The following is a 115343-nucleotide window of genomic DNA, read 5'->3' on the forward strand; positions in this document are numbered from 1 at the left end:
GCTGTAACTTACTGGTTCAGTTGAAACCGTTTAACCCAGGTAGAAAGAAGCAGAATCGGAGTTTTCGCATTTATCGTGAAACGCTTTCGCGTTTTTCGTGCGCCGCTTCATCGGCGTGAAAAACGACTGCTGTGTGGACGCGGCACGGGTGTCCGGCCTGTCGGGGCCGCCTGCATCTCCTAGCGGCCGCCACGTTCTCTTTATCATCCGCGGCCCCATCATCATTGCCGCTGCGTAGCTGGCAGGTTACCGCCATCAGCCTCCAATCCGGCCTTGCCTTCCTTCGCGTCGGGTCAAAGCTGGTTCCCAGCTTCGGTGCCATGATCGCGGACGGCTTCACCAACCTTTATGTTGACCCAACGCAGTTCATCTGGCCCAGCGTCCTGCTCGGCACGCTTACTTCTTCCCTCGTCCTGCTGGGCAATTCCCTCCGTGACGCATTTGAAGGCGTCAAACTGAAACCGGCAAAAATAGCTGCATCGAAAGTAGCGAGCAGCGTTGGGGGACCGGGCGAGGATGGTCCGGCAGACCTGTTGTCCGTGGATGACCTGGTCATCGCGTACCCAACGCCGTCAGGACAGCTGAACGAGGTCGTGAAAGGTGTGACCCTTGACCTTCGGGCGGGCGAAACGCTCGGCCTGGTGGGGGAGTCCGGTTCCGGCAAGACCCAAACCGCCTTTTCGATCCTTCGGGGTGCTCCCGTCGGAGGCTGTGGTTGTGCGCGGCTCCATCAGGTTGGAGGGACGGGAGCTGTTCGGCCTCCCGGGAGCAGGACCTGCGCGCCCTGCGAGGCCGCGAGATCGCGTACATCCCGCAGGAGCCCATGTCGAATCTCGACCCCTCCTACACCATCGGCGCCCAGCTCGTGGAAGGCATCCGCGCCTCTGCCCGCATGTCCGGCGCGGATGCCAAAGCCCGGGTGCTGGCACTGCTGGAGCCGCGTAGGAAAATCGACGGATTCCCAGCGGACCTTCGATTCGTACCCGCACCAGATCTCCGGCGGTATGGCCCAGCGTGTCCTGATTGCCGGGGCGGTGGCGAGCCGTCCCAAGCTCCTCATCGCTGATGAACCCACAACCGCACTCTGACGTGACAGTCCAGGCCGAAATCCTTGACCTGCTGAGGGATCTTCAGGCGGAACTGAACATGGCTGTCCTGCTCGTGACGCACAACTTTGGTGTGGTTGCCGACATCTGCGACCGGATCGCCGTGATGCAGAACGGGCAGGTCGTCGAGTCCGGTACGGCGCTCGAGCTGTTCCGGGAACCGAAACACCCTTATACACAGATGTCTCCTGGGTTCGATCCTCGACGAGCACACCGTACGGACCGACCCGCCCGTGCCAGTCGCGGCGGCCATTGGGGAGAAGAACTGATGAGTACACCACTGTTGGACGTGACCGACCTGCGCGTTGCCTTCACCGGCCGGGGCTTCCGTCCCAAGGCAATCGAGGTTCTGCACGGGGTGTCTCTGAGTATTGGCGAGGGCGAGACCCTGGGCGTGGTAGGCGAATCCGGGTCAGGTAAGACCACCATCGGCCGGGCGGTTCTGGGGTTGGTAAAGCCCAGCGGGGGCCGCATCACCTTCAGAGGTGCCGACATCACCCACGCCAGCCCCAGGGACCGCCGGACACTGTCCAAAGACATCCAGGGTCGTTTTCAGGACCCTTACACCTCACTGAACCCCTCCCTCACTGTCGGGGACACACTGAGTGAGCCGCTCGTGGTGCAGGGTGCCGCAGCGGGTGAGGCGAGAGCCCGGGTCCAGATGCTGCTGGATCAGGTCGGCCTCCCACGGGACGCTGCAGAGCGTTTGCCGCGGGAGTTCAGCGGCGGGCAGCGTCAACGGGTCGCCATCGCCCGCGCCCTCGCCCCTAAACCCAAACTCATCGTCTGCGACGAGCCGGTCTCGGCACTGGACCTGTCCACGCAGGCCCGGGTGATGGACCTTTTCATCGACATCCAGCGCAGCACCGGGGTTGCCTACCTGTTCGTCTCCCACCGACCTGGCAGTCGTCCGGCACATCAGCCACCGCGTCAGTGTCGTCTACAAAGGCGACATCGTCGAAACCGGACCTGCGGCCCTGGTGACGTCCACGCCCGAGCACCCATACACGCAGAAGCTCCTGCTGGCAGCACCAATCGCAGACCCAGTAGAACAAGAGAAACGACGCGCGGAACGCCACCGGCTAGCTGAGCTCCACCGCGAACAGCACACCCAGGCGGGAGTCGCATGATGGGGGCAGCACCCATACTCCCCGGTTTCCACCCTGACCCATCCATCTGCCGGGCGGGTGAGGACTACTACCTGATCAACTCAAGCTTTGAATACTTCCCCGGCGTGCCGATATTCACCAGCCGCGACCTGCATGCCCTGGAAACAAATCGGCAACGTCACTGGACCGCGAAAGCCAACTCAACGTAAGCCCCGGACTCTCCGGGGCGGGTAAAGGCATCTATGCACCGACCATCCGCTTTCACAATGGGCGATTCTGGATGGCAACAACAAACATCACGGACGTGGTCAAAGGTCACCTCATCGTTCACGCCGAGGATCCGGCAGGGCCTTGGAGCGACCCGGTCTACACCACAGGCGCCATCGGGTGGGATCCGGATCTCTCCTGGGATGACGAAGGCCAATGCCACCTCGCATGGGCTGACCCGAGAGGTGGCATCGCGCATGCAACAGTTGACCCCGTCACCGGCCAGTTGCTCTCCGAGACGGAGCTGATCTGGCAAGGTACTGGTCTTTCCTCACCTGAAGGGCCCCACCTGTTCCCAAGGAACGGATGGTGGTACCTGCTGGTCGCCGAAGGTGGAACAGGGCCCGGCCATGCGGTGACCATCGGTCGGGCACGTTCAGTTACGGGCCCCTACGAGGCTCACCCGGATGGTCCGCTTCTTACCCACCGCAGCACCTCCCACCCGGTACAGAACACCGGCCACGCCGACCTCGTGGATCTCCCTGACGGCAGTTGGGCGATGGTCTACCTGGGTGCGCGGCCGCTCGGCGAGTTCCCGCGATTCCATGCGAACGGACGCGAAACCTTCCTCACCGGCATCGACTGGGCTGAGGAGTGGCCCGTGGTCATCCCGGACCGCTACCAGGAGCCCCAGCCGGCAACGTCCTTCATTGAAGACTTCCGGGCGCCCGAACTGCATCCGCGTTGGATCGCCCCGGGCGTCTCTCCCGCAAGCTTCTGCCACCGCGAGGGAACCGTGGGCATCACCCTGGATGCAGGGCGAATGCCCGAAGAAAAGGAAGCCAAACGGCTGCTCGCGGTACGCGCCCGTGACGCAGAGTGGCAGGTGAATGTGGATGCACCCGCCGGTGACCTGACACTGATCGTCCGTGTTGATGATTCTCACTGGGCTGGGATAGAGCGCCGAGGTGATGTCCTGTCTGCCCGCGCAGTCATTGGGCCTCTGGACCAGATACTTGCATCCGCTAAGGGCATGCCGCTGACCGCGCCCCTTGCGCTGCGGGCAGTGGGGAACCCACAACAGCACGGTGTTCGAACGGGGCCGGACCGGGTCGAGCTGGGCTACCTGCAGGACGGCTTCACAGTACTGGCCACAATTGACGGCCGGTACCTCTCCACAGAGGTCGCAGGAGGGTTTACAGGCAGAGTCATCGGGGTAGAAGCGCTGGCCGGACAAGCGCGAGTGGGCGCCTTTGAGTACTCGGCCGGCGCCACTGTACCCGCCGCCACCGTCGAGTCTTGAGAGGTAGAATCATGAACGAATCAACCGAACCTCCGGACCCGCTGCGTTGGGCGATCGCCGGGGCCGGAACCATTTCCCGAAGCATTGTTCCTGACCTGCAACTCATTCCCGGCAACCGGGTAGACATTGTCTTCAGCAGAGACAAAGCCAACGCAACCCGCTTCGCCGAGGAGTTCGGGCTGCCCCGCTGGACCGACAACTTCGCATCGCTGATCAGTGATCCCGGTGTTGACGTGCTCTATCTGGCAACGCCGTTCGCTACCCACGCTGCGATGGCCCGTGAGGCGCTGCTGGCCGGCAAGCATGTGGTTGTCGAAAAGCCCATGGCCATGAATGCAGCTGAGGTCGAGGAGTTGTTCGCCCTGGCACGCAGCCTGGGCCTGTTCCTCATGGAGGCCATGTGGATGAAGTTCAACCCTGCGTTCCGGCACCTCTTCGAGCTCCTGGATTCCGGGTTGATCGGGAAACCTTCAAGCCTGCGGGCGGGGTTCGGTTTTCCGCTGATTGCTGATGGTGGCAGCCGGTGGGACGTGGCACGCAGCGGCGGGACACTGCTGGACCAGGGGATCTACCCCGTCACGCTGGCTCATGCGATCTTCGGCGAGCCGACAGGCATCCACGCGCGCGGGCGCGTCAGAGAAGACGGGCTCGACTTCGCCGAGCACTTCACCCTGGATTTCGAAGAGGGCCATTTTTCCCACTGCGCGAGTTCGATGACTGAATTTGTCGACCCCTCAGCGTCGATCAGCGGCACCTTGGGCTGGATCACGCTCCCGGGCATGTTTTGGACATCAACGACGCTTCTTGTCCACGCAGGCGCCTGGGCCAAGATGTTCGATCCCGAGCCGATGGAGCACGAACGTGAAGGCAACGGGTACGTTCCCATGCTCAGGGCTGCCGGGGAGGCCATCCGTTCAGGAGTAACCGAGCATCCGATACATCCCGGATCAGAAACAGTTGCCGTTTTCCGCACGCTGGACACCATCAGCCGTCACGTCAAGGATTCCGTTGCAGGGGTTACGCTGGAAGGCTCCCAAGGAGCCATACTAACTGAAGTCAGCGATTATGCCTGACGCGGCCCCAGGGGGCACGGCGCCAACGACGCATACGTCGGGCCGGGGCTGCCCGGAAACCGAGGCTCCCCGTTTGCCCGAGGCTGCAGGACCGCTGCCGGCTCCGTCCGGTGACCCGTTGGAGCCGGCCCGCCAACCTGAATCCGGGGTGGGAACGGTCGGGCGTGGCACTGTTGCCCTTCTGGTCGTTTCGACATTTGGTGGGGCGATGGCCCTGATCGTCCCTATGGCCTTTACGCTCGCGCTTCGACTCGATGCGCTTGCCCACGGGCGGCAGGAACTGCTCGGCTACACGATCGGCATTGGGGCCCTCTTTTCACTGCTTGCCTCACCCCTCACGGGAATTTTGAGTGACCGGACATGCAGCCGTTGGGGCCGCCGTCGTCCGTTCACTGTTGGGGGGTTGATCCTGGGGCTCGCCGCGACCCCCATCATGGCGTTCGCGCCCGATCCGTTCACCCTGACTGTGGGGTGGGTGTTGTGCACGGTCGGATGGGGCACCGCAGTGGGTTCCATCGGCAACTACCAGGCGGACCGGCTGCCCCTCCACCAACGGGGAAAAGTGTCTGCGCTCACAGGACTGACCATGCAGGTTTCTCCGGTCGCAGGGATCCTCCTGATCGGACTCGTGAGCAAAGACGCCCTCTGGGTTTTCGGCATCCCTTCCCTGGTAGGAGCCGTGTGCGTAGCCGCTTTCATCATCTTCGTGAAGGAAGCCGACACCCGGGGAGCGGTGTTCCATGAACCACTCTCACTTCTGAGGTTGATGAGGAGCTTTGGTTTCAACCCGCGGAAGGAGCGGGACTTTGCGTGGACCTGGCTGGGCAGGTTCGTCTTCTTCTTCGGGCTGTCACTGACCACCAGCTTCAGCACCTTTTTCTACGCCCAGCGTCTTGGGATCGAAATTTCCATGGTCGCCTCCGTCCTGGCAGTGATCTCAACAGCCAGCGTTCTGAGCGCCACCGTAGGGTCCCTCGGGGCAGGCTGGTTATCTGACCACTGGGCCAGGCGCCGGCCGTTCATCATGGCCGCCACGGTCCTGTTCGCCTTGGGTGCATCGATTACCGCCTTCGCGGACGATCTGACCTCCCTTGTAGCGGGCACACTATTGTCATCGCTTGGGATCGCGGTCTTCAGCGCCGTGGGCCAGGCGTTGGTCCTGGACGTCCTGCCCCACCGGGAAACACAGGCCGGACGCTTTATGGCCATCACCAGTTTTTCGCAAAAGATACCCGGAGCACTTGCCCCGTTCGCCGCCACGGCGCTGCTGTCCCTGGCAACCGTCGGTGACCAGAAGAACTACACCCTGCTCTACCTCAGCTCCGGCCTCTTGGCGCTGGCCGGAGGGCTCATCACCTTGCTGGCGGTGCGTTCAGTCCGCTGAAAGCGGACCGCTCTATAACGAGAACCCACTCTCAACAAACGGCTGGCAACCGCTCGCGACCACGTCCCTACCAACAAACCATTTTGTAACATTCCGCAGGAGGAAATCTGTGCTCAGGCCCCGCACCACGATCACCCGTGAACTTGTAAACCTCGATGGCCTCTGGCGCTTCGCCCTCGAAGACGCCGACGTTCCCCGGCCCTGGACAGCGAGCTTGGAAACCAAGCTCGAGGCCCCGGTACCGTCCAGCTACAACGACCTCTTCACCGATCCCAAAATCCGCGACCACGTGGGATGGGTCTGGTACCAGCGGGCCGTGCGCGTGCCCCGCGGCTGGACAGGGGAAAGAGTGCTTCTCCGACTGGACGCAGCCACACACGAGGGCAAGGTCTATGTTGACGACGTTCTCGTCGCCCGGCACGTGGGCGGCTACACCCCCTTCGAAGCCGACATCACCGAACACGTCTCCCCGGGTGGTGAATTCAGACTCACGGTCGGTGTGAACAATGAGCTGACCAACGCAACCATTCCCCCCGGCAGCATCACCGTGACCAAAGACGGGCGCCGCCAGCAGACCTACCTGCACGACTTCTACAACTACGCAGGCCTGGCCCGGTCAGTGTGGCTCTACAGCAAACCCGAGCAGCACATCACCGACATCACCATCGTCACCGGCACTCTGGGGCATACAGGAGTCGTTGACTATTCCGTGACAGCAAGTCACGAGACCAGAGTCCGCGTCCGAGCCCTGGACGCCGCAGGACAGGAAGTCGCGTTCGGAGAAGGCAACAAGGGAACCCTCAGCATTGAGAGCGTCACACTGTGGCAGCCTGGTGCCGCCTACCTGTACGACCTCGTGGTTGAGCTCCTCGATGGCGACGAGGTAATCGACAGCTACACAGAGCCGTTCGGTGTCAGGACAGTCGAAGTGCGCGGAACCCAGTTCCTCATCAACGGAACACCGTTCTACTTCACCGGCTTCGGCAAACACGAGGACACAGCAGTCCGCGGCAAAGGACACGACAACGCCTATCTCGTGCACGATTTCCAGCTCCTGGATTGGGTGGGAGCGAATTCCTTTAGAACCTCTCATTACCCGTATGCAGAAGAAGTGTTGGAGTTCGCCGACCGCAACGGCATCGTCGTCGTCGACGAGACGGCTGCCGTCGGGCTGAACCTGGTGTTCAGGGCGGACTCACCGGCGTGGGTCCCAAGCCCACTTTCTCTCCGGACACCTTCAACCATGAAACCCAGGCCGCCCACGCCCAGCACCTTCGTGAAGTCATAGCACGCGATAAAAATCACCCCAGTGTCGTCATGTGGAGCATCGCCAACGAGCCGGCCTCAAACGAGGACGGAGCACGGGAGTTCTTCGAACCACTCGTGCAGCTCGCGCGGGAACTGGACCCCACCCGCCCCCTGACCTACGCCGCGGTCATGTTCGCCACCTTCCAGAACGACAAAATCGCCGACCTCTTCGACGTCCTCAGCATCAACCGCTACTACGGCTGGTACGTCTTCACCGGTGACCTCGCCACCGCCGAGCAGTACCTCGAGGGCGACCTGCGCGGCTGGGTGGAGGCCTTTGGCAAGCCCATCATGATGAGTGAATACGGCGCCGACACCATGCCCGGACAGCACTCCGTCTGGGACATGCCCTGGAGCGAGGAGTACCAGCAGTCCTACCTCGCCATGAACCACCGTGTCTTTGACAGGATCGATGCTTTCATCGGGGAACACGTCTGGAACTTCGCGGACTTCCAAACCTCCAACGGCATCCACCGCGTGGACGGCAACAGAAAAGGTGTTTTCACACGTGACCGGAAACCAAAGGCCGCAGCACACACCCTGCGTGCCCGATGGACAGGCCTCGACGGCACCAAACCTTCCGGGAACGAAAGAGGAATCCCAGAAAAAGCGGAGACAGAAGCCAGCCCCGTACCGGCCCTTGAGGAAGCAAAATGACTCAAACCACCAAACCCCTGACTGGCTCACGCTCCATCCGTGAGTGGCTGGACCACCCGGCGGGAGGCCCTCTGCTGAGAGGAATGCTCACCGAATCCGGGCAGGACGAGGCAGCCCTAAAACCCATCGAACACTTCGCAATCCAGCAACTGGTTGAGCTCGGGGGCGGCCAGTTTCCGCAACCACTTCTCGATCAACTGGTGCGGGACGCCAATGGGGGAGTGGCTCCCGACGTCGACGCTGCAGGCTCCGACGCCAGTGCCGAGCCAGGGCCCTGGACTCGAACGCCTCTCAAACGGAAGGTTCTCTGGCAAGACGGTGATCGTCACGGGCGCGGCCTCCGGCATCGGCCGGGCCACCGCATCCAGGATCTGCTCGGGAAGGGGGTACTGTCATTGCTGTAGACATTGCCGCTGACCGCCTCGACGCCCTTGTCGAGGCCCACCCGCAGGCAGAAATAGTCGCAGTTCCGGCAGATATCACCAAGGACGAGGACATTGCCAGGATAGTTGAAGCAGCCGGCGCCCGGGTCGACGCGCTGGCAAACGTCGCCGGGATCATGGACGACATGACGCCACTGCACGAGGTCTCCGATGACGTCTGGAACCGCGTGTTCGCAGTGAATGTCGACGGGATGTTCCGCCTGACCCGGGCGGTCCTCCCACTCATGATCACCGCCGGGCGAGGCTCCATCGTGAACGTTGCCTCAGAGGCTGCCCTCAGAGGCAACTCCGCGGGGCTGGCCTACACCGCCTCCAAACACGCCGTTCTCGGCATAACCCGCAGCACCGCATTCATGTACGCACCTCAAGGCATCAGGGTCAACGCAGTGGCCCCAGGACCGGTGGCGACAGGCATCGAAGCGAATTTCACATCGGAACATGGTGCCAAACGGCTGGGCCCGTTCATGCAGATGATCCCGCCCGTGGCAGAGGCATCGCAGCTGGCTGCGTCCATCACGTTTCTGCTCAGCGACGACGGAACAAACGTTTCAGGGGCTGTCCTGCCCTCGGACGGTGCATGGTCAGTCCAGTGAGCACACAAGGCTAGGCGCTCCAGGGGAGGGGTTCACATACCGCCAGTTCCCTCCCCCGGAGCGGCACGAAGGCTCAGTAAGGACGTAAGAGGCCGGTGTAATACCTCGATTCCGTCTTCCACGACTACGAGCAGTTGCTCATGTATGAGACCTCCTGCCGTCACTCGCTCACCAACAGCACGACAAACAAGAGATGGGCAGGACGAACTTCTCTGCCAGGCCGTTAGCCACTCCATCAAGAAGGCACTCAATGAGCGCACGCGCGGCACCCTTGTCATCCACGGGCACCCGAGCGATTCACCGTTGCCCGCAGCGACGACGTTGTCCTCGGCACTACAAGAGAACTTCCATCCTGGCGCTCCCGATGATGATCAGATGTGCAAACAGTAAAGAAAGGACACCAAGGTGACGGCTGAACCCGGTATGTGGCGGCCCGAGGATGATTGGACCCTGCTTATTGGCCAAAAGATCGAGATTCACGAACAGGGAAGAATCCTCGATGAAGGCCGCGTAGAGGACGTGACAAAGGACGGCTACGTCCTCTGGCTGGAAATGGATGGAGCGACGTGCCGCCGCATCATTGAGAAGAGCCCTGTACGCCAGGTGAAGGTCCTTTGAGGACCGCCCCATCTGGAATAGGGCGACGCACCGGCAACCGTCAGCGTCGATCGAGCGAGTGTCAGGTCGCGCCGACGAGTGGCCCACCAGGGCATCCTGGTCCGGCATGCGCCGGCCTTCATCATGGCTCACAGCCATAGAACGGCGGTCCAGCCCTACTCGTCCTCCGGCGAGGCGATGAACCGCATCAACGTCTCCATGAGGTGCAGCGTAGGTCGCTCGGGATCGAGAAGACACTGTATCCGGAGCCCATCGATCATCGCCATCACCATCGTCACCTTGTCAGCGGCGCTGAGTTCCTCACTGTCCTGCGTGGTGGCAAGGCGCTTGCTCGTGAAATGCTGACGCATTCTCTCGCGCCGGGCGATAAAGAAATCGTGTGCCGGGTGGCTGGGATTCGTTGCGGCGATCGTAATGGCAAGCCAGTTCCGCATTTGATCCGGATGCGCAAATTCCTCTTCGAGAATGCCGCTCAGAACCCGTTCCCTGGGCACTTTGGACTGCATAATGCTGCGGGCAAGGTTCAGGTCGTCGGCATCGCGTTGGGCGAGGGCGGCCAAGAGGAGATCATCCTTCGTGGCGAAGTGCCGGAGCAGTGCGGCGTGGGTCACGTTCGCCCGGGCAGCAATGTCCCGAAGGGAAGCACGCTCATAGCCGTGCTGGGCAAAGCTCGCTGAAGCGGCGCGCACGATCTCCGCACGCCGCGCTGGAGTCGACGCGTAGGGCCCGCGGCGCCTCGGGCCGACCTTCTGTCCGGCGGCTGTTTCGGAAGTGGTCGTCACGGAACTGATCCTTTGTTTTGCAGGCAGCGGTTTCTAAAGAGGGTCTTGCCGATTGTAACCATGATGGATACTATTCTGGAATGTAACCAAGGTGGTTACATTTACTGGGTTCGACGTCACGGTCGCCCAGCTCCGTCCGCGATGTCGCGGGTGAGGAGCCACCCGATAAAGGAGTCACAGGTGACTACGAACGAGCGCGAGGCGACCGGTGTTGTTGGCGGCATGACGGCCGCCCAGCCGGTGCCCGGTAACCAGCCCCCCATCGGCGAGGCCGACAACCCTGTCGGAACCCAAGTAGAGGAGCCCCAGTCACCGGTGAGCCGGGGGTACATCTTCTGGCTGATGATGGCCAGCTTCGGGGCTTCGATGGCCATGATGGTGCCGCTCTCCTACGGCATCGCGGTACGGATCACTGAACTCGCTCCTGGCCGGGAGGAAGTGCTCGGCTACATCACCGGCACCGCACAGCTGATCTACCTCATCATCAGTCCAATGATCGGGATCTGGAGTGACCGCATGCGGTCCCGGTTTGGGCGCCGCACGCCGTTCATCTTCTTGGGCACGGCGATCGGTATGGCCGGCCTGATCGTGATGGGCTCGGCTCCGAACCTGCTGATCGTTGGGGCAGGCTGGGTCTTGGGGATGTCCGGATGGTCTATATCCGGGGCAGCGATCCAGAACCTGATGGCCGATAAGCTGCCCGAACAACAGCGCGGCCGTGTCTCCGCCCTTACCGGACTGATGACCCAGATCGCGCCCGTCCTCGGCATCGGGATCGCCTACGCGGTCTCGTCCAACACTCTGCTGGTCTTCCTTCTGCCAGGCCTGATTGGGGCTGTGCTCCTGGCACTGTTTCCGATTATCAAGCCCGAAGGCAGCTCGAGAGACCTTGCCCCCCTCCCGGAGGTCACCTCCAGGCCGCTGGTCGCCAGCTACGGCTTCAACGTGCGCAAGTACCCCGACTTCGCGTGGAACTGGCTGGGCCGTTTCGTGTTCTTCATGGGCCTGTACTTCAACACCACCTTTGGCACGTTCTTCTACGCACAGCGCCTCGAGCTCCCGGTCCGTGAGGTGGCCGGTGTCGTCGCCACCATTGGCATGCTGGGCGTAGTCGCCGCCGCCGGAGGCGCGCTGCTTGGCGGGTTCCTGTCCGACAAACTCCAACGCCGGCGTCTGTTCGTACTCATCGCCGCGATTCTCTTTGTCGCAGGGGCAGTGGCGGAGGCCTTTGCCTGGTCGTTGCCCCAACTGATAGTCGGCGCCGTGCTCATGCAGACTTCCATCGCCGTGTTCGCGACGGTCGACCAGGCCATCATCTTCGCTATCCTGCCGAACCGCACCGAAACCGGCCGCTACATGGCCGTCGTGGCCTTCGCACAGAAGATACCCAGCGCCGTCGCCCCGCTCATCGCTTCCATTGTCATCACCCTAGGTGCCGTGGGAACGGAGAAAAACTACACCCTCCTGTACCTTGCCGGCGCTGTCCTTGCCCTGCTGGGCGGTTTGGTGATCGCGCTCAAGGTCAAAGCAGTTCGATAGTCGCCCTGCCCACTGAAGGAAGAAGGATTAGACATGGGCGGAACGCCCTACGATCTGACCGTTGACAGCGGCGGAGACCAGTTCCCGGTCACCGGAACTACCCCCAGGCTCTCCCGAAACCTGGTTCCGACGCCGCGACCCCATATGAGCTCGAGGCAGTCGTCGACGACGTGCCGCAACCGGCGGCAAGGTCCAATAGTCACCTGTACGTTCCCTGGCCCTGGCAGGCACTGCGCAGCCGGCAACGCGTCCAGTGGCGCGTCCGGCCTGCTGCCCCGACTGCAGAGTGGTCCGAGTGGTTTGCATTCGAAGCCGGACTCCTCGACCAAGACTGGACAGCCTCGTGGATCTCCCCGCCAGAGCACGAGGACCCTGGCTACGGCCGACGCCCTGCGCACATCCTTGCCACGGAGTTCGAGCTGCCCGCCGGAGTGAGATACGCCCGCCTGTACGCCACCGCACTCGGCCTTTACACTGCGGCGGTCAATGGACAGCCAGCCGGGGCGGCGGAACTCTCCCCGGGATCGACGTCGTACGACCGCACACTGTACGCCCAGGCATCCGACGTAACGTCTTCGCTGACACCGGGACGGAACCGGATCGAAATCGAGCTCTCTGACGGCTGGTACCGGGGCCAAGTCGGCGCCTTCCGGGTGCCTGCCGGCTGGGGCACCACGGTAGGGGCCCGGGCCGAACTGCACATGGAACTGGCAGATGGATCCCATCAGGTCATTGTCACGGACAGCACCTGGACAAGCGCGCCATCGACAACCATCCGCGCAGACCTCATGGACGGGCAAACCGTCGACCTTACATCCACCCCTGCGCCGGCCGTGAAAGCCCTCGCCGACGTTATTGAGGCTCCGCCGATCGACTGGTCGCCCGCTCCGCCCGTGCGCGTCATCGAATCGCGTCCGCCGGAGCGCTTTCACGAGCTCAAACCGGGTGTGTGGGTAGCCGACTTTGGACAGAACGCGTCCGGATGGATCCGGCTGGAGGACCTCGGTCCCGAAGGCGCCCGCACGGTGATCGAGTACGGCGAACACATCGACCCGGACGGCGACCTCTCAACCTCCCACCTCGATTCCCACCGGCCCGGAGAGCCCACGAGCATCTTCGCCCAGCGCGACGAAGTAACGGCTGGCACCGATGCCGCGGTCTTCGAACCGCGCCACACGGTCCACGGCTTCCAGTACGCCCGCATCAGCCGCGACGGAACCACCCTGAATCCCGCAAAACTGACCATGCAGGTCGTCCACAGCGACCTCCGCCGGACCGGCGAATTCTCCTGCAGCAACGAGGACCTCAACCACCTGCACCGCATCGGCGAGTGGAGCTTCCTTGGGAACGCCGTCGATGTGCCGACGGACTGCCCGACGCGGGAGCGACTGGCGTGGACAGGCGACTACCAGGTGTTCATCTCCACTGCCACCAGGCTGCGGGACGTCCTCGGGTTCAGCCGCAAGTGGCTGAGGTCCGTGCGCGATGACCAGCTCGAGGACGGCAGGATAGCCAACTTCTCCCCGGACGGACGTCGCATCAAAAACAAGCTCGATGACCAGTTCGCGATGATGACCGGTTCGGCAGGCTGGGGGGACGCCATCGTGGCAGTGCCCTGGGAACTCTACAAGGCGTACGGCGACGGAACAGTCCTGGCCGAGAACTGGGACGCCATGGAGCGCTGGGTGCGGTGGGCCCTAGAGAAGGCACGCACAACCCGCCACCACGCCCGCGCCCAGCAGTCTCCCGAGCCGGAGCCCTTCGAAATGTACCTGTGGGACGGGACGTTCCACTGGGGCGAATGGATCGAGCCCCAGAAGCGTGACGCGGACGGGAAACTGATCAACCCCGTCCAAGACAACCCCATGGCCTGGTTCACCCAAGATAAGGGCGAGGTCGCAACGTCATACCTCTACCGGTCCACAGCCACGCTCGCCCAGATCGCACGGGCCCTCGGACGGATCGAGGATGCGTCGAAATACGCAACAATCGCCGACTCCGTACGGGAGGCGTGGCAGGCCGCCTACCTTCGTCCGGATGGAACCACTGTCACCGACACCCAGGCTGCCTACGTCCGCGCCCTGTCGTTCGGCCTCCTGCCCGAGCAGGACTGCGGGAAGGCGGCCGACCGGCTCGTTGCGCTCATCCGTTCCGCGGGCACACATTTGGGAACAGGATTCCTTTCCACCGGAGATCTCCTACCCGTCCTTGTGGCTGCCGGCCGGGCGGATGTCGCCTACGAGCTGCTCCTGCAGCGCACCGCACCGTCCTGGCTCTACATGGTCGACAAGGGCGCGACGACGATCTGGGAAGCCTGGGAAGGGATTGACGATGAAGGTAATGCCTACGAGTCCCTGAACCACTACAGCAAGGGAACGGTGCTCCGGTTCCTTCACGAGTACACGCTTGGCCTGCGACAGGCCCAAGACTCAGTGGCCTGGCGCTCCATCGTCATCGCGCCAACCCCTGGCCAGGACTTACTTGGGCTCGCGGCTCGCACGAAACCCCCAACGGAACGATCAGGGTTCACTGGCAGCTCGACGGCGACGAGCTCCGCATTGATGCCGACATCCCCGCGGACACGTCCGCCCGCATCGTCTTCCCCGATGGTTCCCAACACACGGCCGGCCCCGGAAGATTCCGTGCCGGCAGCGCCTTACTGCAGACAAGCACCACAGATACACGCCACTCCGCGGCAAGAGTTTGAAAACAAGCCCAGTTAGGGCGCCAAGACGACACTCACAGAAGAGGATGACATGACGACTTTCCCGAACGGCTTCCTTTGGGGCGCGGCGACTGCCGGCCACCAGATTGAAGGCAACAACGTCAACAGTGACTGGTGGGCGCGCGAACTGACCATGCCCGGCATGGAGCTCTCAGGGGACGCCTGCGACAGCTACCACCGCTACCGGGAGGACATCGCGCTCCTCGCCGACGCTGGCCTGACCTCCTACCGGTTCAGCCTCGAGTGGTCACGGATCGAGCCCGTTCCCGGGCATTTCTCCAAGGCAGAGCTCGCCCACTACCGCCGCATGATCGAGTACTGTTTCGAACGGAACATCACACCCGTCGTCACCCTGCAGCACTTCACCACTCCGCAGTGGTTCGCGAACGACGGCGGCTGGCTGGCCCCCGATGCGTCAGAGAAGTTCCAGCGCTACGTCAAAGCCACCACGGACATCCTCGACGGTGTCCAGTGGGTCGTGACCATGAACGAACCGAACATGCAGGCGGCCATCATGACCGCCATGCGCCGGATGCAGCAGAGCCCGGATTCCCAGTGGCAGAGCCCCACCGTCGAAGGCGAGGAGGAGAAGAAACAGTCACACGGCGAGTTCCTCACCTACGCAGATCCCGAGATCGGGCGCACCTTCACGGCCATCCACCATGCCGCCCGCGAGATTCTTAGGGCCAATATCAGTGCCAAGGTCGGGTGGACCATTGCCGCGGGTGCGCTCACCGCAGTCCCCGGCGGGGAGGAGAAACTGCTCGAGATCCGGTACGGCAAAGAAGACGTCTACTGGGAAGGCAGCCGCGGCGACGACTTCGTCGGCGTACAGGCCTACTCCAGCCAGCAAGTCGACGCCAACGGACTCGTACCGCACACGCCATACCCCGACAACACCCTCGTCGGCACCGAATACCGCCCCGACGCACTGAGCATGGCCGTCCGCCACGCTTGGGACATCACCGGAGGAGTGCCCGTCCTCATCACGGAAAACGGGATCGCGACCGCAGATGACAACCAGCGGATCCGCTACACCACCGAGGCGCTGCAGGGCCTTCACCAGGCCATGACTGACGGCATTGACGTGCGCGGCTACCTCCACTGGTCACTCCTGGACAACTTCGAATGGGGACACTGGGAGCCCACGTTCGGCCTGATAGCCGTCGACAGGGAAACCTTCGCCCGTACTCCCAAGCCAAGCCTCGCCTGGCTCGGCCGCGTCGCACAACACAACGAACTCGACATCGAGGTCCTCTCATGACAACCGCTTTCGCCGACGTCTCAGCTACCCCCGTTGCTGAGCTCCTGTCCCTAACTGGCCGCCAAGCGGTAGTCACCGGCGGCGCCCAAGGACTCGGCAAAGCCATCGCCTGGCGGCTGGCAGAAGCCGGGTCCAACGTCCTCATCGGCGACGTCAACGCCGAAAGGGCACGAGTCGCGGCGGACGAAATCTCTCAACGCTTTTCCGTGCAGGCCCTTGGTGTCGCCATGGACGTCACTTCCTCCGAATCTGTCCAGGCCGGCGCGTCAGCTGCGGCCGAAGAATTCGGCGGCATCGACATCTGGGTGAACAACGCAGGCATCTTCCCGAGCGTCCCGGTCCTCGAAACACCCGATCACACCTGGGAGCAGGTGTTCGCCGTCAACACCCGGGGAGTCTTCAACGGCTCCCGCGAAGCAGCACGCCACATGACCGGAGGTAAGAGCGGCGGAGTGATCATCAACATCATCTCGACCGCCGGATTCACGGGAACGGCCCCGGGGCTCTCCGCCTACGTCGGATCCAAGCACGCCGTCCGCGGCATGACGAAACAGATGGCACTCGAATTCGCCCCCCTCGGGATACGCGTCCTCGGCGTAGCCCCTACATTCGTGCCCACCGAGGGCAACATGGCCGCAGCTGCCGCGCACCCGCCCAGCGAGCCGGGCGGAACCATGGCCGTCATGACGAACAGCCTCATAGGCCGCATCGGAACCCCTGACGACATCGCACGCGTCGTTTTATTCTGCGCGAGCGATCTGTCCACCATCATGACAGGAAGCACCCTCCTCGCCGACGCCGGACAAACCATCTGACCCAAAAGGGTGACCACCGCAGCACACCAATCAGCATTACTATTCGGCGGCAGCGAACGGCCAAGGCTGACGTCCCTCCGGTAATTCCCGGCTGCACCGCCTGGCGGTTCCCCGCGGACGGCTCGCAGGCAGCTGTTCGCTCTCATACCAATGACTAACCCACGAACCGACAGGACCCGAAAAACAATGACGCAACCCGCCGCCCGCATCGTTTGCAATCCCATGGATCTCGCCTACCGATACCAGGACATCCGCTTCTCCGGGGTAGTACGGGATACGAAGATTGGGGAACCACGCCGGACCGTCCACCGAGAAGCCGCTGACCCGTCGATCGTCCTGTACCGCCAGCGCTATTACCTCTTCGCGTCCATGTCGGCCGGATTCTGGCACTCCACGGACCTGGTGAGCTGGGAGTACCAGGCGACCTCGAAGCTGCCGGCCCTCGATTACGCTCCGGATGTTCGTGAGGTCGACGGCGCTCTCTACATCAGCGCTTCGCGCAAAGAAGATAACTGCCCCTTTTTCCGAAGTGTCGACCCGTTGTCCGACGACTTCACTGAAGTAACGCCGGGCACATTTTCGTTCTGGGACCCCAACCTCTTCCAAGACAGCGATTCGAAGACCTACCTCTACTGGGGATGCGACAACGAGACGCCGCTTTACGGTGTCGAGGTCGATGACTCGTTCAAGCAGCTCGGAGAGCCACTGCCGCTGATCTCATCCGACACGGATGCGCACGGTTGGGAGCAAATGGGCGAGGACTACATTCGGAAAGTCCCGCAGACAGAGCAGGAGAAGCTGGTCGCTCAGTTCACAGGCACGACTCCCTATATCGAAGGCGCCTGGATGACAAAGCGTGAGGGAACCTACTACCTTCAGTACGCGGCACCGGCCACCGAACTGAACACCTATGCCGACGGCTACTACACAGCCAACTGCCCGCTTGGCCCCTTCACGTACTCCGAAAACAGTCCCTTTTCGTCCAAACCGGGAGGATTTATTACCGGCGCCGGTCACGGCAGCACCTTCCAGGACCGCCACGGAAACTGGTGGCATGCGGCGACCATGCGCATTTCCGTCAACGACGTTTTCGAACGACGGATCGGTCTCTTCCCGGCGGGATTCGACGAGGATGGCGTCCTCTTCTGCAACCAGAACTTCGCCGACTACCCTTACGAGGTGCCGGACGGCCCGTTCGACCCTTGGACACCGCCACAGTGGATGCTGCTTTCCTATAAAGCGAGAGCCACGGCGACATCCTCAAAGCCCGGACACGCGCCGACCCAAGCCGTTAATGAGAACATTCGAACATGGTGGGCGGCGGCAGGACGCGACCCAGGGAGTCTCTGACAATCGACCTCGGCGCACCAAAGACAATCCACGCCCTCCAGATCAACCTTGCCGACCACGAGCTCGGTTCCATCGCGCCGGAAGCACCCAAGGGTGTCGACCAGGGCCACTCCTGGCGGGGAATCATGACGGACCACCAACCGGCAGAACTCGTCCTTGAAATCTCGACTGACGGAAACGCCTGGGCTGCCGTGAGTGACACCCGTGGTACCGGCAGCGACCGGCCCCACGCGCTCACCGTCCTCGATGGACCCCGCCGCGGGCGCTATGTGCGCATTACCAGTGGCCGCCTTCCCTTCGGGGGAACTTTCGCTGTCAGCGGTTTGCGGGTCTTCGGGCGCGGTGATGGCTCCGCCCCGGCTCCGGTTCTCGCCCGTGCGCATCGTATTGACGGGCGCACGGCACGGATCGAGTGGGAACCGTGTGAAGAAGCGAGTGGTTACAACGTTCGCTACGGCTCCGACCCAGACAAGCTGTACCACAGCTGGCAAGTTCACGGCCGCAACCACTTGGATCTTCGCTCGCTCAACGCAGGAACCTATTACTGGGCGGCAGTCGACGCTTTCAGCGAAAACGGAATTGCAGCAGGTCACACAGTGCCAGTAGGTCTGTGACAGATGTACGGAAAACTCCTCAAGTAAGGATTGGCCAGTGACTGAACCCCGGACGCCGGATGTTGCCACCGAGACAGAGTGGGCTGAAAAAAGCCGACGTCGTGGCACCTCCGCAACAATTTATGACGTTGCCAAGGTGGCTGGTGTGCATCCGTCCACGGTCTCCCGGGCACTAAGCAATCCGGGAAGGGTCAGCGCCAAGACCCAGAAACTCGTTGAGGATGCGGCTGCCCGCCTGCATTACCAAATCAACCCTTTTGCCCGTGCCCTGCCCACCGGCAAAACAAGCACTTTTGGTTTGATCGTTGCGGACATCACCAACCCCACTTTCTTCGACATCCTCCGCGGCGCCCAGGCCGCCGCTTCCGTGCGTGATTACACGCTGGTGTTGGCGGAGTCAGCAGAATCCGCTGTTACTGAAGTGACTGCCGCGCGCAGGGTGATGGCAACGGCGGAGGGTCTGATTCTTGCCAGCCCGCGGATGGATGACGACGAAATCCGCGCCCTTGCTGCTGACAAGCCGGTGGTTGTCATCAATCGTGAGGTCAAGGGTGTTCCCTGCGTCATCCCTGATGTACGAAAAGGTATCGGGGAGGCGGTACGCAGCCTTGCCGCTGCTGGCCATGAAAAGCTAGCATTTGTCGCTGGCCCTCCAGGCTCTTGGATGTCAGCTCACCGCTGGGCAGGCATGCAGGCTGCTTGTGAATGGTCCAGGCTCCAGGCGGTACGTTTGGAATCCATCAAGCCAACGGTCGACGGCGGCCGTTTGGTGGCCTCCGACGTGCTAGCTGGCCGGGCCACCGCAGTGCTGACCTACAACGACCTCCTGGCCATCGGCCTCATGCAGCAACTTCAGGCGGCCGGCGTCGTGGTGCCGGACCAGATGAGCATTGTCGGCTTCGATGACATTTTCGGGGCGAACTTTACCTCCCCGCCGCTCACAACCGTTCGTTCTCCATTGGGGGAGTGCGGATCGAGGGCTGTCACCCAGTTACTTGCGCTGCTGCACGGCGGCGGGGCGTCCCCCCAAACCTTGTGGGTAGAGACGGAACTGGTCTTGCGAGGTTCCAGCGGCCGGCTCCTGACAAGCTGATGCTGCTAGACCAACCTGGACGGCGACTTACCGCAGTCACGCTGGTGACGTCTCTGACCATGGCCACGGCCCCCGCTGACCACTGGGCACGCATCCATTGGTGCCTGTTTTAACTGGCATGCGCAGGTATTCGTGGGCCGGAGTAGCCGGGGCAAATTGCATCGCTTGCGGCGTGTCCGTATAGCCCTGGCGGTTCGGCGTCGGAGGTTTTCGGGCATGACACGACTGGGGTTCTGACGGATTACGGCCCGGTGTTGTGTCCGGCGTGGATGTGTCGTCCGGGGGAGACCCGGCGGAAAACCCAAGTGGTATTGGGGTGTGCGGCGGTCAGGTCATGCCTAGGGTTCGCGGCGAATCCCCGCCAAGACTTGTCCAGGGGTCTGGCACTATTTGGATTGTTCCGAGATGAATGATGACGAGTTCGTCGGTGATGGTCACGTCGTCCCAGGTCAATCGGGCGATGTTTTCAACCTGTTGGCCGAAGACGAGGATGAGGATCGCGGCGGCCCGGTCACGTGCATCGAGAACGTCTCGTGTACGACCCGAGCGCTTCGTCATGTCCTGACCTGACTTGGCTCACGGGCCGGGATCTCTCGGGAGCGTATCGCGCTGACCTGCGGTGATGCGGGCTGCTTCATGGTTTTTCACGCACTAATGGGATTTGTTCTAGTGTCACGGTGGCATTCATCAGGAGGGTGCGGACGGCCTCGGGGGCGACCGGTGTGCAGATTGCGGAGTATGTGCGGGGGCGTCAGCGCATAGTGGAGCACGTCGGTTCGGCGCATACGGAAGCCGAACTCGGTGTCCTACTGGAGCGTGCGCGCGAGTTGCTGGAGAACCCGGCGCAGGGCGTCCTTGAGCTTGGTGTCGAGCGCACGCCTCCAGTGAAGAATCTGGTTGCCCCTGCTGATAATCCGGGCCTGTTCGATATTGCCGGAACGGCAGCAATTCCTGGCCGCGAGGGCCCTGCCCGCGTGGTGTGCACGGACTCGCGGTTGCTGTTCAATGCGTTGGCCTGGGTGTTCACGTCGTTGAAGTTCGATGGCCTCGGTGACGAGGTGTTCCGGGATCTGGTGATCGCCCGGGTCGTGGAACCAACTTCACTGCTGGATGCCGGCAGAGTCCTGCGGGACCTCGGTCAGAGTCCTGCCAGCTACGCGACTATGAAGCGGACCCTTGCCCGGGCAGCTGCGGGTAAGTACCGCGACCGGGTCGCGACCTGGCGCTTCGAGCACGCCAGGACCGACGGAGACGTCTCACTGGTGCTCTATGACGTGACCACCTTGTATTTCGAGGCGGAGAAGGAAGACGAGCTGCGGAAAGTCGGGTACTCCAAGGAACGTCGCGTTGATCCCCCAGATCGTTGTCGGTCTGCTGGTGGATCGCGGTGGGTTTCCGTTGGAGATCGGCTGCTTCGAAGGCAACAAGGCCAAGACGGCAACCATGATCCCGATTATCAAGCAGTTCCAGGTCCGCCACGGCCTGGCCGACATGGTCGTCGTCGCCGACGCCGGCATGCCGGCCTGGCCGACATGGTCGTCGTCGCCGACGCCGGCATGCTTTCAACCGGCAATCTGCGCGAGCTGGACGAGGCGAACCTGCGGTTCATTGTCGGTTCCCGGATGACGAAAGCGCCGAACGATCTGGCCTCGCATTTCCGCTGGCACGGTGACGCGTTCAGCGACGGGCAGCTGACCGATACAGTCACCCCAGGACCGGCCACAAGAATGAGAACAACCCTGATCTGCGTGCCGAACCCGTCCGGGACCCTGCCGCGCACCCGGGATCCCGGCGGGCGGTGTGGGCCAACTCCCGCAAGAGAGCTGTTCATGACAACACAACGCTCACGGCCCAGGAGAACCGGGCACGGGACTGCGGCCAGGGAGTTCCCCAGCCGCCCGCCGGCACAGGGGTGTCCCAGACCTCCCGGTCGTCGGCGGGTCCGACCGGTATCTCCGTCGTCGGCTCAGGCATGGAGGAGCTCGTTGATGACGCGCCGGCCGGCGCGTCGTTCACGGGTTGAGAGGCTGCCCATCAGGTCCACTGCGATCGCAGCCAGGGGTGCACAGCCCTCAGCGAAGGGCTCAGTGATTGCCACCTCCCGGACAATGGCGTTCCCTTCCGGGTCTTCGACCATCCCGAGGGCTGCGGCGAGCTGTTCGGCGTCGCCTTGCATCAGATAACCCTCGATTAGTCCGCTGCCGCCAGTCAGGCCGAACCTGACTGCTACCGCTTCACTGCGCAGGGCCGAGACGCCACCGGGAATGAGGTGATCCTGAAGGATAGGCAGTCCGTCCGGTGTCACCCGGTAGCGGCGGATCCGGTCCTTGTGGCGTGCCAGGACGGGGACGTCCTCGGCGGTCCGGCCGCGGAGCCTGCTTTTGAGGCGTGACTTCTCAGACGGTGAGATCCAGCCCGGGTTGCCGCCAGAAAGCATGGTCAGCGCCGCCCACGCGACCTTGGGGGTCCATGCACGGCCCCGCCGAGTGCCTGCAGCTGCCCGTCGTTCTACTGAAGAGCGATTCAACAGCAAAGCCCTGCCGGCCCTTCCAACGACAGTCAGCTGGCCGGAGCCGACGAGTTGCCGGACCGAAGCCTGGGTAATGCCGAGGCGTTCCCCTGCCTCATGGGTCGTCATTGCTTCGATTGAACTCATACACTAATGCTTTCTTATCGCAGCATATGTGTCAATGCACTAAAGCTGTCCTGAGACAGCATTAGTGCCAATCCCGGGTCAGCACAGGAGGAGGGAGCTGATGTCACCGCTCTTCACCGGAAGATCGCAAGCGGCCCCGTAAAAGCCCTAATCCGCTACTTTCCTGTCCGCGGCATCAGTGCGGACAAACGTAGCAGCGAGCCTTACGTTGGTGAAGGGGTTGCCGGATGTTGGCCTTAATTCCGATTTCAAAAACATCCAAGCACGTAACGGTACCGCATGGGGGAGCGGGGCTGATCTCCGGGCCACAGAATCGGGCTCATAGTCCTGCCGCGGCTCCTCCCAAGGCACGCGCTGCATTCGACCATGTCCTTTTCAGGAACGGCTGGCAGAAGCTGCCAGAGTTTATCGAGTTCGGCAGCGCTGCTGCTGGGGCTGGCGTTCATACCAGTAACCTGTTCCACCGGTAATACCTCCAGCCGATGCAACATTGGCAAGTTGAGGCGGAATGAGCAGGGCGAAATGGAAGAAACTACCGTCTGGGGTGTCCGGCGGCGCCGGGCACCCCAGAGGCCGTGGCTAGCGCTTGACGGCGTCCAGCTTAAGCATTTTGGCGATGACGCCGTCGAGTTCGGAGTCGTCGAAGATCTTCTTCCAGTCGTCCTTGATGATGGTGTCCTTGCCGTACTGGATGGCGATTTCGCAGGCCTCGGAGAACGGGTTGGAGCCGCGCAGGGCGTTGGTGAGGGCGATCTGGACGTGGCCGAACAGCATGGCCTTGGCTGCCTCCTCGGGAACGCCGGCGGTGTGGACGGTTTCGTGGAGGGCCTCGTTGAGGAGGGTGCCGATCATGCAGGCCACGGTCTCCACGAGGGTGGGCTCGAGGATGGCGAGCTGCTTCACGGTGACCCAGTGGACGTCGATGACCGGGGCGTAGATGGTGCGGATGGTCGCTTCGGCAGCGTCACGGGTGGCAGACGGTGCGTCATCGTCGATCGCGGCAACCACGTTCTGCGGGGCGCCCTGGCCGCCGAAAGTGTCGGCCCATTCTTCCTTGGTGGTGCGCTCCAGGAACACGGACGGGTGGCACGGGTGCGCAACGGCCTGGACCACGTCGTCGCGCTTGGCCAGCAGGCCGGCGTACGCGGCGGCCGGGTCTAGGGTGAGGAGGATCGAGCCGGGTTTCATCTGCGGGACGATGCCTTCGGACACGATGCCAAGGACGGTGTCAGGGACGGCGAGGATCACGACGTCGGCGCCCTTCACGGCGTCGTCGGCGGCGGTGATGTCACGGCCTTCGGCCTGGATGCGCTCCTGGCCGGCGGGGGAGTTCTCGCTGTAGAACACGGTGTGGGCGCTCTTCTGGAGGTTCCGGGAAACGCGCATTCCCATTTTGCCACCGGCTCCGATGACGGCGACAGTCAATTTTTCTGCTGACATTTCATTTGCTCCTTAGGAATTCGATGCTGTGCTGGGTCCACTGGTTTTCGAGGCGGATGGTTTCCGCCTCGGAGTCCTGCCAGGGCAGCCAGTGTTCGACGATCTGGTTGATGTTTCTTTGGTGAGGCTGGAAGGTGCTGACCATGTAGTCGTAGTCGAGCAGGCCTTCGCCGAGCGGTGCGCCGGCGTAGGTGAAGCCGACCCACCCGTCTTTGCGGGTGAAGGCGAAGTCCTTGATGTGCATGTTCAGGACGTGGGGTGCGACGGCGTCCATCACCTCGCGCGGCATCTCCAGGGCTGCAATGGTGTTGGCAGGGTCGCTGCAGATGCCGAGCCAGTGGCTGTCCACGCCGCGTATAACGTCCAGGATTCGTGCGGTGGGCACCTGTTCGTAGGTTTCCACCGCGATCTTTACGCCCGCGGCCTCGAACCCGGGCAGGACTTCTTTGAAGATTGCCACGGCTTCTTCTGCCGTTGGGGCATGGCCGGGCGTGTTGAACATGGTCCTCAGCAGGGGTGAGCCCAGGATCCCTGCGATGTGGAGGAACTTCCGCAGGTGCTCGGGGCGGATGCCCTTGGTGCCTAGCTCCAGCGAGATTCCCAGCCGGTCCGCGGTGGCCCGGACTGCTTTCAGTTCGGGGTCCGTCATGGTTTCCAGCGGTGCGTAGTCGCAGACCTGGAAGAGGTCCACGCCCAGGTCCGCGGTCCGCTCGATCGCCTGGTGGATGCTCAGCGGCTCGGAGACCTTATCCGAGAGCTGCCAGAAGAACGCGTAGCTGCTCAGACCGATTCGTGAGCTCATACCGTCACCGCCGCTGCGGCCAGCCGTGCTGCTGTCTCATCAAGGATGGTCTTCAGTGCTTGGGGATCGTGCGCGAAGCGGCCCAGGAACAGGCCGGCGACGGCGGAGTCCAGCTTGGAAATCAGGCCGGGCCCGGCGCTGCCGCCGTAGATCACGCGGCTGTCCGCCTGGCCGGGCAGGCCGCGCAGGTGTGCGTCCAGTCCGGTGATGACGGCGCTGATGTACTCCGGCGTGGCCGGTTCCGAGGCGCCGATGGCCCACTGCGGCTCGTACGCCACAATGGTCCGGCGGGCCGGTGCCAAGGACCGGGCGCGGTTGATGGCCGCATCGATTTGCGCGGAGCAGCGGGTGACCGCTTCATTCACGGATCCCTGCTGCAGTTCCCCGACGCACAGGACGGGCGTGAGGCCGTTGCGGTAAGCCGCGGCGGTCTTCAGCCCGATGACCGTGTCGTCCTCGCCGAAGATCCGGCGCCGTTCGGCGTGGCCCACCTCGACGTAGCGGCAGCCGAGTTCGGCGACGGTTTGGCCGCCGACCTCGCCGGTGTACGCGCCTTCGTCTTCCCAGAAGATGTCCTGCGCGCCGGTGGCAGCCCCTGCGGTTCCGAGGATGCGGGCAGCTTCGGGCAGCACGGGCAGGGTGGGCAGGACAAAGAGCTCGATGTCGCCGTTCTGGATGGCCGGGTGCGCGAATGCGATCGCGGCAACGTCGCGGCAGTAGTCCACCGAACGCTGGTAGCCGAAGTACATCTTCAGGCTGACGCCGATGATGGCCTTCGGTGATGTTCCGCCGGTGGCGGGCTTAGCAGGAAGTGACACCCTCGTAGTCCTTAATCAGGGTGACTTTCTCGGCCGAGGCGGAGGTTTCGTCGAAGGTGTAGGTGAGCCATTCGCGGGCGAGCCGGCGGGCCAGTTCGAGGCCGACGACGCGCTGGCCGAACGTGAGGACCTGGGCGTTGTTGGACAGGATGGACCGTTCGACGGAGTAGCTGTCGTGGGCTGTGACGGCTCGGATGCCCGGCACCTTGTTCGCGGCGATGGCAACGCCCAGGCCGGTGCCGCAGACCAGAAGTGCGCGGTCTGCTTTGCCGGCGGCGACGAGTTCGGCGGCGGCGATGGCCACGGAGGGGTAGGGGGTGTGGCTGGTGGCGTCCACCCCGACGTCGGTGACGGATTCGACCAGGTCGGAGGCTTCCAGGTCAGGCTTCAGGGCTTCCTTGTACTCGTATCCGGCGTCGTCGCAACCGACGACCAGGCGCAGTTTGGCGCTCATGCTTTCTCCTTTATGGTTGTCCGCTCGATGAGCGTGTTGTGGATGGCTCGGATGATCAGTGCCATGGACACCGCTCCGGCGTCGGGGGTGCCGAGGCTTTTCTCGGCGTGCGGGCGCGCACGGCCCACGCGGGGCAACAGCTGGGCGGTGTCATCGGCGGCCTGCTCTGCGGTCACCGCGGCGGCCGCCCAGGCCTCAGTGAGGGACTTGCCGGCTTCGACGCCGGATGCCAGGGCATCGCGGAACGGAACCAGGACGTCCACCAGGGTCTTGTCGCCCGGCTTGGCCTTACCGAAGTCCATGATCGAGGCCGCGGCTCCCGCGACTCCGGCGGCCAGAGCGGCTGCGTCGGGCGCTGTGCTGTCTCCTACGGCGTCGCCGACGGCCCGCAGGGCCATTCCCCAGAGGGCGCCGGACGTGCCTCCGGCCTTGTCGGCCCAGGCGTCTCGCCGGCGAAGTGCAGGGTGGTGGCGGCGCCGGCACCGCGGGCGACGGCGTCTTCCGCAGCGTCGACGGCGGCGCGGACGCCGCGTTCCATGCCGATGCCGTGGTCACCGTCGCCGGCGATTGCGTCGATCCGGCCCAGCTCGTCCGCGTTGGCATCCACCACGGCCCTGGCAGCGCCGAGGGCGGCCAGTGACACGGGCGGCACCAGCGCGGGACTCCGGCGTCGCGTCGGGGATGGAAAGCTCGACGTCGGCCGCCTCACCGCCGGTGGCGTCCAGGGCCTCGGCGGTGACGGCGCCGCGGCGGAAGGCCGGCGTGTCAGCAGGGGCGTTCCAGAGCTTCTCCAGTTCGTCATCAAGCCAGAACAGGGTGAGCGATGTTCCTGCCATGTCGAAGCTGGTGACCAGCTCGCCCACCTGCGGGTCCACGGATTCAAGGCCTGCTTCAGCGAGGAGCTGGGCGATGCGGCGGTACACCACGAAGAGCTCTTCATACTTGACGCTGCCCAGGCCGTTGAGGATGGGAACCACACGGGCCCGGGTTGAACCGTCCGCGACGATGCCCTCCGGGACCTCGGTGAGGAGCTTGGACACCAGCAGTTCGGCGAGTTCATCCGCCGTCGGAATGTCCGTTTCGCCGATGCCCGGTTCGCCGTGGATACCCATGCCCACGGCCATGCGGCCCTCGGGGACGGAGAACAGCGGGTGGTCCGCGCCCGGGAGGGTGCAACCGGTGAATGCGACGCCGAACGAACGGGTGCGGTGGTTGGCGCGCCCGGCGATTTCCACCACCGCGTCCATGGCGTAGCCGGCTTCCGCGGCGGCCGCAGCCACCTTGAAGACGGTGAGGTCACCGGCGATGCCGCGGCGCTTGGTGCGCTCCGCCAGGGGGCGGAAGAAACGTCGTCAGTGACGGCGATGCTGCGGCAGTCGATGCCTTCCTTGCGGAGGCGGTCCTGGGCCTGGTTGAAGTGCAGGACGTCGCCCGCGTAGTTGCCGTAGCCCAGCAACACGCCGCCGCCGTTGTCCGCTGCTCTGGCGACGTTGTAAACCTGCTGTGCCGAGGGGGAAGCGAAGAGGTTGCCCATCGCCGCTCCGTGAGCCATGGCCAACAAGTCCGGCGAAGGCGGGGTAGTGGCCGGAGCCGCCGCCAATCACCAGTGCCACCGTGTCCGGGGTGCTCTTGGTGTTGCGGACAACGCCGCCGGACACACGCTTGACCCAGCGTTGGTGGGAGGCGACGAAGCCCTCAATCATTTCGTCAGCAAAAGCTGCGGGTTCGTTGAACAGGCGGGTCATGGCAAAGCTCCTGGGCTTAACTAGGGAGGTCGTGATTCGGGCGGGCTGGCGACGCGGGTGCGAGGCGCCCTTCCGGGGAGGAGGGGCGCCCCTTGGTCCTACGGCTCGGCGTGGTGGCCGGCGCCCGAGGGGTCGAGCGCTTCAGCCGGTACGCCTTCGCTGACCTTGCCGGAGCGGCTGAGGGTGACCATCAGGATGCAGGACAGGAGCATGAAACCGCCCACTACGAACATCGGGACGGTGTAGCTGCCCGTCCAGTCCTTGAGCCAGCCCGTGACGTAGCCTGCGCTGAAGCCGGCAAGGTTGCCCACGGTGTTGATCAGGGCGATTCCTGCGGCTGCTGCGGCGCCGGTTAGGAACTGGGTGGGCACCGTCCAGAAGTTGGGCAGGGCCGCGAAGATGGACATGGCGGTGATGGTGATGACTGCGATAGTGGCTGCCGGGGATCCCGCGAACAGCGCCAGCGGAATGCTGACGGCGCCGGTCAGGGCGGGAAGTGCAATGTGCCAGGTCTTGACGCCCCGCTTGGTGGCGTCCTTGGACCAGAAGTACAGGGCGAAGGCTGCCGGCAGGTACGGGATCGCGGTGATCAGGCCCTTCTGGAAGACGTCGAACTTGGTGCCGTAGATGCCTTCGAAGCCGGAGATGATGGTGGGCAGGAAGAACCCGAGGGCGTACAGGCCGTAGATGAAGCCGAAGTAGATCGCGGAGAGCATCCAGACGCGGCCGTTGCCGAACACGGTGCGGACGCTGACGTGCTTGTTGCCTGCTGCGGTTTCCTTCTTTTCCTGCTCCAAGGCGCCGGTCAGCCAGATCTTCTCGTCCTGCGTCAGCCACTTGGCTTTGGCGGGGGAGTCAGCGAGGTAGAACCAGGCAATCACCCCGATGAGGATGGCGGGGACCGCGACGCCAAAGAACATAACGCGCCAGCCCTCGAGGCCGAAGAGTCCGTGCTGCTGGATAAGGAGACCGGCCAGCGGGGCGCCGATCACAGTGGTCAGCGGCTGGGCCAGGTAGAAGAGGGCCAGGATCTTGCTGCGGTGGCGGGACGGTACCCACAGGCTGAGGAACAGGATGGCGCCGGGGAAGAAGCCGGCCTCGGCCACGCCCAGGATGAAGCGCAGGATGTAGAGCTGCTCAACGTTGCCCACCCAGGTGAACAGCAGGGAGACGATGCCCCAGCTGACCATGATGCGGGCGAGCCAGCGGCGGGCGCCGAACTTGTGGAGGGCCAGGTTGCTGGGGATTTCAAGCAGGATGTAGCCGATGAAGAAGACACCGGAGGCGAAGCCGAACTGTGCCGCCGAGAGCGCCAGGTCTGTGTTCATGCCGTTGGGGCCGGCGAAGGAGATGGCCGTGCGGTCCAGGTAGTTGATGAAGAACATCAGGGCGACGAACGGCACAAGCCGGATCGCCACCTTCCTGATTGCAGATCTTTCGACCACCGATTGTGTGGTGTCCACGTTGACTCCTAGATAGTGATGTTCCCGGCCGCTTCCTTCAATGGAGGCTTGGGGTTCTGTCGGCTGGCCCTCAAAGTGTCAGGACGCAGGGACGGCTGCAAAGTGTGTGAGTTCCACCATAAAAGATAAAACCGGAATTGGTCAACCGGTTGACTTGTTTGTTGTTCCGGCCTACACGGGGAGGGCCGGTTGCTAGGCTTGGAGCGTGCCCATAAACTCTGCCGCCTCGTCGGCCAAAATCAGCGAAGCGCTCGGCTCTGTAGTCCAGGGTTCCGTTGTGTCCGAGGTCGCCGAGCGCCTGCTCGCCTACTTCACCAGCGGCGATATCGCCGTCGGAACAAGGCTTCCTGCCGAGCGCCAGCTCGCCGCTTCACTGGGTGTGGGCCGGTCCGCGGTGCGCGAGGCCCTCGCCGCGCTGGAGATTCTGGGGATCGTGATCGTCCGGCCGGGTTCCGGGACATACCTGCGTGACGGCATCTCCGAACTCCTGCCCCGGACATTGAGCTGGGGCCTGATGCTGGGAGCCCCCCGGACCCGCGAGCTCGTGGAGTTGCGAAGCGGCCTTGAGGTGCAGGCGGCACAGCTCGCGGCTGAACGGATCACGGCGGAGTCGCTGGACCGGATGCGCGCCAACCTGGCCGCCATGGCAGAGACCCTTGAGGACCTCGCGGCCTTTGTGGAGGCGGACGCCGCGTTCCACCGGGAAATCGCGGTAAGTTCCGGAAACCAGGTACTGCAGGAGTTGCTGCAGAGCATCAGGTCCCTGCTGCGGATCTGGGTGGACCGCGCCCTTACTGACGAGGGTCATGCCGCCGCCGCCCTGAAGGAGCATACGGAGATTTTCGCTGCCCTTGAGGCACACGACAGCGAGGCGGTCACCAGGACCATGCACTCGCATATGCTCACGGCATCCAGACGGCTGCTCGCGGGTTTCGACGCCTCCCAGTAGCTTTCGCGGGCCAGCTTCCATCCGGTTATTGGTCAACCGGTTGACTTGATCTCTTCGTCGATCCCATAATCGAATAATGGCCTGCCTGACAGGCTATCTTTGAATTCGCATCAGCACGCCGGGCAGCCGGGCCACAGAAGCGCCGGACACGGCAGAGAGCAGTGACGTGTCTTCCCAGCCCCTGACGAGCCAGCATCACATCAACCAACCGGAACTGCCCCTTGCCGTCCAGGCCCGGCTCGCACCCCCGCGCCACGCCCTGTCCGCAGGACCCTGGGCCGCCCATCTTGTGGGCGACGAACTGGCCCACATAAGTTATGCGGGCCGGCCGGTACTGCGGGCTGTCAAGGCCGTCGTCCGCGACCAGGGACTGGAGGACTCCGCAACCTACCCTTGGAAGTGTCGAGATCACCCGTGCCCTCAACGGCCTGCTTGCGCGCTGGAAGGTCGGATTTGCCGGCTACGGCGTTGAGTACCAAGGGGAACTGACGGCGGAGTTCACACCCGACGCCGTCGAAATCGCCTTTGAGGGCACCGCCATGCACGCTTTCCGCAGTAACCGGATCGGCCTGGTGGTCCTCCACCCGCCCGAGGAAGCCGGGCGGAACGTCACCGTGGAGCATTCCGACGGAACCAGCACCGGAGAACGGTTTCCGGTTGAAGTCAGTCCGTACCAGCCCTTTATGGACATCGCCGCCCTTCAGTGGGCCGACGCGGGCACGGCCTTCCGGCTAGCATTCACCGGGGATGTCTTTGAGACAGAGGACCAGCGGAACTGGACGGACGCGTCCTTCAAGACCTACAGCACCCCGCTCGCACGTCCGTTCCCCGTGCATATCGGAGCGGGGGACGTTGTCCGGCAGTCGGTGCGGCTGGAAGCGGCCAGCCTGGAACCCCCGGAGACTGTGGAAGTGGCGGCGGGCAGCCGTCCGGACGGCACGGCCGCCCCTGCCCAGCCGGCGGTCACCCGTCCGGCCGCCGCACTGGGCGCTGCAGCCGGCCGTGTGCCGGCGCTTGCAGTAGGGGCCGGACCGCAACCGGGGTTGCTGAGCGTGATCCCTGGGCTGGACGCCATCCTGGTGGAACTGACCGAAGAACCAGGGGCTGCTCCCCGATCCGGCTGGGCGGCCAGGCTGCAGGCAGCCGCAAACGCGGCCGGCATCCATGGAGCGGGGCTGGATATCCGGGCCGTGACGCCGGACCCTGTTGGCTCCGTGGCAGACCTCGCACCGTACCTGGGGCAGGCCACGCGGCTTGCGGCCTTCCACCCCGACAGCCACTTCACTGAGCCGGAGACCTGGGGCGAATTCAGGACATCGGTCCGGGCGGCCGGGTTCGAGGGGGAGCTCCTCGCGGGCGCCCGCTCCCACTTCACCGAACTGAACCGCACCAGCGGCCGCATGCCGTCGGACCCTGACGCCCTCACCTTCAGCATCACGCCGCAGATGCACAGCACCGAAACCGCGCACATCATCGACAGCGTGCCCATGCAGCGGCTCGTGGCCCGGAACGCGCTGCGGCTGGGCGGCGGGTGCCCCCTCCATGTCGGGCCTGTGACGTTGCTGCCGCGGTTCAACGCTGTGGCCACATCCGGTGTTGCTGCCGCGGTGGATGCCGATGAGCTCCAGCCTGAACCGTTTACCGCAGCGTGGACCCTGGCAAGCATTGACGCGCTCACCTTGGACGGGGTGGAGTCCGTCAGCTACTTCGAAGCGTCGGGGCCCAGGGGGATCTCAGACGCAACCGGCCGGTTGAACCCCGCAGGCGAATTGCTGAAGGCCCTGGCCGCAGTAAGGGGCAGCGCCTTGTTGTCGGTTCATGCCAACAGCGTGTCCTCCCTGACCCTGTATCCCGTGCTGGCGTCCGGGAGCTTGCTGGTTTTCGCCGGAAACCTCTCCGGGTCAGCCGTTGAGGCGGACGTCCAGCTCCCCGCTGATGTGGCCGCTGCCGACGGCCAATGCACCGCTTTCGGGCCGGGGGCGGCCATCCGATTCCGGCCCAACAACGACGGCGACACCTCGCAAGGGTGCCTGACCCTCAAACCCTGGTCAGCCGCCGTCGTCCGTTTTCCGGCCTCCGGCTGACCCACTGTTCCCGCACTTTTGCCGCCTGCTTCCGGGCGGCGGCACCACGCTTAGCGAAAGGAGACCCCATGGGTCTGCGTCTTGAAAGAAAAACTGCCCTGGTGACGGGGGCGGGCTCAGGGATCGGCCTGGCGGTTGCCCAACGGTTCGTCGCCGAAGGGGCTGCGGTCTACTTCGCAGATATCAACACAGAGGCCGCCGAAAAGGCCGCCGCGGCCACCGGATCAGCCGCGGCGCACGTCCTCCGGATGGATATTTCCGATGAGGACAGTGTTGCTGCGGCGTATGCAGCCGTCGCGGAGGGCGGCCGGCTCGATATCGTGGTGGCCAACGCCGGCGTGCAGCTTTTCGGCCAGGACGCCAAGGTGGGCGCCCTGGACCTCGCGGTATGGGAGAAGACCATTGCCATCAACCAGCGCGGCGCCTTCCTGACCCTCAAGCACGCCGTCCGGGCCATGGAAGCCGGGGGCGGCTCCATCATCTGTACCGGCAGTCCCACAGCCGTAGTGGCCTGCGGCCAGACCTTCACCGCCTACACCAGCTCCAAGGCCGGAGTCCACGGCCTCGCCCGCGTGGTCGCAGCCGACTACGCCAACGCCGGCATCCGGGTCAACATCGTGGTCCCGGGCTACACGGAAACGCCCTTGGTCCAGGCCATCGCCGATGACCCCGTCAGCCGGGCAGGCCTTGTTGACTCCACGATGCTGGGACGGCCGGGGACCGCCGCCGATGTTGAGGGCATTATGGTCTTCCTCGCCAGCGACGAATCGGCCTACGCCACCGGTGGGATCTTCACGGTGGACGGCGGCCTGACGGCCCTGTAAAAACGGCGTTTATGGCCCCTGGGTAAAACGGTCATCGGGGACGAACAGGGCAGTGTCTGCGTTGGCAGACGCGGCGGGCCGGGTCAGTTGATCATCGGCGGTGTTCAAATCCTGATCTTTCTCGTCGCGGGCTGCCGGGGGCTTTCGGTTGACGCTTTTTGGCTGAGACACCCGGAGTGGGGACTGGTATTGGAAGAGCGGTTTTGCCCCGCGAAAGGGTTGGGTCTTTTGCATTCCGGTTTCCATTTTGAATTGCGAGAGTGTTTTGGGCTGTTCTTGCCAAGGGTCGGATGTCTCGATGAAACGGACGACGGCGGGAAGATCCCGCCGTCGTCCGTCAATTTTTCCTTGGGGTGCTTGGGCTATTAGGCGGTCCGAGACGAACCGCCGAGGACTGCCTCAGTGTTGGCCTTTTCGGCCGCCGTGGGCAGCAGGTCTGCTTCGAGCGTGGAGTTCTTGGCCGGGTCCTTGACCATGACAGCCGCTAGAAGCGTGAGTGCGATGCAGACCGTGACGTACCAGAAGAAGGCTGATTCGTTGCCGGCCTGCTTCAGCGCGAGGGCGATGGGTTCGGCGGTGCCACCGAAGGTTGCGGCAACGAGGGCGTGGGGGATACCGACGCCGAGGGCGCGTACGCGGGTGGGGAACATCTCGGCTTTGACGATGGCCGCCAGTGCGGTGTAGCCGGAAACGAAGAGCAGGCCGGTCAACATGAGGGCGAATGCAACGAAAACGTTGGTGGTGTGTGAAAGCATCGTCATAAGTGGAACCGTCATGACGGTGCCGCCGATGGAGAAAAAGAGCATCACTTTGCGACGGCCGATGCGGTCCGAGAGGGCTCCCGCTGCAGGCTGAAGGAACATATAGACGAATAGGGCGCAGAAGCTGATGAGGGAGGCATCTTCCTTGCCGATGCCTGAGGTGTTGACCATGTACTTCTGCATATAGGTGGTGAAGACGTAGAAGGCGACAGTTCCGCCAAGTGCCAGTGCAAAGACGGCAAGGAGTTGGCGGGGGTACTGCAGCAGGGCGCGGAGTGAACCGACCGGCTTCGCGGTGCTGGGTGACGGGGCATACCGCTTTGCCTGTTCGATCTTGTAGTGTTCGGATTCGTCCATGCTGCGGCGCAGGATCATGACGCCGAGGCCGGCTACGGCTCCGACGATGAACGGCACGCGCCATCCCCAGGTGGCCATCTGCTCGGAGTTCAGCACGCTCTGCAGCAGGATCATGACCAGCAATGCGGAGAGCTGGCCCAGGATGATGCCGACATACTGGAAGCTGGAGTAGAAGCCGCGCTTGCCGGGTGTTGCGATCTCTGCCAGTGGAGGTTGCGCTGGATCCGTATTCGCCTCCAACGCTGAGGCCCTGTGCAAGCCGGGCAATGACAAGGAGAATCGGGGCGAACATGCCGATCGTGGCGAAGGACGGGGTGAGGGCGATGGTCAGGGATCCTGCGCTCATCAGCAGTACCGATGCTGCCAGGGCGTTGCGGCGGCCGTACCTGTCTGCGTACATCCCCAGGATCCATCCGCCCAAGGGCCTCATGAGGAACCCGACGGCAAAGACGGTAGCCGTTGACAGCAGTTGGGCGGTCTGGTTTCCGGATGGAAAGAATGAGGCCGCGAAGTAGATGCTGAATGATGCGTAAACAAACCAGTCATACCATTCGATCAGGTTGCCTAGGCATCCCTTGATGACGTTGCTGACGACCCGCGGCTTTGCCGGCGGCACCTCGGCTTGTTGTGTGTTCATTTGAACTCCTTTGTCCTTGTAGTGCCGACGGCATTCTGCTGTCGTTGCCATCGTGTTCGGGTCTTGCGCCCGTGAACTAGTTCAAATGTGTCGCATATCACCGCGCCTGAGAATGAAAACAGCGAATTCTTAGGACTCCCTTAGGGTTGTCGTGATTTGGCTTATACTCGGGCGGCGTTATCTGTGGTGGCGGCGGTAAGCCGCGGCCGCTCCGGCGCGAAGCGGCACTCCGGATGTGTAGATCAGGGAGCGCGTGTCCAGGTACTGCACGCCCACGGTGCCAGGGGGAACGAGTTCGGAGGATCTGCCGACCAGGACATCAACGATCCGGCCCACCACATCGTCCGGTAGATCTGCCCGGGCCAACAGAAGGCTCGCTATGCCGATAGAACCGACCTCTTCCCGTGCTCCGTAGAGGCCGACGGGCAGTCGGACTTGCTGGTACACGGGGCCGTAGGCAGCCTGTAGTGCCGGCAAGTAGCTCGAAAGGTCGATCAGCCGCAGTCCTTGGGCCGGGCCCCGTCCGCCGCTGGGGTCCACCGCGGGGTGGGGAACGCCCCCGGCGAACAGGGCGGCTTCCACGTCGCCGCTTGCGAGGGCATCCAGGACTGCTGTGATGGGTACAGCCCGGATCTGCACATCGGCTTCGGTGAGGCCGGCGGCCTTCAGCAGCAGCCCGCCGGCCCTGGCGGTTGCCGAACTGGCGCCCAGGCTGATGGTGCGTCCGCGCAGGTCGGTCAGGGTGCGGATTGGGGAGTCCGCCGGGACTGCGAACTGGAGATAGTTCAGGTAGACGCGGCCCACGGCCCGTAGTTTGTCCCGCTCTGTCGCGGCGACGTCGGCCAGGGCCAAGGCCAGGTCCAGCCGCCCAGCCAGGATGTCCGGGATGTTCTCGACCGACCCCCCGGTGATGCGCGGGTCGAGTGTAAAGCCTGTGTCGGAACGCTCGACGGCGGCGGCCAGTGATTGCCCGAAGTCGAAGAAGAAGCCGCGGTTCTCGGCTGTGCCGAGGCTGTATGTGCGCGCGACGGGTTGGCACCCGCCGAGGGACATGCCTGCAGCGACTGCCGCGGCGCCGGCGAGCAGCCGCCGTCGGGACAGCGGGGGATTGGAGCTGCGGTGAGTTGTCATGCGCCGGCCTCTTGCGCGTCGTCAGCAGCCGGTCGGCCGCGGCCGGCGGGCTGGTCCGCAGGAGCTGCGAACGACATCACGACCGTCAAGCCGCTGCCCGGGGTTTCCCGGATCAGCAGCTCGCCGCCGTTGCTTTCCACGAGGGCCTCCACAATGGACAGGCCCAGTCCGGTGCCAGTGGGGTGGCCACCGTCTCCAGGCGTTTCACCCTGAGAGCTGCCCCGGTAGAACCTCCGGGTGATAAGTGCCAGTTCCTCGGGCGCGACGCCAGCGCCGTCGTCGGCAACGGTGACCACCGTCCGACGGCCCCCTTCAGGGCTGTTGCTCCTGCCGGTAGATATCCGCGCAGTGGTGCCGGGGCCGGCGTATTTGCAGATGTTGTCGAAGAGCACGTCCAGGATCTGTTCCAGATCGCCTGTGCTGACAAGTGCCTCCAGCCCGGCGGCGTCGTGGTCCACTCGGAACTCAATGCCTGACTCCACAGCCGTGTCCTGCCAGAAGTCCGCCCGTTCGACGGCGACCAGATGCGGGACGCACGTGTTTTCGCCGTCGCCGCCTTTTGTCCTTGGAGCCTCGGCAACCGAAAGGGCCAACAGGTCATCGAGGATTTCTTCAAGCCGGACGGCCTCGCCCATGGCGCGTTCGTGGCTCTTTTTGCCCTCCTCCTCCACACGCGGTCCGAGGGTGTCCAGCCTCAGCTGCAGGGCTGCCAGTGGATTCCGGAGCTGGTGGGCTGTGTCGGCCACCAGCCTGCGCTGTGCCTCCACCGACGTATGGACCGCGCTGTCCATCGTTTCAAAGGCAGCGGAGAGCTTCCGCAGCTCCGGCGGCCCCGTTCTGCCTAGGGCTGATGGGGAGCCGGGTGTCCCGCTGCCCACTGCGACGAAGGGGAGGCTTTTCGTCAGCCGCTGCATGCGCGTGCTGACTTCCTCCAGGGGACGCAGCACCCACCGGCTCACGGAAAGTGCCAGGGCGCCAAAGCCGATGACGGCGGTCAGGAAGCCGACTCCGATGACGGCCCAGCCCAGCAGAATGTCACTGCGAGTGGACTCTGTCGACGCAACAATCACCACCGCCCCGTTGACCTGTGCGCCCGTTCCGATGGGTTTGGCGAAGACAACGGTGTCGGTGCTCCAGGGGGTCAGCAGCTCCACTCCGGATGACCTTTCGTTTCGCAGGGCCCGGCCAATCGCGGCGGCGACGGCCGGATCGTCAAGGCTGGTTCCCACGGCGTAGGGTGCGGCCCCCCGTGTTGACACAACGGCCACGGCCTCCCCATACAGGCCGTGATAAGCACTAACCTCCTCGAGGAGAAGGCCCGAACTTCCGTTCCTGGCGTAGCCGTCGGCCAAGTCGGTGAAACGCTGGAGGTCAGCATCGCGGCTCAGGACAAATTCGCGGGTCCGTGCGTCAGCCATGGAGGCCGCCAGGGGGAAGGCAAAGGCCGTGACGACGACGGCGCCCAGCACTGCGAGGACCAGGAGGAGGCGGGTCCGCAACCGTCAGCCGATCCAGCGGTAGCCGAAGCCCCGGATCGTTTCGATCCGGGGCGGCCGGCCGAGTTTGGCGCGGAGAGCTGTCATGTGGACATCCAAGGACTTTGAAACTGCTACAAAGGCGTCCCCCCAGATCCTGGTCCATCAATTGCTGCCTGCTGACCGCGGTGCCCGGGTTGTCCACCAACGCGGCGAGGAGTTCAAACTCCTTGGTGGTCAACGGGACGGGGGTGCCTGCCATCGTGAGCTCCCGCCCGGCAAGGTCAACGGCGAGATCGCCAAACCGGCGTACGGTCGACGTCGACTCCCGCGCCCTGACTGCCCGCCGCCGGATCGCCTCGATCCGGGCCAGCAGTTCGGTCATCCGTGCCGGCTTGACCAGGTAGTCATCGGCTCCGTTGCGCAGCCCCCTGACCACCGACCGTTCGTCGTCGCGGGCGGTGAGGATGATGACCGGCACGGCCGAGAGCCTGGCGGAGGCTGCGGAGGACCTCGATGCCGTCCATGTCCGGCAGTCCCAAGTCGAGGAGGACCAGGTCGAACTCCGGGTGGCGGGTAAGGATGTCCCCGCCGCGGGACATCCGGTCGGCGGCGATGCGGTTGGCAGCCAGCGCATCGATCAGCGCCCCGGCCACCCCGTCATCATCCTCGACGACTCCAATGCGCATCCCGTGTCTCCTCTCAAATACGCGGGGCGTTGCAGGCAAGCCTGCAACGCCCCGCCTGTCCGCTACTCTAGATCCGCGTCAGCTGATGCGGTAGTCGACTTCACCGGCCTGCGCGGCCGTGGCGAGGATGCGCTCCTGTCCGGCCTTGTGTGCGGCGGAGTATCCGTCGGCGGGGGATGCCGCCTCCGGCCTGCCGACGTACCCCAGGGAAAACTTGCCCAGGCCGAGCTTCAGGAGCTTGGGCAGCACGTAGGTCCAGGCGCCCATGTTCTCCGGCTCCTCCTGCAGCCACACAATCTCTTCAAGGTTGGCCGCGGCGGCCGCCACTTCCCGCAGGATTTCCTCCTGCGGGAAGGGGTAGAGACCTTCAAGCCGGAGGAGCCGCACGCCGTCGCCGAGGCGGTCCTTGATTTCGACGCCCACCTTGCCGGAGCACAGAAGGAGCCTGCGGGTCTGGTCGCTGGCGGCGCCGTCGGCGAGGACGGGCCTGAACCTGACGGGTGCGAAGTCGGCCATTGGTGATTTTGCCGATTCTGCGCGGAGGAGCGACTTGGGCGTGAAGATGATGTGCGGCCGCGGGTCGTCCGACGCCGCTGCCCCGACGAGGGCTGCGAAGTACTGCGCGGCGGTGGTGGGAATCATGATGCGCGAGTTATCCCGGGCCGCCAACTGGAGGAACCTCTCCAGCCGTGCCGAGGAGTGCTCAGGCCCGGCACCTTCCCAGCCGTGGGGGAGGAGGATAACGAGCCGGCTGTCGCGGCCCCATTTGTCGTGTCCGGCCATGATGAACTGATCGAACATCACCTGGGCGACGTTGACGAAGTCGCCGAACTGCGCCTCCCAGATCTGCAGGGAGTCCGTGTTGGTCCGGCCGTAGCCGTACTCGAAGCCCACGGTGGCCACTTCGGTCAGTGGGGTGTTGGCCACGAGGAACGGGGCTTTGTCGAAGGCCAGCCGCTCCGCCTTGTCTCCTGTCGTGGCATCGTGGACCACGATGTGGCGGTGGCTGAAGGTGCCGCGTTCAACGTCTTCGCCTGTGAGCCGGACGGGCACGCCGGCCTCGTTGATCAGCTTCAGGGCGAGCAGTTCCGCCTGGCCCAGTCAGCCAGGGCGTCCTGGGCGCGGGTGGACTTGCGCTTGGAGAACTGGCGCATCAGCTTCGGGTGGATGGCGAAGCCGTCGCGGTCCTGTTCGGCCAGGTCGAGAACGCCGAGAGCCCAGTCAGCCGGTGCGGCTTCCAGCCCAGCGCGCACTGCCGGGCGGGGAGCGAGCTGCTGGTTAACCACCGTCTCCAGGTCGAAGGTCCGCGCCTTCTCCAATGCCTTGACAAGCTCGGCCCGTGCCGCGGCCTTGGTGGTTTCCACGTAGTCGGCCGGCACCAGGCCGGAGGCCTCAAGCCTGGCCGCGTAGATTTCGTGCACGGGCGGGTGCTCATCGATGTCGGCGTAGTAGATGGGCTGCGTGTACCGGGGCTCGTCCGTCTCGTTGTGACCATGCCGCCGGTAGCCCAGCACGTGGATGATGATGTCCTTGCCGAAGCGTTCGCGGTAGTCGAAGGCGATCTTTGCGGCCACCAGGTTGGCGTCGATGTCGTCCGCGTCCGTGTGGATGACAGGGACGTCGAATCCCTTGACGACGTCGGAAGGCCACAGCGTGGAGCGCAGCTGAAACGGCGTGGCCGTAAAGCCCAGGCGGTTGTCCTGGACGATGTGGACGCTGCCGCCTACATCGTACGGTGCAAGGTTCTGCAGGTTCAGGGTCTCGTACACTACGCCCTGTCCGGTGAACGCGGCGTCACCGTGGAGGAGGACGGGCAGGACGCGGCGCTTGGCCTGGTCCATGCTTTCCCCTTCGGCGACGAGCCGGTCCTGCTTGGCACGGACTGCGCCGAGGGCAACGGGGGAGACAAATTCCAGGTGGCTGGGGTTCTGCTCGAGGGTGACGTTGATGGAGGAACCGTCGACGTCGTCGAACCTGCCCTCGCCACCGAGGTGCTGGCGGACATCGCCCACGGGGGCTTTGGCTGTGGCGCGCGCAGTGGGCAGGAACTCCGCCAGGATGCGCTCGGCGGGCCAGTTCAGGATGTGGGCCATGATGCTCAGCCGACCTCGGTGCGCCATGCCCAGGACCGTGTCCGAATAGCCTGCTTCTGCGGCGTGTCCGGCCATTTCTGCGAGGGCGATGACCGTCGCTTCGAGGCCCTGGACGGACAGCGTTTTTTGGCCAAGAAACTGAGTCTGCAGGTAGGCCTCAAAAACATCGAGTTCGGTGGCGAGCCGGAGTGCCTGAAGGCGGCGGGAGGAAGCGGGCGACGGCGTGCCGTTCCGCAGGAGCTCGGCAAGCCATACACGGGACTCGGGGTCCGAGAGGTGGCTGAATTCCACTTCGACACCTTCGGGAAGCCAGGACCCTTCGTTGCGGGCACGCACGGGTTCAAGCCGGGCGACGGCCGTGCTGGCGGATGTTTCGTACTCGGCCAGCCTGATGTCGTCGTGTTCCGATCCCGGCTGGGCGGGAAGATCCAGCAGGACATCGCCGGCAGGGGTGCCGCGGAGCTCGCCCTCGAGTTCAGCAAGGAACTCCGGCGACCTTAGCAGGTTCTCTACGGTTCCCAGGAAGAGTCCGGAATCGGCACCTTGGATGGCACGGTGATCGTAGGTTGAGGACAACGTGAGGACGGGATTGACATGCTGGGTGCGGGCGAGTGTCTCAAGCCCGGCAGGAATGCCGATGGCTCCTGCCGCGACGATGATTCCCGGGCCGGGCGGCAGCAGCGGGACGCCGGTGGTGGACCCGAAACGGCCAGTGCTTGTCAGGATCAGCGTGGCCCCGCGAAGGTCGGTGACGGCGACGGTTCCGGCGCGGCAGGCTTCAGACAGCTCGCCGAGGCGGCTGACGAAGGCCGGGAAGGAAAGGCTGGCGGCATCACGGATCACAGGGACCATGATCGAATGGCCCGCAGCCGTCTCAACATCCACGGCCACGCCGAGGTTGACCGTGGCTTCTTCAACCAGGATCAAGTCCTTATCCGCCGCTTCGACCCTGCGCCGTACCGCAGGGACAGTGCCTTGGGCCGCTCGTGCCATCGCCGTGGCAAGGACCGCGGCGATGGGGACATTGAAGCCTTGGGCCCGCAGCCGCCCGCGCCACTGCATCAGTGACGACACCTCGAAAGTCCGGATGGTTGACGCAGTCGGGATGGCCAGGCTGGCCTCCATATTCCGGGCCATCGCCGCAGACCGGCCGCGCAGGGGGCGTCGCCTGTCGGAGCCCGCCGCGCTTCCGGAACCGGACTCGGTGGAGTTGGAATCGGGGGTGGTTACGTTGTGAAGCATCATCTTCGACTTTCGCGGGGGGACAGAATGAGGTGCCATTCGGAAAGAAGACTGTAGTGGCACCGTATCGGGATGCATTCCATCATCCGCGTTATGGATCAGACCTACCAATAGTTTCTTGTGATGTATCTATGTCATAGAGTGATCGTGCCCGGCACGGCCCAGAGTACGAATCAGCACTCCCATGCCACCGCTTGAAGACGACGGAGGAACCATGGAAATGAGGCAGCTCCAGGCCCTGCTGGCTGTGGCGGACACCGGAAGCGTGACGCGGGCAGCCGAGCTGCTGCACGTCGTGCAGCCTGCTGTCACACGGCAAATCCATAACCTCGAAGCGGAACTAGGAGCAGCGCTTTTTGACCGAAGCCGCACGGGAATGCGTGCTACGGACATCGGTGTTCAGGTCATCGAACGTGCACGACGGGCGCTCAGCGAACTGGACCGCGCCCGGGAGGAGGCGCGCTCCTCCGGGGCAGGCTTGCATGGAATCGTCACCGTTGGCCTTCTGGCCAGCACCGCGGCATTGCTCGCTGTTCCCATGGTTTTCGCGGTGACGGAACGGCATCCAGGCGTTCGGCTGCGGGTGGTGACTGGATATGGCGGCCATCTTAGCCGCTGGCTTGAGGCTGGAGACGTAGACGTGGCCCTCACCTACAACCAGCCACCGACGGTCGCACTGGAGGCCAGGCCGCTTCTGGAGGAGGACCTGTGGGCGGTCGCACCTCCCACCGCAGGCGATGTCACAGCTGAAGGCGTTGACCTTCGCGAACTATTACAGCGCTCACTGGTGATGCCCAGCGCGCCACACGTCATCCGCTCGCTCGTTGAAAGTGCCGCGGCGCGCATCGGGCTCGCGTTGGACATCGCAGTGGAAACGAATGATGCCGGCGTACAGAAGCAGCTGGTGCAGGGCGGCCTCGGATGGACGGTCCTGCCAGGCATTATGGTTGCCGACGAAGCTGCGGGTGGCACACTCAACGCGGCTCCCATCGTTAACCGCTGGAATCCCCCGAAGAATCATCCATGGCCAGGCCGACCAGCGCCCGGTCCACGATCGCGGTCCGCATGGTGGCGGAAGTACTGGAAGAGACAGTTCTGGGCCTGATTGAAGCCGGAAAGTGGCCGTCTGCCCGGCTCGTCCGTTAGCAGCAGACCATGTACGCAAATTAGCGTGCCAGCCGAAGGACGTGACACGCGCGTCTAGCAATCGAAGCATCTTGGCGCCGGACTTTCCGCGCCTCAACAGGGCGGCGGCTGGACTTGGGCCGAAGGCGTTCGACCACGAATATATTGATATCCGCCAATTGAAATTTCTACTTTAAGTAGAAGCCCAAAAAGTTGACCGTAAAGCTTACGGATTCTAGCCGCCGGACGGAATATATCAGATGGAGGGAATCGTCGAGATCCAACTGCACGAGTGACCGGTCTGGGAACGTATCCCAGGACGTCATTGTTTCCCGGAACCGGCCCTTGGGCTCCTCCAACGCAGCCAACAAGGACCCAGGCGACAGGGAAGACTGGACTCATCTGCGAGGCGGCATGGTGGAGGTTCGGCTCGACGGCAACCTTGTTCGCGTAGGCAAAGTGGGCCAAGCTACCGCCGATTCCACCATGTTCTGGATCGAGGAGGACGCAGTCGAACAGCGCGCACTTTTCGTAGAATCAGCCGGGTACACGGTGAGGCCGCACTAGGGCAACGCGAATCGGTAGGGCCCAAGCACCCGAAAGGAGCCGTGGCAGCAGCGGAGCTGGGCCGGACACACTGGACCGCTGAACTTGCGCCGGATTGCGCTGACGTCAGCCCGTAATAAGAGCCCGAGCATCGGTCGCGGCGGCGATGCGTTCGTCGAAGTGGGCGGCCAGGAGCTCGCCCGAGTGGACAATATGCTGGTGCATGGCGGCCCGGGTTGCTTCCGGGTCGTGAGCCTGAATGCCCTTGAGGAGTTCGGCGTGGTCGTCCATGGTGGCCTGGGGCCAGCCGGGGATCGAGGAGTAAAACTGCCGGGGGACGTACCGGGTGACCAGGCCCAGGACCCAGACCGTTTTCCGGGAGTTGGCCATCAGGTTGATCTCGCGGTGGAAGGCGTGGTTCTTCTCTTCCAGGAGTTCGTGGTTGTTCCGTGCGGCGGCAGCGCTCAGCTCGTGATGCAATGCTTCGAGTTCGGCCACATCCTGTTCGCTGGCATTGGCGGCAGCCCGGGCGGCAAGTTCACCGCCGATGAGGGCCTGGACCGTGGAAGAGGTCCCGGATGTCCTGGCCGGTCAGGGGTGCCACCACGAATCCTTGCCGCGGCACAAGTTCCAGGAAGCCTTCCACGCGCAGGGCCTGCAGCGCCTCACGTGCGGGGGTAGTGGAGATGCCGAGGTCCTCTCCGATGGTCTCGGGGCGGACCAGGGTCCCGGGCCGCAATTCACCGGACATGATGAGGCCCCGGATATGGGCGGTGGCCTTCTCGCTCAGTTGCGGGCGGGCGCTGCTGCGGGGGCTGCGGCTGGTCATGGGCTGCGGACTCTTTCTGATCAATTTCCCCACCTAACATACGGCATCAGCCACGGCACGCCGGGGGACAGGCAAGCCGTGGCTGATGCGCAACCAGGAGAGATTCAATTGGTGCTGTGAAGCGCGCCCAGGCCGGGTGCGCCGAGTCCCAGTTCCGCCAGAATCTTGTCGGTGTGCTCGCCAATCCCGGGCACCGGATCCATCCTGACGTCTGTTTCCTGGACGTGACCGGCGGGAGGAGGCTGCGCAGTGGTCCCACGGGGGAGTCGACGTCCCGCCAGCGGTTGCGCTCGGCCAGCTGCGGGTGCGCGGAGAACTCGCGCATGTCCCTCAACTGGGCGTTGGCTATGCCGGCGGCGTCCAGCCGGGCCAGGACGTCCGCCGCCGGCAGCTCTCCCAGGACCCCGTTGATGGCCTCGTGCAGGGCCGGACGGTTGTCCACACGCAGCGCATTGCCGGCGAAGCGCGCATCCTGCGCCAGGCCGGGCTGCTGCAGCACGTCGGCGCAGAACTTGGCCCATTCGCGCTCGTTCTGGATGCCGAAGAACACGGTGCCGTCGGCGGCGCCGAAGGGTCCGTAGGGTGCGATGCTGGCGTGCTGCGCGCCGCTGCGGGCGGGCGGGGCCCCGCCGTATTCTGCGTAGAAGTACGGCTGCGCCATCCACTCACCTAGTGCCTCAAGCATGGAAATTTCCAGGACGTCACCGCGGCCTGTGGTGGCCCGTTGCAGCAGCGAGGTCAGGATGCCGGAGTACACATACATGCCGGCGGAGACGTCGGCGATGGACACTCCCACCTTGGCGGGGGAGTCCGGGGTGCCGGTGACGCTGAGCAGGCCCGCCTCGCACTGGACCAGCAGGTCGTAGGCCTTTTTCTGTTCGTAGGACCCGCCACGGCCGTAGCCGGAGATGGAGGTGTGGATCAGCCGCGGGTTCAGGGCCAGGGCCTCGTCCGGCCCCATGCCCAGGCGTTCGATGGCGCCGGGTGCGAGGTTTTGGACCAGGACGTCAGCTGTGGAGACCAGCTTGCGCAGCACAGCCATGCCATCCTCGGACTTCAGGTCCAGGACGATGCTCTCTTTGGACCTGTTCAGCCAGACGAAGTAGCTGGCCATGCCATGGACCTTGGTGTCGTAGCCGCGGGCGAAGTCACCGGTGTCGCGTTCCACTTTGATGACCCGGGCGCCGAGGTCGGCGAGCTGCCGGGTAGCGAAGGGGGCCGCGACCGCCTGTTCAAGGGAGATGACGGTGATCCCCGCCAATGGCAAGGTGCCCATTTACTGTTCCTTCCCTGCACGCTGCAGGATGCGTTTGGCCCGTTCGGTAACCGGACGGTCAATCATCTGGCCATCCACCTGGGCCGCGCCGCCTTCGGCGCCAATGACGGACAGTGCCCACTCCACGTCTGCTTCCGTGGGCGCGAATGCCCCATGAACGGGAGCCAGCTGGGCTGGGTGGATGCAGAGCTTGCCGCCGAAACCGAAGTTCCGGGCCAGCCGGGCTGACGCCGCCACACGGACGGTGTCCTTGATGTCTGTGGAAGGTGAATCCAGCGGCGCCGCGATGCCGGCAGCCCGCGAAGCGAGGACCAGCTGGGCGCGGGCATGGTCAAGAAAGCGGTCTCCGCCGTCGGCGTCGATGTCCAGGGCGAAGTCGATGGCGCCGAACGCCAGCCGCGTCACGCCCGGCACGCGTGCCAGCTCCACGGCGTTCACCACGCCGAGGGCGGATTCGACCAGCGGGACCAGGGCAAGGTGGTTTGGCATGTCCGAGCGCAGCTGGCGCAGGGCGGCGGGGTCTTCCGCCTTTGGCACCACGGTGCCGAGCAGACCCGAGCCCGGGGTGCGGGCGGCCGAAAGCAGCAAGGTGATATCGGCGTCGTAATGTCCGGAACCCTGCGGGTTCACCCGCACCAGCGCACGCACCCCTACGCCGTCGTCCGACGGTGCCACCGCCGCCACCGCCGCAGCCAACGCAGCGGACTTGGCACCGGGCGCGACCGCGTCCTCCAGATCGATGATTATGACGCCGGCGCCCGCGGCGGCTGCCTTGGCGAACCGTTCGGGGCGGTCACCGGGAACGAACAATGCGGTGACTGCCGAGGCGACGGTTTCGGCACCGGAAATGGTGAGGCTTCCTGCCGGCGCCGTCACTGGAAGTCCCCGATCGAGGGCAGCGTGGACTCATCCGGGCGGGCGGATTCGACGCCCGGAAGGTAACCCTGCCGGTACACCATGAAGGTGCGGCGGTAGCTGATCACGATCTTGCTGTCCTGGTTGAAGCCCTCAGTGGCGACGGTAACCAGGCCGAGGTTGGGCCGGGACTTGGATTCCCGGGTGGAGAGGACCTTGGAGCGGGAGTAGATGGTGTCGCCTTCATAGACGGGGTTTGGCATGCGGACCTCGTCCCAGCCCATGTTCGCGAAGACGTTCATGGAGAGGTCGATGGTGGACTGGCCGGTGACTAGCGCGAGAGTGAAGGTGGAGTTGACTAACGGCAGGCCGAACTCGGTGGCCTTGGCGAAATTGCGGTCCACGTGGGTCTTGGCCACGTTCTGCGTCATGAGTGTGAACGACTGGTTGTCCGCCTCCGTCACGGTCTTGCCGAACGGGTGGTAGTAGATGTCGCCGGGGGAGAAGTCTTCAAACAGGCGTCCTGTCCAGCCCTCTACTACGCGGCCTTCGGTGGTTGCAGCCTGCGTTGCTTCGTCGGTCATCGCCAATCTCCTTCACTCAATATATTACTGATTCCTGCTAGTCTGACGTTCCGTTCCTTGGAATGTCAAGGTTTATGCTCATCCGTTGATGCGCAAGGCAGGTCTTGCCACCGTTCAATATATTGGCGTATCGTCGTGTCCCAGCAGTGACAGAAGGTCGCCGTCAGCCATTCAAAGGAGCACCGATGCATACCCTCACCGCCGGACTGGACCAGTTGCGCGAGCAGACCCGCCTTCTGTGCGCAGGCTTCCCGGACGAGTACTGGCGCGAAACGGACCGTAACCGCCGTTACCCGCAGGAGTTTGTGGACACGCTCACCGAGGCCGGTCTGCTCTCGGCTCTGATCCCTACCGAGTACGGCGGCCTGGGCCTTGGCCTGACCGAGGCCAGCGTCATCATGGAGGAAATCAACAACTCCGGCGGCCACTCAGCGGCATGCCACGCGCAGATGTACACCATGGGTGCCCTGCTCAGGCACGGCAACGCGGCTCAGAAGAGCGAGTACCTGCCCCAGATCGCTACCGGCTCGCTGCGGCTGCAGGCCTTCTCCATCACCGAGGACAAGGCTGGCTCGGATACCACCAGCATCGAAACAGCCGCCGTGCGCGACGGCGATGACTTCATCATCACCGGCCACAAGAGCTGGACCAGCCGCATCGAGGAATCCGACCTCCTCTTTGTCCTGGCCCGCACCTCCGAAAAGCCCGAAGGCAAGGGCACCGACAAGACCCACGGCCTGACCCTGTTCCTGGTGGACCTGCGCCAGGTCCGGGCCGAACAGCCGGAATCGCTCGAGGTGGTCAAAGTCCGCACCATGTTCAACTACGCCACCAACCAGATCCACTACCACGGCATGCGCGTCCTGGCATCTGCCGTCATCGGTGAGGTGGGCAAGGGCTTCCGCTATGTCATCGACGGCTGGAACGCCGAGCGCATCCTGCTGGCCTCTGAAGCGATCGGCGACGGCTACTGGTTCACGACGCGGGGCGTAGAGTACGCCAACAGCCGCGAGGTGTTCGGTCGTAAGATCGGCAGCAACCAGGGCGTGCAGTTCCCCATCACCGATGCCTACATGAAGGTCCGGGCCGCCGACATGATGCGCTACGAGGCCGCCCGGCTCTTTGACGCCGGCGAACCCTGCGGCGCAGAGGCCAACATGGCCAAACACCTGGCCTCCGAAGCCAGCTGGGCCGCCGCCAACGCCTGCCTTGACACCCACGGCGGCTACGGCTTTGTGGACGAGTACGACGTCGAACGCAAGTTCCGCGAGACCCGCATGTTCCAGGTGGCCCCGGTCAACAACAACCTGATCAAGAGCTTCGTGGCCACCAAGGTCCTGGGCCTGCCCCGCTCCTACTAGCCGCGCGGTGTTGCTGCCAGATCCACTGCAACGGCTGCGGTTGAGTGTCAAGGCTCGTTGGGGAAGAACTGTGCGACTGACTACTTGATGAGCGCTCTACTCGTGGCAGAGGCCCTCGATTATGCTGGTCCGGAGTGCTCCCATGCTCCTGCGGCGGCCAATACCCTCAATCTGGTGGGCATTGTCTTGTGCTCGGCTGCTGGCTGACGGAGCTCTCATCCGGAGGTAACAGAGGGCCTTTAAGGCCTCTCCCCGGCCATTGAAGACTGGCAGCGGGACGTGTTGAAGTGGGACGAGTTCGAAGGGCAACCCGGCGGCCCGGTTGCCCACGAAGGATGGCAGGGCGTCCGCTAATAGAACTCGAGTAAGTCATCGATTGCCGCATGCAGCCAGCTGTTGAAGTCAGGGAAGTCTCCGCGCGCTTCCCACCCCGGAGACGCATAATGGTGGATTATTGCGACTTTGCCCGTCTCTAGATCCCAACAGGCGGAATCATCGTTGTCTTGTCGCTTGGCGAAGAGAATTAGCCGCCGCTGAGGGTATCGCTTGGCAATTCCCTGGTTAAGCGCTCGTAGTTGATCACCGGTCGGGATCCACGACGGTTCCAGTTCAAACAGCTCGCACTCGACCAGTCGAAGAAACCCTCGAGGGTATGAGAACCCGTCAGGTAGTTCTGCCGAAGTTAGCAGTAGCTCGTCCGTTTGATGCTTCTGTTCGCTGCTTGCGGTCGAGTCCCGTTCCGGTGAACGACCGTCTGCCGCTCCTCTTTTCCTGAAAAGTCCCATAGCAAGAGGTAACCACAGCTATTGGGCAGGCGACTCAGCTATGAAATTGGAAAATGTCCGTGGCTGAGCTGAATGCGAGCAGCGTGGAAGTAGGCTCCGTGATCCGCGGGCGTTTCGTGACATTCTTCAGCCCCCGGAGCGCATCGACGACGGCGAGATATTTGATACGTATTGGGCGTAATTGGCCGAGGAGTCGATGGCGTGGCGATCAATCGTGGCCGGGGAGTAACCAAGTGCCTCGGCAATGATGGCGACCGGGCGAGTTTGGTGAGTTCGTGAAGTGTTCCCAACCTTGCCGCCCGAGTGCTGAAGGCCGTGCTCAACCGCCGGGTGAGGGATGAGGCTTGGAGGTGTTTGCCGGGTGAGCCGCCGCGGAATACCCAGTTGCTGTTGGGGTGCGCGGCTGTCTGGTGATGGGTGGGGGTGGCTGCGAGTTCGCGCCAAGGTTCATCGAGCGGCGGCGTGAGCGCGATTTCGACGGTTCCGAGGGTGATGGTGAGGTTTTCCTTGGTCACGGTGACGTTGTCCCAGGTGAGTTTGACGATGTCGGCGACTTGCTGGCCGAAGACCAGGACGAGGATGGCTGCTGCTCGGTCCCTGGGGTTCATGTCAGTCGTGTGGCTGAGGTTTTGGATGAGCTCGGTTTGGGCGGCTGCGTCGAGTCGGGGGCTGGTGCCGCGTCGGTGGGGCTGCAGTTGCACGGAAGGATCGATAAGGCGTGTTTTGGTTGCCCAGTCCAGGAAGCGTGAGGCGATGCCTCGCGTTGTGGGCCCTTCTGCCTGCCAGCGGTCCAGGTGCGCGCCTGGTTCACTTCCGTGAGTTCGGTGTCTTGAGCGGTGAGCCAGTTCAGCAGTTTGATGGCGACGGTGACTGCTTGTTTGGCCCGGAGAAAGGTGCCTTGGGTGACCTCGTCGATCTGGTTCATGCGGCGTTGGTGGTGCCAGCGAATGTAGCGGCGCATGATGTCCCGATGATTCGGGCTGGTGATCCGCTCGAGTGTCTGGTCGGCCCAGACGGTGAACCTTGCGTTGAGTTCATCACGGCGTGGCAGGGCATTGTGTTCGACGAGGAGCCCGCGGACGTATTCGCGGGTGCGTGATGCCGGAAGCTCATCGAAGCGTGCGTGGGTGATCACAGGCTCGGCCGCCAGTTGTTGAAGGAATTCGGTGACGTGAGGCTGCTGGATCCACGTGAGTCCGCTGTTGGCACGCTTCATGGACTTTAGGGCGGTGCCAATTGCCTGAAGAGCGGGGGAGGGCGGCTGGTTATCTGCCGGGCTGAGGAGCCTGTCGACGGTCATGGCCAGGATGCATGTCCAGCATCGGTTGCCGGAGTGGAGTTCGTCTTCGGTGCCGCATCCGATGCAGTCGACGTTGAGCTGAACGCCGGAGCATTTCCGGCAGGCCGGCAGCGTGTCGATGCGGCCGGGCAGGACGCCTTCGTGGCCGCAGGCGCAGGTGCCGCGGGTTCTTTTGGCCTGTTGGTAGCAGTAGCCGCAGATTCCGCCGTCGGGCACCGGACCGCGATTTGGTGGTGTTCGCCGCAGCGTCCGCAGGCTTCCGGCCATTTGGTGGGGTCGCCGGCTTTGCGGGGCCTAGTCATCTTCTTCCGGAGGCAGAACGCGGATCCGGCGGGCGATCGGCGCGCCGGGTGTGATGCCCAGGTCTTCTGGACGCTTGGGAGCGTTGGCGGTCTTGGCGGCGCGCATCTGCACGTAGGGTTCGAACAGGTCGTTGGGCGTGCATTCGAGGATGTCGCAGAGGGCGGCGAAGGTCTGGGCGGGAATGCGCTCGGGTGTTCCGGTGACGAGGCGGTGGACCTGGGCGTTGGAGAGGTTGATGCCCCGGGCTTTGAGCAGGGGGAGCAGCTCGGTGGTCTTCCAGAGGTTTCGTTGGGCCATCAGCTGTCGGAGGTTCCAGCGGTAGCCGATCCGTCGTTGTTCAGCCATGGCTGTTCCCCTCGCCGTCGCCGTTGCGTAGCCGCTGGGCGATCATTTTCTGGATGGTCTTCTGTTTGAAGTCCGCCGACACGGAAGTATAGAGGGCCGTGGTCGAGGAGTAGCTGTGCCCGACCTGCTGCTGGATGAACAGCGGGTCGTAGCCGGCCTCGATCAGATGCGTGACGTAGGAGTGCCGCAGGGTGTGCAGGGTCAGTTCTTCCGGTAGGCCGGCGATCGTCCGCACCCGCTGGAAAGACCGGTCGAAGTTGCGGTAAACCGTGGAGCCGGAGCGTTCAGAGGGCCAGAGGCTGGCGGACCGGTCAGTGGTGGGGAAACGTTTCCGGCCGTCAGGGGAGAGCCAGTACTCCAGGAGCTCGACCACCCAATGGAACTCGGGGACGGTGAGCACGGTCCGGCGGCGGGGCCCTGGCCCCTTGGTTCCCTTGGCCCACCGCACCTGTAGCGCCCCAAAGCGGCGGAACTGTTCGACGTGCGGGTTGGGTCCGAAATCGACGTACTCGAGCATCACCAGTTCACGCCGCCGCAGCCCGTAGGCGTAGGCCACCTTGAAGGCAGTCGAGTCCCTCAGAGCTGGAAGCCAGCGCTTGGAACCCTTGGCGAACTCGGTGTCGACCAGGTCGTCGGCAGCGTCGAAGAACGTCTGAAGTTCGGTCCGGGTGAACGCCCGGCGGCGTGCCGGCACGGCATCGTCAGTCGTGTGCCGGGGTGAGTTCCACTCGAAGACCACCTGTACCGGGATGTCGGAAAAGACCCGTTCGCAGAACGCTGCCCAGCCGTAACGCCCATCCGTCAGATAGGAGCAGAAAGCCCTGATTGCCCCGGAATTGGCCCTCAGCGTTGATAACGCCAGCCCTTTCTCTGAGCTGCGGCGGTCCGCCAGGAACTCGTCCACGTGATGCGCCGACCACGTCCACGGATACTCGTTCGCGTGCTCCTGGAACCTCTGCACCGTCCCGCAGGAGCTTTTGATGTACGACGTCGACAACCCGCGAGCCAGTATCTGTGCCCGCCAGCCGTCCAGCATCGCCTCGAAAACTCGATCCTCGGCACGCAGCAGCCCGACATTCCCATTGGTCAGAAAGGCCGGAATCCGCCCAGGCTCGATACTCACAGAGCAAACTGTACGCAAAAATCTCTCATCTAATGAGAGATTACGCCGCTAGGCCGCGTCACCACGCACACTCGTCTGCCGCGGGCGCTTGCTGTTCGAGTGACGCAACGTGTCACTGACCTGCGAAAACGCCTCAAAGTAAGTTGGGACGAGTTCTCTCATCTACTTCTACTCGTCCCACTCAAACGCCGATAATAATGATTCTGTAAAGTAGCGCAGCCGTAGTGGATAGATGTGGAGTGCGGCAGGTGCTGCTGCTGCACTCCGCGAGATTCCTTTGCTCGCAGTTTTGGAATGATGGGTGGCCGTTACAAACATTGAACACTGTCCACTGTCGCTGGAACGTAGAATCCTCGAATGGGGATTTCAGTATCGGAACAAACACCTGAGCCGGCGTTAGATGCTGGCATCAGCCTCTCAACTTTGGACCAAGGTCCAACCTCAGCTACAAGTGGCCGCCGATCCCGGCGAGGTGGTGCGACTATCCTGGCGCTCATGTGCGGTCTGTATGCAATTCACCTCCTCCTGCTGTGGAAACCGTTGGAACGCTGGGTGACATTCGGGGAGGCATTTGCTACGAGCCCGGCAATGGCTGGGCTGGCTGCCGTCACGGCTGCAATTATCGGCGCCCGAGCCCTGGGACGGCAACTGGAGCACGCAAAGGCCGAAGCCCTCAATGCAAGGCGGAAGGATGCCGAAGCGTCGTGGTGGGAAAAATTCGAATGGGTCACCGACCGAATCCTGCCAAAGGACAAGGAGAAGCAAGAGAAGCTCGAAACTTCGCTCGCTCTCCGGTTATCTACCTCGCTGCTGGAGATGTCTACGGCGGAGTTCCAAAGAGAAGCCGTGAACGGCGTCATTAAGCACTATCTGGAGAAGCCAAAAGAGCAAGGCATCTTCTCAACAGGTGGAGACACTGCCGACTCTGCGACTGACCCTGCTGCGGTGCGGGCATTCCTTGCTGCAGCTCAAGGCTCAAGCTCACAAGCGAATCGTGTGTTCCTGAGTGGATTCCTTTACGAGAGTGAGGTAAAAGCTGCGCTGGAAGCTCAATCAATTCAGCCTTTGAGCCGCTACGATCCAATCGCCGCTGCCGTGATGACCGAGTTAAAGTATGAACCCGACGCCGTCCTTGATATCGAGGACCGTCGAGTCATGCTCGATATCAAGGGAGGAGAACGCTTGCCGCGGATGTGGGCGCGCAGCATTGCAGGGCTGTCGAATCGCATAAGAGCCATAACTCATGGCGAAGTCGATCTAATTGTTGTCACGAATGCCACCCGCATACCCGTAGAGGTAAAAGACGCCCTTCGAATCGTCCGCTGGGTTCCAGAGGACGGGCATGAAGCCCTCGAGGTCCGGATTAGAGAGAAGCTGGGGCTGGATTATGGCGGCGATACCAACGAACCGGCCCCTGAAGTTTGACGGTGCTCGGTCAAATTTCTAGAAGCGGGCTCCCAGTCTTCCAGCATTTTTCGACCGGCGAGATGAAGCCCTAGGCGCGGTCCGGCTAAACGGTAGATTATAAGCAGATAACCAGGACGTCGAAGTGTGGGGGAGTAACGTTGAGATTTTCGGAACAATTTGGAATCAAACGATCGGACCATGACGACTGGTTTGATCCTCACCTAACTGTTGATACAAAGCTTTTCATTGATCCCCTTCTCTTGATCTTGGCTGGCGAGCCGTGGGCTTCTGGGCATGACCGCCTGATAGCTCATTTTGTTCGATGCTATGAACTCGTCGCCAAAGCCTCTGGAAGCAAGTCTACGTGGCTCTCCGTGGTTCGTGGTGAAACGGATTCCGTGTCTTGAAAGCTGAAGGGCTCGTAGCCCTGCTGTGATGGATGTTCTCTACGCATTCATCAAGAGTCAGGAGCTACGAGCCTTGATCGAGCCTACTTCCCCGCGCCCCGATGCTGCCACCGCCCTCTTCAATCTGCCCGACTACCGCGTCACCGATACCGAGATCCTCGCATTCGGACAGCGACGGGTCCGCATCGAAGCCACCGCCGAGGCCGGCTGCCCGTCTTGTGGCGTCATCAGCACCCGCGTGCATTCACGCCGGCCCCAACGTGTGCGCGACATCCCTGTCGCCGGCCCGGTCGAAGTGATCTGGTCCAAGCGGAGATTCTTCTGCGATGAGTATCTGTGCCCGCGCAGGACATTCGCCGAGGAGACCGCCCAGGTGCCGCGCCGCGCACGGTCCACCCGCCGGCTTCGCGACGCCCTCGTGGCCGCCGTCATCGGATCCGGAAGGGCCGCCGCGGAAGCGGCCTCCTCGTTCGGCGTCTCATGGTGGCTGGTCCAGCGAGCCCTGGACTCCGCGGCGCTGACACTGCCTGACGTGGATGTCCTCGCGCCACGAATGCTCGGCATCGATGAACACCGCTACCGGTCGGTGCGGTTCTTCCGCGATCCCGAAACGAACGCCTGGAAACGGTACGAACCCTGGATGACCACCATTGTCGATCTGGACACCGGACAAGTGCTCGGGATCGTGGACGGCCGCGACAGCGAAGGCGTCGGAGACTGGCTGTTCGCCCGGCCGCTTCAGTGGCGCATGGGCGTGCAGGTCGTCGCGATCGACCCGTCGGCGGCATTCCGCAAGGCCCTACGGATGTGGCTCCCGCGCACCGCCGTCTCGGTCGACGCGTTCCACCTGGTCAAGCTCGGCAACGACATGCTCACCGAAGTCCGGCAACGACTCACCCAGCAGGTCCGTGGCCGGCGGGGACGCTCCATCGATCCGGTCTGGGCCAACCGGCGGCTGCTCCTGCGCGGCGGCGACACGCTCTCAGACCGGGCACGGAACAAGCTCAGCACCGTGTTCGCCACCGACGACGCCACCGGGAAGCTACAGGCTGCCTGGCTGGTCAAAGAGCAGCTCCGGACGCTGCTCGCCACCGGGTCTCTTGCCGACGCGGCCACCGCGAAAGCCCACCTGCAGAATCTGGTCGAACGAGCCGCGCAGCCGGAAACGAACCGGCTCTGGCGCACGATCTGCCGATGGTGGAAAGAAATCGAAGTCCTCATCGTCACCGGTGCGACCACGGCGAAAGTAGAAGCAAACAACACAGCCATCAAACACATCAAACGGACAGGCCGGGGATTCACCAACCCACGCAACTACAAAACGCGTATCCTGTTGCGCAGTGCCGCCAGAACAGCGGCATGAACATCCATCACGGCAGAACAATCACCACGAACCGTGAAGAGCCGTCTACGTCCGCCGCAATTGCTAAGCGGTTGCTTACATTCCCGGAGCCTGCCGAGCTATGCCTTGGATACACGACAGTTGGAAGCAACGGATCAGGTTCTGGAGCAGCGTTTGCTCAGCGTATGGCAGACGGCATTGCCGTCGCCATCGCTCACGGACTGTCCAACCCAGAGCATATAGAGGAAATCGGTATCCTCAATGAAGGAATCGGTTCTGACCGTATTTCCGATGCAGTTGGAAACGTGCTGAAGGCACATTTCATCACATACACCCAAGGAATCTGCTTGCGACACGGCATAGAAATGCAAAAGCATAAAGTAAGAAACACCAGGGTATTTCCGAACGAAGGACGGTGGCTGACAGAGTCTGTCGACCTACCCACCAACCCGGAGAACAATAAGCCCATCATCCTTGTGCCAGAAATGCTTCTCAATGATCTACCCACCCTAAATGCGGATGACTGGTTCGACTCCGACCTCAACGGGGACATCCGGAACCAGTTCAACCTGAGCGTGGGCCAGAGCGTTCGGAAGTCTGATATCGTCCAATTCGCTCGACGCCATCCTGAGCGCGTGCGTAAGTGGGCTCGAAGCCAAACAAGCCGGAAAGACTTGCAGGGCTACGACTTTTCTGATGACCCCCGAGGCGTCGTGCAGTGGGACAAACTGCCCGTCGTACACGCCGAGTCCAATCCCCTCAGCCTGCAATCCGAGCCGAGGAACGAAGCAGAGCTACGACTGCTCATAAGCCAGATGCTCAAACAGTTCCAACGGTTCGTCGAGGACCAGCGTGGGTGGTCGCTACTTTGGGATTCGGACGGTAAAGAGAAACCGGAGGAGCCCGCCCAGTTGGTCTTTCTAGGCATGGCTCAGCACTACCTGCGGCTCTTCAATGTGGAACTGGACAGGGAAGTCGAACTTGGCCGAGGCCCAGTGGACTTTAAAATAGCTAGCGGATCAAAGCTACGTATGTTGATTGAAATCAAAAAAGCCCACAATGGAAAATTCTGGCACGGGCTTCAGACCCAGTTGCCCAGCTACCTTCAATCTGATGCTTGCAACTTTGGCTGGTATTTAGCGATCCGATACAGGAACAATCCCACATCGGAAATACGCATGAAGGAGCTTCCCGGCCTGGTGAAGAGTACCGCCCAGAAGGTAGGTAAGACCATTGAGTACGCCGCGGTAGATGGGCGGCCAAAGGACTCTGCCTCTAAACAAGAATAATTCGTTCTTGTTTTCACACGCACGGCGAACACAGTGCGTGAGCACAGAGCAAACCTCTTTCCACGAAGCGGCTCAAGCAGCCGCCTGTCGGAGCCCTCTTCTGCCCGTTTTCAAGTGGCCGATGATGAACGTTTCGTCAGCCTGCCTTGGGGCATCCCCGATTAATGGTTCATGTTCAGGAAGGGTCAAGACCCCGCATCCGGTAAGCCGTATTCTTGTCCATGTTCCAGCCTGCGACCATGCCGTAGCCGATGAGTTGGTCGCTCAGTTTGGCTAAGCGGTAGCTGGGGTCTGCTTCTAGCGCGAGCTCCAGGTACTGGTGGGCCCTGCTGCCGCGGCCTTCCCACCAGCTGATGTAGGCGATGGCGGTGAGTAGGGGAGCCGAGTGTTTCGTGCTGCTGTGGGTGTAGGCGTGCAGGAGGACCTGCTCGGCCCACGTAACGCGGGACCATTCCGGTTTGTCGGGGACTTGAGCTAGCAAGATCTGTTCCATAGGGCCGTGGACGCAAGGAATGTCTGCCATCAATTGGTCGCGGATGGCGGGGAACTGGAAGTTGGCAATCAAGGTTGCGGTCTGTTCGTCGCTTGGGAAGGTATTCGCCTCGAGTATCCCCGCCCACAGGGTGCGCGCTAGTTCGATTGCCCGGTGGTTGTAGGAGCGCCCGATCGAGGAAACTCGGTCCTCGACCTCATCGAATGTCGCCATCTCTTTGGGTGAGGACGGCAGTGTGACACGACCGGTCGGTGCGACGGCGCTTCCGCGGTAGACGAGTTCGGCGTTGATTTCGCTGGAGTCGATCATCGACAAGGGCAGCGTGTCGGGAAGCCTAGGGTCGTCGTCGTACGGTGAGACCGTCGTATCGCCGACGAGTAGCCCATCCCGGATGGTGATGTTCCGTTCGGCGAGGGCGCCAGTGAGGGCGGCGATCATAGATGCGTACGGTTTGGTCTGGCCGTGTTCCGGGGCGGCCGAGGTGTAGAGCGCGAATAGGGCGCTGGTCGCGTTCGGGTCGTTAGCGAGGTAGCCGGCGACGGTCCGTGCGTAGGCGGGTGCGCTGGTATCGTGCTTTGGTAAATCCACCCGGAGGGTGGCGCCGATACGGTTTGTATCGATGGTGACGCACACCAGGCTCTCCTTCGGCCAGAAACCGAGGGTGTGGCCGATGAAGCTCAGTACATCGGCGGGCGTTTTGATCGTTAGCGTTTCCATGATCCTTTTCCTTGAATGAGACCTGTGACGGCTGTCCGTCAGTTTCGGCGTCGGTCTGATAGAGGATCCACCGCTGGGTGCAGGGGTCGGAGTGCAACTTGGGGAACCGTGAGCAGTCGAAAAGTTCGCGAGGAAATAAGCGACGACGGAGCGCCGAACGAAGTTTTGGGCTGCGAGCGGCGCGCAGCGCCCTGGTTGCGCGCAGGACCCGCCCAGCGACGATCAAGTATCAGAATGACAAACAGCAAAGATGCATCTGCTCATTCATGGTCCGGATCGGTCCATGCGGCATGACCTTCGTGCAGCCGGGGCGTGGGCTGGTGGGACCCCTATCGCGTGGAACGTGCGCCGGAGTGAGTTTCGAGGGCGACTTCGGCTCGTTCGACGACGGCGCGGTCGTGGGCGTTCAGGCGCCGGGCCGCTGCAGGGCTGGCCATTTCGCAGTCTCGTATTTCGACCAGGCGGCGGTGAAGTTGTGTTTCGGCATGGGGGCTGAGGGCTATCAGCCTGCTGGCTCGCCGCTGCTCAAGGATCAATTCGCGCTGGCTTGACGCCACCCGGTTCCAGATCGGCCCGACTTCCACAAGCAGCAGACGGGCGTGGAGCCCGAACCTGCCGCGGCTGAGTGGGCCGGCCAGTCGTGGCAGAAGCAGCCCCAAGCTGACGAGAAGAACCGCGATGGTTTCGCCGATCCAGTAAAGGACCGTGAGGATCGTCGCCGCCGTACTGTCCGCTAGCGCAACCTTGGTGACGGCTCCGTAGAGGATCCGGTCGAGCAGCACCAGAGCGAAGAGGATACACCCGATGGCGATCAGAATGAACGCCGAGCGGAAAGCCGGTGCATGCATGCGTGGGACGTAGTCGTGGCAAACGCGTGCAATGTCTAGGCAGATCCACATGATGAATGCCGACCCCGTCCAGAGGAACACTGCCATCCCCGGTTGGTCACCGTATGCCAGTGGAAGGTTGGGATCGGTGCGGTCTACACGGCTTGTGAGGAATCCCGCCGTCACGGCCGAACAAGCGATCCCGGCCGCCCAACGACCGAAGGTGAGTTGCCGGTGTCGTACTTCTTCGTCCGAGACGGCGGCCAGCAGAATTGCCGTACGAAATTGCCAAAACCCAAGGAGGAGCGAGAGGAGAGTTGCGAGGCCGACGCGGTTTTGGCCGCCGAGTAGGGGATCCACCGCGTAGTAGACGGCCGGGATGTAGAGGGTGCAGGCGATCGCGGCGAGGATCGTGGCACGGAAGACGCTGCCGCGGTTCGGATCGAGGGCAGCAGGCAGACGGAGGATTGTGAGGACCCAGAGGGTGGCGGCCGGAATGAATTCCATTAGCCGAACACTTTGCGGAATGCCAGCGGTTCGGGCTGCACACCGGCATCGCTGTTGATGATCCGCGTTGCGAGCTGGTCGGCGAGGGCCTCGGCGGTGAGTTCCGCGTCGTCGGTGTAGCTGCTGCGGGCTAGCGCTCGGAGCACGCCTTTGGCATCGAGGTCAGGCAGGAGACTACTGGCGATTTCGCTGCTGACGCCGTCGAGGTCGTGACCGAGGATCAGGTGGCTGAATTCGTGGAGGATGATCTGCTGCCGGTGCCAGATTGATTTGACCGGTGCATGGAGGACGATGTCCCTGTCAGAGCAGATTAGCAAGACCCCGCACAACTCGGATCCCGCCAGACCCGGAAGTTCAGCGATTTTGATCGGTCGGCCGCGTTGAGCTTCCAGCTTCTTCTGGATGAAATGAAGTGTGGCGTTGTTGGGCAAGCTGAACGCGTGTTCGGCCTTCCTCGCTATTTTGCGGGCTTCACGGTAGTTCATTGCCGGTGTGGACGGGGGAGTGTGGAACGTTGACCGGGCCGATTTGGTCCAGGGAATACCCATCGGGGTACAGGGAGGATCCGGCCTTGCCGGGTGTGAAATGCGGCTGCTGTCTCAGCGGACGACGGCGGATGATTGCGTTGCGGAGCTCGAGTCCGGTTTTGAGGGCCGTGCGGGATATCACGTTTGCGCGGGGGAGGCCCAGCGCGGCGGTGAGGCGGTCGTCGTCGAGCATGGTGCTGATGAGTTTCGTAGCCAGCGGACGCAGGGGCCCCGGCAGGCGGCTTTGGAAGACCTGGACCGTTGCGTCCATGAGGTGCTGGCCCTGCTCGGATGGGGCTACATGGGTTGCCTCGTAGCGATCGAAGAAATCCGCGGCTGCGGCGTAGCTGGCGGGCATGTCTTTGATGTTCATCCGGGCGCCTAGTTCGGTGAAGAAGCGTGAGGCGGCCGAAAGCTCTGAGGTAGTTGGTTGGCGCCAGGCGTGTTGCTGGATCCAGCGGATGGGTACCACCAGGAGGGTAAGCAGCACGTAGAGAAAGTCGTCTTTGCTGCCCGGGACGTTGCGGTGGACGTGGTTGAGCAATTCGACCATGGCCTTGCCACGGTCGCTTTCCAGGCCGTTGGCGATGAGTTCGTAGATGACGATGGCGGTGTCGTACGAGCGCTTCATTGGACGCTGCTGAATTTCCGCGTTCGTGTGGAGGGTCGTGGCGATGCTAGGGATCGCGAAATTCCGATAGTAGGAGAGGAAGAAACCGACTTCCATGTCGACGGCGAGGTCGAACAGGGCCATCTGACGGAAGGTGGTTTCCCAGGCTTCTTCGCTTGCGGTCTCTTGGCGTTCGAGGCTCGCGGCGAGGGTGGCGTTGATGTTCATGGTGCCCCCCTTCGCCGTGTCTTGCGTCCATGCGCAAAGTGGGGCCTCAGCTCCCCAGATTGGCTGACCTATTCCATGGTAGAACCGTTGCGATTGCGTGGCTAGTTAACTTGTAGACGGGTCTAAGCTGTGGCTTGTGGAGCTTGGTTTGCTAACGCTTTGACAAGGCCCTCTCCGCCTTGGCGCATCATGAGCGAGTGGGCGGCCGTGAACGCTGGTGCCGCTATTGGGGTCAGCAGATTCATCCAACGCTGAGTGGGTCGGACGCGCCACTCGATGTCCATGCGGGTCGCTTGGCCCTGTGCTTCCGGGGTGAGGACGACACGGCCGGTGCCCTCCAGATGACCGCCAGCGTCGAAGTCAATTTCCTTTGGAGTGACCACATTCGTTGGTTGGATGCTGATGGTGAGGGTGTAACCGAGGGAAGCTCTGAAGTTGAGGTGGGCCGTGGTGGCTTTGAGGATGTCTTCTTGGGAGTTGCTCTTGGCTTCGGTTCGAACGAGTGGTGCGGCGAACGTGCAGTGGGGCCACCACTTTGGCCAGCTCATGTCGACGTCGGCGATGATCGTCCACACTTGCTCCGGGGTGAACGGGAGGTGCCAGGTGGATGCGAGGTCGAATAGGCGGGAGGTCATAGGGATAGTTTGTCACCTGTAAGTGGGGACCGGTGATGACGTTCGGGCCGCCCCAAACCCCTGCGTTTCTGACTACGCGATGTCCTGGGCGAGACTCTCTTTATCTCTCTCGGACCAAGCAAGGCGGTTCCGGCTCCCGAGGTGCAGGTCGGAATTCTCGACGCGCCAATCGCGGTGTCTTAATTCTTGACAAGGCATCAAATCTAGTGCAGCCCGCGCTGAGCCGTCAATGAGGGCGTGTGTGGCCTGTCAGAGTCAACTGAGAGAATTGTTCCTATGACTCCTGACGACTGGGCTGCACTAGCTAAAGAACTCATCAAAACTGTTGGCGCACCGAACTGGGCTGAGGAGGCTAGTTTCTGGCTATCCTCCGTGACCCTCCTGATTGCGGCTATTGCTGCGGGAGGCGGTCTCTACCGACTGAGTGAGGCGAAGCAATTGCGTATCCAAACAAACAAACTAGAGCGCAAGAAGGCCCAGCCATACGTAGTCGCCTTCATGGATGTGTCATTCTTAGGACCAGAAGCTCTCGACGTGGTGATTCGCAACTATGGTCAGACAGCCGCAACGGATGTTCGTGCCGATTTCACACCTCGCTTGACAATGTGGACCCCAACAAAGCACGACGTTTTCATCCCGGAGGAGATACCGATGCTGGCTCCCGGTCAAGAGTGGCGCACCCTGTTTGACTTCTCAAACTCTCGCCTAGGTAAGAAGGAGGCTGATTCGCGGTTCGAAGGTGTGGTCAGGTATAAGGGCATTGATGGTGATCCGTTGGAATCCAAATGCATTCTCGACTGGGAGGCCTATAGGAACAAGACTTGGGTCCAAACCTTCGGACTTCATGAACTGGCCAAGGCCGCTACTGACATGCGTAACCAGATGAAGAGCTGGACTGAGGGCAATGACGGGCTGAGCGTCATCGTTAGAAGTGGCGACAAAAAGGATGGCGAAGAACGGGCACTGTTCGAGCAGGTGCGCCGGGAACAAGACCTCGAAGACTCGAACCAATCTCCTCCCTTGCGTAGGGTCTCAACGGCAGATACCGAGTGATGTCGTTGATACTCTTACCGGAGTATCTGAGGGAGCAAGAGGTGAGCCATGAAGGTCTTTATTAGCTGGTCAGGTCCCGAGAGCAAGGCCGTTGCACTCTTGCTCAAGCCATGGCTACGTAGCGTCCTTCAGGCAACCAAGCCGTGGATGAGCGATACAGACATTCAAGCGGGTACAAAGTGGGAGAGCAGTATCTCCACTCAGCTTCGCGAGTCTGGCTTTGGCATCATATGCGTGACGGATGAAAATCAGAACACACCTTGGATCAATTTCGAGGCCGGGGCGCTATCAATGGCGATTGCGGACATCGAACGCCGCGTGGTCCCACTGTTGATCGGATTCAACGATAGAGGCGATCTCAAGGGGCCGTTGAACACCTTCAATACGACTCTCTTCAATGAAGAGGGTGTGTACAAGATGCTCCTATCGATAAATAGCCAGCTCGAGGAACCCTTAGAAGAATCAGCGCTAAAGAAGTCCTTCGGAGCCTTCTGGCCTGAACTTGAGAGTGAAGTAGAGAAACTTCAGGAACAGGGCAAGCTGACAACAGCGCCGGCACGCGATGACAAAGACATCCTGAATGAAATTCTTGATACCGTACGGTCCTTGTCTCGGGACCGCGACAGTACAAAGGCTCAGATTTATACCAGAGCTTTGGCGAAACTAGCCTACGGTGATCCGCTGCCCAGGAATGAGGAGCTGATTGGTGTGGCAGAGCACCAGATCCAGGAATATCTGCGATCGGTGGGCAATTCGGCTCAGTTCACATCTAAGAGGACATCCGCAATTGACACCAACATTTACGTTCACTTAGAAAAGCCGTTAGATGAGGAACAAAAACTGCCCATCGTTGAAGCCACCAAGCTTCTGAGTTCCGGAAATATCGAACTTCTATTTGTTGACGAGCACTAACTTAGTACTCGGGTGACTTTCTGCACGACTACGTTAATGGTAGCTGGATCGATCAGCCTCAATGATAACCATGACCTGCCCAGGGGGAGAGGCCCTACTTTCTGGCTTTGGAGGCCACGACTCGCAAGGCTCGTGGTTGGGTCCCCGCTAGCAGTCCAGCGTCTATGCGATAGCTGATTGGTTTTCTTGCGTCCAGGTTTCCCAGTATCGGTTCGGCGTCATGCCGTCCAGGGATCCGTGGGGCCGTTCATGATTGTAGATAGCTGTCCATTCCTCGGCCAAATACTTCGCTTCGGCCATGGTGTCCATGATTTCTCCGGAGAGTTGTTCCCTTCTGAACTGGGCGTTGAATGATTCGATGAAGCCGTTCTGCCACGGTGATCCCGGGTCGATGAAGGCTGTGTCCACGCCGGCGGTGCTGCACCAGTTGACCAGTGCCGCGGCGGTGAATTCCGGCCCGTTATCGCACCGGACGTAGGCCGGGGCGGTGCCGGTTTCGGCGATGATGTTCTCCAGCACCGCGATGACGTCGGCGGCCTTGAACGACCGGCGCGGGATGACGGCCAGCGCCGTGCGGGTGTATTCGTCGATAACGTTGAAGAACCGGATGTGCCGGCCGCAGGAGGTCACGTCGGACTGGAAGTCGAAGCTGACCACGTGCATCGGGTACTGGGCCGTGAGCCGCTTTTGTTCCCCGGCGCCGGGCCCGGTGCGCCGCTTCTTCCGCGCCTTCGGTTTGCAGGTCAGGCCTTCGTCGCGCCAGAGCCGGCGCACCCGCTTCCTGTTCAGCGCCACGGCAGCCCATGCTGGCTGGGCCAGCAGGTGCCAGCGGGCTTTCCGCCAGCCCCACGCCGGATGCTTGCCGGCAATCTCACGCAGGGCGGCACGAAGCCGCGCTTCCTCGACACCCATATCGGGTTTCTTCTTCCGGAAAGCGGACCGGTTCTGCCCGATGACCTTGCACGCGAAACGTTCGGACGCCCCGAACTTCTCCACCGCCATGCGCACGGCACGACGGCGGGGCTCGGGGCTCAGAATTTTCCCTTCGCCACCTCGTTCAGGATGTCGATGGCCAGTTCCTTCTCTGCCAGCAGCCGCTTGAGCCGGGCGTTCTCCTTCTCCAACTCCTTGGTACGCCTGGACGCCTCGGCGTTCTTCTCGGACCCGTACTCCTTCAGCCACCGATACCAGGTCGCCTCGGTAACCTGAAGCTCCTTGATGACCTCGACCATCGGGCGGCCGTCATTGAGCATCTTCTGGCCCTGACGGACCTTGGCAATGACCTGCTCCGGGGTGTGTCTGCGTGCCATGATTCGTGAAATTCCTCCTGTGTCCATTCTCGGACACGAAACTCACACAAACACCGGACTCCTCAGCGGGGACCCAACCACTCGGGAGTGCCGCCATGAAGCGACGTCTTTGAAGGATGCATCAAATGTCGTAAGCGTACCGGATTATTGCCTTGTGGAGATCTTTACGAGCTTTCTGGCGACCTCCGGCACCCTCGTGTCTGCCCTCCTGGCATCGGGAAGCCTTTGGGCGTTCTTTCGAAGCCAGTACTTGAAGGGCTGGGGGAGTCGGCGTCACTGGCGCAAAAAGTTCAACCACTTGGCGAACTGGGTAACTGACGATTACATCGCGGAGCTGCTCGGCGCACCGGTGATGATCGATCAGGGTGCAGAGCCGAATTCTGTCAACCGCATCTACCTGACGCCACATGCGTGGGTGGTCACGCGCAGCGTCGACGGGAAGGTCCAAGGGTGGTCAGTTACGATCACGGACACCAAGTTCTGGTGGAGTATTGAGGCACCAACCTTCTGGCAACTCAACTCACGGCTTGGACGTGCAACTTTCGCAAGCCTAGACACGAAGCCCTCGGGTAGTTTCGAAGCGCGCGGTGCTAGATCGTATCTTTATGCGGAGTCGGTCTATTGGGGAAACCCTGGCGCTCATCAGACCTACGTCTTCATGCACAACAACGCAGGGACGGGAAGACTTCAACCGAGTCGCGACGTCTATGTAAAAAAGACCGGAGCCTTTGCCGGGGGCGGCGTTGCGGGAGTCGCGCAGGTGGCGAATGCTGAGACCCGCGCTAATACAACAGTGAACACTCTCATGGTGCTATCGCCCAGCATGTCGATTAGGGACGGGGACTTTCCTGTTTGGCCCACGGTGAACCGAGATCAAGTACGCATGGTCTATAGCGAGGCGAAGGCCCGCAGAGAGCGGTACGTGAGGAGAGCGCGTTGGCGGCGAATTATTGGGACTCGTGGCTTCAGACGCAATGACCTGCCTTCAGTCGCTACACCACCTGTAGAGAGGGATGAAGACGACGCCCAAGCGGTCGAAAGTGCAAGCGAGCCGTAGGACTCGTCATCACGAAGGGCGCACATGCCATACGGATCGGATGATCCGCCCTATGGCGAGTGGATCACTCCGTCGGCAGTTGAGCGAGTACTCGGACACCTGCGACGAACTCCTCAGGGCTCAGCAGGAAACGGCTTCCACGAGGTAGTTTCTTTCCTCCACGGAGGTCTTCGTACTTGAAATCGATGAGACTCGCAGGAATGAGGCGTGGCCTGTTGCGGTTGACCCAGGGCCATCGCTCCGGGTCCTCGCCCTCCCGGTAAGCAGCCCATTCGACGTAGTCGTCCGGCAGAAGCTCCGGATCTGTTGTCACTTCGACTACGACGTAGCAGTCCTTGGTCCCTGTCGCGCAGATGAAGACGAGATCGCCGGTCTTGATAGAAGGTTCTCCGATCCATTTGTCTCCCCGTTTTGAACCGGGATTCGCAAATCTCCACTCTTGCCGCCACTGGTCCAAGACCGGAGCACCGTCCTCAACCTTCACCCAGAGAGATCGCTCCGGTTCCCGAGCATCGGCAAGGAGCCGATCGACGTCAAGAAGCGTTGAGTCTTCGTCCTGGTCCCTCACCACCGGAGAGGGCTTCGGTAGCCATTTGGCATGCACGGCCAAGTCGTCGAGATCGCTCCTCGATACTGATCGGGAAGGCCAGGCGAGAATCATCCTCCGTGCCTCGTCAATTTGATCCCGATCCAGCTCGACACCAAGCTCACGGTTCGAATTCACCGAGCTGCCCAGTCCTGCTCCGGTTAGGTTCGCCGATCCGAGCATCCCTCGACTGCCCACGATGAAGCACTTGGCGTGAAGCCGGTCAACATGGCGAACCTCGACTCCCGTGTCGAGCATCAACGCCATTCCCGGGACCGAGAGGAACGTGCTCGCCACGGCGAGCGGATCCAGCGTCGTGTACAGGGTCCATGAGCGGGACGATCCGATCGCTGCATCGGCGATGCTCCTGCATACGACATAAGAGAGGTAGGGGCTCGTGAGGACGACATCGCCGTCGGGGTCCGCAAGGGCCGAATAAAGCCAGTCCGAGGCGGTGTCGAGTACTCGCAGTTGAGAGGTCATGTAGCCAGCCTAATTAGATCCTCCGACAGGTCCCGGAGCCGGCGAAACGAAGCGCCCCCCGCTCCAGAAGGCGGCCTGGGACGCTCGATCTGTGCACGATGCGTACCGTGCATGAGAGATGTCAGACCCATAGGTAAGTATTGGTCCATGACTACCCCGAGCATTCCTTCATCGCTCGCCTAGGCCCTCGAGAGTGAACTTCGGCCGCAGAACTCTTTCCCGTGGACTCGGGAGTCGTGGCGCAAGCAGTGCCACGATCTTCCGGAGGTACTTTCGCTCCTTGAGCGTGTTCCCGAGCGTGTGAGCCGGGAGACGACACTGGCAACTGCTACTGCGGAACTCGACGCCGGTCGTGTCCTCCAGGCATTCGTCGCCGTGATGGTGTGGGGTTGGGGTCCGGGCGGTCTTGGTGCTCTCCGTACACGCTGGATCCTTACTCAAGCTCCCATCTCTGACAAGCAGATAGTTGGATGGCTCAAGAGCGCCGCAGAGGGTTCCCTGGACAGGACCAAGACGCCCTCCCACGAGCGTTACCTCGCAATCCTGAAGGAATGGGGCCGTCCGTATGGTCGAACGCGTGCACAGGTCGAGACGGAGATCTGCCGATTGGCGACCGGCCGGGGATAACGAAGCGCCAGACGTGGTGTCAGGTGGAGCGACTCCATGTTCCGACTTGTAGTACCTGACTGAGTTCAAGAGCCAGGTCAAGATCCGCCGTCGAAGTTGGCGGGTTGCTATCGACCGTACATCTGCGACGTCTCAAATACGCCACTCGCCGACGTCATGAATTCGCCCCTCAGAACTCCGTCGTAGTCGGCCATCGTCGCCGTCCAAGTCGCTGAGACTGAGCCAGTGGACCCGTCTGCTAGGTAAAGCTTGGCTATGCGCGCATTGGTTGACACGGTCTGACGGGGCCGAAGTTCATCGATATGCACTATTACGCGAACGTTGGAAGGTCCGTTTTGAAAATGGGTGGACACATTACCTCGAATATTGGGAATGCGCGCTGTTGATCTTAAGAGCGCTCTTGTGTCGAACGCACCGAGTCCCAACGGCATAGTGGGGGTTGGCCCCCAGCGCCGTGGCCTTCCTGGCATCTCGTCCGAAAGAGAAAGCTCTTTCTCAGATGCCTGGATTGCTGAGATTCCGGGACTCAAGTGAATGTCGAACTGCATGCTCTTAATGAACTTATCGGATCGGTTGTCGATGCGGATGACGGCATCGGGCAAACTCGTCGCGAGGAACAGCTGCTTGATTCGAGGCAGGCTATTTAGGGCTTTGTCGGACCACTCGGATATTTGATTCCTATATTGCTCGGGAGACCGGTTTTCTGTCGATTGCACTGTGGCGAACGCCTCGATCAGAGTCCTATCAGCGAGGCCGAGCTGCTGCGACGGCCATCCATGTATCGATTTAGAGCTCTTTTCTGGCAGGGCCCGGAGAAGACTTTGGGCAATCTTGCGTATGTACTCTTCGTCATGCGCTGGGTCGTCAACGACCTGATAGAGCGGAGACGTGAGGCTTGCCGCGATTTCCGGCACCGGAGTCCTTGGTTTGGCTCTTGCTTGCAGGCGGTTGAGGTCCGCGCTGCGAGCCTTGCGGGACTCCGTCTTGTACCGAACGTAGACGTCTCCGTCAGCAACTCCTGCACCGTCCTTGTGGCAGATATACATCGGGTCCCCCTCAAGCGGAGGTGCGACATCGATGATCAAAATCTCGCGATCAGAACTGAGCGCAGGTAGCCGGATTCCCCGCCAGTATGGTCCGTCAGGAGTGAGGTATGGCTCCAGGCGACTCTGGAGCTGGTGGTCTTCGGTCCGGGAAAGGCCCGCGAGCTGGCCGTTGTTGATACCCCAAACCATAATCCCGTGGCCACCCATGTACCGCTCGGCATCGACCTGGATCACGGTTGGCCATTGCGAGAATGCATTTGGCTAACTTCGCCAGATCTTCGCCCTTCATTGGGTCGCCCTGGGACTTCTGTTCAAGCCACTCTGATTCGTAGTTGTCGTGCTTGACGATGGCCTGGAGCAGCTTTTCCCAGTCCGCCGTAGATCGAGGCAGCTTCGCCTCATCCCAATCCAGCTGGCTCATCGAGCGGGCCTCCAATTCGTTACGTACCGCGTCACGGGCTAGTCTACGAGGCGTACCTCAAGTAGGACGTGACTGTTCAAATACCTGCCTCGCTAACGAGCTCGTCAGCTATGCAGGGCAAAGAAGCCGAGCAGGTGAGTATGACAACTGTTTTTGGTGGCGTACCCGCACCGCGAGCGGCCGCTTGGGAAAGCGTCCGTTCAAGAACCCAAGGATCCTTCACCGGGCGGCTTGAACGGGTTGGGGGGCAAGCCGGGATCGCTCGTCATGGCCAAGAGAGTGGCACTGTCAGGATTCCATTAGCGGATTCTCCTGGGTGACTGTACGGCGTCGACATGACGCGGGAGAACGACTCGACGAGGCTCATAGGTGACCGTGGAGGGCATTGAGGCCGGCGCTTCCGGAAGGCATCCAGGAAACGGCCGTGGCCCCAGCTCCAATGAAATGTACCCGTTGTCGAACGACAGGCCTGATCGAAACTCAGGTAGGCTCGCCGGAAAATTGATACGCGGACACCAGCCGCTGGAAAGGGCCTTGAAGTCGAGTTCTTGGAGGTTGATTTCGTTGACCTCGGAGCTAAGGCCCTTGGTTGCGATTCCCGCGAGACGATGCCAATCAAATTCGTGAGCGACGAGGGCCTTGCTGGCGAACGGCCATCCTTGCATCGTAATCTGCAGCGGAGTGGGTGGCCGGTTTAGAACTTGGCGGAACGGCCAGACTGAATCCTTGGATGGCCCGTAGATGAACTCCTGTGATGCCTGAGCGATAGTTAGATTCATTCTTTCGGTTTGCTCTGGAATGTAGGCGTGGTGCTCGATGCACGCCACCCATTTTCCGTGGCGGACGGCAAGCACCTTGCGGACTGTTTTGGGGTAGATCATGAGGACAAGGTTGCTGCTAAGCGGGAACACCCAACCGCGTTCGCGGGTATAGGGGTCAACGCAGCCCGCAAGGCCCAGTTCGTTTCCGATGAAAGGATGCGAACGAGAATCGTGGTGCAGGACTACCCAACGTGCCGCCGTTACTGGCGCCAGCAGCCTTTGCAGCTCGAATAGCCGCGTATTGTTGACGGCGTCATCGGTAATGCGGGGAAGCAATCCGTCCGGCACGCGGCTTCGATACCGCTCTGCGAAGTCCCTACCGCGAACGAACAGACTAGCCACAAACGGGACTAAAGTCCGCAACCAAATGTTTGCGTCAAGAGGGGCAGATCGATCTTCGAGAGCTCCGATCGCCCGAGCTAATTTCCCCTCATATGCGGTCCATGTGTCGTCGACGGTGCGACTATCGGTATCGCTCATGAGGGAGTACAAGTCTTTGACACGGCCAATTGATCCCGCTTGCGCCTCGAAAGGTTCGGCACGCTCCCGCCGCATCGTCCACAACTTCCGGTTTCGCCGCTCCGAATTTGTGTCGTTAGAAAGGCCTGCCATGTAGGTAGCCGGTATGAAATGGTCGCGGGGCATGGGCTGAGGATAGCTGAAGAATTCCCCTAAGGGTTCATGTTCGGATGCCCGTAAGCATCGGTCGTCTAGCGCACAGCCAATCATGCTCATGGCCGTGCGCCTGCTACCGGTCCCGCCATGCCCATTCACCCAGCCCGATTAACTGCCCGCCAAAGTCCAATATATGCAACACGACGCGTAGTAGTTCAACCCATGCGATGCAAGTCGGTTCAAAGCCTAGACGGCCGTCAGGCACCGCCGGGTGCCATGGCAATCAGCGCTGGCAGCGTCGGCGTCAAGGTCCTAACTCGGGCCCGAAATTTCGCTCGCCAATATCACTGCTCACGTCGGGATGCCCCGTTTGCCCCGGAGGCTGCTCGAATACTATATTCCGGAATCGGACATGTGGCGCATCCTGGCGGGACATAATTCCAGGTCTTCATCGTGGACCGGGGTGGAAGGGCGGCAGCGGGCTTCCAGGGTGTGCCGGGGAGAGCCGGTGGTCTAGCGTTTGCGTCCCATGATGCGTTCGATGGCTTCTGCCTCACGTTGGGCGTCCCGTTCCGGATCGATATACGGCGCACTTGCGCTGGCTCCCAGTACGTGGCTGTAACTGGTGCGGCTGCGGTACTGCCTGAGTGCGTCCGTCCGCCGCTCCACCGCCGTCGTCGGCCTGGACGTCAATGGCCGCCCGGCCCTTGCTTCCCGATGGGCCTTGAGTTGTGCCAGCCGGGCCAGTTCCGGCTTGTCCGCAATGAATTCAGACATCCCGGGTGGAGGCACCAGCGATCCTTCGTTCGACAGGCTCCACTCCGACAGCGGGGCTGAGGCGTAGTGGGTGGGAGGCACGAGGTACCGCTCAGCCGTGGGGTGGCGGTAACTGCCCGAGTACATGGCCACGAAGACACCGAGGGACCCGTACTCCGTGTCCAGGACGACACTGGTCAGCGGCAGATCGAGGGCCAGGTCAGGAACGTCCGGAGACCACAGCCACACGTCACGAATGCCGGCCGTCTCATAGCCGCCGTGGCGGCGGTCCCACTCTTTGGTTTCCATTGGCTTGCGCTGGACCTCGAATGCCAGATGCCGACCGGAGGTTGTTGTTGCTCTCACGTCGCTGCGCAGCCGGACGCTGGGGATCCAGACCTCATCTTCGACGGACCAGGGAAGGATGTGGTGCTGGTCTCTGGCCCAGTCCATGATGCAGCGCTTGCCGTACAGATGCTCAGCAGTCTCTCCGTGGCGACGCAGGCCGTCGGGGGCCTCGCCGGCCTGATGGCGGAAATGCTTGCATCGCGTTTTGGCGTCGACGAGCTGCACCGGGACTTCACGGCCGTCCTCCTTGCAGTCGATGCAGACGATCTCCTTGGAGCCCTTGTACCCGTAGCGGTCGTAGTAGGAGTTGTTTCCCCGGTGCATGGCCGCCGCCAAGACAACCTTCCCGTCCGCGTTGTTGTAGGCGACGAGGGGATCTGACGGTTCCCACTTGCGGGGAAAGAGCCGGCGTATCTCGATCATGGGCACAGTATGAGCCGAAGGGCTGACATTTCGTCGTAGGGTTAGAAAAAAGATTGAAGCTGATTGGGGAGCACGTTCATGGCAATTTCTGGTCAGCTAAGAGGAATCCAGCGGGTCTTAGCTCGTGAGGTACATGTATCTGACCTCCTGCAACACTTGACGGACTTGGATCCCCAGCCGTGGGAATCATTGGTCGGTTTCATTCCTGAGACCGCGGGCAGAGAACGGTTGTTGGCGAAGCTGAGCATTGACCGAAAGGTAAAGGGAACTGTTGATCTCGTGTTGGCGGGCGATGGCCAACAGGAATTGGCAATCGAAGTAAAAGTCGGGCATCGGTTCTCGGCGGATCAACAGGATCGTTATGAAAGATCGACGGATGGCCGCCTGATACTGGCCGGTCTTCGTGCAGACAGGACGCTCGTGCGTTCGGCTGAGAGGTGGGAATACCGGAACTTGGGTGACGTCTTTCAAGCCTGGGTTGACTCCCCAAGCGAGGAGGCAGCAACGCTGGCCAAAGCCGCTGCGAAAGTCATGCATGAGTGGGACGCCGCGATCGACGCCGTGTTCGGTCCCCGGGAGGAGGGGAAACCCCTCATTTCGATCGGCCAAAAGTTTCTCGCTGTTGTAATTGCCCGACGTGTCGCTGCCGAACTTGAGCAACGTGGCCTGATCGCGTGGGCAGGTGTTACGAGCGGTTCTGGCGGCTTGGCCATTGTCCAAGCCTGGGCCCGAATCCAGGACGATTCGGACCGCCGTTTTATTGCCGAAGTGAGATGGCACGAGGGCATGCAGGCGGGAGAACTCCGTCTCGGCGTCGATTACTTCCTGCCTGAATCACGTGACGCGCGTGCCGAGGCATGGAATATGGCCAAAGCTCTGGACGACGCGATTAGGATTGACGTCCTGCATACTCATCTGGTTGGGAAGCACCCTCAGCTCGGAGACCTCTTGCTAAGGATTGGTCCCGGACGTAGACCAGCAAATGATGGCGCATGGGAGCCGGTCGTCGAACGTGGCTTCAAGAGCACAAGCAACCCCGGCGGAGTCATGGGCGGCCGGTTGCAGAACAATCCGGGGTTTGCAGGAGACGGAACCCAGCGTTTCGAAGCCGTCAGCAAACTCGACTATTCGAGGGCCACGGCAACTGATCTCATCGAATTGCTTGAAGCTAGTCTTGAATTTCTGAAGAGTCGGATCGCCGGCGACGGCGAGTCAGCGAGGTCTTGAGCCCAAACAGAACGGAGAGGGCAGGCTGTAGCTGGCGCATTTCCCACCCAGAAGTCGAACGAAGTTCAGCATTCCCTCCATGCGTCTCGTAACTCTTCGGTTACGAGACAGAGATACGAGAATCCTGGGTGCGGAGAAAGTCGGTTCATTCCAACAGAACCGCGACCCCAGAGCGGAGTCATTTTTCGATAGTTGAGACGTCTCGTAACCGAATGTTTGAGTCTGCATACCGCTCATTAGTTATGAGACACATCGGACGCGCCCATGACTTAGTTGATTGGCCATACTTGTGTTTCGACCCGGCAGCCCTCCACCGGTCGGGCAGTGGGGGATCTACTGGCCGCCGGCGTTCGACGCGATGATCTCTACATCGGCCATGGGGTCTCCGAACCGCGACGGTCCACAGATGCTGGGGTTTCGCGACGTTTGCGTGATCCGGGTAGGCCTGTCATGCAGTGGTTTGTCATTGGACCTATGAATGATCGAGAAGGTGATCTACTGATGAACTGCGTCCGGACCGCTGCGCCTGCCAAGCTGCGTGGTGTCGGCACGCGTCTGAATGGGGGTGACGGCGCTGTGCCCCGTCGCTTGCTCCGAGCGAATCGCATGCGAGGGCACAGAAAAGTGGGTGTGCACAACGTACACACCCTTGCCGTCGGACTCGGCCGTATCGGTGCCGGATCGGGCCGTACTCGGCATGTTTTCTGGGGTTCCCTGTCTTTGCAACGGCGGGAATGCGGTTCGAGTCCCACCCCTGGCACAGTGTTTCCGCAGGTCAGAGGCTTGTTTGCCTCTGAGTGTGCACAAATGTTCACGGATGGGCCCCTTCGGGGACCTTTTCATTGCTGGCTGGCGCCTCGCTTTCCTTGCGTCGGGTGGCAGGTTCTGTGGTCTTGCTTCTTCATGTAATCCCGAGGCTGAACGATATGACGCGTTCGGAAGATTTACCCCCTCTCATTGGATAGCCGGACGCTGTGATTTCAACTTTGCTCCGGCGACCCCGAATGCGATAGTTCCGGCGAAATCTGGGGCTGTCCAGAAAGCGCGTCCTGACTTACGGGGAGCAGTCTCTTGTATAAGGGCAGTTCGTTGTCTGAGGAGCAGCGCGAAGCCGCGGTGGCGCTGTCTGCGGCCGGCTGGGGGTCCGGGGCCGTAGCGAGCAAGCTTGGGGTCGGTAGGAAAGCTGTCCCGCGGTTGCATGACAATGGAATAGTTGTGATTTTCCCGCTCGGGGTCGGGACGGCATTCGCCTGACCCCCGCTGCTGATCGGGTTAGGCCAGCCAGCGCCACCAGCGTGACCGTTCCGATTCCGGGGTCGGTTCTGGTTCCGGCTCCTCGCCCAAGGCCAGTGCGGCCTCGACGATGTCCTCCGCGGTGAGCGTCATGACGGCCTCACGATCGAGCGCGTCGAGACTTTGTTTTTCGTCGAGCGACAGCCGTAGTGCCTGGCGGTTGAGCGCCTGCTCGAACAGCGTGCGGGCGAACCGTGCGTTTCCGGAGTCCTCGCCCGCGTGGAGCCCTGTGAGGATGCGGCGCAGCATCTGGTCCGCGCCTGGCTCCAGCATGTACTCGTGCTGGGCCAGCATCTGGTGGAAGATCGTCTGGAGTGCGTCGACGGAGTAGTCGGGGAACGTGATCTCGCGGGCGAACCGGGAGCGCAGTCCGGGATTCGAGAGTAGGAAGGACTCCATCAACCGCGGGTACCCGGCCACGATCACGACCAGGCGGTGGCGATGGTCCTCCATCCGCTTGAGCAGGACCTCGATCGCCTCGGGGCCGAAGTCCGTCCGGCCGTCCTCCGGGGCCAGCGCGTAGGCCTCGTCGATGAACAGGACCCCGTCCAGCGCACGTCGGATCACTCGGTCCGTCTTGATGGCGGTCGCGCCGACGTACTGTCCCACCAGGCCGGAACGGTCGACCTCGACCAGGTGGCCTTTCTGCAGCAGACCGACCGCGCGGTACATTTCGGCCAGGAGCCGCGCCACGGTGGTCTTGCCCGTGCCCGGGTTTCCGAGGAACACCAGATGCTGTGATGTGGCCACCTCCGGCAGGCCGTGTGTCTTGCGCCGGGCCTGGACCTGGAGCAGTGCTACGAGGGCCCGCACCTGTTCCTTCACGCTCTCCAGTCCGACCAGCGCGTCGAGCTCGGCCTGCACCTCGGACAGCGGCCGGCCCGGCCCGGGCCTCACACCGAGGAGATCGCCGACGAGGTCGTCGACGCGCTCCGAACCGGGCAGCCTGAGCTGATCGGCCAGATGGCCGATGATTTCGCGCAGGTCGTCGAGCGGTTTGCGGCTGGCAGCCATGTACCCACTGTAGTACCCGATTCCGCACCGGGGTGGGGCTGGCCCTGCGAGGACAGGCCCCGCCCCAAGATTGTTGAACAATCCTGGATTTTAGGGCATTCTTGAAGGACACTAAACCGAGACGGAGATCACAATGCCCAGCATCGATCTGAACAGCGACGTCGGCGAGTCCTTTGGGAACTGGTCCTTCGGCGACGACGCCGCCATTTTTGAAAGTGTGTCCAGCGCCAACGTCGCCTGCGGGTTCCACGCGGGCGATCCTGTCGGCATCATGGCCACGTGCCAGGCCGCCGAGAAGGCCGGCGTCACGGTCGGCGCACACCCCGGCTACCGGGACCTGGCCGGATTCGGCCGTCGTTTCGTGGACATGACCCCGGCCGAGTTGACCGCAGATGTCGTTTACCAGATCGGCGCAGTCCAGGCGATGGCCCTCGCTGCCGGAACCACTGTCCGCTACGTCAAGCCGCACGGGGCCCTTTACAGCACCATCGTGAACCACCCACAACAGGCCGGCGCCGTGGTTGCTGCCGTCCTCGCCGTGGACCCCACGCTGCCCCTCATGGTGCTCCCGAACTCCGAGATCCAGCACCAGGCCGAGGCCGCCGGGCTCCGTACCGTGGCCGAGGCATTCGCTGACCGCGCCTACAATCCGGACGGCACCCTGGTCTCCCGGCGTGAACCGGGCGCCGTGCTGCACGAGGTGGCGGACGTCGTCGAGCATGTCCTGCGCCTGGCCACCGACGGTGTGGTCCGTGCCATCGACGGCTCCTTGGTCCCGGTCAAGGCCGAAAGCATCTGCCTGCACGGCGACACCCCCGGGGCTGTGGCCATGGCCGCCGCCGTCCGCGCCGCACTGGTGGACGCCGGTATCCAGATCCGGAGCTTCGCCTAACCATGAGCCCTCAGCAGCACGCACCACAAGCCGCTCCACCCGCCGGCCTGACCGGGATCAGGGCCGCCGGGGACCGGGCCATCCTGGTGGAGCTGCCATCCCTGCAAGCTGTCCTCAGCCTCCAGGCGCAGCTCACCGCGCATCCGCAGCCGGGCCAGATCGACGTCATAGCCGCCGCCGGAACGGTCCTCATTACGGCGGACTCGCCCAGGCGGTGCAGGCACTGGCAGCACATGTCCGCAGCCTGGCCCTGGAGGCGCTCACGGAAACTGACAGCACGCTGGTCACCATCGACGTGGTGTACGACGGCGAGGACCTGGATGAGGTGGCGGCCCTCACCGGGCTGGGCCGCGAGGGAGTCGTGGCAGCCCACGCAGGCCAGATGTGGACCGCGGCCTTCGCCGGCTTCGCTCCGGGCTTTGCCTACCTCACCGGCCAGGATTCCAGGCTCGAGGTTCCGCGCCGCCGGTCGCCGCGTACGGCGGTTCCTGCGGGGGCTGTTGCCTTGGGTGGCGCCTACTCGGCGGTCTACCCCCGGCAGTCGCCGGGCGGCTGGCAGCTGATCGGCCGGACCGATGCAGCCATGTGGGACCTCGGCCGGGAGAGCCCTGCGCTGATCCGCCCTGGGGACACCGTTCGGTTCCACGCCGTCCGTGCCCAGGCCACCGTGACTCAACAACAGCGGTCCAAGGCCAGCCAGGCCGCGGCGGAAGAGCAGGCCACCGAAGGCCTCACCGTCCGCAAGCCCGGACTCCAGTCCACCATCCAGGACCTCGGCCGCCCGGGTTACGCATCGCTCGGCGTGAGCAGCGCCGGCGCCATGGACCGCGGAGCACTTCGCCGTGCGAATTGCTTAGTAGGCAACGCGGGGGACGCCGCCGGGATCGAACTTCTCTTCGGCGGACTCGAGCTTGTTGCGGTCAGCGACCAGGTCATTGCAGTCACCGGAGCAACCGTTCCGCTGGCGGTCACGCGCCCGAACGACGAGCAGACTGCGAATGAGCGGCGCCCGAGGGCGATACGGTACCCGGCGTGCGACGCCCCCTTCGCCCTCCTGGCAGGGGAGCAGCTCACTGTGGGCACCCCGGTTGCGGGTCTGCGCTCCTATGTAGGTGTCCGCGGCGGACTCGGTGGATCCGAAGCCCTGGGCAGCCTTTCCACGGACACCATGTCCGGCATCGGCCCCGAACTGCTTCAAGCGGGCACTATCCTGGCCGTACGAACCCCCAAGCCAGGCAGTGTCGTGGGTCACCCCGAGATCTCGCCCCTCCCGGACCAAAGTCAGGCCACCGTGCTGCGCGTGGTCCCCGGACCCCGGCAGGACTGGTTCAGCGCCGAAACGCTGCAGGACTTCCTGACCCAGGAGTGGACCGTCACACCCCATTCGAACCGGATCGGACTGCGGCTGAACGGCGACGCGCTCACCCGCAGCCGGGACGGCGAACTGGCCAGCGAAGGAACCGTCCGCGGCGCCGTGCAGGTGCCCCCGGAAGGCCAGCCGGTCCTGTTCCTGTCGGATCACCCGGTGACCGGCGGGTACCCGGTGATTGCCGTCGTCGTCCACGCGGACCTGGACAAAGCCGCACAACTTCCCCCGGGCACCACCGTGCGGTTCGCCGCCGCGGCGCTCCCGGCAGACCTGCCCGAAACACCTAAGGAAACCTTCCATGCGTAAAGTCCTCATAGCCAACCGCGGCGAGATTGCCGTCCGGATCGCCCGCGCTTGCGACGATGCAGGCCTGGACAGCGTGGCCATCTACGCCGACCCCGACGCCGACGCACTGCACGTCTCCGTAGCCACCGAATCGTACTCGCTGAGTGGCTCCAGGCCCAGGAAACCTCCCTGGACATCGAGAAAATCCTCGCCGTCGCGGCGAAAAGCGGCGCCGACGCCGTCCACCCCGGCTATGGCTTCCTGTCCGAGAACGCCGGCTTCGCCCAGGCAGTCATCGACGCCGGTCTGACCTGGATCGGCCCGTCCCCGGAAACGATCCGGCTTCCTGGGCGACAAGGTCAGCGCCCGCGAGGTGGCCGTCCGCGCCGGCGCTCCTCTCGCCCCGGGTAGCGACGGTCCGGTGGCCAGCGCCGCCGAGGTCCGGGCCTTCGCCGAGCAGGTGGGCCTTCCGGTCGCCATCAAGGCTGCCTTCGGCGGCGGCGGCCGCGGCCTGAAGGTGGTCCGGAACCAGGCCGACATCGAGGAGAGTTTCGACTCTGCGGTGCGTGAATCCCTGGCTGCCTTCGGCCGTAGTGTGTGCTATGTGGAGAAGTTCGCTGGACCGCCCCCGCCACGTGGAAGCCCAAGTCATCGCGGACATGCACGGGAACGTGGTGGTGGTGGGCACCCGTGACTGCTCGCTGCAGCGCCGCCACCAGAAACTCGTGGAGGAGGCCCCCGCGCCTTTCCTCACCCCCGAACAGCGTGCTGCCATCCACGCCTCTGCAAAGGCGATCTGCCGCGAGGCCGGCTATGTGGGCGCGGGCACCGTGGAGTACCTGCTGGACGGCTCGGGTTTCCTGAGCTTCCTTGAGGTGAACACCCGGCTGCAGGTGGAGCACCCCATCACAGAGGAGACCTCGGGCGTGGGCAGTTGGTGGCGGCGCAGCTGGCCATCGCGGCGGGGGAGAAGCTTCCCATCCTGGAGGACCCGGAACCACGGGGCCATGCGTTCGAGTTCCGGATCAACGCGGAGGACCCGGGCCGGGGCTTCCTGCCGTCCCCGGGCTCTCTCACGGAGTTCGAGGTGCCCACCGGGCCGGGGATCCGCGTGGACACCGGCGTCCGCGCCGGCTCTGTGGTGCCGGGGCAGTTCGACTCCCTGCTCGCCAAGCTTGTGGTCACCGGGGCGAACCGCCAGCAGGCCTTGCGCCGCGCCCGCCGGGCCCTGCGTGAGTTCCGCATTGGAAGGCATGGCCACGGTGCTGCCGTTCCACCGGGCCGTGGTGGAGGACCCGGACTTTACCCGCGCCGACGGGCTGGGCATTTACACCACCTGGATCGAGAGCGAGTTCGCCACGGCCCTGGCGGCGGACCCTGCCTTCAGCCCCGCGGCGCCGGAGGAACCCCGCCGGACCATCGGCATCGAGGTGGACGGCAAGCGGATGGAGCTGGGACTTCCCAAGACGCTGCTGGATGCACTGCTCGACGGGGGAGGACGGCGAGGTATCGGGGCTTCCGGTGCCTTGGTTCCGGTCAGTGGCGCGGAGACTGAGGCGGAGAAGAACGACGGCGATCTGCTGGCGACCATGGCGGGCACCGTGGTGAAGTGGCTGGTCCAGCCCGGGGCGTCAGTCGAGGAAGGGGAAACGGTGCTGGTGCTCGAAGCCATGAAGATGGAGGCGCCCGTTGCAGCCCACCGTGCCGGTACGCTCGGTGAGCAGTCAGCAGTGGCGGGGGACGCCGTCGCGCCCGGTCAGGTGCTCACCAGCATCGGGTAAGCGGTGATGCTGGCGCTGTGGCGCAGGTCCGGGCCGATATCGTGGTGCCATGACGTTTGACGAGGTGCTTGCCGATCTCCAAGCCCAGGCCAAGACCACAAAGCATGCCGAAACGGGCCTCTGGGTGGCGGCCCAGCTCCGCAGCCGCATCGAGGCCGGGAAGCTGAAGCCCGGTTCCAAGCTCGCGGAGGAAGCCCTTTGCGAGGCCCTTGGCGTGTCCCGCAATACCCTGCGGGAGGCGTTCACCGCGCTTCACGCGGAGCACATCGTCACACGCATCCCCAACCGCGGAGTGTTCGTCGCCCATCCGACGGCGGACGACATCCGGGAGATCTACCGCGTTCGCCGCTTCCTGGAGCCCGCGGCGGTGCTGTGGGCCGGGGACACCTCGATGGAGCGGTTGGCGGGAATCATCAAGGCAGCCAGGGCCGCCGCCGCCGAGGGGGACATTCCCGGCATGGCCAGCGCCAACCAGGACTTCCACCGTGCCATTGTTGACCGCGCGGGCAGCGAGCGGCTCAACAGCCTCATGGGCCAGGACCTGGCCGAAATGCGCCTGGTGTTCCACTCCATGGCTGCCAACCCTGCCTTCCATGAGCCGTATGTGGAGGACAACGCAAAGATAGTGGAGCTCCTGGAAGCGGGGAGCCCTGGCTGCCGCAGCGGGCTTCCTGGCCGCGTCCCTGGACCGCGCCGAGGCGCAGCTGCTCGCCGCCGTCGGCCGCTGAGCTAATCCCTTCCAAAGAAGGGGTTGCAGGATTGTTGAACAAAAAGCTATGCTGTGGATCACACCGTTGGTCTGCAGCTCACTAAAACCTGCAGGGCAAACGTGACCGGGGCTCCCGCCCCTCGGCGCCGCCCAACCCTTCAACCGGGGCACGGACGCGCCGGCCCCCACTTCGCAGACCCGTCACGGGTCCACTGGGAAGGGATAACCATGCTTGTACTCATCGGGGTGCTCCTGGTGATCGTTGGCTTTGCCATCCGCCTGAACCCTCTGATTGTCGTCACCGTCGCCGGCATTGTCACGGCACTGCTGGGCGGCATGAACCCCGCGCAGATCCTTGACTCGTTCGGCACCGGATTCGCCAACAGCCGCTCGGTCACCATCTTCGTTGCGGTGCTGCCGGTGGTGGGCATCATCGAGTTCTTCGGGCTGCAGGAGCAGGCCAAGATCCTCATCGGCCGCCTCGCCAAGCTGACCGCAGGCCGCGTCCTGATCGGCTACCTGGCCGTCCGCCAGATTACCGCAGCCGTGGGCCTGAACAGCATCGGCGGCCACGCCCAGACCGTCCGCCCGCTGGTGTTCCCCATGGCAGAGGGCGCAGCGCTACGCCGCTACGGCCACGTGCCGGAAAAGATCAGCGAGAAGATCAAGGGCCACTCCGCAGGCGCTGACAACGTCGGGGTCTTCTTCGGTGAGGACGTCTTCGTGGCCGTCGGTTCCATCCTGCTGATCACCACGTTCGTGGACACCACCTACCACCTGCACCTGGAACCGCTCCAATTGGCGCTCTGGGCCATCCCCACCGCCATCGCCGCCTTCCTCATCCACGGCTTCAGGCTGCTGCGCCTGGACAAGCAATTGGACAAGGAATACCGCGAATATGAGCTCACCGCCCAGAAAGAAACCGCAGGAGAAGCCAAATGATCAACGTTGAAGCGGTTTACTGGCTGATCGGCATTCTCTTCGTCGCGTGGGCATCCTTGATTGCCGCCGACACCAACCACCCCCGCCGCTGGGGCAGCTCGGCCTTTTGGGGCCTGCTGGGTCTGTGCTTCTTCTACAGCGCCTGGGTCCAGGCCGGCACCGCGCCGGGCTGGATCCTCGGCATCGCCGTCCTGATCCTGGTGGTGCTGGGGTCCACTGGCCTGCTGGGCCACGGAAAGCACCGCACCTCCACCGGACCGGAGCGGGAGGCCTACGCCAAACGATTCGGCAACAAGCTCTTCATTCCCGCCCTGACGCTGCCGCTGGTTACCGTCATCTTGGTGCTCGCCGCGCCCGTGCTGGTGATCGGCGGCACTCCGCTGCTGGATCCCAAGAACACCACGCTGGTGGCCCTGGCCATCGGTGCCGTGGCGGCCGTCGTCGTCGCCCTTTTGATCCTCAAGCCCAAGAACCCGGCGACGCCTATTTTCGAAAGCCGCCGCATCCTTGAATCCATCGGCTGGGCCGCGCTGCTGCCGCAGATGCTCACGACGCTGGGCATCCTCTTCACCAAAGCCGGCGTAGGCACCGCGGTGGGCACGCTCGCCTCCGGGTTGCTTCCCAAGGGCTCGCTGATCGCCGGCGTGATCGTGTACTGCGTGGGCATGTTCCTGTTCACCGTGCTGATGGGCAACGGTTTCGCCGCGTTCCCCATCATGACGGCCGCGATCGGCTGGCCCGTTCCTGGTGCAGAGCTTCCACGGCGACCCGGCCATCGTCTTCGCCATCGGCATGCTCGCCGGCTTCTGCGGGACGCTCTGCACTCCCATGGCCGCCAACTTCAACCTGGTACCGTCCGCGCTGCTGGAAATGAAGAACAAGTACGGCGTCATTACGGCGCAGGTGGGCACCGCCATTCCGCTGCTGGCGGTCAACATCGCGCTGATGTACTTCCTGGCCTTCCACTAAACCCCCGCAAAGGAGCACCATGGACAACGATTTTCGCGCACAGGTGGCACCAGGATACGCAGCCGTGGTGCTGGGGAACCTTTCTGAGCCCTTCCCGCACTCGGCGCACCACACCCAGGTTTCCGCTAACGACCGGCCCACTCCGGAGCAGATCCACCCCGCGTTCTACACCTCCTTCGACTGGCACTCCTGCGTCCACATGCACTGGCTGGGGGTGAGCCTGCTCGGAGGTGCTCCCGGCTCGCCTTTGGCAGGAGCGTCCGACGGCGGCACGCAGGCTTGGGTGGAGAGCCCCATCGCTGCGTCGCTGCGAGAAGCGCTGGGCGCCAACCTGACCACGGCCAAGCTGGCGGTGGAGCGCGACTACCTGGTGGGCAACCCGTCCTGGGAGCGGCCGTACGGGTGGGCGTGGCTCATGCGGCTGGCGGCCACGTGCTCCGCCTCGGATGATCCGCAGATCCGGAAATGGGGCACATCGCTGGAGCCCCTGGTCGATGCCGTGGCGGAGCTCAGCGTGGCGTGGATGGCCAAGGCGCAGTATCCCGTCCGGCACGGCCTGCACACCAATGCCGCCTTCGGGGTGGGGTACATGCTGGATGCCTTCCGGTCACTGGGCCGGGTTGATGCAGCGAAGGCATGCGAAGAAGCAGCGTGTGGCTGGTTTGGCAACGACCGCGGCTGGCCGGGCGACTGGGAGCTCAGTGGCCAGGACTTCCTCTCCGCAGGACTGAGCGAGGCGGACCTGATGCGCCGCGTCCTGCCAGCCGACGAATTCTCTACCTGGTTCGCCGGGTTCCTGCCGGGACTCTCAGCGGAGTCGCGGATCCTGCAGCCCGTCAGTGTGACGGACGAGACCGACGGGTACCTGGTGCACCTGCACGGGCTGAATCTGACCCGCGCTGGACAGGTCGCCCGCATCATCGAGACGCTTCGCGGATCCGGCAGTGCCGAGGCCTCCGCTGCTACTGCTGTGCTCGGTCAGGCACTCGATCCGATGCTCAAGGCCGGGCTTGGTGGGCTGGAGAGCGGTGACTTCATGTCCACCCACTGGCTGGCCAGCTTCGCATGGGACGCACTGGAATCCGTGGCGGCGCTGGGCTGATCGATCTGGCAGCGGCACACTGGCGAGGCGTGTGCCGCATCTTCAGCTTCGACGACGTGGCCCCATGACCTGCATTGAGCAACTGATTGCTGCCGTCAACATCCCGTGACTTCGGCCTGGGGGCCGTGTCGACTCGCCCTGAGCAGCAAGCCGGCAACCATCGCGCCGGCATCCCAGTGACCATCGCGGCCGGGGTGGACGTGGTCGCTATAGTAACCCTGACGGTTGGCTTCGGCCCAGTCGCCCCATCGTCTGCTCCACTCGAGCAGCGGAACGCCTAGTTCGAGTGAGATCGGCCGGTAGATCCATTCGTACGCTTCGCTGATGGACCAGGGACCGGGCTGGTAGTCCGGGCGCACGGGGCAGGCTCCGACCAGCGCTATGTTCTCGACCCCGTACCGGGCGAACCCCCGGATGATGGCACGTAATGCCGATGCGCTGTCCGCGGTTGTCACCTCATCCGCGTGGATTGTGTCGTTCACGCCGATACCGATAGTCAGCAGGTCAAGGTCCGCAGACCCATAGGCGCGAAACCCGAGATCTTCGTTCGCCGACAGCCCCTCAAAGAGGTCGATCATCCGAGCGCCGCCGACGCCGCTCGTGAACCAGGTGAAGCACGGATCGCTCTCGTCAGAGTGGTCCAGGGAGTAAATGCGAGCTGAGCCGCTTTGTTTCGGGGCACGGATCTGCAGTTCGCTGGCCGCCCGATGTGCCCGGTTTGGAATTTCGAGTCGCGAGTAGTCGGGTCCCGTGACTTCGGGGCGGATCCAGGTCGCCCCACTATCGACGCTGTACTCGATATGTCCTGCGAACGATACCGTGAACGACGTCGCTGCGCCGTCGGGAGCGTACGAGAGTACGGCATTCCCCTCCGGGAGGAGCTCGTAAGAGCCCGCACCGAAGAATGCTCCTTCATTCAGGTCGCGACGCCAATCTCGACCGGCCAGCGTGATCCAGCCGCCGTCATTGTTCGTTCCCTCGCAGACCGGCCCTCGGCGCCATCGCCGCCCGTGCGCCCTCGCGACGAGTCCAGCCGCACGGGCCGTGTAGTGGTCTGACGCGGTGGTGATACCGAGCATGCCCGTAGCGATGGAGTCACCGACGTTTGCAAGGCGGAAGTCTCGAGCGCCGATCCCTAGCTGCGCCAGGGACGCCCCGACCTTGCTGAGCCAGTCCTCGGTGGCATTGAACGTTCCGCTTCTCAGGTCAAATGTATCCGCCGTTTTCGACATATCCCATCCTTCTGTCACGTACGCGGAGGGCCGTCTCCCGGATCGCCGGTAGACGCCCCTCCGCGTAAGCCGTATGCCTACAGAGCGGAGTTCACCTCGTCCATGAGCGCCTTCGCTGCCTGGGTGGCACTCATCCGGCCGAAAAGCACCTCGCTGGTGTAGCGCTGGAAGGACGCGGTGAAGGTCGCTGCACCGGCCGGCGCCAGTTGTGAGTCGACGACTTCGTGGCTGACGGACCCCATGAAATCGGCCACCGCCTTGTCATTCGGATCAAGGGAGGGAGTGACCGCATCACGCACCTGGCTGTTGGCAGGCACTCCACGCGTAACGCCGAGGATCTTGCCCGCCTCGGTGGAGTTCGTGAGGTAGTCGATGAGCAGCTGTGCCTCGACAGGGTGCTGCGTGCGGGCCGAGGCGCCCCAATACTGCGAAGCAACGTACATCATCTTCGCGTCGCCGGGCTGCCCGCTCTTGGACGGGAGACGGAGGAGCTTCAGCGGATTCTTGGACGCCTTTGCTTCGGCCGGAAAGTTACTCGTGCCGTCGAGTTGCATAGCGTAGCGTGCGGTGGCGATCCCCGACTGCTCGGGGGCGAGGGTCAGTTGCTCACTGCTCTCCGAGGCGCTCGGCGACCCCTTGTCGTCCATCATGTTCTTCGCCAGCGTGAATAGGCCTGCGAAGTCACTTTCGGTGGCCCCCAGCTTCCCGTCTTTCGTGAAGAGCTGGTGCCCTTGCTGGGCCGCCCAGGTGGCCATCTCGGTGATGTCCCAGCCGGAGGATCTGGCACCCTTGACGCCGTTCTTCGAGGCTGCCGTGATCTGTGCGGCGATCTTGTCATAGTCCGCCCAGGTCCAAGTCTTGTCGTCAGGCATCTTCACGCCCGCGGCTTCGAAGAGAGTCGGGTCCGCCACGACGGCGAGTGTTGACAGGCCGGTCGGCACGCCGACTTGGCTGTCGCCGACCTTGCCGCTCTTCGTCGTGCCGGGGTCTAGATCCTTCGTCGACACGTCCTTGATGTCAAGGAGCGCCCCCTGTGTGGCGTATTGCACCATGTTCACGCCCTGCAGCTGCTGAACGTCAGGCGCATCGTTTGCAGCGATCTGCGTGGAAAGCTTGTCGAAGTAGCCAGTAAAGGGGAGAGTGCTGGTCTCGACCGTGATGTAGGGGTACTTCGCCTTGAACGCCTTTAACGCGTTCGTGGTCGCCTGCGCACGTAGGTCGTTGCCCCACCAAACCATCTTGAGCGTTACAGGATTTTGGGGGCCGGAGGAAGACGCCTGAGGTGCGGCCGCTCCCGATGAACAGCCTGCGATGAGCAGCGCCGTCGCCGCTGCGATGGCCGCGAGGGGCGTGGCGCGAAGCATTCTCTTAGTCAACTCGAATCTCCTTTGATCGTCTTTGAACCTTGCTGAAACGTAACAGCTCTGTTAACCTTCTGTCAACGGTTCTTCTTTACGCTTCGAGCTAGCTTCGCGCCGTAAGGACGGAAGGGCCTTACTCGCTTGATATTCGCGGAAGCCCCGTAGGATGCTGAATCGTTTTATTGACATGCTCCGCTGGATGGTGTTTGCTCCTCGGAGGATCGGGCTGATCAGTTCGATCAGATACACAGTGAGGGTGGCTATGAGTGTTATTGCGGAACTCCGGAGAGCGCGGGGACGAAAGTCCAACACAACCGTGAAGCGGGAGAACAAGGTCGCCTATTTGTTCCTGGTCCCGTGGTTACTGGGATTTTTTGGGCTCTCTGTTATTCCGATGGTGAGTTCGCTTTATCTGTCTTTCACCGACTACAGCTTGATCAAACCGCCGACCTGGATAGGTCTCGAGAACTTTCAGCACATGCTGGGGGACGCACGTCTCACCAATTCGCTGCGGGTGACGTTCACGTACGTGATGTTCTCGGTGCCGCTGCAGCTCACCTTCGCTCTTCTAATCGCGATGCTACTCGATCGAGGAATGCGCGGCCTTGCGTTTTACCGCTCTGTCTTCTATCTGCCGTCGTTGCTTGGTTCTTCCGTGGCCATCGCGATTCTTTGGCGGCAGATCTTCGGCACGTCCGGTCTGGTAAACCAGTTCCTCGCTCTGTTCAATTTAACTGGACCCGGCTGGGTATCGAGCCCGGACACGGCGCTCGGGACCATCGTGATCCTGCATGTGTGGACGTTTGGCGCGCCGATGATCATCTTCCTGGCCGGCCTTCGCCAGATCCCGGCTATGTACTACGAGGCCGCGCAGGTGGATGGCGCGAATGCCTTCCAGCGATTCATCAAGATCACGCTTCCCCTGCTCAGTCCGATCATCTTCTTCAACCTCGTGCTCCAGCTCATTGGAAGCTTTCAGTCGTTCACGCAGGCGTTCATTGTCTCCGGTGGAACGGGCGGGCCGGCCGATTCGACAATGTTTTACACGATGTACCTCTACATGAAGGGCTTCGCGCAGCTTCACATGGGCTACGCATCGGCCATGGCCTGGGTGCTCGCCTTAATCATTGGGGCGTTCACCGCCCTCAACTTCATTGCATCGAAATGGTGGGTGTTTTATGACGACTGATACTGTGACCGCCACAAAGGTCAGCACTGCTACTGCGCCGCGTTCACGAGCCCGAACGCCACTCGGCTCGATTATCCGCCACACACTCATGATCGCTGCGGGCGTCATCATGATCTATCCGTTGCTGTGGCTGCTGGTCAGCTCGCTTAGGCCGGCTGACGAGATCTTCCGCGACCCTGGGCTGCTTCTCACCGGACTTGACTTCTCGAACTACACGCAGGGCTGGAACGCCTTGGGACGCCCGTTCAGCTCATACATCGTGAATTCCGGGATCCTGGTGCTCGGTGGCATCCTCGGCAACCTGTTTTCGTGCACGCTCACTGCGTACGCCTTCGCTCGCTTGGAATTCCGCGGCAAGAAGTGGATGTTCGCGGCCGTTTTGGTGACGATCATGATCCCGATCCATGTGATCATCGTGCCCCAGTACATCTTCTTCTCGCAGCTGCATTTGGTGAACACGTTCGTGCCGCTCCTGCTGCCGAAGTTCCTCGCCACCGACTCGTTCTATATTTTCTTGATGGTCCAGTTCATCCGGGCTATACCTCGCGAGCTTGACGAAGCGGCCCGGATCGATGGTGCTGGTCACGTCCGGATCCTCCTGCAGGTGATTCTGCCGCTCATGGCCCCTGCTCTTGCTGCGACAGCAATCTTCACCTTCATCGGAAGCTGGAACGACTTCTTCAGCGCACTTATCTACCTCACCAGCCCCGATGTGCAGACGGTTCCGATCGCACTTCGCTCCTTCATCGACACCAGCGGCACCTCGTCGTTCGGGCCTATGTTCGCGATGTCGATCGTCTCGCTCGTGCCGGTCTTTCTGGTGTTCCTGTTCGGCCAGCGCTACCTTGTCAAGGGAATTGCGACCACCGGTCTTAAGTAGATGCCCGTTGTGGGAGGGAACGCTGCGCGCCCCCGCTGACGTCAGACGCCCGTGCTCGCCCGCACGACGAGCTCTGGGGCGAAGATCACGTGGCGGTGGGCGCGCTGAGGATCCTCGAGCTCCTCGTTGAGGAGCTCGACGGCCGTTCGGCCAATAAGCGCAGCGGGCTGGTGGATGGATGACAAGGGGACTATGGCTGAGGCGGCGAAGTCGATGTCGTCGTAGCCGATCAAGCCGATGTCCTGGGGCACCCTGACGGTCCGGTTCTCAACGAATGCGTGAAGCATCCCGTTAGCCAGAAGGTCATTGGCGCAGAATATGCCGTCGGGGCGCTCGTCGGGTCGACGGGCCGCAACTTCGACCCCCGCCCGCCGGCCGGCGGCCACAGTCGTGTCGGGTGTGTCAAAGACTTCGAGCGTTGCATTCGGCGCTTCTCCGACTGCAATCAATGCGCCGGCAAGGCGCTCTCTGACACCGGGGGCTGCTACCGGGCCGACAAAGAGCAAGCGCCTGCGGCCGGTATCGAGCAAGTGCCTAGTCGCCATGTGCCCTCCTTCTGTGTTGTCGATCGAGACGGAGCTGCAACGTTCCGGTCGGGCAACACGTCCCACGACAACTGGAGTAAGTCCGCGCTCGATGAGCTCGTCGATGCGCTGCGTCGAACCGGAGACCGGGGCGATCAGAATACCGAACAGACGCTGCTCCAGGAAGAGGTTTATGTAGCGCTGCTCGCGTTCGACGCTCAGGTTGCTGTTGCCGATCAGGACGCTTGCGCCACGGTCGAAGGCCACATCCTCGGCCCCACGGGCGATCGCCGAGTAGAACGGGTTACTGCCGTCTGGCACGATCAGTCCGATGGTTGTGGTGTTGCCTGCTCGCAGCTGATGAGCGGCTGCATTGCGCACGTAGCCGAGCTCCTCGATCGACGCACGGACACGATCCCTAGTGCTACGGGAGATCCGGTTGGTGGAGTTCAGTACATTCGAGACTGTAGTAACGGACACGCCAGCGTGCTTGGCCACATCCTTGATACCCACGGTCCCGAGGCGGCCCTTCGCGGGATCCCGGGTCAGATCCGATGATGCCATTATTTCCCCTATCCTAGGCATTCGTAGCGTACCGCGTCCGGGTCACAGCGAATTCGAGTTCATCGCCTCTTGCGAACCGCTGGACCTCGTCCACCGCCCGGTCGCCGATACGGTGCAACTCGAGGCCGCGCGAGCCCGCGACATGCGGCGTCAGCACGACGTTATCGAGGGTCCAGAGTGGTGAGGAAGCGGTCGGGACCTCGGGATCGGTCACGTCGATGACCGCCCGAATGCGACCGGTCTGCAGCTCCCGCGCGAACGCATCCTGGTCGACGATGGCCCCACGTGAAGTGTTGATCACCACCGCGCCATCACGGAGCAACGAGAGCTCTCGAGCGCCGATCATACCCCGCGTTTGCGGCAGAAGTGGTGCATGGATGCTCACCAGGTCCGAGGATTCCAGCAGCGTATCCAGGTCGACCGAGGTCACGCCAAGCGTCTGCGCCTCTTCCGTTGTCAGGTACGGGTCGTAGACCACGACCTCGAGGTCGAACGGCCGCAGCAGCTCGATCATCCGTCGGCCGATCGACGATGCGCTTATTATCCCGACGCGACGCTGATAGGCGCCTTTGTCCCGGAGCAGGCCATCCACGTCTACTTCCGCCCGCGCCGCACGATAGATGTTCTCGATGGCGCGCACCCCTTTGAGCTCGAGGAGAATCATCGCGAGCGTGTACTCGGCAACCGGCAGGGCGTTGGTCGGGGACTGGGAGGAGATCTGGATGCCGCGATCGTAGACGTCCTCGCCGACGATGGGCCGTACTGTGCCAGCGGCGTGCACGATGGCGCGTAGGCGGGGAGCGACGTCGAGAACTTCGTTGGTGAGTTCGGCCGTTCCCGTTCCTGTCAGTACGATCTCCGCCGTGGCCAGCAGTTCGCGCACGTCGGCGCGAAGGTGATCGGTGGCAGTCGGCGCTACCGACACGCGTCCGCTGCTTTTCAGGCGCCCGAGGGCTTCCGGCGTGATGGCTAGTGCCTGGTGAGATGAGGGCATCAGGATGAGGATCTCAGTCATCCGGCGTAACCGATCTGAGCAACGGCAGGTGCCGGCCGGTGAATGCCGCGCGGCTCGTAGTCGAGCAGGTCGCCTATGCCGAGGTAGTCGGCGAGCAACCAAGTGATCGAGAGCCACATTTCGGTTCCAAGCAGACCCGGCATCCTTTGCCAGCCGTTTCCCGGCTCAAGGGCGAAACTGAAGCCGCGCCCGGGGCGCCATGAGCGAAGGATGCGGTCGAGCTGACTTCTGGCCCAATCCTCGCCCTCCGAGCGCCGGTGCCGTGTTTGCTTCGCTGCCAGCCACAGTGGATGGATGACATCGAGCACATTGCAGGCGGTTCCGCGGTCGCTTGCGAAATAGTCGCGGTCAGCCGCGTGGTCCAGCAGGGTGTCGACAACGCGCTCAGGATAAGGAAGCGGGACCCCGAACTGAGCGAACGTTCCCCGGGTAAGCCGGTAGAAGCCGTTGACGGGCTCGAGCCAGCCCGAGCTAGAGGTCCGTCGTCCCCACAGGCCGGTCGCCGGATCGCACCGGGTCACTAGCCATCCGAAAAGTGTCTCCAGCTCAGCGGCCCCCGAGAAGACCGAGCGGTTCCAGAGCATGGCTGTGCCGAGTGAATCGACCCAAGCTCCCGCGCGCCACCCCTCGGCCGCCCATGGCTGAGCGTCTAAGGCTCGCCGAACATCGGCCGATGTCAGCTGCTCGACCGTTGCGAGCGAATGCTCGAACGACGACCCGAGCAGCTGAAGCGCATATCCGGCGCACAGTATGTTGTAGTTCACCGCATCGTGCCCGTCGAAAGAAGGGGAAGCATCGCTTTCGCCCCACGCCGGAATAAGACCGGTTTCGGCATCTTGTCGCCCGCGCAGCTCGTTCACGATCTGGTTCCGGTCGACCGGCAGCATAGCGAGGTCGCGGAAACCGCTCGCGAGCTCTACGGCATCGCACCAGGCACGCACCGTCGGCACGTCGCCGTCACGGTCTATGAATGACTTCGCCTCTCCGCGCTGCCAAGCGGCGCTGATGATTCCCGGCGTTTCTTCGCGCGCCGTCTCCGTCAGCCGTGCAAGCGCCCTCTGGCGGTCGTTCTGGGTTCCGCCGCGCCGGTCCCGAAGTCTGCGCGCCGGATTGCCCGCGACGATGCTCCAGGGTGTCACATCCTTCGTCACCACAGCGCCAGCGCCGATCACACTGTGCTCGCCGACGTTGACACCGTCGACGATGGTGACGTGGGATCCGATCCAGACGTCGTCGCCGATCGTGATGCCGTCGAATTCGAGACCCTGTTCGAAGATGGGTCGATCCGTGGCCATCAGGTGGTTGAAGCCGAGGATCGATGTGTGCGCGCCGACCCGCACCCCGTTACCGATCCGGATCTTTCCTCGGACCTCGGTGAATGGGTTGAGAGTGCAGTCTTCACCTACTTCGACGTCTCCCCATAGGTAAGAATGAGCGCTGACGTAACTGCGATCCCCGAGGAAGAGTCGTTCGGGGTAAACGACCGCGAGCGGCGAGACGAAAGCTTCCGCCCCAAATCTTATGTCTCCGCGTTCCGCGATCGTTACTTGCCACTCGCGTTGGTCGCGCTGTTCGGCTTCCGTCGCTTGGCTCCAGAATGCCGACACGCCCATGTCGTACCGTGTGAACGCGGGTGCTGCTTGGAACGCTCCATTGATGTTAAACCCGTCGGCCCGCACTCGATCATCGTCGATACCTTGCATGAATGCCACCCTCTCTGACGTTGCGCTACGGCGCTAAAACGATACTATAACAAAATTGGTGCTTTACAGGACGATAGCCAGCATCCTATGGTAAACCTGAGATGTAACGATTCAGCTCGCTATCCATGCGGCTGGGCTGATGATTGGAGAAAAGTTTGGCACGCATCGCGGCCATCAGCGACGACCTGAGCAGCGACTTTCTGGATGCTGCGAACCTCGCCTCGAATTTGGGACTCGACGGACTGGCTGTCCGGCATGTGGACGGGCTGAACGTCCGTGACCTCACCCCGGACGCGGTTGCCTCCGTGAAGCGGATCGCCGGCGAGCGGGGCCTGCCCATCGCCGCCCTGTCTTCACCGTTCGGGCGAGACTTGTTCCTTAACGATGACGACCGGCCTGCGCAAGAATTGCTCGATCGGATGATCCGTTACGCTGACATACTCGATACCCCCCTGATTCGCGCGTTCGCGCTATGGCAGCCCGGCAAGGACTCCCTTTCGGAGTGGTGGGAGAGGCCGGTGAGCCAAGGACTGCCCGAGCAAGTGATCGAGCGGATGTCCCGGTATGCCGCACGCGCGGAGCAGGCGGGGGTCAGACTCATGGTTGAACTGGAAGGTGCCAGCTACGTTGGCCAAGTCGCCGAAGCCAAGCGCCTTTTCGACGCCGTGAGCTCTCCGGCCTTGGTTCTCTGCTGGGATGTATGCAACGGCTGGTGGTCGGGTGAGCGCCCCTGGGAGGAGGGCTGGCCGATCGCGCAGTTCCTTCCAATAGCGGACGTGCAGGCCAAAGACGTTTGCGTTAGCGTCGGCGATCCCGAAAAGCCGTCGTTGGAGCAGGTCGTACTCGGCTCCGGCGACCTGCCGTACGAGAAGATCGTGTCCGCTTTGCTCAACGACGGATACGACGGCTGGTTCACAGCCGAGCGCGTCTATCACCCCCGCAAGCCGGAGAGGGAGCCTCCGCTTCGCGCGGACATCCTCAGCGACATCGCAAACCTGCGGCGGCTCGTCGCACCGTAGCACCAGTACCAGCGACACTTCAGAAACACCCGAACGAAGGAGAACTATGTACAACCCAGCGACTTCCGCTGCGAACGATCTCGCCAGCGGACTGGAGCGGCGCGCTGGGTTTACCCGGAAGGCGTTTCCCTCGTCCGCGCGACTCCGACCTCCGATGAGAATCGAGAACTACGCCGAACGGGTGCTCGGATGCTGGCGGGGGAAGGCCGTCGGAGGAACTTTGGGCCAGTCGTTCGAGGGGCTAGACGGCCCAATCGAGGCCGACTTCTACTTTCCTGTGCCCAATGGGATGGTCCCCAATGACGACCTCGACGTGCAAGTGGTCTACGCAGCCGTCATCGCCGTACAAGATGAGCCCCGGGTGGATCGCTTCGTGATAGCGGAGGCGTGGCGCGAGCATCTCCGCTTCCCTTGGAACGAGTACGGGGTGGGCAAGAGGAACCTCGCCGAGGGCATTTTGCCGCCGCACACCGGCTCGTTCGACAACTGGTTCGCGGCCGGCGAGGGTGCGGTCATCCGTACGGAACTGTGGGCGTGCCTCGCTCCGGGGGAGCCGCGCCGCGCCGCCGCCTACGCTTACGAGGATGCCTGTTTCGACCACTCAGGTGACGGGATCTGGGCAGCCGTCTTTATGGCAGCGCTCCAGTCGCTGGCGTTCGTGGAGTCCGACGTGGACGTGCTCCTTGACCGTGCCTCCGAACTCCTCCCAGTGACGAGCAAGATCCGTCAGGTTGTGCAGGACACGCGGGCGTGGGTGGCTGAGAACGAATCCTGGCACGACGTACTCGGACTGATAAATGCCAAATACGCCAACGGCGACTTCACTGATACGAGGCCGAACACTGGCTACGTAGTTTTGGGCTTCCTCGCCTCAGGTGGCGACTTCGAGAAGGCCATCCTTATTACTAACGGATGTGGCGGCGACACCGACAGTAGCACCGCGTCCCTCGGCGCTCTGCTCGCCATCATGGAGCCGGGCTGCATCCCGGCGCGCTGGCTGGCTCCGATTGGCGACGACTTGGTGCTGAACAAGGAGGTCGTGGGCGTGAAGGCGCCCGCTACGATTCTGCAGTTCACAGATGAGGTGATCGAGTTGCGCTCCAAGCTCACTGACACGTGGCCCGACGTCGAGGAGGTGCCGTTCGATCCGGACGAGTTCGCGATACCGGTAACAGTGGGCTGGGCTTCCCCTTACGGCCAGCCCTGGGGCGTCCGGGACGCGTCCGGGCTCAGCCCGGAGGGAACGCCGCTGCCCGAAATGCCCGCGAACGCCACCCGTCGCACGGTTCCGGGCACCCTGGGTGAAATGGAAGAGGTCGGACTTCGAGGACCGCATCCTCGTCCTGGAGTACACGCTGGACCTTGCCCACGACGTCAACGGCCGGCTCATGTTCAACTGCTCCGAGCACTGTCGCGTCTGGCTAGACGGCGACTACCTTTTCGGCAGCCAGCCGTCGGCTCTCTTCCCGACGCAACATCGGCCGCCCGCGGGCCAGGGCAAGGATGTTTCCCTGGCCAAGGGGCGGCACTCTCTCCGGGTGACTATCCTCAAACCGACCGCAGACCGAGAGTACGCGGAGTGGGTTGTCGCTCTTGCCGAGAACCCCGTCCTCGACTGGGTGCCTGGGGTGTTCAGAGGATAGGTTTGGGTGTCCACGCCGCCCGGCGGCGTGATCATCCCCGGGGGTTTAGTTAAAGCGGATGCCGCGGCCTCTGCCGCCGTGGGCGCCCAAGCCTCCGCCTGCGGGATTTTCCAGATTTTCTTGACGTCGACATGGAGCAGTTTTGGGTCTTCGGGTTCGCAGCGGTGGCCTGTGGCCCCGGCGCATGTCCCGTCATCTCAGTCGTGGGGTCTCGCGACCTTGCCTGCTGGGTACGATTCCGACTTTTGGCATTGCTCCGGGAGGGGAGTCATTTCGGATGCAGGGTTCGAAGCGCACTTTTGTACAACAGGCGCCCCCAGACCATCAGGGTCTTAGCGGTAGCTTGGGACTGGCCTTGCCTATGGCACCTTACGCGAAGGGGAGCACCAGGGTGGCGTAGCGGTGCTTGATGCTCGCCAGGACGTCGTCGCCGTCGGCGTCCCAGATTTCCTGGTTGAAGATTTCCACTTCGATGTCGCCCTTGTAACCCGCGTCGCGGACCCAGGTGCCGATGGTCGCGAAGTCGATGACGCCGTCGCCCATCATGCCCCGGGAGAGCAGGGCGTCGGCGGCGATAGGCAGGTTGAAGTCGCACACCTGGTAGGAAGCGATCCGGCCTTCCCGGCCGGCCCGCTGGATCTGTTGTTTGAGTTCCGGATCCCACCAGACGTGGAAGGTGTCGACGGCGACACCGACGGCCCTTGTATCGTAGGGCGCAGCGAGGTCGAGTGCCTGGCCGAGCGTGGAAATAAGCGCCCGGTCTGCGGCGTACATGGGGTGGAGCGGTTCAAGGACCAAACGGACCCCGTGCTCGACGGCGAACGGCACCAGGTCCTCGAGGCGATCGGCCACGCGCTGGCGTGCTGCGACGACGTCTTTTTCCCCGGGCGCGAGCCCACCCACCACGAGGAACAGCTCCCGCGTGTCCAACGCCACGGCTTCCAGGATGGCCGCCCGGTTGTCCGCCAAAGCGGCAGCCTGCCCTTCCGTGTCGGCCGCCGTGAGGAATCCTCCGCGACAGAGGGACGAGACGCGCAGTCCCGCATCCTTGATCAGCTTCGAGGCCTTGTCCAGGCCGGTGTCGGCGACGATGTCCCGCCACGGCCCGATCGACGGGATGCCGGCACGGACGCAGCCATCCACGACCTCGGCGAGCGTCCATTTCTTGGTAGTGGCGCTGTTTACGGACAGCCGTGAAAAGTCGGGCGCAGAAAAGTCGCTCATGCGCCCACTCCGTTGACGCGAAGGTAATCGGACATCCGGAAGGCGGCCAGCGCGGGATCCCGCAGGAGCCCGGCTTTGTCAGCGAGTTCGAAGGTGCGTGCCAGGTGGACCACCGAGCGGCCAGAATGCAGCCCCCCGACCATCTGGAATCCAGGCTGCTTGCCGTTGAGCCAGGACATGAAGGCGATCCCGGTCTTGTAGTAGAACGTCGGGGCGCTGAAAATGTGCTTGCCCAGTTCGCGGGTGGAATCCAGGATGGCGCGCGCGTCCGCAGCGTCGCCCGCGTCGTACCCCTGCAGGGCCGCCGAAGCGGCAGGGTAGATCGCGGCGAAAATGCCCAGAAGGGCGTCCGAGTGGTGGGCGCCGTCGCCGTCGATCAGTTCGGGGTAGTTGAAATCGTCGCCGGTGTAGAGGCGGACACCCTCCGGCAGGGCAGCGCGCAGGGCAACTTCATGCGAAGCGTCGAGCAGCGAGACCTTCACTCCGTCCACTTTGTCCGCGTGATCCCGGATCAGACCAAGGAAGGTTTCTGTTGCTTCGGCGACGTCGTCCGAGCCCCAGTAGCCGGCCAGCGCGGGATCGAACATGGTCCCGAGCCAATGCAGGATGACGGGCTGGTCCACTTCCCTGAGGAGCGTGGAGTAGACGTGCAGGTAGTCCTCCGGGCTTGCTGCCACCTTGGCCAGCCCCCGGGACGCCATAATGATGACCTTCGGTCTGGCTTCGCTCACGACGGCGATCTGCTCGCGGTAGGCGTCGAGCACGGCTTTGACGCCGGCGGCACCGTCGGGAAGGGTGGCCAGGTCCAGTTGGTCGGTTCCGGCGCCGCAGGAGACGAGGTCCCGGACGGTCTTGCCGGCGGTGGCGACGTTGCCGGACGCCACGACGGAAGCGGCTTCGACGCCTGTTCGCTTGATGAGCTCCTGCGTCGCGGCCCAGTCCAGGCCCATGCCGCGCTGGGCCGTGTCCATGGCATCGGCAACGCCCAGGCCGTAGGACCACAGCTCGTGCCGGTATGCCATGGTGGCGTCCCAGTCCAAGCACGCCGGGGCGCCCGGGGTGTTGTCCGCTGTTGTATCGGGGATCACGTGCGCCGCAGCGTAGGCGCGCCGGGACGTCAGCGGCGCCGTCGGCCTGGCCCACGACGTGGCTGGCCGCAAGCTGTAGAGGCGGGTACCGCCGTCGTGATTTGGAAGGAGAAGTGTGGTCATCAGAGCACGATCTCCGGAATGTCGATGGTGCGGCGCTCGTCCGAGGACTGCAGCCCGAGTTCGGCGAGCTGAACGCCGCGCGCGGCGGAAAGCAGGCCGAAGCGGTGTTCGCGGCCGGCGACCACGTCGCGCAGGAATTCTTCCCACTGCAGTTTAAAGCCGTTGTCCAGATCGGCGTTCGCGGGAACTTCCTGCCACTGGCTGCGGAAGGACTCCGTGACGGGCAGGTCCGGGTTCCAGACGGGTTTGGGCGTGTGGGCGCGCTGCTGCGCGACGCACTTGTTCAAGCCTGCCACGGCGGAGCCGTGCGTGCCGTCGATCTGGAACTCCACGAGTTCGTCTCGGTAGACGCGGACGGCCCAGGAGGAATTGATCTGCCCGACGACGTCGTCCCCGCCCGGGGTCTCGAGCTCGAAGATGCCGTAGGAAGCGTCGTCGGCCGTGGCCTTGTATTCCTTGCCCTGCTCGTCCCAGCGGGTCGGGATGTGGGTGGCCGTCTTGGCGTTGACGCTCTTGACCTTGCCGATAATGCCTTCCAGGACGTAGTTCCAGTGACAGAACATGTCCGTGGTCATTCCGCCGCCGTCTTCCTTGCGGTAGTTCCAGTGAACGGGCGTTGCGCTGACTGGACGTCGCCTTCGAAGACCCAGTAGCCGAATTCGCCGCGGATCGAGAGGATCCGGCCGAAAAAGCCTTCGTCCACGAGGCGGCGCAGCTTGACCAGGCCCGGCAGGTACAGCTTGTCGTGGACCACACCTGCGGTTACGCCGACTTCCTTACCGATACGGGCCAGCTCTATGGCTTCCTCGAGGGTTTCCGCGGTGGGCTTCTCAGTAAAGATGTGTTTTCCGGCCGACATGGCTTTCTTCAGCGTTGCGGCACGCAGGCTGGTCATCGATGCGTCAAAGACGACGTCGACCGTGGGGTCGTTGATGACTGCGTCGAGGTCGGTGGACCACTCGGAAACCTTGTGCTTTTCGGCGAGCTCGCGGATCTTGGCTTCGTTGCGGCCCACTAAGATCGGCTCAACCTGGACGCGGGTGCCGTCCTCCAGTGTGAAGCCACCCGCGTCGCGGATAGGAAGGATGGAGCGCAGCAGGTGCTGGCGGTAGCCCATCCGGCCGGTGATGCCGTTCATCGCGATGCGAATCGTCTTTGTTTCGAAACCCATTGGTCGGCCGCTCTCTGTCTTGATCTGGCGGGAAAGCGCATTCCCGAAGTTCCATGATGCCCTTCTCATTGACGGATGGCAAGCGCTTTCCCGAAGCTTCCATGTGCTGTCATAATGGGGGACACCGTCGTAGAGAACACCCGTAGCTCAGGAGGAACAAGTGGCCGCACCTACCTTGGCTGAGGTTGCGCGTTCGGCCGGAGTTTCTCCAGCTACTGCTTCACGCGTCCTCAACGGATCGGCCAGGACGCCCGCCCCCGACATCGCGGAGCGCGTCCGGAAAGCGGCCGAGTCGCTTGGCTACAGTCCGAACGCCCAGGCACAAGGCCTGGCCAAATCGAGTTCGGGTCTAATCGGACTGATCGTCCACGACATTGCCGACCCTTATTTTTCGGCGATAGCCCGGGGTGTGCAGGCTGCTGCGCGGGAGGAGCACAAGATGGTGTTGTTGGCCACGACCGAGGGCACGCCCGCGGACGAGCTCACCGCCGTCGCCGCCTTCGCAGCCCGCCGCGCAGAATCGATCGTGATTGCCGGCTCTCGTTCGACGCGCTTGCAGGACCGGGAAGGCAACGCCCTGCTTGCCGGAGAGCTTGACCGGTACTGCCGCAACGGTGGGAGAGTGGGCGTCGTCGGCCACCCCGTCATCGGAGCCTCAGCCCCGGAGGGTTACCACGTGGTGGTTGTTCCGAACGAAGACCTCGCCGCGGAACTCGCCCGTGAACTCGGCGCTATCCACACCGGGGACTTCGTGATCATCGCGGGTCCGGACGGCATTCTTACCTCGGATGACCGTGTCCGCGGTTTCCAGCGCGGCCTGGCGACGGCCGGGCTCCCGCCGGCGGAAGTGGTGCACACCAGCTTCGACCGCGGCGGCGGTCACGCCTCCGGCCTGAAGCTTGCCGCTCGGATCAAGGCCGCATCTACTGCCGAATCGGAAATTCCGCGGCTTTGCATCTTCGCCGTCAACGACGTGATGGCCATCGGTGCCGCGGCAGCCTTGCGCTCGGAGGGCCTGCGGATCCCTCAGGACGCCTCCATTGCTGGCTTCGATGACATCGAAACACTCCGTGACTTCCGCCCGGCCCTCTCGACCGTGCGGCTTCCACTAGAAGAAATTGGTCGGCTTGCCGCCGGAAGGACGGGCGTCGACGCAGCTTCGCACGTGAGCGGTCAGGTCGCGCTCCGAACAAGTACCGCCAGTACACCCTAGGGGAGGGAACCGGGAGCGGCGGATCACCCGGCCGGTGCTGACTCGATGCGCTCCCGCCCCGGGGGAGGGAGCACACGCGACCACGCGGCACCTGACCCCCTACGGCATGCCTGTTGCATGGCTCACGGGAAGCCGGGGCTGACGGGGGCGACCAACGCCTTCTAGCCCGAATTCGGTCAGGCTGGCGCTTCGGTACCCGTGGTGCTTTGCCGGACCACAAGCTCGGGGGTGAAGACGACGGCGCGGTGCCGCGGGTGCTGGGCGTCCAGTTCCTCCGTCAGGAGTTCAATGGCGGTCCTGCCGATCGCCTCGGTGGGCTGGCGGATGGAGGAAAGCGGCACGACGGCGGACACGGCGAAATCGATGTCATCGTAGCCGATCAGGGCTACGTCCTCCGGAATGCGCACGCCGTTCATCATGGTCAGCGACTGCATCACGCCGAGCGCCAGCAGGTCGTTGGCGCAGAAGATGCCGTCCGGCATGTCCCTGGTTCTCCCGCTCAACAATGGTGTTGCCGACCACGCGTCCGGCGAGCACCGTCTGACCGTCGGAGTTGATAACTTCCAGCGTTGCGCCGTCCACCTCGTCCACAGCGCGGCGCGCGCCGCGCAGGCGGTCGGACACCTGGCGCATGGACAGCGGCCCACCCACAAAGGCCAGCTTCCTCCGCCCGAGATCGAGGAGGTGCCGGGCGGCAACGTAGCCGCCGGCGTCGTCATCCACCGAAACGGAACTGAAGCGGTCCTCGTCGGCAAGCCGGTCTACCAGGACCGTGGGAATGCCGCGCTCCCGCAGCATATCCAGCCGGTCCGCCACGTCCCCCACAGGCGAGATCAGCAGGCCTTGGACCCGCTGCTCCTGGAAGAGATCGATATAGTGCGATTCCCGGTTCGCGTCGTGGCCGCTGTCGCCCAGCAGCACGGCGCTGCCGTTCACTGCCGCAGCGTCCTCCGCGGCCCGGACCAGTGCGGTGAAGAACGGGTTGCCGACGTCCAGGACCACGACGCCGATGGTCCGGCTGTGCCCTGCCCGCAGCTGCCGGGCGGCATCGTTGCGGACAAAGCCGAGCTCGTGGATGGCCTCCAACACCCTGTCCTTCGTCCGCTTGGAAACGCGGTCGGGGTTGTTCAGGACATTGGACACCGTTCCCACCGCGACCTGAGCATGGTCGGCGACGTCCTTGATGCTGGCTGCCCGCGACATATTTCTTCCGTTCCCGGTGGTACCAATCTTGCGGATCGCCGGGATTCGCAAGAGGACGGGCGGATTTTCTTGACACCCATCTGATTCCCAGACTACTTTGAATCGTAACAATGAAACGATTCAAATAGCCACCATCAGAGAAAGACTCATCGATGAACCACATTGCAACTGCGCTGGGCCGCCTCGGGGAGCTGGCCATTGAGGTTCCCTCCTGGGCCTATGGCAACTCGGGCACCCGCTTCAAGGTGTTCGGCACGCCCGGCACGCCGCGGACTATCCAGGAGAAGCTGGCGGACGCCGCGAAGGTCCACGAACTGACCGGGTTGGCGCCGACGGTGGCGTTGCACATTCCCTGGGACAAGGTGGATGATTACTCCGCGCTGCGCGAGTACGCGGCCGGGTTGGGCGTGGGCCTGGGCACGATCAACTCCAACACGTTCCAGGATGATGAGTACAAGTTCGGCTCCCTGACATCTTCCAACGACGCCGTCCGTCGCCGGGCGATCGACCACCACCTCGAGTGCCTTGAGATCATGCACGCCGCCGGCTCCCGGGATCTGAAGGTCTGGCTGGCCGATGGCACCAACTACCCGGGCCAGGACGACATGCGCGGCCGCCAGGACCGCCTCGCCGAATCCCTGCAGGAAATCTACGCCGCGCTCGGTGACGAGCAGCGCCTGGTGCTGGAGTACAAGTTCTTCGAGCCGGCTTTTTATCACACCGACGTCCCGGACTGGGGCACGTCCTACGCGCAGACCCTGGCGCTGGGGGAGAAGGCGTTTGTCTGCCTGGACACCGGCCACCACGCTCCGGGCACGAACATCGAGTTCATCGTCATGCAGCTGCTGCGCCTGGGAAAGCTCGGTTCCTTCGACTTCAATTCCCGGTTCTATGCGGACGATGACCTGATTGTCGGTGCCGCGGATCCCTTCCAGTTGTTCCGCATCATGCACGAGGTCATCCGCGGCGGCGGCTTCGGGAAAGATTCTGGGGTGGCCTTGATGCTTGACCAGTGCCACAACCTGGAGGAGAAGATCCCGGGCCAGATCCGGTCCGTGCTCAACGTCCAGGAAATGACGGCACGCGCACTGCTCATCGACAACGATGCACTGGCCGAAGCGCAGCGTGAAGGCGACGTCCTGGCCGCCAATGGCATCTTCAACGACGCTTTCTACACGGACGTCCGCCCGGTCCTGGCCGAGTGGCGTGAATCCCGGGGCCTCCCGGCCGATCCCATGGCGGCGTTCAAGGCCAGTGGCTACCAGAAGAAGATCAACGAGGACCGCGCGGGCGGCCAGCAGGCCGGATGGGGCGCATAAGGACCATGAACAAGACTGTTGAACACTTGATTTCCCGTTCAAACCGCCTGGGCGCGGACAAGCGGAACACCAACTTCGCAGGAGGAAACACCTCGGCCAAGGGGTTCGAGACGGATCCGGTCACGGGGGAGGACGTCGAGCTGCTTTGGGTGAAGGGGTCCGGCGGGGACCTTGGCACGCTGAAGGCCGAGAATCTTGCCGTGCTGCGGATGGACCGGCTGAAGGCACTCAAGGACGTGTACCCGGGCGTGGAGCGCGAGGACGAGATGGTGGCCGCGTTCGATTACTGCCTGCACGGCAAGGGCGGCGCAGCGCCGTCGATCGATACCGCCATGCACGGGCTGGTAGATGCCGCGCATGTTGACCACCTGCACCCGGACTCGGGCATCGCGATTGCGACGGCGGTGGACGGGGAGGCCCTGACGTCCAAGATCTTTGGCGACAAGGTGGTGTGGGTTCCCTGGCGTCGCCCGGGTTTCCAGCTGGGTCTGGACATCGCAGCGATCAAGGAAGCGAACCCGCAGGCAATCGGCACCATCCTGGGCGGCCACGGCATCACCGCGTGGGGCGCCACCAGCGAGGAAGCCGAAGCCAACTCCCTGTGGATCATCGAACAGGCCGAGCAGTACATCAAGGATCACGGCAGGAACGATCCCTTCGGGCCCGCACTGCCCGGCTACGCCCCGCTGCCCGAGGCCGAGCGCAAAGCCAAAGCGGCCGCGCTGGCCCCGGTCATCCGCGGCATCGCTTCGGCGGACAAACCACAGGTGGGACACTTCAGCGACGACGGGCGTGTCCTGGAGTTCCTCGAAGGATCCGGGCACCCACGTCTGGGCGCCCTGGGAACGTCCTGCCCGGACCATTTCCTGCGCACCAAGGTCAAGCCCCTGGTCCTGGACCTGCCCGCCGACGCCTCGATCGAGGATTCCGTGGCGCGCCTGAAAGAACTCCACACCGCCTACCGTGAGGATTACCAGGAGTATTACGACCGCCACGCCGACGAAAGCAGCCCCGCCCTGCGCGGTGCCGACCCGGCCATCGTCCTGGTCCCGGGAGTGGGCATGTTCTCCTACGGCAAGGACAAGCAGACCGCCCGGGTCGCTGGCGAGTTCTATCTGAACGCGATCAATGTGATGCGCGGTGCCGAGGCGATCTCCTCCTACGCCCCGATCGAGGAATCCGAGAAGTTCCGGATCGAGTACTGGGCCCTCGAGGAAGCGAAGCTGGCCCGTATGCCGAAGCCGAAGTCGCACGCCACGCGCATCGCCTTGGTGACCGGCGCGGCGTCGGGCATCGGCAAGGCGATCGCCACCCGCCTCGCCGCCGAGGGCGCCTGCGTGGTCATCGCGGACCTCAACCTGGAGAACGCGCAGGTCGTAGCCGCGGAACTGGGCGGCTCCGACGTCGCGATCGGAGTCCAGGCCGACGTGACCGACGAGGCGCAGATCGCCGCCGCGATCCAGGAAGCCGTCCTGACTTTCGGTGGCCTGGACCTCGTGGTGAACAACGCGGGCCTGTCCATCTCCAAGCCGCTCCTGGAAACTACGGAGAAAGACTGGGACCTGCAGCACAACGTCATGGCGAAGGGTTCATTCCTGGTCTCCAAGGCCGCGGCCAAGGTCATGATCGACCAGGGCCTGGGCGGGGACATCGTCTACATTTCCTCGAAGAACTCGGTATTCGCCGGCCCGAACAACATCGCCTATTCGGCCACCAAGGCAGACCAGGGCCTACCAGGTACGCCTGCTTGCTGCTGAACTGGGCGAGCACGGCATCCGCGTCAACGGCATCAACCCCGACGGCGTGGTCCGCGGCTCCGGGATCTTCGCCGGCGGCTGGGGCGCCAAGCGCGCCGCCGTGTACGGCGTGGACGAGCAGGAGCTGGGCAAGTACTACGCCCAGCGCACCCTTCTCAAGCGCGAAGTCCTGCCCGAGCACGTGGCCAACGCGGCCGCCGTGCTGACCAGCAACGAACTCTCCCACACCACGGGCCTGCACATCCCGGTGGACGCGGGCGTCGCCGCGGCCTTCTTGCGATGAGCGCGCAAGCAACTGCTGCCGGCGTCTTCGCCGCGGTCGATATCGGAGCGTCCTCGGGACGCGTCATGCTCGGCCGGATGGGCTCGGCCGGGACGGGAGGGCAAACGGTGTCGCTCGAAACAGTTCACCGCTTCCCCAACGCCGTCGTAGAGCTCGACGGCGGACTCCACTGGGATTTCGACGCACTGTTCGAGGAGGTGCTCACAGGACTTGCGGCGGCTGCCGAAACAGCCGCCGCAAGCGGGGAGCGGCTTGCCAGTATCGGGATCGACACGTGGGCCGTCGACTACGGACTGGTCGATGCCTCCGGCGCCCTGCGGACCCAGCCGTTCAGCTACCGCGATGAGCGCGGCCGCACCGCCGTCGCGGGCGTCCACAGGCTGCTGGACCCTGCGAAGCTCTATGCCACCACCGGGCTGCAGTTCCTGCAGTTCAATACGCTCTACCAGCTCGGCGCCGAACGGGAACTTCGAGCCGTCCAGGTGCTGCTCATTCCGGACCTGATCGCGTTCAGATTGACCGGGCAACGCCGTACTGAGGCGACGAATGCCTCCACCACCGGGCTCTTTGACGCCGTTGCGGGGGAGTGGGCCGCCGAATTCTTCAAGCTACTCGGCCTGCCCCAAGACCTGTTTCCTGCCATCATCCAGCCTGGCGAGACCGTGGGCACCCTGCTGCCGGACATCGCGGCACGGACAGGGTTGCCGGCGGAGACTGCGGTGATTGCCGTGGGGTCCCACGACACCTCTTCGGCGGTGGCGGCCGTTCCGGCCCTGCAGGAAGACTTCGCCTACATTTCCTCCGGCACTTGGTCCCTCGTGGGCGTGGAATTGGACAGCCCGGTCCTGAATGAAACAAGCCGATTGGCCAACTTCACCAACGAGAGGGGCGTCGACGGCACCATCAGGTACCTGCGCAATGTGGGCGGCTTGTGGTTGCTCAGCGAATGCCAACGGGCCTGGGCCGCAAAAGGGCACCGACAGGAACTAACTTCGCTCCTGAAGTCCGCCGCGGCACTTCCGGCCGGCGGCCCGCAAATCAACGCCGACGATCCGGCGTTCATCGCCCCGGACAACATGCCGGAGCGCATCAGATCCGCGGTTCGCGCCAGCGGCGCCGTCCTCCCGGACCGTCCCTCCGCCGTCGTGCGCTGCATCCTGGACAGCCTCGCAGCGGGCTACGCCAGGACCCTGGCACGCGCCGAAGAACTGTCCGGCAAGCAGACGTCGGTGGTCCACATCGTGGGCGGCGGTTCGCAGAACAGGCTGCTGTGCCAGCTCACCGCTGATGCCACCGGCAAGACGGTCGTCGCGGGCCCCGTGGAAGCCACGGCGCTCGGGAACGTGCTGGTCCAGGCCCGGGCGGCCGGGGCCGTGAAGGGAGGCCTGCCCGAGCTCCGGGCGCTCGTGAGAGCCAGCGTTCAGCTTGAAAGCTACGAGCCGACGCTTGCGGGTGCGCGGCGTGATCCCTAGGTGCGGAACGCCCTACTCCTGTTGTCCGATCGCGTCCTTGTTGCCATTGTCGGCGTCCCTGTGAGCCCCCAACTAGGGTGGAAAGCGGCCTGGATCACGTACCGTGCGGCAGTCACCTCCGGCTGGTCTCGGTTTATGCAAGGAGCCGTACTCGGCATGTTTTCGGGACTTCCCAGTGTTTCCGCGGTCCGGAACCCGGTTCGAGCAGTCTGGATCAGAACGCTCAGCGCCAGCTCGGCACTATTGCCTGAGCGTCATCGAACTGCCCTCGCCGGCGCTGCGCCGCTTGTATTTGTCTTTGCCGTGCGGGGCCATCCGCTTTGGCCACGGTGTCGAATAACGGGCATGAACTACTACAGCCCGGCGGCGCAGGAACGGGCCAAGGACGCCGCATATGACGCAATTGAAAAGGTCCTGACCGGCATGTTTGAACCGTTGAGCAGGCAGGCCATTGGGGAACGGTGGAACCAGGCAGTTGAAGCCATGGCCAAACACCTTGAAGCGCAGGACAACGGTAAAGAATAAAGAGTGGCGGCGCACGGTCTGTTCTGAGTGGTCCGCCGGCCCGTTCGAACGAGGCGCGTCGCAGCCGGTGCCTCAAGCCTGGTAGTCGTGTTCCTGGGTAGCGGACCCCGGCGACGACGTCGTCAGGGAGGGCCTGCCAAAGGCATGGGGGAGGTGCGTTGGCCGTTTTTATGCTTATTCATTGCCCTGCTGGCTGCCGTGTCTGTGGCCTGACCGGCAGGAGATTCGACGTGGCAATCCGGCTTCGGGCGGTGACCGGGGTAAGCCTTTCAGCGTTGTGTCGAGTAGAGCCTGCAGCTCCTGGAAGTGCTGCTCGGTGGCCGCCGGGTTGAAGGCGGAGGTGTCCGCCATGGTGTAGCCGTGCGGCGCCCCTGCATAGATTTCGTTGGACGCCTTAAGCCCTGCGGCCTTCAAGGCTTCGCCGAGCCGAGCGACGGCGTCCGGTGCCATGCTGGGGTCATGGTCCGCGTGGCCGAAGACGAACCGGGCCCGTGCGTCGCCAAGCTTCAGGTGCGGGCTGTCTCGCCCGTCGGTGGCGAGGCCGCCGCCGTGGAAGCCGCCGCACGCTGCCACCACGTCCGGGTGGGACGTGGTGGTGCGGACGGCCAGCCGGGCGCCCATGCAGTAACCGGTGGTCCCGATGGGGCCGGGAGCTACGCCGTCGAGCCCGGCAAGTGCGGACACCCACGCATTAATGTCCTGCAGCGCCTTTTCCGGTGTCAGGCGGCCGACCCGGGGGAAAGCAGCCTTGCCTGCCGCTTCCCTGCCTTCCTGATCGGTCATGTCCACGGCCGGGGCGATCTCGGCCATTGATCCTTCACGGTAGAAAACGTTCGGCGCCAGCACCACGTAGCCCCAGTCGGCGATGCGCTGGGCCATCTCCTGGATTCGGGGACGCAGGCCGAAGGCGTCCATGTAGAGGATGACACCGGGAAGAGGGCCGATTGCAGTGGAAGAGCGGGCAACGAGGGCCTCAGCAGTGCCTTCAGCGGCAGGGATTTCGATGGGCATAGGCCCACACTATCGGAGCTCAGGAGCAAAGCCGGGTCGCGGTTCCGCAGCGGTGATTGCCTTCGCGGCTTTACCGGCATCGTCGACGGCGGGATGCTCTAGATGATCGCTCACGCCGGATCGTACATCGTTGGCAACGAGTGGCGGGAGGGGTAGTCGCCTTGGCTTAGCTCTGACCGGATGCGTGCTCTATGCAGTACGGAGTCCAAGGCCTTGCCTCCAGGCGACCCTCCGCGATGGGCTTGCCGCACACGGCGCACAGTCCGTAACTCCCGTTGGCAATCCGCAGCAAAGCGGCCTCGATCTGTTCCAGGCCCGCCCGGCTCTGCTCCATGAGTGCGGAAGCCTGGGAAAGTTCGAAGGCGATCGTGCTACCTTCCGGATCGTGTTCGTCGTCGACGTTCGCGTCTTGCCTGGCGGCGTTGACCGACGTGATGTCCCCAAGGAGGGCTTCCAAGAGCGCAACCTTGCGGTCACGTTCCTCCTCAAGGAGTACTCGGAACCGCTTCGCATCGACCATGGGACGAAAGGCTACCGCACAGTTGAGCTCCTAGGCTGGTTGTCGTAGTTCGGGTCCGTAGTGCTTAAAATCCGGCGCTGGGGTGACGGTGTTATTGCAGGTCGCGCCGGACTTCAGCCGGAGTCCATCCCAGGGCGGGACCGAGTTTGCCGGCAATGTCGGTGAGGATCTGGATGTAATCCTCGTGGTCGAAGCTGAAGGGCAGCGCAAACGCCACCTCGTCGACTTCCTGAAATCCCGCGTGTGCGTATAGCTGCTCGGCGATCTCGTCGCTGGTACCGATCAGATCCGGGCAAACAGCATGCCCCTTGGCCCCTGCGGCGCCCGTGTGCGGGGAGTGCGTTCATCAACATACCGCTGGTATTTCTCCCGCTGACCCGGCGAAGCCGAATCGGTGGGGATCACCACCAGGCCCTGCGACACACGGGCCTGTCCGTGCGCCAGGGCTTGACGTTTCAGCGGCTTCACGGAAAGCACGAATCTGCGACTGCTGGATTCGGGCAAAGTCCGGTTCCTGATCCGCTTCCGGAAAGATGACGCTGCTGGAGAGCAGATTGAAGCCGTTTTCCCCGGCCCAGACGGCCGACTTCGTGCTGGCCGCCCCGTACCAAAGGCGATCCCGGAGCCCGGCAGAGTGCGGCTCGACGCGGTTGGAGAATTCCTCGACTACACCCTGCCTGCCGGAAAAGTCCCGCACCTTTTCCCCGGCGATCAGACGGGCAAACCGGTTCAGGCGCCCGTAGCTGAAATCCTCCAACTCGGAGGAATCCGGGTACAGCTCGTGCTTCACCGTGTCGTAGTGCATTGGTTCACCGACGCTCAGCCCCGGATTGATGCGTCCCCCGGCGAGCAGATCCACGGTGGCCAGGTCTTCGGCAAGGCGTAAGGGGTTTTCCCAGCCCAGCGGGGTTACAGCGGTTCCAAGCTCGATCCGTGAGGTGCGCTGGCTGGCGGCGGCCATCATCGCGATGGGGGAGGAGATTCCGAACTGCAGATGACGGTGCCGCAGCCACGCGCTGTCGAATCCGAGGCCTTCGCCACGTTCGATGATCCGCAAAGTCGATTCGTGCCCCGAGGCAGGATCCGCCGGATCGAACAGGCCGATAGTGAGGAATCCAAGTTTGCGTAAGGGACGTGAGGTGTCGGGCATGGCTTCCTTCAGGATCGGATACGGCTGATCTCAGAATATGCGCCGGGACCTGCAGGTTCTTCTGACCATGGCGGGAGGTTACCCTTCGTGTCGTTGGTATGCGTCAATGCCGGACACTGTCCGCGCTATTCGTCCGGTGCGAGCCGCGTTCTTAGCAGGTGTCGCAGTTAGTGGGTTATTGGAGTGCGGCACTCTTCGTCGATGAGTCGCCGGGCCATACTCAATGCGCGGGTGCCGTAGGTGTTGCCTCCGAGCACATCGGCGCTGGCGAAGGCGCCGTTGAGGATGAGGATCAGTTCCTCGGCGAGCCGGTCCGGGTCGCCTGCGCCGCCGGGCCGCCCGACGTCGTCCGATTGCTCCACCAGCCACAAGCTCTCTCCCAGGCCAGAGGCCGGGACGGTTCCGACCCGGGCAATCGCGGGTACGGTGGTAAGAGCGCAGCGTCGGGCAACCGCGACCCGAACCTGTGATGGATGTGGTCGGCAAGGGGCGCAACCGCATCCCACTTCCGGGTTCGTGGGCGAAGGTTGCGTCCGGAAGGTGCCCGGTCGGAGGAATGCACAGATGAAATTGATGACGCTCGTGCGGACAGCCGCGGCAACGGCGGCGACCGCGTTGGCCGGCTCGGTGGCAGCGGACCCCGACGGCGACTGGTACCGGGGGCTGCGCAAACCTGGCTGGCAGCCCCCCGCGATTGCGTTTCCCGTGGTGTGGACAGCCCTTTACGCAGATATAGCGGTCAGTTCCGCCGTCGCGTTGGACGGCAGGGATGCACTCGAGACCGGAGGCGCCGCCACTGCACAGAAGATCCGTGACTACCGGCGCGCACTGGCCGTGAACCTGTTCTTGAACGCGGCGTGGAGTTGGCTCTTCTGGCGCGGCCGCCGGCCGCAGCTGGCTGCTGCGGAGTGCGCCGTCCTGACTGTCAGCAGCGCCGATCTGGTGCGGCGGACGTATGCCCTGAATCGCGGAGCGGGCCGATCCCTCGCCCCCTATGCGGTGTGGTGCGGTTTCGCCACGGCGTTGTCGACGGCAATCGCCAAAGGCAACCCATAAGCCTCAATGACCTGATGTGCTTTGCCTGCGGGCTGCCGGAGTTACACAGGCCCAACGCGTGATGCCATCCGCGACGTGGTCGAACGGATCACGCAGTAGGTGCTGAGCCCGCTGCGTGAGGCCTTGACAGGAGCTGACCCACTCCACTTTTCGGGCTAAGTCCGATATGCCTGTTGAAAGCCAATAGTAAGTGGGCTTATCTTTTTACTGAGTCTTGCCGTGGGCTCACCCGCCACGTAGGTCCAAGGATTGAACGCCTATGCGACTAATACGAGCACTCGACACCTGCACCAAGGATCCCGCGGCGGCCACCGCGTGTTCCACCGCTGCCTCCGCGAAGACCGCGCCTGCCGCCGCGAGCCTCGCGCCTGGCACGGAGCGTGCCGCCAGGGCGGCCGAGATCGTTGCGCCAAGCGGTGAGAGCACGATTCGGCAGAGCTTCCAAGAAGGATTAATCCTTGACCATCTGGGTCTGGCAAAGTCCATTGCCGCCCGCTATTCCAGCCTTGGGCACGACAGCGACGACGTCCGGCAGGTCGCATACATGGGACTGGTCAAGGCGGCACGCGGCTATGACGAATCCAAGGGCGACAGCTTTCCCGCTTACGCCGCCCCGACGATTGCCGGTGAAGTGAAGAGGTATCTTCGTGACCATTGCTGGGTGGTGCGGCCTCCCCGGACCATCCAGGACTGGCGTCGGGAAGTCTTGGCCCGCACGGAGGAACTGACTCAGTCTCTGCAGCGCACACCGTCGGCTGAAGAGGTGGCCGCCGACCTTCAGCTGGAGCCCTGGCAAGTGCGGGAAGCACTCATGGCCGGGACCAGCAAACGTCCTGACTCCCTGGATGCACCAGCTTCCGAGGGACGCGAGGGCCTCCAGGGTTGCCTGCCGGCGTTCGGCTGCCCTACCGGGCGGCTGGAGGACTTGCTGGCCTTGCGGCATGCGATCCGTGGGCTGAGCGCCGAGGACCGCCACCTGCTTTACCGGCGCTACTACCGTGAAGAGACTCAGTCCGTCATCGCCGAAGCGTTGGGGATGTCCCAGATGCAGGTGTCGCGCAAATTGGCCAGGATCCTCGTCTTCCTGCAAACGCAGTTGCTTGATGAGGAAGACCGCGACGTCGACCGACCAAGGCGCTAGCAGCCGAGCCGTTCCACCGCGTCCAGCACGTCACGAACCCCGACGGCCAGCAGCGCGGGATCGGGATCAGGGGCGAACACGTCGCCGCGTCGGAGCTCGACGGCAGTGAGCACCACGTGTGGTCCGGGCGGCGGACCCCATTCTTCCGCCGGGGCGGGACCGAAAAGGACCACTGAGGGGCGCACATACGCGGAGGCCAGGTGCGCCGCGCCGGTATCGGCGGAAATCACCAGCCGGGCTTCGGCGATGGTCGCTGCAAACTCGGCGAGGCCCTGCCGCCCGGCAAGAACGCCGCCGTCGACATCCATTCCCCTGAGGTTCACCAGGGCGGCCGTTTCCTCCGCGCGGGCGCGCTCGGACGGACCCCCGGTGAGGACGATGTTGTGTCCGGCTTTCGTGAGCTCGACGGCGACGTGCGCGAACCGTTCTACCGGCCAGAGCCGGCTGCCATAGGCGGCACCGACGTGGATGACGGTGGCGCCGGGCCGGGGCGAGCGGACCCGTGGCGGGTGAAGCCTGTAGTCGAGAGGATCGGCGTCGATCCCGTGCCAATTTAGCAAGCGGGTCCAGCGCTCGCGCTCGGGGATGCCGGTGGTCCAGGAGGACCGTCGAGGCCGGGGGACCGGTGCGATAGTACCCGCTTGGCCTGCAACTCCTCGATACGGATGCTGCTTTCGCGCCCGTTGCCGTGCAGGTTCACGGCGACGTCGACGGTTCCCGGCGCAATGGCCAGGGGATTGTCGAGTCCCGGCGTGGGAAGGTTCTCGATGCCGCCCACCAAATCCAAGGCCTCCGCAATCCACGCGGGCGCGGCGTAGAGGATCCGGTGTTCCGGAAACGCCCGCCGCAAGCCTCGCAACGCGGGGACGGCAACAAGTAAATCCCCGAGTTTCAGGGCGCGCAATGCAAGTAGAACGGGTCGCGCAGTGCTCTCGTCAGCGTCCAAGGTTGCCTCCCGCTAGGAGTCTAGCGCCAGAAAACTTCTCGGCGTCGCACTGTTTAGCGTCGGAAAAACCGGGAACGTTGCGGGTATGGGAGGAACCGGAACGTTGAAAGCGGTCCTTTTTGACCGCGACGGAACGCTGGTGGTCGACGTGCCATACAACGGCGATCCGCAGCTGGTGCAGCCCATGGACGGTTCGCGTTCAGCGGTGGATCGTGTTCGTGCGGCCGGACTCGCTACGGGCGTGGTGAGTAACCAGTCGGGTGTGGCGCGCGGGCTGCTGACCCTCGACCAGGTGCTTTCGGTCAATGAGCGCGTGGAGCAGCTCCTGGGTCTGTTCGATGTGTGGGAAATGTGTCCGCATGGACCGGAGGACGGTTGCGCATGCCGCAAACCCTGCCCGGGAATGATCCTCAGCGCGTGCCGGAAGTTGGGCATCGAGCCTTCCGAAGCCGCGATGGTCGGCGACATTGGAGCGGACATGGGCGCGGCGAGGGCAGCCGGTGCGCGCGCCGTCCTCGTGCCGACGCCAGTGACCAGGCGCGAGGAAATCGGTGCCGCGGATCTCGTGGCAAAGGACCTGTGGCACGCGGTTGACTTGTTACTCGGGGCAGCGACCACCCGGATGCCGGATCAGGGACACCTCCGCGGGCAAGGTCCGCTGGAATGAGCCGCGTCCTCGTGGCCCGACTGGACAGCATGGGTGACGTCCTCCTTTCGGGGCCTGCACTGCGAGCGGTGGCGAATGGAAGCAGGCGGGACGGCAGCCGTCCCAATGAAGTTGTCCTGCTCTGCGGCCCTGAGGGCGCCGGTGCCGGGGAGATGCTCCCCGGCGTGACGGAGCTCCATACGTGGCCGTGCCCATGGATCATCAACCCAGCTCCCGCGGCAACGGAGGAGCTCAGCACTGGCCTGATCGGCTTTGTCCGCAATTCGCGGATAGAGGAAGCCGTCATCCTCACGTCCTTCCATCAGTCCCCGCTTCCCCTGGCTTCTCCTGTTGCGCGCAGCAGGTGTACAGCGGATCACGGGTGCCTCCACTGACTACGCGGGCTCCCTCCTGGATGTCCGCCTCAAGCCCGGAGAGGACTTCCCCGAGGACCAGCCGGAAGTGGTTCGCGCCTTGGGCATCGCGCAGGCTGCGGGGTATGAGCTGCCCCAAGGCGATGACGGCAGGCTCCACATCAATGCCCCGGGGGACCCCGGCGAGCTGGTGGACGAACTGTCCAAGAACGGGCAGTACATCGTGGTGCACCCGGGCGCGGCCGCTCCTGCAAGGGCATGGCCGGCACTCCATCACGCAGCGGCGGTGGAACTCCTCGAAGCCTACGGGCACCGCGTGGTGGTTACGGGTGGCAGCGGCGAAATGTCCCTTACGGCGACAGTGGCCGGGCCCTCCGCCAGGAATCTTGGCGGCAAGACGGACCTCCGGACCCTAACAGCCGTACTCAAAGGAGCCGCCGTGGTGGTGACCGGCAATACGGGACCTGCCCACTTGGCCGCAGCGGTCGGGACGCCGGTGGTGTGCCTTTTCGCTCCCGTGATTCCAGCGATCCGTTGGGCTCCGTACGGTGTGCCGTTGGAGTTGCTGGGCGACCAGGAAGCCGCGTGCCGGAACACCCGGGCGCGCAACTGCCCTGTCCCGGGCCATCCATGCCTCAGCTCAGTTACCCCCGAGCAGGTCCTGGAGGCCGTCGAACGACTGCTGGGAGGCGTCTCGTCCTTGGCCACGCGGCGAAAGGTGTGGAAACCATGAGGATCCTGGTGTGGCATGTCCACGGCGGGTGGATGGAGGCGTTCATCCGGGGCCGACATGAGTACCTGCTTCCAGCACTGCCCGACGGCGGTCCTTGGGGTTTGGGGCGCGGCGGCCGCCCGTGGCCTGCCGCCGCCCAGGACGTCGACCTCGACACGATCGATCCGGACAGCGTGGACGCCGTCGTCCTGCAACGCCCGGAGGAAATAAAGGCGGTTGCACGGTCGCTCGGACGGCGGCCGGGCGTGGACCTGCCCGCTGTCTACCTCGAGCACAACACTCCCAAGGGCGACGTCCCGTTCACAGTCCATCCCATGGCGGATCAACGCACCATCCCAGTGGTCCACGTAACGCATTTCAACCAGTTGTTCTGGGACTCCGGCTCGGCCCCGACAGTGGTGATCGAGCATGGGGTCCCGGACCCCGGACGCCTTTACACAGGGGAACAGCCGGAGATGGGTGTGGTGGTCAACGAACCGGTCCGGCGAGGTCGCGTGACCGGAACCGACCTCCTCGCGGGATTTGCCCATGTGGGACCACTGCGGGTGTTCGGCATGGGAACGGAGGCATTGCCGGAAGCGCTGAAGCTGGAGTGCTCCGGTCTGGGCGAAGCGCGGCTCAGCATCGCCGGGGACGTTTCCGCGCCGCAGCTCCATCAGGAACTCGCCCGCTGCCGCCTCTATTTGCATCCTCTTCGCTGGACGTCCTTGGGACTCTCGCTGCTCGAAGCCATGCACCTCGGGATGCCGGTGCTGGCCCTCGCGACCACTGAGGCATCCCGCGCCGTTCCGCGCGGCGCGGGACTTGTCTCCAACGACGTCGACGAGCTCCAACGCCTCGCGCGAAGGCTCCTTGATGATCCCGACGGTGCCTTCGCCATGGGGATGATCGCCCGCGAGGCGGCCTTGGAGCGCTATGGACTCGCAAAGTTCCTTCGGGCCTGGGATGAACTCCTGGCCGACCTCCCCACGGCGCGCCCGACTCGTCAGGGTCGGGCCTCCGTCAACCATGACACAGAGAGGACATCCCTATGAAGATCTCCATGGTTTCCGAACATGCCAGCCCGCTGGCCGCCTTGGGAGGCGTGGACGCCGGAGGACAAAACGTCCATGTGGCCGCCCTCTCCGCCAGCCTGGCCGCGCGTGGACACCGGGTGACGGTCTATACCCGGCGCGATGCCCCCGATCTCGCTCGCAGGGTTCAGGTCGCTCCCGGACTGGCCGTGGTCCATGTCGACGCCGGTCCGGCCCGCCATATCCCCAAGGACGAGCTTCTGCCGTTTATGGGTGAACTTGCCGACGGTATCTGCCAGGACTGGTCCGGGAGGTCCCGGACCCTGGCCCATGCGCATTTCTGGATGTCCGGACTGGCGGCTATCCAAGCCGCGCGCAGGGCCTGCGCCGCGGATCCAGTCCCCGTCGTGCAGACCTTCCATGCACTCGGCTCGGTCAAGCGCAGGCACCAAGGCTCCGCAGACACCAGTCCACCGGCCAGGGCATGGCTGGAACCGTGGGTCGGACGCACCGCCGACTGGGTCATAGCCACCTGCCCGGACGAAGTGTTCGAACTCAAGGCCCTTGGCATCGACCCCTCCAAGGTGTCCATCGCGCCGTGCGGAGTGGACCTGACGCTTTTTCCCGGAACCGCCGACGCCGAAACCAAGCCCCGCACCCACCGCATACTGAGCGTCGGGCGCCTGGCGCCGCGCAAGGGGGTGGACCTCGTGATCCAGGCGTTGCCGATCCTCGCCCAGTCAGGATTCGACGACGTCGAACTGTTGATCGTCGGTGGCTCCGGAGATGCATTGACGCTCGAGGAGGACCCGGAAGCCCGGAGGCTCCGGGCACTCACCAAGGAACTGGGCGTCGAGGACAAGGTGACCATGCTGGGCCAGGTCCTCGCGATGCCATGCCCGGCATCTTCCGAAGTGCCGATGCAGTCGTGTGCACACCGTGGTATGAACCCTTCGGCATCGTGCCGCTCGAGGCCATGGCGTGCGCGGTGCCCGTGGTTGCGGCGGCCGTCGGCGGACTCCGGGAGACCGTCGTCGACCAGAAGACCGGCCTGCACGTGCCGCCTCGGGACCCGGAAGCGATCGCCGAGGCGGTGGCCCGCCTCCTCTCCGACCCCGCTTTACGTGCCGAGATGGGCCGCGCTGGAACCCGCCGCGCGCGCTCGCGCTACTCGTGGGAC

96 protein-coding genes and 16 pseudogenes (1 of these 112 running past the window's edge) are annotated in these 115343 nt (G+C 63.4%); 58 read left to right on the plus strand and 54 right to left on the minus strand.

All coding sequences use genetic code 11. The annotated features are described in order from the left end of the window. Positions 1-905 precede the first annotated feature (905 nt). From ACF0H6_RS00005 to ACF0H6_RS00060, 12 genes and pseudogenes are all read left to right on the plus strand, one after another. Positions 906-1088, plus strand: a complete 183-nt coding sequence (locus tag ACF0H6_RS00005) for an ATP-binding cassette domain-containing protein (RefSeq protein WP_395249834.1) — start codon at positions 906-908, stop codon at positions 1086-1088. A gap of 286 nt (positions 1089-1374) precedes the next feature. Continuing rightward, positions 1375-1848, plus strand: a pseudogene (locus ACF0H6_RS00010) (ATP-binding cassette domain-containing protein); the annotation flags it as partial. A gap of 238 nt (positions 1849-2086) precedes the next feature. Continuing rightward, positions 2087-2236, plus strand: coding sequence for a hypothetical protein (locus ACF0H6_RS00015; RefSeq protein ID WP_395247940.1), 150 nt, complete (start codon positions 2087-2089; stop codon positions 2234-2236). Next, entirely contained in the window at positions 2236-2424 is a 189-nt protein-coding gene (locus ACF0H6_RS00020) for a family 43 glycosylhydrolase (RefSeq protein ID WP_395249835.1), read from the plus strand. Before ACF0H6_RS00015 ends, ACF0H6_RS00020 begins: the two co-directional genes overlap by 1 nt. Next, positions 2397-3725 carry a family 43 glycosylhydrolase gene (locus ACF0H6_RS00025; protein WP_395249836.1) on the plus strand — a complete coding sequence of 443 codons (1329 nt, stop codon included), beginning with the start codon at positions 2397-2399 and terminating at the stop codon, positions 3723-3725. Before ACF0H6_RS00020 ends, ACF0H6_RS00025 begins: the two co-directional genes overlap by 28 nt. 11 nt (positions 3726-3736) lie before the next feature. Further along, positions 3737-4798, plus strand: coding sequence for a Gfo/Idh/MocA family protein (locus ACF0H6_RS00030; RefSeq protein ID WP_395247941.1), 1062 nt, complete (start codon positions 3737-3739; stop codon positions 4796-4798). Between the two features lie 73 nt (positions 4799-4871). Continuing rightward, positions 4872-6182 carry an MFS transporter gene (locus ACF0H6_RS00035; RefSeq protein WP_395247942.1) on the plus strand — a complete coding sequence of 437 codons (1311 nt, stop codon included), beginning with the start codon at positions 4872-4874 and terminating at the stop codon, positions 6180-6182. A gap of 109 nt (positions 6183-6291) precedes the next feature. Continuing rightward, positions 6292-7470: a glycoside hydrolase family 2 TIM barrel-domain containing protein gene (locus ACF0H6_RS00040; RefSeq protein ID WP_395247943.1), complete on the plus strand. Its 1179-nt coding sequence runs from the start codon at positions 6292-6294 to the stop codon at positions 7468-7470. Further along, positions 7386-8147: a glycoside hydrolase family 2 TIM barrel-domain containing protein gene (locus tag ACF0H6_RS00045; protein WP_395247944.1), complete on the plus strand. Its 762-nt coding sequence runs from the start codon at positions 7386-7388 to the stop codon at positions 8145-8147. The genes ACF0H6_RS00040 and ACF0H6_RS00045 overlap by 85 nt, the downstream gene beginning before the upstream one ends. Then, a complete protein-coding gene (locus ACF0H6_RS00050) occupies positions 8144-8551 on the plus strand; it encodes a hypothetical protein (protein ID WP_395247945.1) in 408 nt (135 codons plus the stop codon). Before ACF0H6_RS00045 ends, ACF0H6_RS00050 begins: the two co-directional genes overlap by 4 nt. A 2-nt stretch (positions 8552-8553) precedes the next feature. Next, positions 8554-9183: an SDR family NAD(P)-dependent oxidoreductase gene (locus tag ACF0H6_RS00055; RefSeq protein WP_395249837.1), complete on the plus strand. Its 630-nt coding sequence runs from the start codon at positions 8554-8556 to the stop codon at positions 9181-9183. A 405-nt stretch (positions 9184-9588) separates the two neighbouring features. Then, positions 9589-9801, plus strand: a complete 213-nt coding sequence (locus ACF0H6_RS00060) for a hypothetical protein (RefSeq protein WP_395247946.1) — start codon at positions 9589-9591, stop codon at positions 9799-9801. 155 nt (positions 9802-9956) lie between these two features. Here ACF0H6_RS00060 and ACF0H6_RS00065 read toward each other — a convergent pair whose 3' ends face one another. Continuing rightward, positions 9957-10583, minus strand: a complete 627-nt coding sequence (locus ACF0H6_RS00065; RefSeq protein ID WP_395247947.1) for a TetR/AcrR family transcriptional regulator — start codon at positions 10581-10583, stop codon at positions 9957-9959. A gap of 180 nt (positions 10584-10763) precedes the next feature. Here ACF0H6_RS00065 and ACF0H6_RS00070 point away from each other — a divergent pair, with 180 nt between their 5' ends. The 8 genes and pseudogenes from ACF0H6_RS00070 (at position 10764) to ACF0H6_RS00105 (ending at position 19983) form a co-directional block, all read left to right on the plus strand. Next, entirely contained in the window at positions 10764-12122 is a 1359-nt protein-coding gene (locus ACF0H6_RS00070) for an MFS transporter (RefSeq protein WP_395247948.1), read from the plus strand. Positions 12123-12553: 431 nt separating this feature from the next. After that, positions 12554-14464 (plus strand): annotated as a pseudogene (locus ACF0H6_RS00075) (family 78 glycoside hydrolase catalytic domain); the annotation flags it as partial. A 176-nt stretch (positions 14465-14640) separates the two neighbouring features. Then, positions 14641-14829, plus strand: a complete 189-nt coding sequence (locus ACF0H6_RS00080) for a hypothetical protein (RefSeq protein WP_395249838.1) — start codon at positions 14641-14643, stop codon at positions 14827-14829. Between the two features lie 49 nt (positions 14830-14878). Next, the gene (locus tag ACF0H6_RS00085; protein WP_395247949.1) at positions 14879-16111 is read left to right on the plus strand and encodes a glycoside hydrolase family 1 protein; all 1233 of its coding nucleotides are present in this window, start codon (positions 14879-14881) and stop codon (positions 16109-16111) included. Next, entirely contained in the window at positions 16108-16926 is an 819-nt protein-coding gene (locus ACF0H6_RS00090; protein ID WP_395247950.1) for an SDR family NAD(P)-dependent oxidoreductase, read from the plus strand. Before ACF0H6_RS00085 ends, ACF0H6_RS00090 begins: the two co-directional genes overlap by 4 nt. A 186-nt stretch (positions 16927-17112) precedes the next feature. Further along, on the plus strand, positions 17113-18276 hold the full coding sequence (locus ACF0H6_RS00095; RefSeq protein ID WP_395247951.1) for a family 43 glycosylhydrolase: 1164 nt from the start codon (positions 17113-17115) through the stop codon (positions 18274-18276). Continuing rightward, positions 18237-18890 carry a hypothetical protein gene (locus tag ACF0H6_RS00100; protein ID WP_395247952.1) on the plus strand — a complete coding sequence of 218 codons (654 nt, stop codon included), beginning with the start codon at positions 18237-18239 and terminating at the stop codon, positions 18888-18890. Before ACF0H6_RS00095 ends, ACF0H6_RS00100 begins: the two co-directional genes overlap by 40 nt. A gap of 37 nt (positions 18891-18927) precedes the next feature. After that, the gene (locus ACF0H6_RS00105; protein WP_395247953.1) at positions 18928-19983 is read left to right on the plus strand and encodes a LacI family DNA-binding transcriptional regulator; all 1056 of its coding nucleotides are present in this window, start codon (positions 18928-18930) and stop codon (positions 19981-19983) included. Between the two features lie 327 nt (positions 19984-20310). Here ACF0H6_RS00105 and ACF0H6_RS00110 read toward each other — a convergent pair whose 3' ends face one another. Continuing rightward, entirely contained in the window at positions 20311-20541 is a 231-nt protein-coding gene (locus ACF0H6_RS00110) for a hypothetical protein (RefSeq protein WP_395247954.1), read from the minus strand. 789 nt (positions 20542-21330) lie between these two features. Here ACF0H6_RS00110 and ACF0H6_RS00115 point away from each other — a divergent pair. Next, entirely contained in the window at positions 21331-21609 is a 279-nt protein-coding gene (locus ACF0H6_RS00115; protein ID WP_395247955.1) for a hypothetical protein, read from the plus strand. 340 nt (positions 21610-21949) lie between these two features. Here the strand turns inward: ACF0H6_RS00115 and ACF0H6_RS00120 are convergent, their stop codons facing one another. The 7 genes and pseudogenes from ACF0H6_RS00120 to ACF0H6_RS00150 all read right to left on the minus strand — a co-directional run bounded on the left by ACF0H6_RS00120 (position 21950) and on the right by ACF0H6_RS00150 (position 29361). Beyond that, positions 21950-22639 (minus strand): DNA-binding protein, encoded by a 690-nt coding sequence (locus ACF0H6_RS00120; RefSeq protein ID WP_395247956.1) that lies wholly within the window; start codon positions 22637-22639, stop codon positions 21950-21952. A gap of 579 nt (positions 22640-23218) precedes the next feature. Beyond that, complete coding sequence (locus ACF0H6_RS00125; RefSeq protein ID WP_395247957.1) at positions 23219-24079, minus strand: phosphogluconate dehydrogenase C-terminal domain-containing protein; 861 nt, start codon at positions 24077-24079, stop codon at positions 23219-23221. 1 nt (position 24080) lies between these two features. After that, entirely contained in the window at positions 24081-24881 is an 801-nt protein-coding gene (locus tag ACF0H6_RS00130; protein ID WP_395247958.1) for a sugar phosphate isomerase/epimerase family protein, read from the minus strand. Then, a complete protein-coding gene (locus ACF0H6_RS00135; protein WP_395247959.1) occupies positions 24878-25699 on the minus strand; it encodes a triose-phosphate isomerase family protein in 822 nt (273 codons plus the stop codon). The genes ACF0H6_RS00130 and ACF0H6_RS00135 overlap by 4 nt, the downstream gene beginning before the upstream one ends. Then, positions 25683-26153 carry a ribose-5-phosphate isomerase gene (locus ACF0H6_RS00140; RefSeq protein WP_395247960.1) on the minus strand — a complete coding sequence of 157 codons (471 nt, stop codon included), beginning with the start codon at positions 26151-26153 and terminating at the stop codon, positions 25683-25685. Before ACF0H6_RS00140 ends, ACF0H6_RS00135 begins: the two co-directional genes overlap by 17 nt. Then, positions 26150-27898 (minus strand): annotated as a pseudogene (locus tag ACF0H6_RS00145) (dihydroxyacetone kinase family protein). The gene ACF0H6_RS00140 and the pseudogene ACF0H6_RS00145 overlap by 4 nt, the downstream one beginning before the upstream one ends. A gap of 98 nt (positions 27899-27996) precedes the next feature. Next, positions 27997-29361, minus strand: coding sequence for an MFS transporter (locus ACF0H6_RS00150; RefSeq protein ID WP_395247961.1), 1365 nt, complete (start codon positions 29359-29361; stop codon positions 27997-27999). Between the two features lie 205 nt (positions 29362-29566). On the opposite strand from ACF0H6_RS00150, the gene ACF0H6_RS00155 reads away from it, so the two are divergent. The 3 genes from ACF0H6_RS00155 to ACF0H6_RS00165 all read left to right on the plus strand — a co-directional run bounded on the left by ACF0H6_RS00155 (position 29567) and on the right by ACF0H6_RS00165 (position 33218). Continuing rightward, positions 29567-30310, plus strand: a complete 744-nt coding sequence (locus ACF0H6_RS00155; RefSeq protein WP_395247962.1) for a FadR/GntR family transcriptional regulator — start codon at positions 29567-29569, stop codon at positions 30308-30310. Between the two features lie 317 nt (positions 30311-30627). Then, positions 30628-32394: a hypothetical protein gene (locus ACF0H6_RS00160; protein WP_395247963.1), complete on the plus strand. Its 1767-nt coding sequence runs from the start codon at positions 30628-30630 to the stop codon at positions 32392-32394. Positions 32395-32462: 68 nt separating this feature from the next. Further along, positions 32463-33218, plus strand: coding sequence for an SDR family NAD(P)-dependent oxidoreductase (locus tag ACF0H6_RS00165; RefSeq protein ID WP_395247964.1), 756 nt, complete (start codon positions 32463-32465; stop codon positions 33216-33218). A 365-nt stretch (positions 33219-33583) separates the two neighbouring features. On the opposite strand, the gene ACF0H6_RS00170 is transcribed toward ACF0H6_RS00165, so the two are convergent. The 9 genes and pseudogenes from ACF0H6_RS00170 to ACF0H6_RS00210 all read right to left on the minus strand — a co-directional run bounded on the left by ACF0H6_RS00170 (position 33584) and on the right by ACF0H6_RS00210 (position 41606). After that, positions 33584-34576, minus strand: a complete 993-nt coding sequence (locus tag ACF0H6_RS00170) for an MFS transporter (RefSeq protein ID WP_395247965.1) — start codon at positions 34574-34576, stop codon at positions 33584-33586. Between the two features lie 37 nt (positions 34577-34613). Then, positions 34614-35024 (minus strand): annotated as a pseudogene (locus ACF0H6_RS00175) (MFS transporter); the annotation flags it as partial. 126 nt (positions 35025-35150) lie between these two features. Beyond that, positions 35151-36104: a TAXI family TRAP transporter solute-binding subunit gene (locus ACF0H6_RS00180; RefSeq protein WP_395247966.1), complete on the minus strand. Its 954-nt coding sequence runs from the start codon at positions 36102-36104 to the stop codon at positions 35151-35153. After that, positions 36101-37603, minus strand: a complete 1503-nt coding sequence (locus ACF0H6_RS00185) for a sensor histidine kinase (protein WP_395247967.1) — start codon at positions 37601-37603, stop codon at positions 36101-36103. The genes ACF0H6_RS00180 and ACF0H6_RS00185 overlap by 4 nt, the downstream gene beginning before the upstream one ends. Before the next feature lie 3 nt (positions 37604-37606). Continuing rightward, positions 37607-37687, minus strand: a complete 81-nt coding sequence (locus tag ACF0H6_RS00190; RefSeq protein WP_395249839.1) for a hypothetical protein — start codon at positions 37685-37687, stop codon at positions 37607-37609. 94 nt (positions 37688-37781) lie between these two features. Beyond that, a pseudogene (locus ACF0H6_RS00195) lies at positions 37782-38060 on the minus strand (response regulator transcription factor); the annotation flags it as partial. Next, positions 37987-38268, minus strand: a complete 282-nt coding sequence (locus ACF0H6_RS00200) for a response regulator (protein ID WP_395247968.1) — start codon at positions 38266-38268, stop codon at positions 37987-37989. The gene ACF0H6_RS00200 and the pseudogene ACF0H6_RS00195, both read right to left, overlap by 74 nt. Before the next feature lie 78 nt (positions 38269-38346). After that, a complete protein-coding gene (locus ACF0H6_RS00205) occupies positions 38347-39321 on the minus strand; it encodes a hypothetical protein (protein ID WP_395247969.1) in 975 nt (324 codons plus the stop codon). 20 nt (positions 39322-39341) lie between these two features. Continuing rightward, on the minus strand, positions 39342-41606 hold the full coding sequence (locus ACF0H6_RS00210) for a thiamine pyrophosphate-dependent enzyme (RefSeq protein WP_395247970.1): 2265 nt from the start codon (positions 41604-41606) through the stop codon (positions 39342-39344). A 217-nt stretch (positions 41607-41823) separates the two neighbouring features. Here ACF0H6_RS00210 and ACF0H6_RS00215 point away from each other — a divergent pair, with 217 nt between their 5' ends. Further along, positions 41824-42708: a LysR family transcriptional regulator gene (locus ACF0H6_RS00215; RefSeq protein WP_395247971.1), complete on the plus strand. Its 885-nt coding sequence runs from the start codon at positions 41824-41826 to the stop codon at positions 42706-42708. 365 nt (positions 42709-43073) lie between these two features. Then, positions 43074-43295 carry a hypothetical protein gene (locus ACF0H6_RS00220; protein WP_395247972.1) on the plus strand — a complete coding sequence of 74 codons (222 nt, stop codon included), beginning with the start codon at positions 43074-43076 and terminating at the stop codon, positions 43293-43295. A gap of 105 nt (positions 43296-43400) precedes the next feature. On the opposite strand, the gene ACF0H6_RS00225 is transcribed toward ACF0H6_RS00220, so the two are convergent. From ACF0H6_RS00225 to ACF0H6_RS00245, 5 genes are read right to left on the minus strand one after another with little or no spacing between them, the layout of a single operon-like run. Beyond that, positions 43401-43772 carry an FCD domain-containing protein gene (locus ACF0H6_RS00225; RefSeq protein WP_395247973.1) on the minus strand — a complete coding sequence of 124 codons (372 nt, stop codon included), beginning with the start codon at positions 43770-43772 and terminating at the stop codon, positions 43401-43403. A 40-nt stretch (positions 43773-43812) separates the two neighbouring features. After that, entirely contained in the window at positions 43813-44103 is a 291-nt protein-coding gene (locus ACF0H6_RS00230; protein ID WP_395247974.1) for a GntR family transcriptional regulator, read from the minus strand. A 46-nt stretch (positions 44104-44149) separates the two neighbouring features. Then, entirely contained in the window at positions 44150-45379 is a 1230-nt protein-coding gene (locus ACF0H6_RS00235; protein WP_395247975.1) for a CaiB/BaiF CoA transferase family protein, read from the minus strand. Further along, a complete protein-coding gene (locus ACF0H6_RS00240; RefSeq protein ID WP_395247976.1) occupies positions 45380-46255 on the minus strand; it encodes an HpcH/HpaI aldolase/citrate lyase family protein in 876 nt (291 codons plus the stop codon). It abuts the gene before it with no gap. Beyond that, positions 46252-46818: a MaoC family dehydratase gene (locus ACF0H6_RS00245; RefSeq protein ID WP_395247977.1), complete on the minus strand. Its 567-nt coding sequence runs from the start codon at positions 46816-46818 to the stop codon at positions 46252-46254. Before ACF0H6_RS00245 ends, ACF0H6_RS00240 begins: the two co-directional genes overlap by 4 nt. 185 nt (positions 46819-47003) lie before the next feature. Here ACF0H6_RS00245 and ACF0H6_RS00250 point away from each other — a divergent pair, with 185 nt between their 5' ends. After that, positions 47004-48179, plus strand: coding sequence for an acyl-CoA dehydrogenase family protein (locus tag ACF0H6_RS00250; protein ID WP_395247978.1), 1176 nt, complete (start codon positions 47004-47006; stop codon positions 48177-48179). Between the two features lie 823 nt (positions 48180-49002). On the opposite strand, the gene ACF0H6_RS00255 is transcribed toward ACF0H6_RS00250, so the two are convergent. From ACF0H6_RS00255 to ACF0H6_RS00270, 4 genes are all read right to left on the minus strand, one after another. Continuing rightward, the gene (locus ACF0H6_RS00255) at positions 49003-49572 is read right to left on the minus strand and encodes a hypothetical protein (RefSeq protein ID WP_395247979.1); all 570 of its coding nucleotides are present in this window, start codon (positions 49570-49572) and stop codon (positions 49003-49005) included. Further along, positions 49569-50480 carry a hypothetical protein gene (locus tag ACF0H6_RS00260; protein ID WP_395247980.1) on the minus strand — a complete coding sequence of 304 codons (912 nt, stop codon included), beginning with the start codon at positions 50478-50480 and terminating at the stop codon, positions 49569-49571. The genes ACF0H6_RS00255 and ACF0H6_RS00260 overlap by 4 nt, the downstream gene beginning before the upstream one ends. Positions 50481-50558: 78 nt before the next feature. Continuing rightward, positions 50559-50912 carry a helix-turn-helix domain-containing protein gene (locus ACF0H6_RS00265; RefSeq protein WP_395247981.1) on the minus strand — a complete coding sequence of 118 codons (354 nt, stop codon included), beginning with the start codon at positions 50910-50912 and terminating at the stop codon, positions 50559-50561. Further along, positions 50905-52035, minus strand: coding sequence for a tyrosine-type recombinase/integrase (locus tag ACF0H6_RS00270; protein WP_395247982.1), 1131 nt, complete (start codon positions 52033-52035; stop codon positions 50905-50907). The genes ACF0H6_RS00265 and ACF0H6_RS00270 overlap by 8 nt, the downstream gene beginning before the upstream one ends. 495 nt (positions 52036-52530) lie before the next feature. Here ACF0H6_RS00270 and ACF0H6_RS00275 point away from each other — a divergent pair, with 495 nt between their 5' ends. The 3 genes from ACF0H6_RS00275 (at position 52531) to ACF0H6_RS00285 (ending at position 56480) form a co-directional block, all read left to right on the plus strand. Next, positions 52531-53460: a hypothetical protein gene (locus ACF0H6_RS00275; RefSeq protein WP_395247983.1), complete on the plus strand. Its 930-nt coding sequence runs from the start codon at positions 52531-52533 to the stop codon at positions 53458-53460. 462 nt (positions 53461-53922) lie between these two features. After that, on the plus strand, positions 53923-55212 hold the full coding sequence (locus ACF0H6_RS00280) for an ISL3 family transposase (protein WP_395247984.1): 1290 nt from the start codon (positions 53923-53925) through the stop codon (positions 55210-55212). After that, complete coding sequence (locus ACF0H6_RS00285) at positions 55209-56480, plus strand: hypothetical protein (protein ID WP_395247985.1); 1272 nt, start codon at positions 55209-55211, stop codon at positions 56478-56480. Before ACF0H6_RS00280 ends, ACF0H6_RS00285 begins: the two co-directional genes overlap by 4 nt. A 175-nt stretch (positions 56481-56655) precedes the next feature. Here the strand turns inward: ACF0H6_RS00285 and ACF0H6_RS00290 are convergent, their stop codons facing one another. From ACF0H6_RS00290 to ACF0H6_RS00310, 5 genes are all read right to left on the minus strand, one after another. Beyond that, positions 56656-57690: a DUF4192 domain-containing protein gene (locus tag ACF0H6_RS00290; protein ID WP_395247986.1), complete on the minus strand. Its 1035-nt coding sequence runs from the start codon at positions 57688-57690 to the stop codon at positions 56656-56658. A gap of 329 nt (positions 57691-58019) precedes the next feature. Beyond that, positions 58020-59024, minus strand: coding sequence for a hypothetical protein (locus ACF0H6_RS00295; protein WP_395247987.1), 1005 nt, complete (start codon positions 59022-59024; stop codon positions 58020-58022). Then, the gene (locus tag ACF0H6_RS00300; protein ID WP_395247988.1) at positions 59024-59509 is read right to left on the minus strand and encodes a hypothetical protein; all 486 of its coding nucleotides are present in this window, start codon (positions 59507-59509) and stop codon (positions 59024-59026) included. The genes ACF0H6_RS00295 and ACF0H6_RS00300 overlap by 1 nt, the downstream gene beginning before the upstream one ends. Further along, complete coding sequence (locus tag ACF0H6_RS00305; protein ID WP_395247989.1) at positions 59496-60389, minus strand: oxygenase MpaB family protein; 894 nt, start codon at positions 60387-60389, stop codon at positions 59496-59498. The genes ACF0H6_RS00300 and ACF0H6_RS00305 overlap by 14 nt, the downstream gene beginning before the upstream one ends. Positions 60390-60511: 122 nt before the next feature. Further along, entirely contained in the window at positions 60512-61024 is a 513-nt protein-coding gene (locus tag ACF0H6_RS00310) for an SRPBCC family protein (RefSeq protein WP_395247990.1), read from the minus strand. A 276-nt stretch (positions 61025-61300) separates the two neighbouring features. Here ACF0H6_RS00310 and ACF0H6_RS00315 point away from each other — a divergent pair, with 276 nt between their 5' ends. Continuing rightward, a complete protein-coding gene (locus ACF0H6_RS00315) occupies positions 61301-62077 on the plus strand; it encodes a hypothetical protein (RefSeq protein ID WP_395247991.1) in 777 nt (258 codons plus the stop codon). A 48-nt stretch (positions 62078-62125) separates the two neighbouring features. Further along, positions 62126-62989, plus strand: a complete 864-nt coding sequence (locus tag ACF0H6_RS00320; protein WP_395247992.1) for a toll/interleukin-1 receptor domain-containing protein — start codon at positions 62126-62128, stop codon at positions 62987-62989. A gap of 162 nt (positions 62990-63151) precedes the next feature. On the opposite strand, the gene ACF0H6_RS00325 is transcribed toward ACF0H6_RS00320, so the two are convergent. Next, positions 63152-64299 (minus strand): IS3 family transposase gene (locus ACF0H6_RS00325; RefSeq protein WP_395247993.1). Its coding sequence is split into 2 segments (ribosomal slippage): positions 63152-64026 and positions 64026-64299, totalling 1149 coding nucleotides; the frame shifts between segments, so codons are not numbered across the junction. Between the two features lie 154 nt (positions 64300-64453). Between ACF0H6_RS00325 and ACF0H6_RS00330 the strand changes: the two genes are divergently transcribed. Next, positions 64454-65356 (plus strand): ETEC_3214 domain-containing protein, encoded by a 903-nt coding sequence (locus ACF0H6_RS00330; protein WP_395247994.1) that lies wholly within the window; start codon positions 64454-64456, stop codon positions 65354-65356. A 64-nt stretch (positions 65357-65420) separates the two neighbouring features. On the opposite strand, the gene ACF0H6_RS00335 is transcribed toward ACF0H6_RS00330, so the two are convergent. Further along, positions 65421-66425, minus strand: a complete 1005-nt coding sequence (locus ACF0H6_RS00335; protein WP_395247995.1) for a hypothetical protein — start codon at positions 66423-66425, stop codon at positions 65421-65423. A gap of 216 nt (positions 66426-66641) precedes the next feature. Between ACF0H6_RS00335 and ACF0H6_RS00340 the strand changes: the two are divergent. Further along, positions 66642-67052 (plus strand): annotated as a pseudogene (locus ACF0H6_RS00340) (hypothetical protein); the annotation flags it as partial. Positions 67053-67159: 107 nt separating this feature from the next. Here ACF0H6_RS00340 and ACF0H6_RS00345 read toward each other — a convergent pair. The 3 genes from ACF0H6_RS00345 to ACF0H6_RS00355 all read right to left on the minus strand — a co-directional run bounded on the left by ACF0H6_RS00345 (position 67160) and on the right by ACF0H6_RS00355 (position 71482). Beyond that, positions 67160-68332 carry a hypothetical protein gene (locus ACF0H6_RS00345; protein WP_395247996.1) on the minus strand — a complete coding sequence of 391 codons (1173 nt, stop codon included), beginning with the start codon at positions 68330-68332 and terminating at the stop codon, positions 67160-67162. 486 nt (positions 68333-68818) lie between these two features. After that, on the minus strand, positions 68819-70075 hold the full coding sequence (locus ACF0H6_RS00350; protein ID WP_395247997.1) for a DUF4238 domain-containing protein: 1257 nt from the start codon (positions 70073-70075) through the stop codon (positions 68819-68821). Between the two features lie 393 nt (positions 70076-70468). Continuing rightward, entirely contained in the window at positions 70469-71482 is a 1014-nt protein-coding gene (locus tag ACF0H6_RS00355; protein WP_395247998.1) for a competence protein CoiA family protein, read from the minus strand. 165 nt (positions 71483-71647) lie between these two features. On the opposite strand from ACF0H6_RS00355, the gene ACF0H6_RS00360 reads away from it, so the two are divergent. Further along, positions 71648-72709, plus strand: coding sequence for a hypothetical protein (locus tag ACF0H6_RS00360; protein ID WP_395247999.1), 1062 nt, complete (start codon positions 71648-71650; stop codon positions 72707-72709). A 1272-nt stretch (positions 72710-73981) separates the two neighbouring features. On the opposite strand, the gene ACF0H6_RS00365 is transcribed toward ACF0H6_RS00360, so the two are convergent. After that, positions 73982-75016, minus strand: a complete 1035-nt coding sequence (locus tag ACF0H6_RS00365) for an AAA family ATPase (protein ID WP_395248000.1) — start codon at positions 75014-75016, stop codon at positions 73982-73984. 133 nt (positions 75017-75149) lie between these two features. Between ACF0H6_RS00365 and ACF0H6_RS00370 the strand changes: the two genes are divergently transcribed. Continuing rightward, positions 75150-75908 (plus strand): LamB/YcsF family protein, encoded by a 759-nt coding sequence (locus ACF0H6_RS00370; RefSeq protein ID WP_395248001.1) that lies wholly within the window; start codon positions 75150-75152, stop codon positions 75906-75908. Here the strand turns inward: ACF0H6_RS00370 and ACF0H6_RS00375 are convergent. Beyond that, positions 75905-76132 carry a hypothetical protein gene (locus ACF0H6_RS00375; RefSeq protein WP_395248002.1) on the minus strand — a complete coding sequence of 76 codons (228 nt, stop codon included), beginning with the start codon at positions 76130-76132 and terminating at the stop codon, positions 75905-75907. The genes ACF0H6_RS00370 and ACF0H6_RS00375 overlap by 4 nt on opposite strands. On the opposite strand from ACF0H6_RS00375, the gene ACF0H6_RS00380 reads away from it, so the two are divergent. The 7 genes and pseudogenes from ACF0H6_RS00380 to ACF0H6_RS00410 all read left to right on the plus strand — a co-directional run bounded on the left by ACF0H6_RS00380 (position 76123) and on the right by ACF0H6_RS00410 (position 83065). After that, entirely contained in the window at positions 76123-77583 is a 1461-nt protein-coding gene (locus tag ACF0H6_RS00380; protein WP_395248003.1) for a 5-oxoprolinase/urea amidolyase family protein, read from the plus strand. The genes ACF0H6_RS00375 and ACF0H6_RS00380 overlap by 10 nt on opposite strands. Beyond that, positions 77576-79343 (plus strand): annotated as a pseudogene (locus ACF0H6_RS00385) (acetyl/propionyl/methylcrotonyl-CoA carboxylase subunit alpha). Before ACF0H6_RS00380 ends, ACF0H6_RS00385 begins: the two are co-directional and overlap by 8 nt. A gap of 49 nt (positions 79344-79392) precedes the next feature. Next, positions 79393-80071: pseudogene (locus tag ACF0H6_RS00390) on the plus strand (GntR family transcriptional regulator). A 209-nt stretch (positions 80072-80280) separates the two neighbouring features. Beyond that, positions 80281-80994 (plus strand): DUF969 domain-containing protein, encoded by a 714-nt coding sequence (locus ACF0H6_RS00395; RefSeq protein ID WP_234757602.1) that lies wholly within the window; start codon positions 80281-80283, stop codon positions 80992-80994. After that, positions 80991-81671: pseudogene (locus ACF0H6_RS00400) on the plus strand (5-oxoproline transporter, DUF979 family subunit); the annotation flags it as partial. The gene ACF0H6_RS00395 and the pseudogene ACF0H6_RS00400, both read left to right, overlap by 4 nt. A gap of 115 nt (positions 81672-81786) precedes the next feature. Continuing rightward, complete coding sequence (locus ACF0H6_RS00405; RefSeq protein WP_395249840.1) at positions 81787-81963, plus strand: 5-oxoproline transporter, DUF979 family subunit; 177 nt, start codon at positions 81787-81789, stop codon at positions 81961-81963. Positions 81964-81982: 19 nt separating this feature from the next. Further along, a complete protein-coding gene (locus ACF0H6_RS00410; protein WP_395248004.1) occupies positions 81983-83065 on the plus strand; it encodes a DUF2891 family protein in 1083 nt (360 codons plus the stop codon). A gap of 95 nt (positions 83066-83160) precedes the next feature. On the opposite strand, the gene ACF0H6_RS00415 is transcribed toward ACF0H6_RS00410, so the two are convergent. Together ACF0H6_RS00415 and ACF0H6_RS00420 are read right to left on the minus strand one after the other, a co-directional pair. Further along, positions 83161-84297: an SGNH/GDSL hydrolase family protein gene (locus ACF0H6_RS00415; protein WP_395248005.1), complete on the minus strand. Its 1137-nt coding sequence runs from the start codon at positions 84295-84297 to the stop codon at positions 83161-83163. A 77-nt stretch (positions 84298-84374) separates the two neighbouring features. After that, positions 84375-85673: an ABC transporter substrate-binding protein gene (locus ACF0H6_RS00420; protein WP_395248006.1), complete on the minus strand. Its 1299-nt coding sequence runs from the start codon at positions 85671-85673 to the stop codon at positions 84375-84377. 247 nt (positions 85674-85920) lie between these two features. Between ACF0H6_RS00420 and ACF0H6_RS00425 the strand changes: the two genes are divergently transcribed. Both ACF0H6_RS00425 and ACF0H6_RS00430 read left to right on the plus strand, forming a co-directional pair. Continuing rightward, complete coding sequence (locus ACF0H6_RS00425) at positions 85921-86847, plus strand: carbohydrate ABC transporter permease (protein WP_395248007.1); 927 nt, start codon at positions 85921-85923, stop codon at positions 86845-86847. After that, positions 86837-87727: a carbohydrate ABC transporter permease gene (locus tag ACF0H6_RS00430; protein ID WP_395248008.1), complete on the plus strand. Its 891-nt coding sequence runs from the start codon at positions 86837-86839 to the stop codon at positions 87725-87727. The genes ACF0H6_RS00425 and ACF0H6_RS00430 overlap by 11 nt, the downstream gene beginning before the upstream one ends. Before the next feature lie 41 nt (positions 87728-87768). Here ACF0H6_RS00430 and ACF0H6_RS00435 read toward each other — a convergent pair whose 3' ends face one another. From ACF0H6_RS00435 to ACF0H6_RS00445, 3 genes are read right to left on the minus strand one after another with little or no spacing between them, the layout of a single operon-like run. Then, positions 87769-88815 carry a LacI family DNA-binding transcriptional regulator gene (locus tag ACF0H6_RS00435; RefSeq protein ID WP_395248009.1) on the minus strand — a complete coding sequence of 349 codons (1047 nt, stop codon included), beginning with the start codon at positions 88813-88815 and terminating at the stop codon, positions 87769-87771. A gap of 13 nt (positions 88816-88828) precedes the next feature. Next, entirely contained in the window at positions 88829-89830 is a 1002-nt protein-coding gene (locus ACF0H6_RS00440) for a hydroxyacid dehydrogenase (RefSeq protein WP_395248010.1), read from the minus strand. Next, the gene (locus ACF0H6_RS00445) at positions 89827-91533 is read right to left on the minus strand and encodes an acyltransferase (RefSeq protein WP_395248011.1); all 1707 of its coding nucleotides are present in this window, start codon (positions 91531-91533) and stop codon (positions 89827-89829) included. Before ACF0H6_RS00445 ends, ACF0H6_RS00440 begins: the two co-directional genes overlap by 4 nt. A 155-nt stretch (positions 91534-91688) precedes the next feature. Here ACF0H6_RS00445 and ACF0H6_RS00450 point away from each other — a divergent pair, with 155 nt between their 5' ends. Continuing rightward, on the plus strand, positions 91689-92552 hold the full coding sequence (locus ACF0H6_RS00450) for a sugar phosphate isomerase/epimerase family protein (protein ID WP_395248012.1): 864 nt from the start codon (positions 91689-91691) through the stop codon (positions 92550-92552). A 46-nt stretch (positions 92553-92598) separates the two neighbouring features. Next, positions 92599-94248 carry an ADP-ribosylglycohydrolase family protein gene (locus ACF0H6_RS00455; protein WP_395248013.1) on the plus strand — a complete coding sequence of 550 codons (1650 nt, stop codon included), beginning with the start codon at positions 92599-92601 and terminating at the stop codon, positions 94246-94248. 316 nt (positions 94249-94564) lie between these two features. On the opposite strand, the gene ACF0H6_RS00460 is transcribed toward ACF0H6_RS00455, so the two are convergent. From ACF0H6_RS00460 to ACF0H6_RS00470, 3 genes and pseudogenes are all read right to left on the minus strand, one after another. Then, positions 94565-95419, minus strand: a complete 855-nt coding sequence (locus ACF0H6_RS00460) for a sugar phosphate isomerase/epimerase family protein (RefSeq protein ID WP_395248014.1) — start codon at positions 95417-95419, stop codon at positions 94565-94567. After that, positions 95416-96630, minus strand: coding sequence for a dihydrodipicolinate synthase family protein (locus tag ACF0H6_RS00465; RefSeq protein WP_395248015.1), 1215 nt, complete (start codon positions 96628-96630; stop codon positions 95416-95418). Before ACF0H6_RS00465 ends, ACF0H6_RS00460 begins: the two co-directional genes overlap by 4 nt. Continuing rightward, a pseudogene (locus tag ACF0H6_RS00470) lies at positions 96630-97801 on the minus strand (Gfo/Idh/MocA family protein). The gene ACF0H6_RS00465 and the pseudogene ACF0H6_RS00470 overlap by 1 nt, the downstream one beginning before the upstream one ends. Positions 97802-97961: 160 nt before the next feature. Here ACF0H6_RS00470 and ACF0H6_RS00475 point away from each other — a divergent pair. Beyond that, positions 97962-99014, plus strand: coding sequence for a LacI family DNA-binding transcriptional regulator (locus tag ACF0H6_RS00475; protein WP_395248016.1), 1053 nt, complete (start codon positions 97962-97964; stop codon positions 99012-99014). 176 nt (positions 99015-99190) lie between these two features. Here ACF0H6_RS00475 and ACF0H6_RS00480 read toward each other — a convergent pair whose 3' ends face one another. Further along, entirely contained in the window at positions 99191-99733 is a 543-nt protein-coding gene (locus ACF0H6_RS00480; RefSeq protein ID WP_395249841.1) for a substrate-binding domain-containing protein, read from the minus strand. Continuing rightward, positions 99627-100217, minus strand: a pseudogene (locus tag ACF0H6_RS00485) (LacI family DNA-binding transcriptional regulator); the annotation flags it as partial. The pseudogene ACF0H6_RS00485 and the gene ACF0H6_RS00480, both read right to left, overlap by 107 nt. A 152-nt stretch (positions 100218-100369) precedes the next feature. On the opposite strand from ACF0H6_RS00485, the gene rhaI reads away from it, so the two are divergent. The 4 genes and pseudogenes from rhaI (at position 100370) to ACF0H6_RS00505 (ending at position 105573) form a co-directional block, all read left to right on the plus strand. Beyond that, a complete protein-coding gene (gene rhaI, locus ACF0H6_RS00490) occupies positions 100370-101536 on the plus strand; it encodes an L-rhamnose isomerase (protein WP_395248017.1) in 1167 nt (388 codons plus the stop codon). Continuing rightward, a pseudogene (locus tag ACF0H6_RS00495) lies at positions 101524-103576 on the plus strand (bifunctional aldolase/short-chain dehydrogenase). Before rhaI ends, ACF0H6_RS00495 begins: the two are co-directional and overlap by 13 nt. Then, positions 103573-105048, plus strand: a complete 1476-nt coding sequence (locus ACF0H6_RS00500) for a rhamnulokinase family protein (protein ID WP_395248018.1) — start codon at positions 103573-103575, stop codon at positions 105046-105048. The pseudogene ACF0H6_RS00495 and the gene ACF0H6_RS00500 overlap by 4 nt, the downstream one beginning before the upstream one ends. Positions 105049-105393: 345 nt before the next feature. Further along, complete coding sequence (locus ACF0H6_RS00505; protein WP_395248019.1) at positions 105394-105573, plus strand: hypothetical protein; 180 nt, start codon at positions 105394-105396, stop codon at positions 105571-105573. Positions 105574-105747: 174 nt separating this feature from the next. Here ACF0H6_RS00505 and ACF0H6_RS00510 read toward each other — a convergent pair whose 3' ends face one another. From ACF0H6_RS00510 to ACF0H6_RS00525, 4 genes and pseudogenes are all read right to left on the minus strand, one after another. Beyond that, on the minus strand, positions 105748-106584 hold the full coding sequence (locus ACF0H6_RS00510) for a dienelactone hydrolase family protein (RefSeq protein ID WP_395248020.1): 837 nt from the start codon (positions 106582-106584) through the stop codon (positions 105748-105750). A gap of 166 nt (positions 106585-106750) precedes the next feature. Beyond that, positions 106751-107104, minus strand: a complete 354-nt coding sequence (locus tag ACF0H6_RS00515) for a TraR/DksA family transcriptional regulator (RefSeq protein WP_395248021.1) — start codon at positions 107102-107104, stop codon at positions 106751-106753. Between the two features lie 91 nt (positions 107105-107195). After that, a pseudogene (locus ACF0H6_RS00520) lies at positions 107196-108254 on the minus strand (LLM class flavin-dependent oxidoreductase). A 167-nt stretch (positions 108255-108421) separates the two neighbouring features. Beyond that, positions 108422-108616 carry a hypothetical protein gene (locus ACF0H6_RS00525; RefSeq protein WP_395248022.1) on the minus strand — a complete coding sequence of 65 codons (195 nt, stop codon included), beginning with the start codon at positions 108614-108616 and terminating at the stop codon, positions 108422-108424. Between the two features lie 202 nt (positions 108617-108818). Here ACF0H6_RS00525 and ACF0H6_RS00530 point away from each other — a divergent pair, with 202 nt between their 5' ends. After that, positions 108819-109310 (plus strand): TspO/MBR family protein, encoded by a 492-nt coding sequence (locus ACF0H6_RS00530; RefSeq protein WP_395248023.1) that lies wholly within the window; start codon positions 108819-108821, stop codon positions 109308-109310. Between the two features lie 259 nt (positions 109311-109569). Then, entirely contained in the window at positions 109570-110451 is an 882-nt protein-coding gene (locus tag ACF0H6_RS00535; protein WP_395248024.1) for a sigma-70 family RNA polymerase sigma factor, read from the plus strand. On the opposite strand, the pseudogene ACF0H6_RS00540 reads toward ACF0H6_RS00535, so the two are convergent. Further along, a pseudogene (locus tag ACF0H6_RS00540) lies at positions 110448-111397 on the minus strand (glycosyltransferase family 9 protein). The gene ACF0H6_RS00535 and the pseudogene ACF0H6_RS00540 sit on opposite strands and share 4 nt — an antisense overlap. An 85-nt stretch (positions 111398-111482) precedes the next feature. On the opposite strand from ACF0H6_RS00540, the gene ACF0H6_RS00545 reads away from it, so the two are divergent. From ACF0H6_RS00545 to ACF0H6_RS00560, 4 genes and pseudogenes are all read left to right on the plus strand, one after another. Next, positions 111483-112064 (plus strand): D-glycero-alpha-D-manno-heptose-1,7-bisphosphate 7-phosphatase, encoded by a 582-nt coding sequence (locus tag ACF0H6_RS00545; protein ID WP_395248025.1) that lies wholly within the window; start codon positions 111483-111485, stop codon positions 112062-112064. Next, positions 112061-113150 (plus strand): annotated as a pseudogene (locus ACF0H6_RS00550) (glycosyltransferase family 9 protein). Before ACF0H6_RS00545 ends, ACF0H6_RS00550 begins: the two are co-directional and overlap by 4 nt. After that, complete coding sequence (locus tag ACF0H6_RS00555; RefSeq protein WP_395248026.1) at positions 113147-114184, plus strand: glycosyltransferase; 1038 nt, start codon at positions 113147-113149, stop codon at positions 114182-114184. Before ACF0H6_RS00550 ends, ACF0H6_RS00555 begins: the two are co-directional and overlap by 4 nt. Then, positions 114181-115343, plus strand: a pseudogene (locus tag ACF0H6_RS00560) (glycosyltransferase) (it continues 105 nt past the right edge of the window). The gene ACF0H6_RS00555 and the pseudogene ACF0H6_RS00560 overlap by 4 nt, the downstream one beginning before the upstream one ends.

Origin of the sequence: Arthrobacter sp. NA-172 (assembly GCF_043952055.1) — a bacterium.
Classification (GTDB): Bacteria; Actinomycetota; Actinomycetes; order Actinomycetales; family Micrococcaceae; genus Arthrobacter.

Excerpts from the sequence above, each read along its gene's own strand:
- ACF0H6_RS00005 (WP_395249834.1), top strand. The coding sequence starts at position 906 with ATGCCAAAGCCCGGGTGCTGGCACTGCTGGAGCCGCGTAGGAAAATCG.
- ACF0H6_RS00020 (WP_395249835.1), top strand. The coding sequence starts at position 2,236 with ATGGGGGCAGCACCCATACTCCCCGGTTTCCACCCTGACCCATCCATC.
- ACF0H6_RS00030 (WP_395247941.1), top strand. The coding sequence starts at position 3,737 with ATGAACGAATCAACCGAACCTCCGGACCCGCTGCGTTGGGCGATCGCC.
- ACF0H6_RS00050 (WP_395247945.1), top strand. The coding sequence starts at position 8,144 with ATGACTCAAACCACCAAACCCCTGACTGGCTCACGCTCCATCCGTGAG.
- ACF0H6_RS00085 (WP_395247949.1), top strand. The coding sequence starts at position 14,879 with ATGACGACTTTCCCGAACGGCTTCCTTTGGGGCGCGGCGACTGCCGGC.
- ACF0H6_RS00090 (WP_395247950.1), top strand. The coding sequence starts at position 16,108 with ATGACAACCGCTTTCGCCGACGTCTCAGCTACCCCCGTTGCTGAGCTC.
- ACF0H6_RS00095 (WP_395247951.1), top strand. The coding sequence starts at position 17,113 with ATGACGCAACCCGCCGCCCGCATCGTTTGCAATCCCATGGATCTCGCC.
- ACF0H6_RS00100 (WP_395247952.1), top strand. The coding sequence starts at position 18,237 with ATGGTGGGCGGCGGCAGGACGCGACCCAGGGAGTCTCTGACAATCGAC.
- ACF0H6_RS00110 (WP_395247954.1), bottom strand. The coding sequence starts at position 20,541 with ATGACGAAGCGCTCGGGTCGTACACGAGACGTTCTCGATGCACGTGAC.
- ACF0H6_RS00120 (WP_395247956.1), bottom strand. The coding sequence starts at position 22,639 with ATGAGTTCAATCGAAGCAATGACGACCCATGAGGCAGGGGAACGCCTC.
- ACF0H6_RS00125 (WP_395247957.1), bottom strand. The coding sequence starts at position 24,079 with ATGTCAGCAGAAAAATTGACTGTCGCCGTCATCGGAGCCGGTGGCAAA.
- ACF0H6_RS00130 (WP_395247958.1), bottom strand. The coding sequence starts at position 24,881 with ATGAGCTCACGAATCGGTCTGAGCAGCTACGCGTTCTTCTGGCAGCTC.
- ACF0H6_RS00140 (WP_395247960.1), bottom strand. The coding sequence starts at position 26,153 with ATGAGCGCCAAACTGCGCCTGGTCGTCGGTTGCGACGACGCCGGATAC.
- ACF0H6_RS00160 (WP_395247963.1), top strand. The coding sequence starts at position 30,628 with ATGCGGGCCGGCCGGTACTGCGGGCTGTCAAGGCCGTCGTCCGCGACC.
- ACF0H6_RS00165 (WP_395247964.1), top strand. The coding sequence starts at position 32,463 with ATGGGTCTGCGTCTTGAAAGAAAAACTGCCCTGGTGACGGGGGCGGGC.
- ACF0H6_RS00180 (WP_395247966.1), bottom strand. The coding sequence starts at position 36,104 with ATGACAACTCACCGCAGCTCCAATCCCCCGCTGTCCCGACGGCGGCTG.
- ACF0H6_RS00190 (WP_395249839.1), bottom strand. The coding sequence starts at position 37,687 with ATGACAGCTCTCCGCGCCAAACTCGGCCGGCCGCCCCGGATCGAAACG.
- ACF0H6_RS00200 (WP_395247968.1), bottom strand. The coding sequence starts at position 38,268 with ATGCGCATTGGAGTCGTCGAGGATGATGACGGGGTGGCCGGGGCGCTG.
- ACF0H6_RS00210 (WP_395247970.1), bottom strand. The coding sequence starts at position 41,606 with ATGATGCTTCACAACGTAACCACCCCCGATTCCAACTCCACCGAGTCC.
- ACF0H6_RS00215 (WP_395247971.1), top strand. The coding sequence starts at position 41,824 with ATGAGGCAGCTCCAGGCCCTGCTGGCTGTGGCGGACACCGGAAGCGTG.
- ACF0H6_RS00230 (WP_395247974.1), bottom strand. The coding sequence starts at position 44,103 with ATGACCAGCCGCAGCCCCCGCAGCAGCGCCCGCCCGCAACTGAGCGAG.
- ACF0H6_RS00235 (WP_395247975.1), bottom strand. The coding sequence starts at position 45,379 with ATGGGCACCTTGCCATTGGCGGGGATCACCGTCATCTCCCTTGAACAG.
- ACF0H6_RS00245 (WP_395247977.1), bottom strand. The coding sequence starts at position 46,818 with ATGACCGACGAAGCAACGCAGGCTGCAACCACCGAAGGCCGCGTAGTA.
- ACF0H6_RS00250 (WP_395247978.1), top strand. The coding sequence starts at position 47,004 with ATGCATACCCTCACCGCCGGACTGGACCAGTTGCGCGAGCAGACCCGC.
- ACF0H6_RS00255 (WP_395247979.1), bottom strand. The coding sequence starts at position 49,572 with ATGAACCCCAGGGACCGAGCAGCAGCCATCCTCGTCCTGGTCTTCGGC.
- ACF0H6_RS00265 (WP_395247981.1), bottom strand. The coding sequence starts at position 50,912 with ATGGCTGAACAACGACGGATCGGCTACCGCTGGAACCTCCGACAGCTG.
- ACF0H6_RS00275 (WP_395247983.1), top strand. The coding sequence starts at position 52,531 with ATGTGCGGTCTGTATGCAATTCACCTCCTCCTGCTGTGGAAACCGTTG.
- ACF0H6_RS00285 (WP_395247985.1), top strand. The coding sequence starts at position 55,209 with ATGAACATCCATCACGGCAGAACAATCACCACGAACCGTGAAGAGCCG.
- ACF0H6_RS00290 (WP_395247986.1), bottom strand. The coding sequence starts at position 57,690 with ATGGAAACGCTAACGATCAAAACGCCCGCCGATGTACTGAGCTTCATC.
- ACF0H6_RS00295 (WP_395247987.1), bottom strand. The coding sequence starts at position 59,024 with ATGGAATTCATTCCGGCCGCCACCCTCTGGGTCCTCACAATCCTCCGT.
- ACF0H6_RS00300 (WP_395247988.1), bottom strand. The coding sequence starts at position 59,509 with ATGAACTACCGTGAAGCCCGCAAAATAGCGAGGAAGGCCGAACACGCG.
- ACF0H6_RS00305 (WP_395247989.1), bottom strand. The coding sequence starts at position 60,389 with ATGAACATCAACGCCACCCTCGCCGCGAGCCTCGAACGCCAAGAGACC.
- ACF0H6_RS00310 (WP_395247990.1), bottom strand. The coding sequence starts at position 61,024 with ATGACCTCCCGCCTATTCGACCTCGCATCCACCTGGCACCTCCCGTTC.
- ACF0H6_RS00315 (WP_395247991.1), top strand. The coding sequence starts at position 61,301 with ATGACTCCTGACGACTGGGCTGCACTAGCTAAAGAACTCATCAAAACT.
- ACF0H6_RS00320 (WP_395247992.1), top strand. The coding sequence starts at position 62,126 with ATGAAGGTCTTTATTAGCTGGTCAGGTCCCGAGAGCAAGGCCGTTGCA.
- ACF0H6_RS00335 (WP_395247995.1), bottom strand. The coding sequence starts at position 66,425 with ATGACCTCTCAACTGCGAGTACTCGACACCGCCTCGGACTGGCTTTAT.
- ACF0H6_RS00350 (WP_395247997.1), bottom strand. The coding sequence starts at position 70,075 with ATGAGCATGATTGGCTGTGCGCTAGACGACCGATGCTTACGGGCATCC.
- ACF0H6_RS00355 (WP_395247998.1), bottom strand. The coding sequence starts at position 71,482 with ATGATCGAGATACGCCGGCTCTTTCCCCGCAAGTGGGAACCGTCAGAT.
- ACF0H6_RS00365 (WP_395248000.1), bottom strand. The coding sequence starts at position 75,016 with ATGGCTGCCAGCCGCAAACCGCTCGACGACCTGCGCGAAATCATCGGC.
- ACF0H6_RS00370 (WP_395248001.1), top strand. The coding sequence starts at position 75,150 with ATGCCCAGCATCGATCTGAACAGCGACGTCGGCGAGTCCTTTGGGAAC.
- ACF0H6_RS00395 (WP_234757602.1), top strand. The coding sequence starts at position 80,281 with ATGCTTGTACTCATCGGGGTGCTCCTGGTGATCGTTGGCTTTGCCATC.
- ACF0H6_RS00405 (WP_395249840.1), top strand. The coding sequence starts at position 81,787 with ATGCTCGCCGGCTTCTGCGGGACGCTCTGCACTCCCATGGCCGCCAAC.
- ACF0H6_RS00410 (WP_395248004.1), top strand. The coding sequence starts at position 81,983 with ATGGACAACGATTTTCGCGCACAGGTGGCACCAGGATACGCAGCCGTG.
- ACF0H6_RS00415 (WP_395248005.1), bottom strand. The coding sequence starts at position 84,297 with ATGTCGAAAACGGCGGATACATTTGACCTGAGAAGCGGAACGTTCAAT.
- ACF0H6_RS00425 (WP_395248007.1), top strand. The coding sequence starts at position 85,921 with ATGAGTGTTATTGCGGAACTCCGGAGAGCGCGGGGACGAAAGTCCAAC.
- ACF0H6_RS00430 (WP_395248008.1), top strand. The coding sequence starts at position 86,837 with ATGACGACTGATACTGTGACCGCCACAAAGGTCAGCACTGCTACTGCG.
- ACF0H6_RS00435 (WP_395248009.1), bottom strand. The coding sequence starts at position 88,815 with ATGGCATCATCGGATCTGACCCGGGATCCCGCGAAGGGCCGCCTCGGG.
- ACF0H6_RS00440 (WP_395248010.1), bottom strand. The coding sequence starts at position 89,830 with ATGACTGAGATCCTCATCCTGATGCCCTCATCTCACCAGGCACTAGCC.
- ACF0H6_RS00445 (WP_395248011.1), bottom strand. The coding sequence starts at position 91,533 with ATGCAAGGTATCGACGATGATCGAGTGCGGGCCGACGGGTTTAACATC.
- ACF0H6_RS00455 (WP_395248013.1), top strand. The coding sequence starts at position 92,599 with ATGTACAACCCAGCGACTTCCGCTGCGAACGATCTCGCCAGCGGACTG.
- ACF0H6_RS00460 (WP_395248014.1), bottom strand. The coding sequence starts at position 95,419 with ATGAGCGACTTTTCTGCGCCCGACTTTTCACGGCTGTCCGTAAACAGC.
- ACF0H6_RS00465 (WP_395248015.1), bottom strand. The coding sequence starts at position 96,630 with ATGACCACACTTCTCCTTCCAAATCACGACGGCGGTACCCGCCTCTAC.
- ACF0H6_RS00480 (WP_395249841.1), bottom strand. The coding sequence starts at position 99,733 with ATGACGACGCCGGCGGCTACGTTGCCGCCCGGCACCTCCTCGATCTCG.
- rhaI (WP_395248017.1), top strand. The coding sequence starts at position 100,370 with ATGAACCACATTGCAACTGCGCTGGGCCGCCTCGGGGAGCTGGCCATT.
- ACF0H6_RS00500 (WP_395248018.1), top strand. The coding sequence starts at position 103,573 with ATGAGCGCGCAAGCAACTGCTGCCGGCGTCTTCGCCGCGGTCGATATC.
- ACF0H6_RS00505 (WP_395248019.1), top strand. The coding sequence starts at position 105,394 with ATGAACTACTACAGCCCGGCGGCGCAGGAACGGGCCAAGGACGCCGCA.
- ACF0H6_RS00510 (WP_395248020.1), bottom strand. The coding sequence starts at position 106,584 with ATGCCCATCGAAATCCCTGCCGCTGAAGGCACTGCTGAGGCCCTCGTT.
- ACF0H6_RS00515 (WP_395248021.1), bottom strand. The coding sequence starts at position 107,104 with ATGGTCGATGCGAAGCGGTTCCGAGTACTCCTTGAGGAGGAACGTGAC.
- ACF0H6_RS00530 (WP_395248023.1), top strand. The coding sequence starts at position 108,819 with ATGAAATTGATGACGCTCGTGCGGACAGCCGCGGCAACGGCGGCGACC.
- ACF0H6_RS00535 (WP_395248024.1), top strand. The coding sequence starts at position 109,570 with ATGCGACTAATACGAGCACTCGACACCTGCACCAAGGATCCCGCGGCG.
- ACF0H6_RS00545 (WP_395248025.1), top strand. The coding sequence starts at position 111,483 with ATGGGAGGAACCGGAACGTTGAAAGCGGTCCTTTTTGACCGCGACGGA.
- ACF0H6_RS00555 (WP_395248026.1), top strand. The coding sequence starts at position 113,147 with ATGAGGATCCTGGTGTGGCATGTCCACGGCGGGTGGATGGAGGCGTTC.